This window comes from Arthrobacter sp. P4_H3, assembly GCF_056400885.1.
Window position 1 is genome coordinate 454366 of record NZ_JBFUKK010000001.1, and the last position, 115343, is coordinate 569708.

The window sequence follows — 115343 nt, forward strand, 5'->3', positions numbered from 1 at the left end:
GCGCACTGCCTCCTCGTGATCTTATCCGGGACCTGACCGCGGCTGATTTTCCCTCACCGCGTCACGCGACGGCAGTCTTCATCCATGGCCTGATAAGCGCACTTACCAGAGACCCGGTTCGAAGCCGCCCTTGTGTCTTGGCTGGTGCCCAAGACTGGAGGCATGAGCGTGGTAGCTGGAATCGGGCGGCGATCGCAGCTGGCGGCGGTCGTCGAGCCTCCACTGATCCTGACCCGGGGATCGATGAGGAGCTGGGCATACGAAAAGGGATGGCGGTCACTTCAGCCTCGATTCTGCGGGGACTTCAGCCCCGACGCGCTGCCGTCAGCACATCGTCGAGAGTGAGGGATGCACACGAAGTCGGCGTCACGGAAACCATTGCCCCGCAGCCTTGTTGGCCCGGCCGCGCAGCAGCTGCTGTCCGCCGGCGGAAGGTGTGAAGTTCGTGAGGGCCGGGATCACACTCAGGAACCTCTCCCCCGCGGCCGGCCAGCAGGCCTTCGAGCAGTTCCACCTCCCGCATGAAGGTCAAGAGATCAGCACCCTGATCGAGACCATCAACAAGAAGTACTGCCGTGGATTCGTCGGACTCGCTCACGCCGGCATGAGGCAGGGCCGTCCTGGCAGGTGAAACGAAACAACGTCTCCCCGAGGGTGACCACGCAATGGGACGAGCTGGCGACCGCAGAAGCCGCCTAGTGAGACGTGAGTCGCTTGGTCTTGCCCCTACGACGCCTGCCGACAGGGCTCGCTCGCGCACTTCATCTTGGAGTCCGCTGGAGAATCGAGGCGGACAGAGCTCGCAGCTAGGAATCCCACACCGGACGTGGGCGAAAGTTGCTGAGGGCTTGCTCGCCGGGATCCGATCAGAGTCACCGCGCTGGGAGCGGACGGCGGATCGCCTCCACCAAAACGGCGACACCCACCTCCCGAGCCTTCCCCCTGTACTGACCAAGTTTAAGATGGGTAAGTGGAAGCTAAGGAACCCGTTCTGAGAGAGTACCTCCGCGTGTCCCAGGACCGCTCAGGGACCGGCAAGAGCCCCGCACAGCAGCACGACGAGATGGCGACAGCAGCCCGCCAGAAGGGCTGGGCCCTCCATCCGCGGCCGTACCGTGACACTGACCGCAGCGCCAGCAGATACGCCAGGAAGGCGCGTGAGGGGTTCACCGAGTTGATGGCGGATCTCGAGGACGGGACCTTCGACGCCGATATGCTCGGCATCTGGGAGTCCAGCCGCGGCTCCCGCAGGACCGGTGAATGGATCGACTTGATCGAATTCTGCGCCGACCGCAGCGTGCTGATCTGGGTCATGACGCACAACCGCGTCTACGACCCCCGCAATGCCCGTGACCGGCGAAGCCTGCGCGAGGACGCCTCGGATGCCGAGTACGAGAGTGATAAGACCAGCGAGCGGCTGCTGCGCGACATGCGCGCCAACGCCATGAAGGGCCGGCCCCACGGGAAGAACATATACGGTTACGAGCGCGTGTACGACCAAGTGACCCGGCAGCTCATCGAGGTAGTCGAGCACCCGGAGCACGGACCGATCGTTCGGGAGGCAGCCAAACGGGTCCTCGCCGGCGAGACCTACTACGGGATCGCGAAGGACTTCAATGCCCGCGGGATCCAGCCGAGGCGACCCACGTTTACGCAGCGCCGCAGCGTCCTGGGCTGGACGCCTCCGGCCATCAAACAAATGCTTTCAATGCCCGCCTACGCCGGTTTGCGGCAACACCAAGGGAAGGTGCTCGAGGATGTCGAAGCAGTGTGGCCGCCGCTTCTCGAACCAGAAGAGTGGCACCGGCTTCAGGCCGTCATGGCCGGGCGCAGCAGGCAAAAAGTGAACAGCTGGCCGGCGAAGCACCTGCTGGGCGGCATCGCCGAGTGTGGTGTCTGCGGGGCTGGGATGCGCATCAGTAAGCAGAACGCGGGGCCACAGCAGTACGACAAGGAGACGGGCGAAAAGCTCCGGAGGAAGCACTACAGCATTTACCTCTGCCAAGGGACGCCCGGGAAGACCGGGTTCCACGTGGCGATGCGCGAGGGGCATTTGGACCAGGTTGTCACGGCGGTGGTGCTGGCGAGGATCCAGCGCCCCGACTTCCTTGCCCGGGTGGGCCAGGAAGGCGACGGCATCGACGAAGTGCGGCAAGCCCTGTTGGAAGAAATCAGGGGTCACCGTGAGTGGATCGAACAGGTGCGGGAGCGCGCCGAGGCGGAGCGGAACCTGAGCCTGCTGTTCGACCAGGAGAACAGGGTGGCTCCCAAGATCGAAGCGGCACAGAAACGGCTGGAATCCCTGGCGGCGACGGATCCTTTGATCGTCGATCTCGCGGGTGCTGACGACGTCGAGGCGCGCTGGGAAGAACTTTCGTTGGTCGAGAAGCGCCATGCCATCCGGCTGCTGGTCACGCCGCGGGTTCATACGGTGAGCGCGGACTGGCGGGGCAAGAGAGGCATCAACCGGGAGCGCGTCGAGTTCGTGTGGCGCTGAGCGGTTTTGTCAGTTCTCCACGGTAAATTTGTGCACAAGGCGGCGCTCCTATAGCGCGGTCCCCCGGGTGGCAAGCCAGCAGAGACGGCCCCACCGAAGCGTTTTAGGGCGTCATGGCCTGCGTGGTCGAGGTAAGGCGGACTCGAATCCCAAGAGCAACCCCCAGGGATTCCCATGCCGACGATCACCAAGAATAATCCTGATACCGTGACCGAGGAGCCACTGAAAGAATGGGCGAGGCGCATTGCCGCCGAAGCTCCCCCGCTCTCCGATGATCAGTTCCACCAGCTGCACGCCCTCTTCGTGGGAGTGCCGGCCCGACGAGGACGCGGGATCCAGGCGCCCGAGCGCAGAGCGGCCTGACCTCGCGGGATAAGTAGGAGCCCGTCGACCACATCTAGGCTCGTCCCTCGAGATATAGCTCTCACCAGAAGACGCAAGAGATTGCCAAAAGCACGCGGCCCGACGCGGAAGCGCCTCCCCCGCTGGCTCCAGATATTCCGCCGGACAGAACCGGTTACCTCGAACGCCCGGGTGCAGGTGGGGGCGCACCAATAGCCACGAAGGATCCCGTAGCGCTTGAACACTACCCGTTTCACGGTCGCCTCGGGATGCCTGGGTCTTCGTCGTGTCGGTGCGGCTCCACCATTCCGCACTCTGAGGTGGCCGTTGCAGAGGTTGCCGACGAGCGGTGAGCGGGTCTCGCCGGAATGCAGCTCCATGAGCCCGAGGACACCCAACAGTGCGCGGTCGAGGTCGCTGGAGGCAGCAGAGATGATCGGGATGAGCTGCAGTAACGAGCACGCCGGGCGCTCCTGCTGCTGCGCCGAGCGGATCCTGGACGCGCATGCGAGGGAAGCCCTGCCCTAGCTACGCGGTCAGCTGCCGGTGTTCCAGGTCCTCGGCGACATTGGTCGCGAACGGGCCAGAGCGCCACGGTGAGCGTCAAAATCAGGGATGTGTGAGAGCAGCTGTGCCGGCGTCACGTCCAGGGCAACGGCTCGATGGCGACGAGATCGTAGACGGTCGCGGCGCTGATGCCTCCGTCCGATCGGGCCCTGGTCGTCGGCGTTCAGGTCGTGCCCGAGCCCGGATAGCACGAACGCGAGCTCGTCGGGGCGTGAGCCTGCGGTTCTGGCGGAAGTGCGTACCCGCGCAGGCGACCACGCGGGATCGGAGAACTGGAGCTCATGGCTTCCTGCGTAGATCAGGAGGCGGGCTAGAAGATGGTGAGCGCGAGGGACGCCGCCAAGCGCGGAACCCGGAGCGGAAGCTTTTGCGGAACCCGCAGCGCGAGATGATGCGCACCGAATTCCGTAAGGCTTCCGCGATCCCGTTTGCCCAGGTAACACGCAGGAAAGAGCGGCATGTGTGCGGAAGTGCGGACGGAAACCCCCAACTTCTCTCCTTGCAGCTCAGGAAGAGAAAGGGTTGGGCTGCAGCAAGAGAAGTAGGTGGAAAGTCTCCGCAGTTCCGCCTCCTCCGCGCCCCGGACTGGGCCCGCGATGAAGCTGCGGGTCGATTCACCCCTGGCGCGACGAGTCCAGTTGGGCGATCTCCTGCACGATGGCGACCATCGCGGCCTGCGCTTGGTTGAACTCCCACTCTGCACCGCTCGCACGACCCCTCTGCCTCTCTAGCTCGCGCCCCAACTCGGCGATCCTGGTCTCGACCGTCCCTCCACTGCTCACGAGGGCGCTGAGCGGAACTCCGAGCACTTCGGCTGCCGCCGCGGCCTCGTCGAGCTTGATCACGCGACCTGAGTCCGGGTTCTCTATCCTCGACACCGCGCTGGTGTCGAACTTGACGCCCAGCATCGCGGCCAGACGCTCGGCCAGCTGCGCCTGACTCATCCCCGCCTTCTGTCGCTCATCCTTAAGTCGGCCCGCGAATACGGCACTGAGCCTCGGCATGGAATCTCCTCGTGTTCTTATCATGCTAATCCAACACTATCTGACGAGTAACTTGCTGGATCAACACAGTTGGATTAAGATAGAGGCAAGGCGGCACTCGAAAGTGCAGCCCTCCGCGTGCGGCCATTCGCTGAGCGTCTATCATGGACGCGGCCGCACAAGAGCGTTCGGTCGTAGCGGCCGTCGTGGCTGAGGCAGGCGCGGACTCGGATCGAGAACACGATCTCTCCGAGAGGACGAACGCGATGCCTGTGACCCCGGCACCCTGCACGACCACCCTTTGCGAGGACGACGAGCTGACCGTCTCTGAGGCTGCTCGAAGGCTGAAGCGCCACCCGCAGACCGTGCGGGAATACATTCATGCGGGAATGCTTCCGGCTCACCGCGTGGGCACCGGCAAGCGCTCCGAGTTCCGCGTCTATGCCTCGGATCTCGCGCTGGTCGTCCACCCGGTCGAGCCCACGGGAGCTGCGGTACCTGCGCCGGACGACCCTTCCGCTCTTGCCGACCTGCTCGTGTCTTCGTGGCCCACCTTGAGTGACGAGCGCCGGCGGGAGCTCGGACAGCTCATCAGCGCCTCCTGACACAAAGAAGAAAGCCCCCGCCGAGGCGAGGGCTCTTCAAGAAATCCACCCCATCCAGATCACGAGTGGGCGCTCGTGAACGATCCGAAGGGACATCTTCATTATGTCAGATCCCCATGCGTGCGACAACGCAACACAGGACAACCAGGACTTCGCGGCGGCGAGTCGGGCCGCCGAGAAGAAGTCAGCGGCGCAGCAGCTCGTCGAGCTGGCGATCGAGTGCTACGACCTCGGCGTTGACACCAACGACAAGCCGTTCGCCGTCCGCAAGGGTGGGCACGTGACCCGTCCGCTTAAGGGCGGCAAGCGCTCGCTCCGGAAGGAGCTGGGCGGCCTCTTTTACCGCATGACCGGCAAGACCGCGTCCCAGAACGCACTGGCCGAGGCGATGGACGTGCTTGAGTTTGAGGCCACGGAGACCGAGCCGGTCGAGCTCCACGATCGGCTGGCACGACCTACTGACGGCGAACTCTACGTCGACCTCGGCGACCAGAGCGAGCGGGTCGTCCGCATCACCGCCGACGGCTGGGAGGTCCTCGCCGGCGACGCCGACGTGCCCGTGCTGTTCCGGCGCTCCGCCCTCACGCTCGCTCTGCCGACTCCTGAGCCCGGTGGCGACCTCGAGCGGCTCTGGGCGTTCGTAAACGCCCCGCGCGACCACGACCGGCAGGTAATCCGCGGCTGGCTGGTCAGTGCCGTGGTTCTCGTTGGACTCCCGTGCCCTGTCCTGGCGCTGCTCGGAGAGCAGGGCACCGCCAAGTCGAGCGCCATGCGCAGGACGTTCCAACTGTTCGATCCGACCAAGGCCGAAGTGCGCATGCCTCCCAAGGACGCCAGCAAGCTCCTCCACTCCCTGCACGGGTCGCGGACCACTGGGTTCGACAACCTTTCTTCTATCCCAAAGTGGATGTCGGACATCCTCTGCCAGGCCGTCACCGGCGGCTCCGATGTCGACCGGGCCCTGTACACCGACGACGAACAGAGGATCATCGAGTTCCAGGGAGTGGTCGGTTTCACCGGCATCGATGTCGGTGCCCTCGCCGGCGACTTTGCCGAGCGGTGCGTCTGGGCCGACCTCTGCGTGATCCCCAAGACCGAGCGCCGCTCCGAGCGCGAACTCAACGCGATGTGGGACGAAGCGTACCCGTCGATGGTCGGCGGCCTGTTCGACCTCGTCGCAATGACCCTCGAGAAGCTCCCCGAGGTGCACCTTGCCGAGAAGCCGCGCATGGCGGACTTCGCCGAGGTGTTGGCCGCCGTCGACCTCGCCACCGGCGCGAACGGGCTGGAGCACTACGCCCGCTCGCAGGAAACGGTCTCCGAAGAGATCGTCGCCACCGACAAGTTCCTCTCCGCGATCTCCGTGCAGATCACCCAGCGCTGGGAGGGCACCGGCAAGGGCCTGTACGCCCTGCTGCCGCGGCCCGTCGACGACAAGTTCTGGCCCGAGCAGAGGGGCGTCAGCGGGAAGCTCAAGAAGGTCGCTCCCGACCTGCGCAAGGCCGGCTGGGTGGTCGAGCAGGTCGTGCCCGACCCGAAGAGCAAGCGCCCGAAGACCTGGGTCCTGGTGCCTCCTGGTGCGGAGCGCGTAACGGCCTCGGACATCGCCGTCGTGCATGCCGCGCGCGAGCTGCACGACCTCGACGTTGCGCGGTGGACCGATCGACTCGTCGCCGACGGCATGCTGCCCGAGGACGCTGTCGAACGGGCACCCGTCCTGCGTGAGAGTCCAAAGTTCCACGGAGACGCCGACCTGCAGGCGATGGCCCTGACCTCGCAGGCCATCGACCAGCGCCTCTTCGACGACTTGGACCGCCTGGGCCTGACTCTCGCCTCGTTCGACCGGATCGTCGCCGACCGCGGCGACGCTCGCGAGGGGACGCGGCGATGAGCCGCCTCGCCTCCCCGCAGGAGCTCTTCCCTGCGTTCTACGGCAACCCAGCGATTAGTGCCCTCGCCCGCGCGTCGCGATGGACGGTCTCGGGACGCCTGGGAGACGACGTGGGCGCAAAGGGCAAGGCCCCGATCGACATGCGGGCCCTGCTCGACATCGGCAGGGTGCGAGGGGCCTGGTCGGTCGGCGACCAGTGCCTGGTCATGCTCGGCGAGCTGACCGCTGCGCTGCCGAACGCGGCCAACGCGGCTTACTACTTGCAGGCGGCGGTCGATGGCCTGATGGTCATCGACGTCGAGCCGGACTGCCCGGCTCAGATCGCGGCCAATCTGCTCGCGCTCCCTGGGCTCCTGTACACGGAGACCTCCATGTCCGGCTATGGCTACCACCTCGTGGCCGCGCTGCCGGACAACTTCCACCACTACGACTGCGCGTCCTCCAAACGAGTGCTGCGAGAGGAGCACGGCTGGTACGAGCTCTTGCTCGAGCACTGGGTGACATTCACCCGCCTGCCCGTCCACGAGGACAGGTCGCAGGTCCGCACGCAGGTCCCCGCGACCGCCCCTTTCGCCTCGATCGAGGACCTGTACGCCTCGCTGGCGTCGAGGGCGAAGGCGTCGCCGAGCGCCTGCGCGATGATGGTGGGCACTGATGACGAGGCTCCGGAGATCAGGGGCGGCGAACAGATCGTCGAACGGACGCTGGAGGGCGCACGGCCGAGGATGAAGGGCCTCGACGACTTCGGCGGCGACCACTCCCGCTGGGAGTTCTCGATCCTCGGGACGCTATTTCGCGAGATGCGCCGCCACCTTGTCGTCGTCGGCTTCCGGAGCTTCACCACATACTCGTCAAGCGATCAGGCCTGGCTGCTCTACAAGGCAGCCTTGGAGGCGATCCCGAGCCGAGCCAAGCACGAAGAGCGGCGCAATGGCCGACCGTTCCTGCTCGATCGAGCCGCCGCGATGGTCGCTGCGAATGCTCGATGACGTCCTCGGCAGTCCCCACTAGGACGAAGGAGAAGAGATGTTCAAGAGCGAAGCCGTCCTCTACGGCGACCGCGCCCCGGGGCCACCCGCTCAGCGCGGTGCCCGCCGGCCGCTCGCTGCGGGTTCCGGGAGCTTACGTAACTACCGCGCTCCAGCGTTACCCAGCCGACAGAGCCTTTTCCAGATGCGCCTCAACCTCGTCTGCTGTTGCCCACTGCGCCTGGACACCGGACCACCAGCGGCTCTGCTTCGCAGCGTACGGCCCGTAGCGCCCCTCATTCGTCCGGGACCTCGTGACGACCAGTCCATGCCGCGCCCTCGAGAGCATGACCAGCAGCACCCGCTGCTCTTCCACGAGAGCTTCACCTTCGCTGCTCCTCCGATCAGGAAGGTGGCCCTCTTCGAGGCCGACGACGAAGACCCAGTCGAACTGTTGACCCTTGCCTGTGTGCGCGTTGAGCAGATGGACGCCGGGTCCCACTGCCTGATGGGGGTCGGCGGCGCTGATCGTCCGCACGGCTGCTCTCGCGGTGCCAGCTTCGCGCTTCCCAAGCGCATCGAACGCGTCGTCGACAAGCTCACGGGCGTCGACGTCCGCCGGATCCACGGCGTCCAGAACGGCGAGCCGTGCCTCGGCGATCGTGGTTCCGCGCGGCATCGCGGCAACGGTTGACTTGATGAGTGCGACGATCCCGGGATCGTCCACGGCAAGGTCCCATCGACGAACGGGATAGGGCTTCTCATCGTCGAACGCGCCATGGATATGCTCGTTGCGCCATCTGCTCCGGATGATGATGCCCACGGACGCCTGGGGAGTCCGCTCCAGGATGGAGCCGGCCAGACGCAGCAGCATGTCTGCCTCGGCGTCGCGGTCTGGGAGCACGAGGGCAGCGGAGCACCCGCCTCCGGGCCAGTCCTCCGGCCGCGCGGAGACCATTGCGGATCCAGGATCCACCTGTTCGCTGACGGAGCTGACCATCTCCAGGACCCTCGGAGACGAGCGGTAGGACTCACGGAGCCTGACCGGCTCGCCGCAGGTGCGGCTGACCTCAGCCTCGACCTCCGCGGGCGCAGCACCGGCCCAGGAGAAGATGCCCTGAAGTGGGTCGCCGGCAAACGTCCTTCTCGCCGTGCAGCCCAGCAGGGCCAGATCGAGCTGCTGCAGCGACAGGTCCTGGAACTCGTCGACAAGGACCGCTCCAAAGTGCGCCTGGTAGAGGCGTGCGACCGCTGGGATGCGCAGCAGCCGCTGCGCATGCCGGAGGAGGTCGTCGTAGTGCAGCTGGTTTGCTTCCTGACGCGACCGTTCGACCTTCCCGGCCAGCAGGGCCGCCTCGCTCCGTCCCCGCTGTCCGAGAGCCTCCAGCACCTCCGCATCCGAGAGGGGGCCCCTCTTGATCTCGGCGAGGATCTTCTCCGCGTCGTACATTGCCTGTCCACCGCCAGCGGCCTCCATTGCACGTCGCATGGTGCTCGTTTTCGGAAGTTCGAGGCTCTCCATGCCCAGGCCAATGGTCCTGCCGTGGGATAGGACGATCTGCGCCGCAAAGCCGTGGAGGTTGCGGACGACGACTTGCCGGCGAGCCCGCGCGCCCCCGAGCACCGAGCGGAGGCGCTCCTCGAGGTTCGAGCGGGCGCGCTTCGTGAATGTCAGCGCTAGGACGCGCTGGTTCAACTCGAGGAGCTGGATCTGGTGAGCGGCGCGATGTGCCAGGACCTCCGTCTTGCCACAGCCGGGCGGCGCAATGATCAGCAGATGGTCGTTCGTGGAGGTCGCAGCTTCCAGCTGCTCCGTGCTGAGCTCGAACCCGCTCATTGCCGGCTCAGCTCGTCCAGCTTGCGCACAAGCCGCGCCACGCTGCCGACCTTCTCGGCGGTCTCGGCGGTCAGCACGTCGGCGATGCAGGTCGCCGCTTCGACCTTGCCCTTGTCCCGGCAGAATTGCGCCACCGCTTCGGGGGTGACTTCGTCGACGGAGGCGAACCCGGTCGACTGAAGGATCCCGTCCTCCCGGCAGAACTTCCCATCGATGAGGGCCCTGGCTGCGGCAGGCCCACCCAATGCGCGGGTGCACTCAGCCTCGAGGTCCTCGGACGATATGAAGACCTTGTGGTCGACGACCGTATTCCGCTTGCCCTTGAATGAATTGACCCATGGGCCGCTTTCCTGGTCGTCCACGAGGCCGAGCAGGGTCGGCCCGAAGCCATCGGGGCCGAGGAGCGGGAAAACGTTCTTGAACTTGTCGGCTCCGTCGAGGACGAGGACCACGGCTCCGAGCCGGTCGAGGTCGATACCCAGCTTCTGTGCGACTGCCTCCACGATGACCCGGTCCGCTTCTCCCTCCACCACGACGACGAAGCGCGCGGTCAGCGCTTCCAGCAACCTGGGCGACCACCAATGTGCTCGCACCTTTTCGACGCGGGATAGCTTTTCGGCACTGATTTGACGGCACATGCCGTGCCGATCCACTGAGATGACCTCCGACGGCTCGAACCGGTGGAGGATGTACGGAGAGTGGGTGACGATGATCTTCTGGTTTCCCGCGCCGCTCAGGAGATCGGCGGCCGTCCTCTGGCTGGTCGGGTGGAGGTGGATCTCCGGCTCGTCGATCGCCAGGACATTTGCTTGGCCTTCAGCGAGGTCGAAGAGCGTCATGGACATGAGCTGGCGAACCCCGTCGGACTGCTCCGACAGGGAGACCTGCTCGCCGCCCCTGTTGAGGAATATCGACACGTCCTGGAGAACATCGTCCGAAGGGTCGGTCACGCTCCGGACGGAGAAGTCCTCCTTTGCCACGGCCCGGGGCATCGCACGACCGAGGTGCCCTGCGACGCGTTCCAGAAGGTCGCCGACAGACTTGTTGCCTGCGAGCTCGTGGTTGAACTGGTCGAGGATCGTCTTGAGGCGGTCTTCGTTCGTGCCGAGGTCTGCGGCCGCGAGCAGCGTCCGGACCGGGCTGTGCGGGCCGTCCATCATCGCCGCGCCCCGCGTCGCTCTCAGGTAGCGCCAGCCGAAGGCCTCCAGCTGCTCGCGGTTGGGAGCCCGTTCGTGGCCACTCTCCGGGAACCACCGGCGGATTGAGACCGTCTCGCCGTCCTCGGCGTCGGCCTCGACGACCAACTGGACCCAGAGGTACTCGGTGCTGTGGTCCTCGCCGATGCTGATTTCCGCGGGGAACAGACGGCGGTCCTCGTCGGCAAAGCCCGTCCACATGGCGTTGACGACCAGGGGGCGCTCAAGGTTCCGCAGGTCGCCGGGTCCAAGCGCCTGGTAGAGGCCAGCGGTGGTCGCCCCCAGAAGCAGGTTCAGCATCCGCAGGATGGAGGACTTGCCCACGTCGTTCGCGCCGACGATGACCGCGTGCCGGCGCAGCTCAAGATCAAGATCCTGGATCCGGCTGTAATTGGTGATCTCCACCCTGGACAGACGCATACCCGCATCGCCCCCCTCATGCTCTGGAGCGAAGGCGCTGCTCCGATATGTGTCTGACGGATCCCATTCAACCATCGACCACGTCGGATCGAGCTGAGGCTCGACGGTCGAGGTCTTCTGTGGGTCTTTTGGAGGTCTCGCCGAGGGCTATACCGCGTCTTGCATGAACCCTGCGGAGCCCTGATGGAGACCTCCAAGAGCCCGTAACCGACGCAGCATCTTTGCTGGATCCACTCGGGCACCTTAGAGGTTTTCCTCGGGTCTCGCTCGGGTCTGTGGACGGCACAAGTTTGACCAGCGGAGGACCAGCACGGGACCTCGACGAGCCCTGGCCTTCTGCGGGTCTCACTACGCCCGGGATGCGCCCCGGGGCGGTCCACGAAGAGCCACGGCGCAGCCCATTGGAAGACCAGCGGGGTACCTCTTTCGAACCAGCGGCGATCGTCGGTCCCCCGATGGTCTCCCTGTGGGCCAGTTGCGGTCCTCAGTCTGGCTTTGCCGGGACCTCGGCGGGACCCGGTCAGGACCTCGATGTGACCAGTCCTGCCGCGCTGTGGTCGACCCCTCATCTGTTCCAGGTGGTCACGGCTCCTGTTACTGCGGTTCCTCGAGGCCCGCAGCCTCGCTCACGGCCCTCTGGCGGAGCCGGCCCCACAGGGACCCATCGAAGCGCGAAGCGCGCAGATGGGTGGGGGCCGTGCGGAGCCGAGTTCCCTGCGGAGCCCGAAGGGCGATGGACCAGGAAATGTCTCCGGCCGAAGGTCGGGGCCGAGCGTCAGCGAGGGTTATCCGTCAGACATTTCAAACTGGTCCTCCTGTTTGCCACTGGGGTGTACGGGTGGGACGATAGAGGCAACCCGAATCGATCTCCGATCGATGTCCTCACCGCTTGACAGCAGTGGGTCGACGTCCATGTCCACGGATCGATCGAGGGGGTGCTGGCCCGATGGGTGCAGCCAAATCCAAGCGTCGGCCAAAGCCGGTGCGTTTCCCGTTGCGGAGCACGCTCCGCTACGACGCCGCCTTCGCGGAGACCGTCGCGGAGGTGCGTCGGGCCATCGCTCGTCGCCGCGGCGTCGACATCGGCAAGGTCGACTTCTCCACCGCCGTTCGCGCTCTCATGGGCGACCGCTACGAAGCAGCTTCTCTGCTTGCCGGCCAGCCGGAGGCGTGGCCTGCTGCCGGCGTTGTCGAGCTGCCGCGCGAACTCTGGGATGCGCTGACCGAATGTCGGAACCGGCTGTCGCACTCGCAGGGCTCGCTCTACAACATTTCCCGCAAGCTCAACTTCGGCGAGATCATCTCCGTCGACGAAGCCCGTGCCGCATTCGAGGCCGTGCAGGCGTCGAAGCAGGCGGTCACCCGGATGGAGCAGCACCTCGTCGCCTTCGTGACCGGAGCGCCGGACGCAGCGGGAGCGAAGTCCGGCCGGGAGAGGGGCTGAGCACGATGGCCACGATCTCATCCCAGTCGACGCGCACAGCCGGCGCGGTCTCCCGCTACGCACTGAAGGAGCCCGTCGCGGTCTCGGCTGTGAACGCCTCGGTACCGCTGTTCGAGCACGAGCTTGCCATGATCCGGACCCGCCACGGCAAGGACGGCGTGCGCCCCAAGGTCCTGACGGACGAGAGCGGGAAGACGGTCCGCGACCAGGACGGCGCTCCCGTGAACGTGAAGAACTCGAAGGGCAACACCGTCTACGAAGCCAAATTCGTGCAGGCGTACGCCCTTGTGCAGAGCTACGGCCACGACGAGCTCGACCCCGACGATCCTCAGTCGTGGGCCAGGGCACAGGAGCTCGGTCGGGCGTTGGTCGAGGACCGCTTCCCCGGCCACCCCGCGCTGATCGCAACAGAGGTGAATGGTCGCTCGGGATGCGTCCACAACCACATCATCGTGGGCGCTGTCCATCCTGGGACCGGCAAGAGTATCGACACCAACGTCCTCACGCACTCGCGCCTGGCGATTGCGCACGACCGTGTGCTGGCCGAGCAGGGTTTCTCCCAGCGGGAGGACATGCAGGCCATCGTCGCGGACGCCGAGCGCCGGGTCGCCAGGGCCCGGGCGCATGCCGAGGCAGTCATGCCGCAGGGCTTGAGCGAGAGCCAGCGCACCCGCAGGCTCGTCGTGGCGGAGAACTCCGTGAAGCTGGAGCGGAACGGTGCATGGTCCGTGGCGCAGGAGCGCGACGCCAAGCGTCAGCGCGAGCACGAACGCTACCTGCTGAACGAGCAGACCCGCGCCGCCGCCCGGGAGCTCGGCTTTGATCCCCCGAAGGAGCTTTTCTCTGAGATCGTGCTCGAATCGCGCATCACCGCCTCGCTCAACGATCCGCGGTCACGGAATTGGGCCGAGCTCGCCGAGGTTGGCAGGTTCCACGGCGTCGCGATCAGTCGGCGCGGCCAGGACGTGCGGTACGGCATGCTCCTCGAGCAGCCCGACGGCTCGCTCGCGGAGCCCGCCCGCGCCCATACCCGTCGGGGCGGTCTTGAAGGCTCCGGCAAGGGCCTCGGAGCGGGCTTCCGCCGCAGCGACGTCGAAGGCGCGGTCCAGCGCAATGCGGATCTTCATTGCGCCCTCGAGCGCCAGCAGGAGTATGTGGACGCTTCGCACTTGATGCAGCAGTGGCGAGACGGCGGCGAGTTCGAGGCCGAATTCGAGCGGCTGCGAGCAGAAGCGGACGCCGCGTCGACCGCAGCCCTCGCCACATCGGAGGCGAAGGTCGAGGAGGCGACCCAGCCCCACCGCAAGCGCTTCGCCACGGCGGCCCGGACGCCGCGCTCTGAGACGACGGTGCTGACCGGGCCGGCGTTCAGATCCCGGATCCGCGATGCGCGTTCAAAGTCACCGAAGATGCAGGCGCGCTTCGAGGCGCTCGTGCTGCTGGAGGAGCGCTGGCGCGGGAGCATCCCTTCGACGCCAAAGGAGCGCATCGCCTTCGAGCAGGAGGTGTCCGCGATCGGCATCGGCTCGCTGACCCTCAAGGGAGCCGAGCCCTACGTGGACCGGGAGTTGCACGCGTACCTGGTCAAGCGAACGGAGCAGGGAGCGGAGGCCAAGGCCGCGGTGGAACGGAAGAAAGCGCTGGATGACCGGTTGCTCGGCCTCCGACGGCAGGCCCAGGCCGATCCCTTCAACGCGCGCGGCACGGCCGATAGGCTCCGCGAGACCGAGGCCGATCTCAGGTTCGAGACCGGCTACATCAAGCGCCTGCGCGAGGATCGGGCGGCGGGTCTCTACGGCTCGCGCCGGCACGAACGCCTTGAGCACTTGAAGCAACAGACTGCCGCGAGGGCTGCGGCGATCGACGAATCGCAGCGGACGCGCGAATACGGCGGGTGATTCGCCGGACCAGTTCTTGCTGGTATCCGAGTCTGAACGGGCCTTCTTGGCCGCCACAGCCTGGAACCGCCGTCTACGAGTGGCTACAATCGGACGTACGGGCGACCTCCCATGAGGAAGTCCGCCGGGCGCGAGCAATCGGCCCCTCCCAAGGAGTGGACCGGCTCGCGCGGAGCGTTAAAGGGCGTAATGGCCTGCGCGGCCGAGTATTCCTCCGGGCTCGGATCTGAAGAAGATCCAAGCACGTAAGGAGTTGGCCTTGGCCACCCCCACGATCACCGCTGTCCGCGAACGTATTCGCGACGAAGCCCTCGCCGACGGCCACGACTTCACCACCTCCGCATCGGCGGCGCTGTACCTCGGCATCGCCGAGGGCACGCTGCGCAAGTGGCGCATGCGCCGGTACGGCCCCCGCTTCCAGAAGGTCGGCGGCGAGGTCCGCTACTACCTCTCCGACCTCGACGCGTGGCTGGACGCGCAGTTCGTCGACTCGTCCGACGGCGGTGAGGCACGATGAACGTCGCGAACAGGGCAGGAGGTCGCTTCTCACTCGTGCGACTGCTCGGCGTCGCCGTCCTCGCCGCTCTCGTCGTGCCGCTGCTGATGACGACGTTCCCGTCCGCGGCGCACGCGGACAACGAGGACGAGCGCGACAACTACTCGCTCTACCAGCTCGCTTCGAACGCCTCGTCCTACTTCGGGGAGAAGAACTCGCCCGACGGCGGCGACGGCCTGCACGAGGGCTGGGACGCGATTACGAGCAGCCCGGCCACTGGCGGCGACATGCTCGGCTACGCCGACCCCGAGTTCAGCGTCGGCAACGTAATCGGGTGGCTCTTCGCCGAGTCCACGGGGTCCACGCAGACGATTACGTACGACACTCTCAGTATGTCCAGCGGCGAGGACGGGAACGCGTACGCGGGCATGCTCGACTACTCTCACTTCGGAGCAGCAAACGCCGACCTTGGCCTGGACACGATGTCCTCGGGCATCGGTGGCCAGATCGTCTCCATGATCGGTGGCGGCGCGATCTGGCTGCTGTACCTCCTGGCGCTGGCCGTGGGCACGGTGTTCTTCCTGATCATCCAGGTGCTCAAGGCGATCAACCCGTTCATGTGGTTCTACCAGGCGGTCGCCGGCGTCGCGGACTCCGGCGGGAACACCAACGGCTCCCACCAGCAGGAGCTCGCTGACGGGATGACCCGGGGTGACGTCGGAGGCGGTGCGCTGGCGGGCCTGCAGCACTGGATCGCGAGCTGGTACGGGCTGCTGCAGTCCATCGCCTGGGAGGCGCTGGTCCCGCTCTTCATCGGATTCCTCATCATCGGGCTGGTCCTCTTCAAGAAGATGGACCGCGGCTCGGCGATCAAGAAGTTGATCATTCGCGTTGTCTTCATCGGCCTGGGCCTGCCGCTGCTGGGCTCGATGTACACCGGAGTCCTCGACAAGTTCGACGATTCGCTGCTCGGCCAGCACGCGGGGCCGACCCGGGTGGTGCTCTCCACCTACGTCGACTTCGAGGCCTGGATGATGAACGACCGGCTGGCCATACCCGACCAGGCGTCGATCTCGTGGGAGGACGGGCAGGCGGGTTCCGAGTCCATGATGTCGGTCCGGAACAGCGCACTGGCGGTCAACGCAGAGGCTAATCGCGAGTTCAGCGGCATCTCAATCGGCACGAAGACGAGCGACGCCGAGGCCGCATGGCGCGCAGGCACCGTCGACGTCGGCGGCTCCGCGGGAGACGACGTCCAGGCTGTGTTCTCGACCTTCGGCGTCCTGAACAGGTACATTTCCGGTCAGATCACGTCCGCTTCGGACTTCGAGTCGGGCATCAAGAGCGCGATCACGGACCTGGACGTGGCCGACGGTGATAAGAAGGAGTGGTTCGTCGACGACAAGTCCTACGGCGACGTCGAGGGGTTCGGCGAGCAGGGCGGGCCCGCGCCGAATGAGCACCCGGTGCTGGCGGTCAATGGCCAGGGCCTGACCTCTTCAAACCCTGGCGGGAGCTCGACGACGTTCACGACCCCAGGCAACAAGCAGGGCTGCGGGTTCAGCGTCCTGGACGCTGACGGGAACCTCGCCTCGTGCAACCTGTCGGCGCTGTCGGCATACAACTACCTGAACACCGGGTTCGGTTCCGACTCGCTGACCATGTACTCCTCGAACAACGTCACCAGCGGCCTGACCCGCGAAGACCACATGGCGGTCAGCCAGGTCGGCACAGGCCCGGCGAAGTTCATGTACTGGCAGAATGCCGCGACGGTCCTCGGCTGCATCGCCCTCTTGGGATTCTGGTACGCGACCGGGATGCTCGCGGGCGCGGTCAAGCGGACCTTCAGCCTCGTGGCGGCGATCCCGTTCGCAACGCTCGGAGCCCTCTCGGCGATCGCGAAGGTGGTGGTCTACTCGGTCGCGCTCATCCTCGAGGTCATCGTCACGCTGTTCATCTACCAGTTCGTGTCGGAGTTCCTGATCTCGATTCCTGACATCATCGCCGGTCCTTTGTCGTCCCTGATGGACCCGAACGGCCTCTTCGGCAGTCCGGCGCTCGGCGGCATCGTCGTGGTGCTCCTGACGATCGTCTCCTCGCTGGTGATCGTGGGTGTGACTGTTGCCCTCCTGCGGGTGCGCAAGGTCGTGCTGCAGGCGATGGACGAGGTCTTCACCAAGCTGGTGGACAAGTTCCTCGAGACCAGTACTCCGTCCAGGGCGAACAAGGCTGGGGCGATGCCGTCGCCGGCGCATGCGCTGGGAACCGGTGCTGGCGCTGCGGCCGGGCAGAAGCTCGCCTCGGGCCTCGGCGGGAAGCTTAGCGGCGGCTCGAAGTTACCGAAGACCGGCGGCAACGCGGGCGGCGGCAAGAACGCGTCGACGAACGCCGGAGGGCTCAACGGTCAGCAGAGCCTTCCTGCCGCCGGCCAGACGCTTGCGATCGGCCCCGGCGGCCGCGATGGCAGCCAAGTTGGTGAAGCACCCCGTGGAGGTAGGCAGGATGATCGAGCGATTAAGGGCAGCGATGCCCGTGCCCTGCCTGCTGACTCGAACGGCGGCACTGACGAGGCGAGGGGCGGCCCTCTGCAGCTCACCAGCGGCAAGGCGGGCAGTTCACGCTCCGACAAGGAAACCGCTCAGAGCCTGAGCAGCAAGGGCGGCTTGACGAATCTCGGCTACAGCACGGGCGAGCAGCCGGGCTCCCGTGGACGCACGAACGGGCAGTCCAACCACAGCGAAAGCGCGCAGTCTGGCACTAATGGCCGGGGCCATTCCTCGCCCTCGGGCAAGACCGGCGGCCAGACCAGCTTCGGCCTTGGCGGGGCGCAGGGCACTTCGGGCATGAAGCAGCTGGGCCAGCGCAGCAGCAGTCGGCCCAGCGCTGAGCCAGCTGAGCGCGCAAGCAACGGCCGCAAGGCGATCGCCAGCGGGTCGAACTCTACGCACTTCGGCATCGGCGGCCAGAGCGCTCCGGCATCCTCGGGCCAGGACGGCCAGCAGCCGAAGGGCGCGCGGTTCGTCGCTGGCATGCCTGGCACCGGCGGTGCCACCCAGCTCAACCAGGATCACGCCGGGACCCCGGGGCACAGCGCTGCCCCAGGGTCCCGCACGACGCATCCGATTCCCGAGCACGATCCCTGGACTGCTCAGGCTCCGGCCTCGAGCAGGCGTCGGGCCGTCACTGATCCGGCTCAGCAAGGGCAGCCCAAACCTGCGGGTCAGCGTCCGCAGCAGGGACAGCGGCGGGAGAAGGTCGACCGCTCGATCGCATCGGGGTCGGCTCAGCGGCCGCCCGGCTCGGTCGCACCGACGCAGCCGGATCCGAAGTCCGGACGGGGCGCGGCCCCGGCCAAGCCGCGGGCCGGGCGGCCGGTGCCGTCTGCCGTAATCAACCACAAGCGCGAACCGAAGGAGTAAGAGATGAAGATCAACGCCATCCGTGCCCAGGCCCGGGCAGACTTCCCGACCGGCTGGTGGCGCTCCCGGCGCTGGTGGGGCTCCGCGATCAAAAAGGATGCGACCGCAGCTCTCCTTCTCGTCGCCCCTGCGCTGCTCCCGCACCGCGCCGTTTTCGCCGTGCGTAATCGCCGTGATCCCGAGCAGCTCAGCCGCCTCGACGGCGAGGGCTTCGTCTACGGCTTCGTCGGCGCGCTGGCACTCATCGCGATGCTGGTGTGGACGACGTCGGGAAGCAACGGGCTGCTGCCGTTCCGGCTGGGCTTGGGCGGCTTCCTGGTCCTGAACGCCGCAGTCTCCGGGACGGTCGTGGCCGTCCTCATCGCCGCGAGGCTCCGTCGTCGGAAGGGGGCTTTGAACGCGACGCCGGCCATGTCGGACGAGTAGACGAGCAGTGAGGAAAAAGAAGCCCACCCCGCCGCGTGGCGGGGTGGGCTTCTCTCGCATGAAATCTATGAGGATGACTCGGAATCGCCGAACCGGCCGAGCACGAACCCCCGTGCGCGCCCGTCGTTCATCATGTCTCCAAGGTGCGCCAGGAACACGGCCCGCTGGGTGGTCCGGCGGTCCTCGACGAGGTCGTACTCCCGCAGGGCCTCCATGTCGACGACCCAGCCGTCCTCCCTGCAGACAGCCTCCGCGAGGTCGGAACCGTCGGGCACGGCCATCCCGGTGTAGTCGTGGTCGAACTCGGGCACGACGTCGAGGCGCTGGCTAGGGTCGTCGACGTAGAGCGTGTCGCCGCGCAGCTGCCGTCCGGCATGGTCGAAGGCCGACATCAGGGCGCGGTCGGCGCGCGTAATGATCTCGACGTGGACGGCGGCGACATCCTCGTCGCCGAGGAAATCGGTGCAGCCGAGCCGCTCGCGGATTCGAGCCCGTGACCGGTGGTGGCTCATGAGCCGCTCAGCCTCATGGAAGCCGTGGAACTCGTCGCTGGAAAGGTCGTCGTGCATTTTGAACTCCGTTCGTGCCGAGGGATGTCGAGGTTGGAGAGGACCCGTCTCGACGCCGGGCCCCTCCAAGCCCTCCCCCGGGCGGGCTCCGCCCGCCGATGTCCGGCGGAGACGCTCCCGCACGCGCGCTGGACGTCGAAGCGCCTCCAGCCAGTCGTCAGCACATCCCCTCGTAGACGCTCAGTGCTTCGTCCGCGTCCATGGCGGCGAAGTCGTAGTCGCCGAGCTTCAGCGCGTCGCCCGACCTGCTGATGTCGATGGAAGTGGATCCACTGATTCGGTCGCTTCCGAGGTGCTCGTCGTCAGAGTTCCAGAGGACGTGAGAGCCGTCCCCGGAGATCTGACCTTCAGCGCTCGGATCGGTCTCGATGACAACCACGCCCCGCTCCGAGTCGGAGCAGCCGAAGGGGTAGAAGGCGACCGAGTCGCCCTGGACGACGAGCCGTCCCTCGTCGTTGTAGTACTCGCCGCTGGGTCCCGGTCCTCCGGAACAGGCGACGAGGCCGGCGGCCAAACCGATGGCGGCGGCACAACAGGCAATAGTTTTCTTAGACTTGGTACTGGCGTTGCGCATGGTGTTCTCCTTCAGTTCGTGTGTGTGCGATCGCCTCCTTCGTGCGTTGTGTGCGGCGGCGCGCGTGCAGCCCTGAACATCTGGTCCAGCGCCTGGCGGGGCACCGTCGCAGTCCACAGACTGGACGTGCCCCTCATCTCACCCACCCGGCCCCGCCCAGCTGGACTGAAGCGCCCGAGCACGACCGTCACTGGTTGGCTCCAATGTTCAGGTACCTGCAGAGCGTCGCGGGACTGGTCTCGCAGAGTCGCGCGATCTCAGCCATCGTGAACCGGTGTTCGTCGTAAAGGGCTTGTGCCTTGGCGATTTGCTTGTCGGTAACCGTGCGCCTGCGACCGCCGACTCGCCCCTGGGCACGGGCAGCGGCGAGACCGGATCGGGTCCGTTCGATGAGGAGTTCGCGCTCCATCTGTGCCACTGCGGCGATGACGGTGAAGATCAGCTTGCCCGAAGGCGTCGTGGTGTCGAGATCGAGATTGAGGATCCGGAGACCGACACCGCGCTCTTGCAGCGCCTCGTCGAGGTTCGCGAGTTCGCCGGTGTGCCGACCGAGACGCGAGAGCTCGGTGACAACGAGCCGATCGCCTGGGCGAAGCATCCGGAGGCAGAGATCGAACTCGGGTCGCTTAAAGTCCTTGCTGCCTGAGGCCTTCTCGGTGAAAATCCGTTCGCAGCCAGCATCCTGAAGCTCATTGAGTTGGCGGTCCAGAATCTGGTCGCTGCGCGAGACGCCCGCATAGCCGATGTCCATGTCTCTCCACGATCTTTCGGTGGAGAGCTCCGATGTTCGGCGTCTGGGAGCTCAGGGCTCAAGACTGTCAGTGTTGAACAAGCCCGGGGTCGACGCCTCGTCGACCTTGTCTCTCATTTTATCCAGCGTTTGCGACAAACCACTTCTGAGAGACCGATGATGTCGGCGTGTCCTGCGTTGTGACTCGCGGGTTAACGAGGTGCGCCTCTTGGGCTTTCGAGAGATTTGGTTGCTTCCCTCGCAGCCGGCCCTTGGCTTTCGCCACGGCCATTCCTTCTCGCGTCCTGGCACGAATGAGGTCTGCTTCGAACTCAGCGACCATGCCCAAGACATTGAAGAGCAGTTTGCCTACCGGATCGTGAGGGTCGTATACGCTGCCCCCAAGGTTGAGGGCAACCCCTATGCGCGTGAGTTCGTCGGCGATGTCTCTGGCGTCGGGCAGCGATCGAGCGAGGCGGTCAAGCTTGGTCACCACAGGTGCGTCACCGGTGCGGCAGGCGGCTAGGGCTTTTCCAAGTCCGCGTCGCTCGCATTGCGTAGCAGGGAATCCGTGGTCGAGGAAGGCCACACCTCGGGAAATCACCGCCGGTCATGCAAAGGAGAACCGCACTACCTAAGGCCTGGAGGGGGCTCCGTCCCCACGCCTAAGGCCATTCTCACCGGGCAGGCCTGGGCGGTAGAGAGGTCACAAAGCTCGAAAGAGGTGACTTCTAGTGAAAATTTTTCTCAGAAACGGGAGCAGAATCCTGATCCCGGAATAGGGTAGCTCCCAAGCTCAGGCTCACCATATGGCCAGAGAAAGGATGTTTAGATTGAGCTCGAACACATCCCAGGACGACGCGGGCACCTCCTCGACTAAATCCGTCCCGAAAGCGAAAGCTAGCCTTGCGGAGAAGATCATCATCGCGTTAGTGGTAGCAGTTCTCATTGTCGCGGGATTAATCGCCCAGCACAACGAGACCCACCATTCAGTCCAGCTGCAGATCCATGGCGATCCTGCAATCGTCAAAGTCACGTACGCCTATTCCCTACCTAGCCCTGCAAAAAATCAGGTCGCTCATCAAACGAGTGAGCTGTCTGTCTCCGTGCCATGGGAGACCAAGTTTGATATCGAGGGTCTAGAACCGACTGTGACACTGAAGCTTGTAAGGGCATCGGATGACAACAGGCCGCTTAGCTGTGCAGTGATAATGGGTGATGAGAATGTTAATAAATCGATGGCACCGGGACAGACAGAGATAACATGTCAGGGCGCTATTAAGAAGCCTGCACCGGCTGGCGCAACGCCCTCGCCGAGCGGAACAAATGGATGAGTGAAACGCACGCACGTCGCAGCACAAGATATTTGTGGACGTTTAGAATAGCCGGCTGGGGCGTGGTTTTACTGTTTGCATTTTATATGGGTCGAATCGGGGGTAATGCAGCTGCTTATGGCCGCTACGAGGTTATGTGGCTGGTCCTAATAGCAGTGACGGCAGCGACAGTCCAGGGATCCTTCGTCGCTGCCAAGATTATGGGGAAACGAATTAGCAGACTCGCATTGCTCTTCATCTCAGCCGTCTTGCTGCTCGCCCTTGTAGTCCTCGCGCTCGATATGCATGATCCGATCATGGGTGTCGCGTGCTTGTTCCTGCCGGGGGCTACTGTCTCGATGGGGTGGGCTTCGGGGCTATCCAGTACGTATGCATATGAGGATGAGCTGAATGCATTTGAACGGCAAATGTCCTTGGAGCAAGCTCAGCAGAAGTTGCTGGAGGATGAGCATTCGGAACTGCTGAAGGCCGCGGAAGACATGAAGTACATGTCAAACGGTAGTCGAAAGAATTACGAGCATACGGTGGTGGATGCGGTACTAAACCTCACGGATGCTTCCAGCGATAATTCGGTCTCGCTTGCAATGGTCGCCAAGGTATCAGGGTGTCCTGTGGCAAGGGCAAGAATTATCCTTAAAAGGTTTGAGTCAGAAGGACACATTCAAATATCATACGGAAAAGACCGCAAGTTATGGGAAGACCAAATTATTATGGTCAGAGGCACGGGACTAAGGAAATATGTTATGAGCAAAGAAGAACGCAAAAGTAGCGACAGTGGCAGCCCCGACGTTAGCTTTGTTATTCACGGTAATGTGAGCAGTCAGAACTTCGGCTATAATACTGTAAATAGTCGGCAGACGCAGAATAATGGCCTTGATGCTAAGGATATCATTCGATTGAGGAAGGAACTGTTCGAGCATCTGGACCCGAGCATCGGGGCTGATATCCAGCGAAAAATTCAGGGTGAATTAGACGATCTGGATAATCCGCATCGTATAGTGGGTGCCATTGAAAACCTGGGCAAAATTTTTGAGGGCTTGGGGAAAATCGGGGAGCCGCTAACAAAAATTCTGGAACCCTTTCAACATCTAACTTGGAATAACTAACACGGGCGCTTGGTGCCGTGTCTGGGACTGTTGAAGGCTAGACTTGATCCTGAGGACCTGACCGGCCGTGTGAGGTCGGCATAGCGGTATACGACGTGTGGTTCCCGGACCTCGTTAAAATCAAGTCTATTCCTCTCTGTAGTTCGGCGTCCTGACGTCGCGAGCTTCTCTCCTGCTTTACTGAAGTCCTGTGTGGTCTGAGTTGGCCGGTGAAGACTTGCACTGGCGTGCCCCGTGCGCCAAATAGCGCCGCGAACCGCCATTTATCGCCGCCAGTCACAGCATTACGACAGGGGTATGGACCGGCCGCCAGAAGTGAGTCACAGACGCTCGTTTGTGGAGGCCCATTCGTCAAGGCTTCAAGCAGGAATACATGACTACGGAATACTGCTCATGCCATAAAGTGCTGACATGGCAACACTCGTAAGCGGCACGTACTCAGGTGGCGTTCATGCCTTCTCGCAGTCATAAGCAACACAACGTCAGCACTGGCGGTCCTGGTCCGGTAGCGCGACCCACCGAAGACGAGTGCTGGGCCGACTTCTGGACAGGCGTTGCAGCGATCTGGATGACCCTCCCTTTGGAAGTACAACAAGATTATGCCCGCCGATTTCCGCCGCCAGAGCATGTCGCAAGCCGAAGGTTCGCGGTTCAGCCTGCCCTGCCTCCTGGCCCGACATGCATCTAAATGTCCGAAGCCCGGAGTACGTTTCTTACCATGACAAGCAACAGCGACGGTGCGGACCTATGCAGGATTCAGGAAACGATCCTTCAAACGGAGGAAGGCACGAAAAGTTGGTGCCCGTCCAGCGGCCAGAACATCGGCTCGATGATCGAGTTCCCCGGCACGGATGAGTGGCACATCGTGTGCCCTACGTGCGGGACCCGATGGGCCGGAGGAAGCACCGTGCTCAACGGCCACAACATACCGGGTTCCCGATGAGCCCCCTTTAATGACGGGGAGATCTCGATCGCGTGAGATGGCGAAGTGATGGGCACAGCATCTGACTGGCCGCGTTCAGCGACTTTCGAAGGACACGAATGCGCCGGCAATAATACGCTCCGCTGTGCGGCGTTAGATGACCGCCTCTTCCTAAAGCGATGGGGTGGCGTCTGACCGATTCAGTCGGATCGGAGCCATTTGTCTCTTGTGATTATCAGCAGCAGGCGATTGCAGAAGCCCTGGTCGTACTCAGCGCGTGTTTCCATCAGTCGCATTCCTCGCCAACGACCCAGAGCGGCTGGCCTGCAAGAAATGCTTTCAGCCGATCAGCCGAGCTTTCATGGCCGCAAATTCGGCGTCCGTGAGATGGCCGGAGGAGTGTAAGCCTGCGAGCTGAGAAAGTTCGTCGACGACAGATCGAGGAGGTGTGCCGGGGGGCACTGCCTGCGTCGTGGCGGCTGCGGCTTCCTGTGATTCGGCGTAGCGGATGAGCGCAGTGAGCAACGAAGCCCAAGTGCGGGCCTGAGTTGAAAGTCCACCGTGAAGCGCGCTGCCCATTTTCAGCGGCGAGTTTGGTGATTTGAAGAGTTGGACGTCGTAAATCGGGAGCTTTGGGTCTGCTAGTTCAATTCGAAGCGTGAGCTCATGCACTTGGTCCTTCGACTTGGCGGCCTTAGCCGCCGTCAGTCCCACCAGCAGTGAACCGGCATCACCAACGAGAAAGCCCGCTGTAGCCAGGGCGCGGCCACCGCGACCGTCTTTCCGGTGGCGGGTCAATGTCTTGCTGTCTTCAAAGACCTCGACCGACTGTAGGTCAGCAGCTCGGTAAACACGATAGGTCTCGCCGTCCAGGTCTAAGACACAAAGTCTGTTGCGGATGGAATCCAAGGCTATAACATGGCCGTTGGTTCCGATGAGGCATTCGGCTTCCGAGAATCCCGCGATGAAGTTGAGAGCGGCCTGGACCTTCTTTTTCTTGTCCCGGCCTGCACTCGCCAAAACGGACTTGATCTGACCGAAATGGGGGCTCTCCCTGATGGTAATGCTGGGGTAAAGTTCTTCTATTTTTCTAAGGGACCGTTGCAGCTCCTCAGGGGAGCAACGTACAACGTCAGGGTCGTCGGGGTCATTGCGGTCCATTTCGGATCCGACCTCGTGGAATCGAAGGTAGCCGCGTCCCTCTTCGGATTTGCTCCATTGCAAAGCGATCAGGGTGTTCAGGGCCAGATGTATCTCTTCTCGCACTGCACCGGATTGGGCCGAAGTAACCAGCACAATTGCGTCAGGATAAAGGCGGAGGTGGGCGGCGTGAACGGAGCCGATGATTGCAGTCGGTTCCGGCGCTTGGGTTCCGTCCGGACGTCTTAGTGACCGCTTAAGGTCGGCTGCAGCGGTGGACTCACGGATGGCCTTTTGCAGATTGCGATTATTGACCCTTTTCGCTTCCGCCGCGGCGGCGTCCTGCTGCTGAGCCATGAGTTCAGCTTTTTTGTTCGCGGCAGCCACCATAGCTGCCCGGTTTCTATCCGCAGTGAGCTGTCGTGAAAGATCTTTGGCACGTGAGCGATCCATCGGTTGAATAATGACATGCGGAGCGGCGGCGGTCAGAGTGTGGAAAAAGACTTGGCGTTGCTTTTTTAGCGTGGGATCGGCGTGTAAGGGGAAGGTCAGAGCCTTTGCCCAGGTTCCAGTCGCACCTTCCGCTGAGATTATTTCTGCAAAACCACCCGCAGTCAGGCTTGGTTCCCTGTAATCGATGCTACGAAGGTCATTGAGCCAGATCTCAAGAGTTGGAACGTCCGGTTCGCCGAACTCCACAGCCAAGTGAGTCGTATAGACAACCCACCGGGTGTGAGAGCTGCAAGGGTAAACCGCATGTGCTGGTGCTGGTGCTGAGGCGGGGCCGCCCTGTTGCTGAATTTCCTCCATGTACCAGACTTTCAGTGTGGGAACGGGGTGGGCGTGCAAGCGGCTGCAGCCATTAGGTATGAGGATAAGCGAAGGTTGTAGCAAACCCCTAACAGATAGCATCCGAAGTGGATTATCGTGCCAACCGAGTTGGAGTACCTTTCTTCATGAGCTGAACGTGTGAAGGCCTCTTCCCATGTCCTCCGGGCCAATTTTCCCGCTGAGTTGCACTGCGCATAAATCACCACCACTTTGCCTGACGTAGTAAACCCGCGGAAGGCCGCGCGGGAATTGCGGGAACGCGTGGACTCAAATGCCCGGAGGCCTCGGGCTATTGCTTACTGGGAGAACAAGACCGCCGCTGGACCCGTGCGAGTCTCTGACTGCCAGGTCGAGAGGACTAGCTACTCTTGATCCTCGGATTCAGCCCCATCTTCGAGATCACCAGCCGCGACGCGATCAGCGGTGCGCTGGTAGGCCTGAGCGATGTAGTCTTCAACGTCCTGACGGCCAATGCGCCACATGCCCCTTCCACCGACCTGAAAAGCACGCAACTCCCCCGTCCTGATAAGACCTTGAACGAGGCTTTGCTTCACGTTCAACTCGTCGGCGACCTGGGCCAGGGTCAGAAAACGGGGCTGGTTTGCTTCATCAGACACCGGGCCATCATATATGTCGCCTCGCTGCGGGCATTCCCTGCCATAGGGAAATGGAAAAGGATATGGCTGAGGATGCCATACGCTAACTGTCTGCATCAGAAAATAGTGTCTGACGCGTCTCTTAGTATTTGACCATGACTTTCACCTACACATCGGCCGAATTGACCGCTATTGCCGCCAGTATTCCAACCCAGGCCGACGAGGCAGGTCTGTTGTTTCTTCCGGGGGCGAAGTTCGAAGGTGAAAATTACGTCGCGCTGGACGGACAACAACTTTCTGCCAGCGAAGTGGTGCCTGTTGCTGCCCGGGTAGGAGCGTCATTTGTCAGTGTCAGTGCAGTGCCTTTCGATCTGAAGGGGATTGTGGCCGAGCTGGTCGGTGATGACGAGGACCTGACTGACGCAGTGCAGCAGGTTGTTGCCCGCGCCCAACCGCACGATGGTTCCACGGAGGGTGTCTCGATAACATGGGTCGCCCAGGCCTTGGCTATGTTTGGCACGCGCAAACGGAATGGACTGACTCTTTCCTGAGCGAGCTGTATGCGGCGCAGTCGGAGTCCGAGGCCGGTGAAGACGCCGAGCATCAGGAAAACCTGGAGAGCGAGCGCCGGTTTATTGCCGATGCGGCCGCAGCCCTGGTTGATTCTCCGGAATACCGTGCCGAGTCCCGAAACAAGCGTGGCATTCTCGCTCCGCGCATTCTCGCCGATGCGGGCCTCGGCGACTCACATCCCGCCCTTTTGAGCGCATATGTTTTTCCCTTGGCAAACCGCAGGATCGCCGAAAAAGTGTATGAGTACGAATAGGACTTTGGCGGCCGGAAGAAGGAACTGGCGCTTGAACTGATCTCATACCACGAACGGTTGAAGGAGACCACGAAGGTCAGACGCAAGACTGCTGCGATCAAATTCCTGACCCGTAAAGCCGATGGTTACCGTCTAAGCACGGACTTGGCCGAGGAGATCAGTGATATTGTCGCCTTGATCCCACGCAATATGGTGCGGTTGCAGAGCGGAACAGCTGGAATTCGACATCAGCGTCTTATGTCCGTTCCCTACAAGGTGAGGTGCCCTGTGATTGCAGGGCCATTTTTGAGCCGGTAGCTTCAGCTTCTGGAGCACCCTGGCAGATAGTGCGTTCACTCCCTCGATAAACTGATAGCCTTAATTTATGGCCCAGAAAACAGTAGTAATTCTTTCCGATGACCTTGACGGTTCGGAAGCCAATGAAACCATCACGTTCGGCCTGGACGGGTCGGAATATGAAATTGACCTGAATGAGGCTCACGCCAGCGAGCTGCGGTCAGCCTTGGAACGCTTTGCCAATGCCGGCCGCAGGATATCCGGCGGCCGTGGACGTCCGGCGGGACGTAAAGCCGGCGGTTCCGGGGTGGATACCAAAGCAGTTCGGACGTGGGCTTTGGATAACGGGCTCAAGGTGAACACCCGTGGTCGTATCCAGCAGGAGATTCTCGAAAAGTACCAGGCAGCACACTGAGCAACAGACAGTACCAGCCGAATATGGGGGGCCATTGGCTGGTATTGACTATCTCCAACGTAAACTTCCCGGCCAGAGTGAGCCAAACCAGGAAAAACGGCAGGGAATACATGGTGTTCCTGTAGTTGAATCTATTCGTGCTCCCGGAATCTGATTTCACGCTATTAGTCCATGTTGTCTATGTGCTTGACGGTACTCGTGGGACTGCAGGAAGCTGTCGAAGCTCTTTTCCGCATTCGCCATGGCAAACAGGGACCGGAACTCGTCGTCGTACCGGACGGCCATCAGGCCGCCTTGTACGGGATGACTTAGTTCGGGACTCTCGGTTAGGCCCAGCGCGTCACGCGAGGGCTCCTCTTTTCCATACGTTGAGCGCACTTATCAGGGAGCCACTGCAAATGGCACTCCACCGTCTTGCTCAGAGGCAGACAGTGGGAGGCGACCACACTTAGAATTGATCTCATGGAGCGCAAAGGTCAAGAGGGTCAGAGTATTTCTCGGGCCGCTGCCAAAGCAATCGCAATGCGGCCGATCCCGCCGGAGGCGATTCGCTCGGGGGCCACTGTCGCGGCCGCCACTGCGATCCGTCGAGACCGAGAGCGTCTAGCCGCTCTCGAGGGCGATCTAGACCGGCGCTGATACGAGCTTGCGATTGGACCAGAATCATACATAGGCAGTGGGGAATTCGGCGTCAGCCGGCAGACCCTGTACTGCAGGCCATGGGCGCTACGCTCGGAATCCTCCGACCCGTACGCCGGCAGGATGCTGCGGTGACGTAGACTCGGACCATCATGATCAGTCCGTTGCCGTCAGGCGCGGGCTGATTTTCTTTGCCGCGGCAGGCTCCCCGTTCTCTGCAGGGCTGCTCTTAGTTCTTCGACTGGTTCGGGACGAGGTGGTGCGGCCCGACGAATCCGACGGGCACCTTTTTGGTCGCGCCGCCCGTGTCGTCGTAGAGCTCCGTATCAAGGCGGCCCGGCCTCGGTGGCCAGCTTCGGCCCGTCCTCGGGCTTCCAGCCCACCTCAGCCACGACCGGTCCCAGGACGGAGCCTCAGACAGTCAATGGCGATTTCAAAGGCCAATTCCCTGTCGGTTACCCGTGAACCGGGCTATGCACCGTCTTCCTTAGCCTCCCGGGCACAGTCGGCGAGTGACAGCGACATCTGCGCCTTTGCGAGCAGCAGGCATGGTAGATCGGTTGGGATCTCGCAGTGGTCGGCGTAACGGAATCGGGTCTCATCGACCGCACTCCGAAGGTTTCGAGGGCTAGAGGTAAGCACCCACCTCGTAACCTAACGGTCACGCCGCTGACTGCAGTCAGGTGGGTCATTCCGACGGTCTTCATGGCGGTTTGAAGCTGTTCATCCAAGAAGCTGGTGTCACCCGTCACCATGCCGGGTAACAGGCCCCTGGCATCTCCGCCGATCCACTCCGCGGCGGCGGCAAACCCGCCGCGGAGTGCGGCCGGTCCCTCCTGCCATCCCGAAGGGGCAACCATGGTGTCCGGGCCGGTACTGGCGGACAGGATTCCTGCCTGCGTCTGGCCGTTTTCGGGAGGCCGCAGCTTGCCGGTTGTCCGGATCCGCTGACCGGGGACCACACGCTGCCAATCGGCACCGCCCATGACCAGCAACTGGGCTTCCCCGCGGATCAGGTTACCCCTGGCGATGATCGTAGACGCGGTGGCCGGGACTGCCCAGCGGTCGGCCCCGGCACGGCCCGGCGACTTGAGCTGTCGCGGCGGTCCCGCGACCTCCAGTTCAATGACGACGGCGGACCGCGAGGCGACTGCCTCGGCCAGGGCCCCGCCGTGCTTGTGCGATGCGGCTACCGCGGAGTGGGAGGCGACGGCTGCCGCCAGCACCAGTGCAACGCTGAGTGTGGTCCGGAAGCTCCGAGGCACAGGTCCGGACTGTGTCCGGGACCGGCGTCGGATCACGGCAAGCAGTGCTGCCGCGCCCAGGAGCAGGCCGCCGATCACCAGGCCCAGCGCCGGAAGCGGCAGCCACACGCCGGCGACCGCGGCGGCCCAGGCGAGGAGGGCAGGCGGCGCCAGGCGCAGGTCGGTCCGGCGCGTCGGCTTGTCCGCGGTTCCGGTTCCGGTTCCGGTTCCGGCTCCGGCCGAACCCTGCTTGCCCGCTGACTGTGGCCCGACCGCAGGGGCAGTAAGGAGACCGGCCACCAGCAGCGCCCGTAAGCCTCCCGCTGTACGCGGCACAATACTCCGGACGCCAGGGGACTGGACGTCCGGGTTGGTGCGCACACCGGAAAGCGGTCCTGCAGGGGCCTGCGCCGGTACTCGAGGGCTATCCCGGACAGCCGAATCAACAAAACGCTGCCACGGACTGGGCCGGCCCATCTCAGGACACCCGTACGAGCGGCAGCAGCGTTTCCAGCATTTTGGGTCCCACACCGTCCACGGCGTCGAGCTCCTCGACTGTGCTGAACCGCCCGTGCTCCTTGCGCCAGTCGACAATCCGCTGGGCAAGGACGGGCCCCACCCGCGGCAAGGCCCCCAGCTCTTCCACCGACGCCGAGTTCAGGTCGATCCTGGCGCCGGCCGCCGGCCCGCCGGAGGCTGCTTCGCCGGCTGAAGAACCGGCGGCCGGGACCCCGGCCGGTCCATCCACAACCTCGCCATGCGCCGGAACGTAGATCTTCTGCCCGTCGATGAGGACAGCGGCCAGGTTCAGACGGTTCAGGTCCGCTTCCGCCGTGCCGCCTCCGGCCGCCGCGATAGCGTCGTGGACGCGGCTTCCCTGCGGCAACTCGACCACGCCGGCCCTCCGGACGGCGCCTGCGACATGCACCACGATTTTCGCGCCGGGTGTGCCGCCCGTGGCCTGGCCTCCGCTGGCCGGTCCACCGGGGACTACCTCCGGAGCACCAGTGGCGTCGTCCGGCTGCGCGCTCACTTCCGTACTGCGGACGTCACCCAGGGGAGTTACTTGGGGACTGCCGGCGGCAACGTCCCACCAGAACCAGCCCCCAAGGAGAAGACCCAGTACCCCCACCACCATGGCCACACGAACTCCGGTGCGCCACCTGAACCTTGAGGGTCCGGGCGCCGCGCCGCCGGAAGGCGAGCCGTCCTCGTCACGGGCAGGCCGCGCACCGCCGTCGTACCTAAAAGAGTTCCCGCCCGCCGCCCCGTTGCCGTGCCCCAAAAGGCCCGGACCGGATACCGCGCCACCGGTCCCGCGCCCGTCGGCGCCATCAGCGCTCCCGGCCGGTCCCAGCGAAGCAGTCAGGCGGCGCCTTGCACGGCTGGCCGCGGCAGGTTCTCCCGCTTCCGCGTTCCGGCGTGACATACCCCCACGCTAGGAGAACTCACGTGGAACAGACAGCGCGACCGAGCGTATGTGGATAGCCGGTTGGCGGCAGCGCCCGCGGCAGGCTACTTCTGGTAGGTGATGTACGCCTCGTACTGGACCCGCCAGGCCGCCGGCGCCTTGGGATCAGGAACCGTCGTGGTCAGGAACTGGACGCTCGTCACCTGGCCCTTGAGATACTTCAACCAGTTGGTCACTTCTTCCGACACGTCCTTGTCGAACTGCGCAACGTGGTGGACCTGCATTGACATGGGAGCCTCCTTGCCCGGTGGGGAGACTGTACTACCAGCGCCGGGATTGGACCAGTGGTGGCTGCCGGCCGGCCCCTCCGGTACGGGTCAGCCGGTGCCGCCCACCGGATCCCTCGCCGGCGTACTGCTCTCCCCCACGATGACGGCCAGCACTCCCAGTCCGGCGTGTGCGGCGAGCACCGCAGGGAGCGAACTGATCTGCGCCGGCGGTGCCTCCGGGAGCGAGACGGCCAGCCGGCGGGCGAGTTCGGCGGCTTCGGCCGGGTTGCCGAAGTGGTGGACCGCCAGCCGGGCCTGGCCCGAAGGCCGCGCTGCGGCGTCCGCAACCACGATTTCCTCAAGGCGGGCCACAGCCCGCGCGGCCGACCTGACTTTCTCCAGCGGGACGATCTTCCCGTCGTCCACGGCGAGGATCGGCTTGATGGCAAACACGGTTCCCCACAGGGACGCCGCTGCTCCGATCCGGCCGCCGCGGCGCAGCTGCTCGAGGCTGGGAACATAGAAATACACCTTGGTGCGGGCCAGCCGCTCCTCGGCAAAAGCGCGCACTTCCGCTGCCGGGCGGCCGTCCGCGGCGGCCACTACCGCGCTCTGCACCGCCATGCCCAGCGCCATGCCCACGGTTTTCGAATCGACCACTTCCACGGGGATGCCGACACGGGATGCCGCGAGCCTGGCGGAGTCGGCAGTGCCGGAAAGCGCTCCGGAGATATGCACGGAGACCACGGCTTCGTAGCCGCGGCGCAGCGCCGCCAGATAAGCCTGCTCGAACTGGCCGGGCGACGGCCGTGACGTCTTGACCGGCCGCCCCGTGGCCAGCGCCAGTGCGATCGTGTCGGTGATGTCGTCTTCGCCTTCGCCGTAGATTTCCTCCCCCACCATCACGGGCATGGGAACCACGGTCAGCCGCCCGTCGGCGGCGAAGTCCCTGACCCAGTCGGCGGGAAGTGCGGCTGCGGAGTCGGTAACCACCGCGGTGCGTACGACGGCGGCGGTCACCACTGCTTCCGGAGCAGCTCCCTGCCGGGTGGCATGCCGCAGGCGGACCAGCCGCTCCCTCAGCCACGGCCAGCCGGCCGGTTCCCGGTCGTTCACGGCGTCCCCCTGCTGTTCCGGATAGACATCATGGCCGGCCGCCGGCATGACCGGCGGCCGGTGCCCCGGCTAGGCCGGGACGATGTTGACCAGTTTAGGGGCACGCACGATGACCGTGCGGATACCGCGCCCATCGAGAGCCCGCTGCACATTCTCGGACGCGAGTGCCAGTTCCCGCAGCTCGTCCTCGCCGATCCCGGGAGAGACCTCGAGGCGGTCGCGGACCTTGCCCTGGACCTGGACCACTGCAGTCACCGTCTCCTGCACCAGGAGCGCTTCGTCATGCCCGGGCCAGCCGGCGTTGGCCACCGACGCGGGGTGCCCCAGCACGTTCCACATGTCCTCGGCCGTGTAGGGCGCGAAGAGGCTCAGGATGACGGCCACGGCTTCGGCTGCTTCACGGACGGCGGGATCCGACCCACCGGCCCCGGAATCTATGGTTTTGCGGGTTGCGTTGACCAGCTCCATCAGCTTGGCCACCACCACGTTGAACTTATTGCTGTCCAGCAGCGCGGCGGCGTCCACGATGGTCCGGTGCGTGACTGAGCGCAGCGCCCGGTCTCCCTGGGCGGCGTCCGTTCCGGGCGCGCTGGTGACGTCCTGCGCCAGCCGCCACGCACGGGCCAGGAACTTCGCGGAGCCCGACGGCGAAACATCCGCCCAGTCGACGTCGTCCTCCGGCGGGGAAGCGAAGATCATGGTCAGGCGCACGGCATCCACACCGAACTTGTCCAGCTGCTCGCCGAGGTCAACACCGTTGCCCAGCGACTTGCTCATGGCCTTGCCCCCGTTGAGGACCTGGCCCTGGTTGAGCAGGGCGCTGAACGGCTCGTCGGCGTCGATCATGCCCAGGTCGTGGATGACCTTGGTGAAGAACCGTGCGTACAGCAGATGCAAGATGGCGTGCTCCACGCCGCCCACATACTGACCCACGGGCATCCAGTCGTTGATCTTCTCGGGGTCGAACGGACCGCCGGTGTACTGCGGGGAGACGAAGCGCAGGAAGTACCAGGACGAGTCAACGAAGGTGTCCATGGTGTCGGTGTCCCGCTTGGCGGGGCCGTGGCAGTTGGGGCACTCAATGTTGACCCATGCCTCGGCCGCAGCCAGCGGCGAGGTGCCCTTCGGGGACAGGTCTTCGCCGCGCAGGTCAGCGGGCAGCGTGACGGGCAGCTGCTCGTCCGGGACGGGAACTTCACCGCAGGCCGGGCAGTGGATGATGGGGATCGGGGTTCCCCAGAACCGCTGGCGGCTGAGCAGCCAGTCGCGCAGCCGGAAGTTGACGAACTTTTCGCCCGTGCCCTGCTTCTCCAGGATCTCGATCGCGGCCGGGATGGCTTCCGCCTTGGGCAGTCCGTCCAGCACGCCCGAGTTGATCAGGGTGCCCTCGCCCGCCGTGGCCGTTCCGGTCACAGCGGGGTCGTCCTCTCCGGTGTCCAGCACAGCGCGGACGGGCAGGTCGAAAGTCTTGGCGAAGTCGAGGTCGCGCTGGTCGTGGGCAGGGACGGCCATGATGGCGCCTGTGCCGTAGTCGGCCAGGACATAGTCCGCGGCCCAGACGGGCAGTTTCTCGCCGTTCAGGGGGTTGATGGCGTACCGGCCTGTGAAGACACCGGTCTTTTCGCGCTCGGTGGACTGGCGTTCGATTTCGGAGAGCGCCTTAACCTGTTCGCGGTAGGCGTCCAGGGCTGCCGCGTGCTCGTCCGTGACCAGCTCCACTGCCAGCGGCGCATCGGCAGCCACTACAAAGAAGGTGGCGCCGTACAGGGTGTCCGGCCGCGTGGTGAAGACGGTGACGTCCTTGGCGGGCTGGCTGCCGACGGCCTCGATGACGAAGTTGACGTGGGCGCCTTCGGACCGGCCGATCCAGTTCTTCTGCATGGCCAGGACGCGCTCGGGCCAGTGGCCGCGCAGTTCGTCCATGTCATCCAGCAGGCGGTCTGCGTATTCGGTGATCTTGAAGTACCACTGGTTCAGGGACTTCTTGGTCACGGGCGTGCCGCAGCGTTCGCAGGCACCGTTGACGACCTGTTCGTTGGCCAGCACCGTCTGGTCCTTGGGGCACCAGTTGACCGGGGAATCCTTGCGGTAGGCCAGCCCGCGCTCGTAGAAGCGCTTGAACAGCCACTGGGTCCAGCGGTAGTACTCCGGGTCCGAGGTGTGCACGCGCCGTGACCAGTCAGCCGAGATGGCGTAGCGCTTGAAGGACGCCGCCTGGGTCTCGATGTTGGCGTACGTCCACTCGCTGGGGTGCGCGTTGCGCTTGATGGCGGCGTTCTCCGCGGGCAGGCCGAAGGAGTCCCAGCCGATCGGGTGCAGGACGTCGTAGCCCTTCTGGCGCAGGTAACGCGCGACGACGTCGCCCATGGCGAACGCCTCCGCGTGGCCCATGTGCAGGTCGCCTGAAGGGTAGGGGAACATGTCGAGGACGTAGCGGCGCTCGCGCGAGCCGTCGTCGACGGGGGTGAACACCTTGAGGTCTTCCCACACCTGCGGCCATTTGGCCTCCATCGCGGCGAAGCTGTAGGTGCCCTCCTCCGGGCCATCCGTCGCGACTGTTGCTGTTCCGGTCTCTGTCTCCGGCTGAACGCTCACTGCTGCCCTCTTCTGTTCTGTACCGCTTTTCGTACGGCCCTGGCGTCCTGTCCCGCCCCGGCCTCCTGATCCCCTGCTTGCGGCCGGGAGATAACCCCAGACACACAAAAGCCCCTCGACATGGAGGGGCGGCCGCTCGGCAATCCGTATTTGGTCGGGATACCGGGCGGCTAGCTAAGCAGAAGGATCGCACGCATAGAACTACTTTAGCGCACCTCCACCACCACCTAAACGTAAGTCGCCACGAGCGGGGTGAATTCGACCCGGCTCGGACATGCCGAGCTGTTAAGGGGGCCCGGGAGCGGCTTCGGGCGTCCGCGATGGGCCCACTGCTGCGAGGGCCCCGACGCGAGCTTGCGAGCGTCGGGAGCAGCAGGGGACGGGCGGGGGCCCCCTTAACAGCGAAGGCATAGGCTCGCCGGGTCTACTTCACGTCCTCGTCGACCCAGTCCATGGCCTTCGTGACAGCCTTCTTCCAGAGGCGCATCTGGCGGTCCCGCTCGCCCTGTTCCATCTGCGGTTCCCAGCGCTTGTCCTCGGACCAGTTGGCCGAGCACTCCCCCAGGTCCTTCCAGAACCCGACGGCCAGGCCGGCGGCGTAGGCCGCACCCAATGCGGTGGTCTCCACAACCTTGGGCCGGATCACGGGCACGCCCAGGATGTCCGCCTGGAACTGCATCAGCGCGTCATTGGCAACCATGCCGCCGTCGACCTTCAACTCCGTCAGCGGAACACCGGAGTCCGCATTGACGGCGTCGAGGACCTCACGGGTCTGGAAAGCGGTGGCTTCCAGGGCCGCGCGGGCGATGTGGTTCTTGTTCACGAAGCGGGTCAGGCCCACAATCGCGCCGCGGGCGTCGGACCGCCAGTACGGTGCGAACAGTCCGGAGAACGCCGGCACGATGTAGACGCCGCCGTTGTCCTTGACCGAGGCGGCGAGCGTCTCCACCTCCGGGGCGCTGCTGATCAGGCCGAGGTTGTCCCGCAGCCACTGGATGAGGGATCCCGTGACGGCGATCGAGCCCTCCAGCGCGTAGTGCGGCGCGGCGTCCCCCAGCTTGTAGCCCACCGTGGTGAGGAGCCCGTTCTTGGAGTGGACGATTTCCTCGCCGGTGTTGAAGATCAGGAAGCAGCCCGTTCCGTAGGTGTTCTTGGCTTCGCCGGCCTCAAACGCCGCCTGGCCGAACGTGGCTGCCTGCTGGTCGCCGAGGATGCCGGCAACCGGCACTTCCCGGAGCAACTGGGAGGTGTGGACGGTGCCATAGACCTCGGAGGAGGACTTGATGGCGGGCATCATCGAGGCGGGAACGCCGAAGGCATCCAGGATCTCCTGGTCCCAGGACAGCGTTTCGAGGTCCATGAACATGGTCCGGGAGGCGTTGGTGACGTCGGTGACATGCACGCCGCCGTCCACTCCGCCGGTGAGGTTCCACAGCACCCAGCAGTCCGTGTTGCCAAAGACCAGGTCGCCGGCCTCGGCCGTGGCCCGGGCGCCCTCCACGTTGTCCAGGATCCACTTGATCTTGGTGCCGGAGAAGTACGTGGCCAGCGGCAGGCCCACCTTCTGCTTGAAGCGCTCCGGGCCGCCGTCCTTCGCCAGCTCATCCACGATGTCCTGGGTCCGGGTGTCCTGCCAGACGATGGCGTTGTAGACAGCCTTGCCTGTGGTCTTGTCCCACACGACGGCGGTTTCGCGCTGGTTGGTGATGCCGACAGCGGCAATGTCGTGCCGCGTCAGGTTCGCTTTGGACAGTGCCGAGGCAATGACCTCGCGGGTGTTGTCCCAGATTTCGGCGGGGTCGTGCTCCACCCAGCCGGCCTGCGGGAAAATCTGCTCGTGTTCCATCTGGCCCGAGGAGACGATGCTGCCGCTGTGGTCGAAGACGATGGCGCGCGTGCTGGTGGTGCCCTGGTCGATGGCGATTACGTACTGGTTCATGTTGACGTCCTTGTCTGTTGTGTGAAGGGCTTGGTCAGTGTGGTGGTCTGCGGGGCGGGGATCAGGAAGCTGCCGTGACGATGATCGGCACTACCGCTGCGACGACGCCGGCCAGGGCACCGCCAACAAGCGGCCCGACAACCGGGATCCAGGAGTAGCTCCAGTCGCTGGAACCCTTGCCCTTGATGGGGAGCAGCGCGTGTGCGATGCGGGGGCCAAGGTCACGGGCGGGGTTGATGGCGTACCCGGTGGGACCGCCGAGGGATACGCCGATGCCGACGACCAGCAGGGCCACTGCGAGCGGGCCGAGGCCGGAAGGGGTGCCGCCGAAGGTCAGGATGACGAAGACGAGCACGAAGGTGCCGATGATCTCGGTGATCAGGTTCCAGGGGGTAGAACGGATGGCCGGGCCGGTGGAGAACACGGCGAGCTTGCTGGCGGGCTCCGGTTCGGCGTCAAAGTGCTGCTTGTGGGCAAGCCACATGACCACTGCGCCCAGGAACGCGCCCAGGAGTTCACCGCCGAAGTATGTGAGCGTGGAGGCGAAGTCGACACTGACGCCGGGAGCATACTCCGCTTTTCCGTTGATCAGCAGGCCCAGGGTGACGGCGGGGTTCAGGTGTGCGCCGGACCGGGCGGCGACATAGACGCCGGCGAAGACTGCGATGCCCCACCCCCATGTGACCATTAGGAATCCGCCGTTGTTGCCCTTGGTGCCCTTGAGCGCGACGTTTGCCACAACGCCGCAACCCAACAAGGTCAGCATCCCGGTTCCGAATACTTCGGAAAGAAAAACAATTCCAAGAGACATCTTTGACTCCTCTATTTTCTGTTGTCAGCCCTTCGCGAGTTTGAAGGGCTGTTGGGCCGGCATTGTTGTTGCAATGCCGGCTGGCTGCTGCGCCGGCTCCTGCTCCAGCGGAACCGCGCAGCCCTTGCGCCCAGGCATCGCTGCCCGGGCACGCAAGCCTGCTAAGCGACCAGGCTGTGGACCTGGACGCCGTGGAAGCGTTCAAGCACCTCCTGGGCATAGTGGATTTCGGCGGCCCGGGTAGCCGCGTCCCAGTCCAGCGGACCGGCAAGGACTTCGGCCACCTCGTTGAGGAGTTCGCCCGTCACCAGGCCGCGGAAGGCCAGGGAAGTGCGCCGGATCAGCACGTCGATGAGGTGTCCCACCTGTTCGTGCCGGGCCATGAATTCCACTTCGCGGACACTGAGCTCCCGGGTGGAGTGCAGGAGCCGGTCCGGGCCGGCGTCGAGGAAGCGCAGGACCTCTTCGGCGCGGGTCCCGTATCGGGTCAGCAATCCGGAAATGCGGTCGGCATCGCGGCCCGCGGACATATGGGCCTTGATCCACTGCTGGACACCGGCCGGCGTGTCCGGGAAACCGGCACCGCCGCCGATGGCGAGTTTGGCCGTCGAGATTTTGCGTTCCATCCCCAGTTCCCTGAGCACGTCATTCGTCAGGTGTTCGGCCAGCGCCCGGAACGTGGTCCACTTACCGCCGACAAGGCTGAGTACGACGGCGCCGCTGCCGCCCGCGGCCGCTTCCTGCCCGCCGGCCCGGCGTTCGATCCGGTAGTCCCTGCTGACGAAGCCAGGCTGGGTGGCATCGTGTTTGGGCAGCGGGCGGACACCGGAAAAGGTGTAGACAATCTGGTCCCGGTCCACGGTGACGTCCGGGAACACGTGGCCGATCAGGTCGAAGAAGTAGTCGATCTCAGCGTCGGTGCATACGGCGTCCTCGGCCATGTCAGCATCGACGTCGGTGGTTCCCACGAGGACGCGGTCGCCCATCGGGTAGATGAGGACGATCCGCCCGTCGGTGTGTTCGAAGAAGATCTCACGGCCGTTGCAGGCTTCGAGGAGTTCGGGGTGGTCCAGCACGATGTGCGAGCCCTTGGTGCCGCCCATAAAAGTTGACGCTGCACCCATGGCCCCGTTGGTCAGGTCCACCCAGGCGCCAGTGGTGTTGACGATGACGTCAGCCGTGAAGTCGAAGACCTCGCCGCTGAGTTCATCGCGCAGCTGGACTGTGCTGCCGCCGGTGGAGCCGCTACGGGTCCCGTCCGCTCCACCCATGGAGACGAGCGAAAGGTAGTTGCTGGCCCGCGCATCACTGGGGCCGGCCGTGCCCGCCTTCTCACCGTCCTGCAGCACATCCAGGGTGAGCCGCTCCGGGTTGTGGACCGAGGCATCGAAGTAGGTGGCTGCGTACTTGATGCCCGGGTGCAGCCGCGGCAGCTCGGCCAGGGCACGCTTCCGGCCGCGGAACTGGTGGCGCGGAACGCTGCCGCCGTCGCGGGAGAAGAAGTCGTACATGCTCAGGCCGAGCTTGATGAGGAAGGCTCCACGTTCCTTCGGCTTGCCCTGCTGCTTGTGGGTCAGGAACCGCAGCGGTGCCGAGAGCACTCCGGAGAAGGTGCTGAAGATGGGGATGGTGGTCTGGAGCGGCTTGACGTAGTGGGGAGCGATGCGCAGGAGCCTGTTGCGTTCGACGACGGACTCCTGGACCAGCCGGAACTCACCGTTTTCCAGGTACCGGATTCCGCCGTGGATCATGTGCGACGATGCACCGCTGGCACCCTGGCAGTAGTCGCCCCGTTCGACGAGTGCGACGTCCACTCCCTGCAGTGCCAGATCGCGGAACGTACCTACCCCGTTGATCCCGCCGCCGATGATGAGGACTTGGGCGCGAGGACGCCGGCGCAGGCTTTGAACTGATGTCCGCTGGCGGCTCGTGGCCGGATGGCCGGATGAATCCTTGGTTCCCAAAACTGCTCCTTTGGGGTTTGGTCCTGTGCGGCGCGCCTCACAGCGCGGCGCCGTTCACCACTATTCTTTGGAGTAATGGAAAATGGAGTCAAGCACTATGCACAAACGTGCAGGATGGGACCGGAATGCCTCGCTCACGCCACTCAGAAGCCCTCAGAGCTGCACAACTGTATTACCTCCAGGACCTCACGATGGACGCCATAGCCAGGGAACTCCGGACCTCCAGATCCACGGTTTCACGGCTACTTTCGGCCGCGCGGGAGACCGGGCTGGTACAGATCCAGATCCGCAATCCCCTCGACACCGGGCCGGAACTGGAGCACATGATCCGCGCCCAATATCGGGTGGATGTCCACGTTGTCCCGGTCGTCGACACCCTGAATGAAGCGGAGACCCTTGACAGAGTGGCCATGCAGGCTGCACGAACCATCGGACCGCTGGTTGATTCAAACGCCATCATCGGCGTCGCCTGGGGATCCACGCTCAGCGCCGTCAGCCGGCACCTCACCCGCAAGATCACGCACGACAGCGTGATCGTCCAGCTCAACGGCGCCGGCAACATGCAGACCACGGGCATCACCTACGCCAGTGACATCATGCGCAGGTTCGGCAGCGCCTACGGCGCACGCGTTGAACAGTTTCCGGTTCCGGCCTTCTTCGACCACGCCGCCACCAAAACAGCCATGTGGAATGAACGCAGCGTCCAGCGCATCCTCGAACTCCAGTCACGCATGAGCATCGCCATCTTCGGCGTGGGCTCGGTGGACGCCGACTACCCCAGCCACGTCTATGCCGGCGGCTACCTCGACGAGAGCGACCTGAACATTTTGGCCACCTCGGACGTGGTGGGTGACGTCGCGACCGTATTTTTCCGCGGCGACGGGTCATCAGACGGCATCACGCTGAACGAAAGGTCCACCGGTCCCGCGCTGGCGCAGCTGCGGCAGGTCCGGCGCCGCATCTGCGTCGTCTCGGGGGCTTCAAAGATCAAAGGACTGCGCGGCGCGCTCGCCGCCGGGCTGGCCACGGACCTGATCCTCGATGAAGCCATGGCGCGGCGCCTGGTCAGCTTTGACGGACTGTCCTGACGTCTCCGACGACCGCCCGACGGCCTGTCCCCGGGAGCGTGCGGCGCCGAGTCGGTAGAGTCAGTGCTATGAAAACCTCGCCCCGACTAAGCCTCAACAACGGTGTGCTGATCGACCAGCTGGGCTTCGGGCTCTACAAGGTCCCCCCGGCCGACACGGCCGGGCTGGTGACCATGGCCCTCGAAGCCGGCTACCGGCACTTCGACACCGCGTCCATGTATGGAAATGAAACCGGAGTAGGCAAGGCCATCGGCGCGCTGTCCGGGTTCGCGGGCAGCGGCGCCGGCGGAGGTTCCGGCGAGGCATCCCCGTCCCTCTCCCGCGAGGACCTGTTTGTCACCACGAAGGTGTGGAACGACGACCATGGGTACGACGCCACGATGCGCGCCTTCGACACGTCCATGTCCAACCTGGGCATGGAATACGTCGACATGTACCTCATCCACTGGCCTTGCGCCGGCCGCGGACTCTTCACCGAAAGCTACCGGGCCATGGAAACGCTTTACCGCGAGGGCAGGATCCGGGCGATCGGGGTGTCCAACTTCCAGCCCGCCCACCTGGAGCGCCTGCTCGAGGGCGCTGAAGTGGTCCCCGCCGTGAACCAGATCGAACTCCACCCCTGGCTCCAGCAGGACGAACTCCGCCGGCTGCACGACCGGCTCGGCATCCGCACCGAGGCGTGGAGCCCGCTGGGCCGGGGCCAGGTGCTTGAGGACCCGGTGGTCCTTGAGCTCGCGGCGGCGCACCGCCGGACCGCGGCGCAGATCATCCTGAGATGGCACCTGCAACTGGGGAACGTGGTGATCCCGAAAGCCAGCTCCTACGCCCGGATCCGGGAGAACCTGAACGTCTTCGGGTTTACCCTGGACGCCGCAGGCATGGCCGCCCTTGCCGGCCTGGAACGCGGCCACCGCACAGGCTCCCACCCGGACAACGTCAACTAGGATTCGAAACCATGGAACAAGTGGACACGGGACCGGCACTGGCCCCGCCCCTCTTCAGCGGGCAACTCGACGCCAGGACACGGGCCGGCAGCGTGGACCTGCAGGGCTGCAACGTCGATTACTGGGTGTACGAGCCTGTGCGTGCGACACCCGAAACCAGGACCATCCTGGTGATCCACGGCTTCCGCGGCGACCACCACGGCCTGCTCAGGATTGCGGACCAGCTGCCCGAAATGCGCCTCATCATGCCCGACCTCCCGGGCTTCGGCAGCTCGGATGCCTTTGCCGACGGTGAGCACAGCGTTATGCGGTACGGACAGTTCATCAGCGACTTCATGGCTGCCCTGGGCCTTGGGCCGGAAACAGTGCTGCTGGGACACTCCTTCGGATCGATCATTGCCAGCCATTTCGTGGCGGCCAACCCCCGCGCCGTGTCCCCCCTTGTCCTCATCAACCCGATCGCGGCACCGGCCCTCGAAGGCCCCAAGGGCATCATGACCAAACTGGCCGTCCTCTACTACGAGGCCTCCGCCAGGCTCCCCCGCGCCCTGGGGCTGTTCCTGCTGCGCAGCCGGCTCATCGTCAGGGTCATGAGCGTGGCAATGGCAAAGACCCGGGACAAGCAGCTCCTGCGTTTCATCCACGGGCAGCACAACGCCTATTTCTCCGCCTTTGCCAACCGGGACAGCCTGCTTGAATCCTTCAAGGCATCTGTCGGCAGCAACGTCTCGGAGGTTGCCCGTGATCTCACCCTGCCGGTGCTTCTGGTGGCCGGGGAAAAGGACGAAATCGCGATGCTCGCGGACCAGCACAAACTGGCGGCGCTCCTGCCTGACGGCACCCTCCATGTCATTCCCGGCGTCGGCCACCTCATCCACTACGAGACGCCCGAGCCGGCCGCCGGCTTCATCAGACGCTTCCTGAAGGACCATCCCGCGTGAAAATCATTATCGATGCCCGCTTCACCCGCCTGGACCACCACGACGGCATCAGCAGGTACGGCGCCAGCCTGATCCAGGCCACGGCCAGGATTGCGGACGTCTCGATGCTCATCAGCGACCCCCGGCAGCTTGCCTTGCTGCCGGACGTCCCCTACACGCTGATCAACAGTCCGCTCTCCCCCGCAGAACTGTTTGTGGCTGCCAAGGTCAACAAGCTCGGCGCCGACGTCGTGGTGTGCCCGATGCAGACGATGGGGACGCTTGGCCGGAAATACGGCCTGGTCCTGACCCTTCACGACCTGATCTACTACGAGCACCCTGCCCCGCCGGGATTCCTGCCGGCTCCCGTCCGTGTGCTGTGGCGCCTGTACCACAAGGCCTACTGGCCGCAGCGATTGCTCCTGAACCGGGCCGACGTGGTGGCCACGATCAGCCACACCACTGAGGCACTGATCGCGAAACACAGCCTCACCAAACGGCCCGTCCGGATTGTGGGCAACGCACCGCAGCACGGCCACACGCCCCGCGATCCCGGGGCGGGCGCGGACAAGACCCTCCTCTACATGGGTTCCTTCATGCCGTACAAGAACGTCGAAACCATGGTCCGGGGAATGGCCGAACTGCCGGACATGACTCTTCACCTCCTCAGTCGCATCACTCCGCAGCGCAGGGCGGAGCTCGAGGCCCTGGCGCCGGACGGCGCCAACATCGTCTTCCACAACGGCGTGACGGATGCGGAGTACGAGGAGCTGCTGGCCCGGACCACCGCGTTGATCAGCCTGTCCCGCGCGGAGGGCTACGGCCTGCCGCTCGTGGAGGCGATGTCCCACGGCACACCCGTCATCGCCAGCGACATTCCGATTTTCCGGGAAGTGGGCCATAACGCCGTGAGTTATGTCCATCCGGATTCCCCGTCGGAATTCGCCGAGGCCGTCCGGCGGCTGGAACAGCCGGACGTGTGGAAGGCGCAGTCACGGCGCTCCGTGGAACGGGCCGCGGAATTCAGCTGGGCGCACTCCGCGCGGCAACTGGTCCAGCTGGCCGAAGAAGCTGCCCGGATCAACGGGCGCTGACGCCAGCCCCGCCGAAGCCCATCACCTGGAGCACGTCAGCTAGAGCACATCCACGCCGTCGAGCCTCAGCTGCACGGGATCGTCGCTGCGCCTGGCCGCTGCGGCGGCCTTGACGGCCCTCATCACGCGGGTGGCTTCGGCCGCCCGGGCATACGGAATGAACAGCAGCGTCCGGACGTCCTCGCCGGCCTCCCGCTGGCCGGCCCGTGCGTCCGTCAGCAGCAACGGTGCCGGACCGGCTGTGCGCAGGGAAATGTCCTGCCTGGCCAACTGCTTTTCGATCGCCTCGGTAAAGTGCCCGACGGCGGTCCGGCCGCCGGTCACGGAGGCAATCCGGACTGCTGGTGGCAAGTGGAGCTCCTGGCGCAGGGAGAGTTCGCGGCGTGCATATCCCCCGGCATCCCAGCGAAGCAGCGCGCCCACCCCCGCGGTGTCATCGGCGGTGATGACAACAAGGCCGCCTTCGCGGGCAGGTCTTACCAGCGCCGCGGCGTTGAACCAGCGCCGGACGGCGTCCTCCCCCGCGCGGAGGTTTTCACGGCGCAGCAAGGAGTCCCCGTCCAACAGCAATGCGGCGGCATACCCGCCGGCTGCTACGGGCTCTGCTCCCACGGTTGCCACCACGAGGGCCTTGGTGTCCGGGACTGTGGCCTTCACGTGGTCCCCGGACGAGGTGATGACCGGCTTGCCGGGGAATGCCCGGCCCAGCTCTTCCGCGGTCCGCAGCACACCGGTGGCGGAGCGGCGCAGCCGCGGGCTGCTGCAGTGGCTGCAGCGCCAGGCCGGCGCGGGAGCGGAACACCAGCGGCATTGGGGCACGGCTGAACTGCCGGCGGCGCCGGCAACAGCGAGCGGTCCGCTGCAGGCGGTGCAACGGGCCGGCTCCCGACAGGAGTCGCAGACCAGCGACGGCGCATAGCCGGAACGGGCCACCTGGACCAGGACGGGGCCGCGTTCCAGGCCCTCCTTGGCGGCGCGCCAGGCCGCACCGGGCAGCCTGGCGATCCGGGCGAGGGGGTCGCGTTCCTGTTCAAAGCTGTCTGCCGTGTTCAGGACCCGGGGCACCGTCCGGCGCACCTCCTGCCGGTCGGCCTCAACCGCCCGGGCCCAGCCGGCATCCACCAGCCGCTGCAGTTCAGTGCTGCGGGTATGTGCCGCCATCAGGCAGGCGGCACCTTCCTGTTCCGCCCGCAGCAGGAGGACTTCCCGGGTGTGCGCATAGGGCGACCGCTGTTCGATGTGGAGGTCGTCGCCGTCGTCCCAGCACACCACCAGGCCAAGGTTGTGCACGGGGGCGTAAGCTGCCGAGCGGGTGCCGACGGCAACCCCGGCAGTGCCGGAGAGGATGCGTAGGTAGCTGCGGTAACGTGGCGTCGGGCCGTCGTCGGCGGTGAGCCGGGCAATGTCCTCCGGTGGCAGCAGGGCGGCCAGGGCCTCTTCCACGCGGTCCAGGTCGCGGTAATCCGGAACCACCACCACTGCGCCGCGGCCCGAGGCGCGGACAGCCGCCACGGCTTCGGCAATAAGCGCGGGCCAGCCGGCGGGGCCGAAGCCCTGAAGGGCGCTCAGGACCGCACGCGGCGACTCTCCGGCCCCAAGATGCTGGAGGAACGCCGCGCCGTTGACGTAGCGGGCCCAGGGTCCTACCGTGGCGGGAACGCTGCCCCCAGCCGGTTCCCGTTCCCCGGCTGCGGCCGCCGAGGCCACGGCGGGCGGGACTGCGGAGATTGTTCCTTCCGCGGCCAGTTCCTTCTCGAGTTTGGCCACCCGCGGCGGAATGGCCACACGCAGCACGTCACTCAGGGTGCCGGCGTAGCGGGCGGCGACTCTGCCGGCGAGTTCGGCAAGTTCCGGCGTGAGCACCTGAACGGCCGACACCACCTTGTGGAGCGGGACGAGCGTGTGCCCGGCGTCGGATTCAGCGAGCCGGTCCAGAATGAAGCCGCTAAGTTCCTGGCCGTTGAACTTGACCTTGACGCGGACGCCAGGCTGCGCGGCGTCGTCAAGCGAAGCGGGCACGCTGTAGTCGAACGGGCGGTCCAGGTGCGGCAGCGAAGACTCGATGAGCACCCGGGCAACCGGCAGCATGTGCGCGAGGGCGGGGCCGCCGGGAGACTGCGGGCGGCCCGCCGGGAACCCCTGGAGCAGTGACAGCTGGAGCGGTTCTTCGGTGGCGGAAGCATCGCCGGGAAAGGAAGCCACGGGACCAACCTCCATTCAGCATCCTGCCAGTAGTGGTGCCGGCGGTTCAGGGGCAGCAGATCGGGCGCCATCAGCCGGAAAGCACTGTAGCAGGGCCGCCCGGACGGCGGCCCTGCTACAGCAAAACACACGGCACCGACAATTATTCCGGCGACGTACGCCTTCGTGGATTACCGGCAGTAGGTTTCCGGACGGGCGGTGATTCTCAGGCGTTAAAGAAGGCCTTGAGCTCGTCCACCCGGTCCAGCCGCTCCCAGGTGAAGTCGGGATCGTCGCGGCCGAAGTGTCCGTGCGCCGCGGTCTTGGCGTAGATGGGCCGCTTGAGGTCCAGCGCGTCGATGATGGCCCGCGGACGCAGGTCGAAGATCTCGGCAATCGCCTGGCTGATGCGATCGGGATCCACGGTTTCCGTGCCGAAGGTTTCAACATACGTGCCCACGGGACGTGCCTGGCCGATGGCGTAGGCGATCTGGATCTCGGCCCGTTTGGCGAGTCCCGCGGCAACCACGTTCTTGGCCACCCAGCGCATCGCATACGCCGCGGAGCGGTCAACCTTGGACGGGTCCTTGCCGGAGAAGGCACCGCCGCCGTGGCGCGCCATGCCTCCGTAGGTGTCCACAATGATCTTGCGGCCGGTCAGTCCGGCGTCCCCAACGGGGCCGCCGATCACGAACGCACCGGCGGGGTTGAGGATGTTGCGCGTACGGGAGGTGTCCAGGTTGGCTGCTGCCAGTACGGGATCGATCACGTGCGTGGCAAGGTCGGCGCGCAGCTGCTCGAGGCTGGCGCCTTCCGCGTGCTGGCTGGAGATCACGATGGTTTCGACGGAAACCGGCCGGTCGCGGTCGTAGCCGATCGTGGCCTGGGTCTTGCCGTCCGGGCGGAGGTAGGCAAGCTCGCCGTTCTTGCGGACTTCGGTGAGGCGTTCGGAAAGACGGTGCGCAATCCAGATCGGGACGGGCATGTAGGACGGCGTCTCGTCGCTGGCGTAGCCGAACATGAGGCCCTGGTCGCCGGCTCCCTGGAGATCGTAGTCGTCTTCCTGGCGTCCTTCGCGGGCCTCCAGGGAATTGAACACGCCCCCGGCGATGTCGTTGGACTGCTGGCCGATGGATACGGAGACGCCGCAGCGGGCACCGTCGAACCCGTTAGCCGAGGAGTCGTAGCCGATCCCAAGGATGGTTTCGCGCACGATCTGCGGGATCTCAACGTAAGCGTCGGTGGTGACTTCGCCCGCTACGTGCACCAGTCCGGTGGTGGCCAGGGTCTCGACGGCCACGCGGGACTCGGGGTCTTTCGCCAGCAGGGCATCCAGGATCGCATCGCTGATCTGGTCGCAGATTTTGTCCGGATGGCCTTCAGTCACGGACTCCGACGTGAAAAGACGAAGGGACGGCGGCGTCGCGCCGTGGGATGCGGGAATGTGCAGCGGTAAAGTCACTCAACTACCTTACTGGTTGGGATCCGGTCAGGCCTCAGCATGTGTCCCCCTGCTAAGGAGGCCTTGCACACGCCGGCTGTTCAGGATCGTGGAAAAGCGTGGCTCAGCTCGGAGCTGATGCGGTCAATGACAGCGGCCGCAACATCATCCTTCGAACCGGACGCCGCCTGTGGTTCGGAGCCGGAGCGGGAAAGGATGACCACGGAGTTGTGGTCCTGCCCAAACACCAGGCCCTCACCGACATGGTTGACCACCAGCAGGTCGCAGCCCTTCCGACGAAGTTTGGCCTCGGCGTAGGCGAGCACGTCGCCGTGGGCGTCGCCGGTTTCGGCAGCAAACCCCACGATCAGCTGCCCCGGCTTGTTCGCTGCCCGGACCTCCACGAGCTCCTGCAGGATGTCCGGGTTCCGCAGCAGGCTGATGACCGGATCGGCTGTGTCTTCCCGTTTCTTGATCTTGGTGTCCGAAACCTCGGCGGGACGGAAGTCCGCCACGGCGGCGGCCATGACCACGACGTCGGAGTCGGCGGCCGCGCGCAGTGCAGCTTCGCGAAGCTGCACAGCTGTTTCCACCTGGACCACCTCGACGCCGGCGGGTACCGGCACTTCCATGTGGGCGGCGATCAGCCGGACGCTGGCGCCCGCGTTGCGGGCGGCCACGGCCAGGGCGACGCCCTGCTTCCCGGAGGAGCGGTTGCCGAGGAACCGGACCGGGTCAAGCGGCTCACGCGTGCCGCCAGCACTGATGGTGACTGTCTTGCCGGCCAGCGGCAGCTGCGAGGGAACACCGCCGTCCTGCATCAGGGCCAGTGCCGCGTCAAAAATGGCCTCCGGCTCGGGCAGCCGGCCGGGACCTGAATCGGAACCGGTGAGCCGCCCGCTGGCGGGTTCGAGGACCGTCACGCCACGGTTCCGCAGCGTCTCCACATTGGCCTGGGTCGCGGCGTGCAGCCACATTTCGGTGTGCATGGCAGGAGCCATCAGCACCGGACCGCTGGCCATCAGCAGCGTGTTGGTCAGGAGGTCGTCGGCGTGGCCGCCGGCGGCCCGTGCCATGAGATCAGCGGTGGCCGGAGCCACGACGATGAGGTCCGCCTCATGGCCCAGGCGTACGTGGTTGACCGAGGGGACGTCGTCAAAGACGCTGTTGCTGACCGGGTTTCCGGACAGTGCTTCCCAGGTCGCCACTCCGACGAAGCGGTTGGCCGCCTCTGTGGGAATCACCGTGACGTTATGGCCGGCTTCAGTAAAAAGCCGGAGGAGCGATGCCACCTTGTAGGCGGCAATCCCTCCCCCGACTCCGAGGACTATGCGCACGTGACCTCCGTCAACAGGCAGTCTGTAGTCTGATGAGATCTGGGCTGAAGAGTTCTACTCTGCAGGTTCGATCGGCGTGGAAACGAGCTTGCCTTCGTTGATCTCGCGCAGGGCGATGGACAGCGACTTCTCGTTCAGCTTGGTGTCGACCAGCGGGCCCACGTATTCGAACAGGCCCTCGTGCAGCTGGGCGTAGTATGCGTTGATCTGACGTGCACGCTTGGCACCGAAGATCACCAGGCCGTACTTGGAATCAGCTGCCTTCAGCAGTTCGTCGATCGGCGGGTTGATGATGCCTTCAAGGTTCGTGGACACGAATTCTCCAAATTCTAGCGGGCCGATCCGACCCAGCTGCTAATGCGGGTGCGGGGTCAGCCCCATGAGTGAAACAAGCTCGTCCGCTGCGCGTCGAACGTCATCATTGATGACGGTGTGATCGAACTCCGGCTCAGCGGCAAGTTCTAGTTTAGCGGTTTCCAGTCTTTGCTGCTGTTCCTCGGCCGTTTCCGTGCCGCGGCCCACCAGGCGGCGGACCATTTCCTCCCAGCTGGGAGGGGCAAGGAAGACGAACTGGGCCTCCGGAACGGCCTGCTTGACCTGGCGCGCGCCCTGCAGATCGATCTCCAGCAGCACTGACAAGCCATCGGCGATGGCGGCGTCCACGGTACTGCGGAGCGTGCCGTAGCGGTTGCGGCCATGGACCACGGCCCACTCCAGCAGCTCCCCGCCAGCCACGAGCGCGTCGAATTCGTCGGCCGACTTGAAGAAGTAGTGCACCCCGTCCTGCTCCCCCGGGCGCGGCTCACGCGTGGTGGCTGAGACGGAAAGCCAGACTTCGGGGTAGTTGTCCCGGATGTAGGTGGACACGGTGCCTTTGCCAACAGCCGTCGGGCCGGCGAGGACTGTCAGTCCCGGTTTCTTGCTCACATATTCCTTTGTGCGGTGTTCGGATGGACGTGATTCTCGTTCATAAAATCTACCAGCGCCCGGCGCTGGTGAATGCCGAGCCCCCGCAGCCTGCGGGACGCGGCAATGCCCAGCTCATCCATGATGGCGGCCGCCCTGACGCGGCCAATCCCGGGCAGGGCCTCGAGCATTTCGGAGACCTTCATTCGTGCCAGGGCGGAATCGCCGTCACCGGAAATGATGAGATCAGCCACGGAGAGCGATCCCGCCTTCAGCTGTTCCTTGGCCTCCGCCCGGGCGGCCCGTGCCGCTGCCGCCTTGCCCAGGGCTTCCGCGCGTTCCTGCTCGGTCAAGGGCCGTAAGCTCACTTCCGTCACCCCCGAATCGTCAGTGGGATCCAAGGCATCGGCCGTTGGATTCCTCCTGAACCTACCCTTTGCCCGTCGCAGAAATCAATGGCGCCGAAATCAACGGATCAGCTGGTCAGCAGCGGTTCCAAGGTACGCTGTGCCGCCTCGCGAAGCCCGCTGACGGCGGGACCGGCTGCGAGAATGTCCCTGCTTGAGGTACCAAGAACCTGCGAATAGGCGGCACCGAACGTTGCCCGCAGGTCCGCGGCCGTGGCGCCCTGGGCACCGAGCCCGGGCGCGAGGATGATTCCCCGCACGGCCTCCAGGTCCAGCTGCAGGTCCTGCAGCGCCCCGCCCACAGTGGCGCCCACCACGAGGCCCACCGAGCCGAAGGTTCCCGCATACCGGCGGTTTTCCGCAGCTGCCGCCTCGGTGATCCTGCGGGCCACCGAATCAGCGCCGCCCACGTGCTGGACGGAGGCGCCTTCCGGGTTGGACGTCAGGGCCAGGACGAAGACGCCGCGGCCGTAGTCCGCCGCAAGGTCCAGCGCAGGGCGCAGGGACTCGAAGCCAAGGTACGGGCTCAAGGTGACCGAATCCGCGGCCAGGGACGAGCCGTCCCGGAGCCAGGCGTCGGCGTAGGCGGCCATGGTGGAGCCGATGTCACCGCGCTTGGCATCGGCGATGGTCAGCACGCTGGCATCAGCGGCGGCTGCGAGGGTGCGTTCCAGCACTGCTATACCCGCAGAACCGTGCCGTTCGTACAAAGCCACCTGCGGCTTCACGGCGGCAGCGAGCGAACCCACCGCCTCGACGACGGTGAGCGAGAAGCGCTCGAGGCCGGCGGCGTCGTCGTTCAGTCCCCATGCCTTCAGGAGCGCGGGGTGCGGATCAATCCCGACGCACAACGGACCGCGGTCCGCCATGGCCTGGCCGAGCCGGGAGCCGAAGGACTCCCGGCCGGCCGTTGCTGCAGCTTCCGGCTCAGGCATGCTGCGCTGCTGCTTCCTGGGCGGCCCTGTTTTGCGAGGCCGTCAGCGCAGCGGCGTGCTCCTGCAGGCTGGTCACGGACCATTCGTAGGTACGCAGCGCTTCGATGGCCTGGACCGCGGCATTGAACTCAGCCACCGTGGTGATGCACGGGATGCCGATCGAGGTGGCCGCGGCGCGCAGCTCGTAGCCGTCGATGCGGGCTTCGCCGCCGGAAGGCGTGTTGAAGACCATGTCGATCTCGCCGGCGATGATGAGGTCCGCGATGGTGCCTTCGCCCTCGGCACTGCTGCCCTCGGCGACCTTCCGGACCGGGGTGGCCTGGATGCCGTTGCGGCGCAGCACGTCGGCAGTGCCGCCGGTGGAGACGATCTCGAAGCCGAGGTCGGAGAGGCGCTTCACACCCATGATCACAGAACGCTTGTCCCGGTTGGCCACGGAGACGAAGATCTTGCCTTCGGTGGGCAGCGCGTTGTTGGCGGCCGCCTGGCTCTTGGCGAAGGCCGTGTCGAAGTGCTTGTCGATGCCCATGACCTCGCCGGTGGAGCGCATTTCCGGGCCGAGGAGCGAGTCCACAACCTTGCCCTCCGGGGTGCGGAAGCGGCTGAACGGCAGCACGGCTTCCTTGACCGAGACGGGGGCGTCGAACGGCAGGGTGGAGCCGTCACCGGTTTCCGGCAGCATCTTGTAGGCGCTGCGGAGCTGGTTGATGGTCACGCCGGTGCCGATCAGTGCAGCCGCCTTGGCCATCTGGACGCCCGTGGCCTTGGAGACGAAAGGCACGGTGCGGGAGGCCCGCGGGTTGGCTTCGAGGACGTACAGGACGTCGGAGGCCAGGGCGAACTGGATGTTGATGAGGCCGCGGACTCCCACGCCTTCGGCGATGGCCAGGGTGGCGGTCCGGACGCGCTCGATCACGTTGTTGCCGAGGGTGATCGGAGGCAGCACGCACGCGGAGTCACCGGAGTGGATGCCGGCCTCTTCGATGTGCTCCATGATGCCGCCGAGGTACATCTCGGTTCCGTCGTAGAGGGCGTCGACGTCGATCTCGACGGCGTCCTCCAGGAACCGGTCGATCAGCACCGGGTGTTCGGTGGTGATCTCCGTCGCGTTGGCGATGTAGCGGGAGAGGTTCGGCTCGTCGTAGACGATCTCCATGCCGCGTCCGCCCAGCACGTAGGACGGCCGCACCAGTACCGGGTAGCCGATCTCGTCGGCGATCTTCTTGGCGTCCTCGAAGGACACGGCGGTGCCGTTCTTGGGCGAGATCAGCCCGGCCTCGTCCAGCACGCGGGAGAACGCCCCGCGGTGTTCGGCGAGGTCGATCGCTTCCGGTGACGTGCCAAGGATCGGCACGCCGGCGTCGGCGAGCTGCTGCGCGAGCTTGAGCGGGGTCTGGCCGCCGAGCTGGACGAACACGCCCATGACGCCGCCGGTGCGCTCCTCCGCTGCGATGACTTCGAGGACGTCCTCAAGGGTCAGCGGCTCGAAGTACAGGCGCGTGGAGACGTCGTAGTCGGTGGAGACGGTTTCCGGGTTGCAGTTGACCATGACGGTCTCGTAGCCGGCCTTGCGGAGTGCCATCGAGGCGTGCACGCAGGAGTAGTCGAACTCGATGCCCTGGCCGATGCGGTTCGGGCCGGAACCCAGGATGATGATGGACGGCTTGGCGTGCAGCGCCACCTCGTCCTCCTCGTCATAGGACGAGTAGTGGTACGGGGTGTAGGCGGCGAACTCCGCAGCGCAGGTGTCCACTGTCTTGTAGACCGGACGGATGCCCAGGGCCTGGCGGACGCCGCGGACCACGGCTTCCTGGTTGTTGGTGAGGGCGCCGATCTGCTCGTCGGAGAAGCCGTGGCGCTTGGCGCGCTGCAACATTTCCTGGGTCAGGGCGGTGGACTTGCGGATCTCCTGCGAGATCTCGTTGAGCAGCTGGAGCTGGTCCAGGTACCAGGGGTCGATCTTGGTGGCCTCGAAGAGCTGCTCCACCGTGGCGCCGCCGAGGAGGGCACGCTGCACCTGGTGCAGGCGTTCGGTGGTGGGCCGCTTGGACTTTTCGATCAGCTCGGCGACTTCCCATTCGGGAACGTGGCTGAAGTCCAGCTGCGAGCCCTTTTGCTCCAGGGAGCGCAGCGCCTTCTGGAGTGCCTCGGTGAAGTTGCGGCCCATGGCCATGGCCTCGCCCACGGACTTCATGGTGGTGGTCAGGGTGGGGTCCGCCGCCGGGAACTTCTCGAAGGCAAAGCGCGGAACCTTGACCACGACGTAGTCCAGGGTCGGTTCGAAGGACGCCGGGGTCTTCTGCGTGATGTCGTTCGGGATCTCATCCAGCGTGTAGCCGAGGGAGAGCTTGGTGGCGATCTTTGCGATGGCGAAGCCGGTGGCCTTGGAGGCCAGCGCCGAGGACCGGGAGACGCGGGGGTTCATCTCGATGACGACGACGCGTCCGGTGTCCGGTTCGACGGCGAACTGGATGTTGCAGCCGCCGGTGTCCACGCCCACTTCGCGGATGACCGCGATGGAGATGTCGCGCAGGCGCTGGTATTCGCGGTCCGTCAGGGTCAGGGCGGGGGCCACCGTGATGGAGTCGCCGGTGTGCACGCCCACGGGGTCGAAGTTCTCGATGGAACAGACAACAACCACGTTGTCGTTCTTGTCCCGCATCATTTCGAGCTCGTATTCTTTCCAGCCGAGGATGCTCTCTTCGAGCAGCACCTCGCTGGTGGGGCTGTACTGCAGGCCCTGGCCGACGATCCGGCGGAGGTCGGCTTCGTCGTAGGCGAGGCCGGAGCCGAGGCCGCCCATGGTGAAGGACGGCCGCACGACCATGGGGTAGCCGAGGTCTTCGGCTGCGGCGAGGGCCTCGTCGATGGTGTGGATGATGTGGCTGCGGGCGGACTCCGCGCCGCAGCGTTCCACGACGCCCTTGAACTTTTCGCGGTCTTCGCCGAGTTCGATCGCCGCGATGTTCGCGCCGATCAGTTCCACGTTGTACTTTTCCAGCACGCCGTTCTTGTCCAGGGCGATGGCGGTGTTGAGGGCCGTCTGGCCGCCCAGGGTGGGCAGGAGCGCGTCGGGGCGTTCCTTGGCGATGATCTTCTCCACCACCTCGGGGGTGATGGGCTCCACGTAGGTGGCATCGGCGAACTCGGGGTCCGTCATGATGGTGGCCGGGTTGGAGTTGACCAGGATAACGCGCAGGCCTTCCTCCTTGAGGACGCGGAGTGCCTGGGTGCCGGAGTAGTCGAACTCGGCGGCCTGGCCGATCACGATGGGGCCGGAACCGATGACCAGGACGCTCTTAAGGTCAGTTCTCTTGGGCATTACTTCTTGTCCTCAGTCTTGGAATCGGTGGAAGGCTTATTTTCGGCGCCAGCCGTTGAAGACACAGCCGTTGGGGACACAGCCGTGGGAGACTTGGCCGCCTTTTTCGTGTCCGCCATCAGCTCGATGAAGCGGTCAAAGAGGTAGGCGGCGTCGTGCGGTCCGGAGGCGGCTTCCGGGTGGTACTGCACCGAGAAGGCCGGGATGTCCAGGCAGGAGAGGCCTTCCACGACATCGTCGTTGAGGCTGACGTGGCTGACTTCGACGCGGCCGTAACGCTCTTCGGGAGCCTGGGTGGCGCCGTCGAGCGGGGCGTCCACGGCGAAGCCGTGGTTCTGCGAGGTGATTTCCACCTTGCCGGTGCGGCGGTCCATCACGGGCTGGTTGATGCCGCGGTGGCCGTAGCGGAGCTTGTAGGTGCCGAAGCCCAGGGCGCGGCCCAGGATCTGGTTGCCGAAGCAGATGCCGAAGTACGGCAGCTTCTCGTCCAGCACCGAGCGGAGCAGCTTGACCTGGTTGTCGGCCGTGGCGGGGTCGCCCGGTCCGTTGGACATAAAGAAGCCGTCCGGGTTGACTGCCTGGACGTCCGCCAGGGTAGCCGTCGCGGGCAGGACGTGGACGCGGACGCCGCGTTCGGCGAAGCGGATGGGAGTCATCCGCTTGATGCCGAGGTCGATCGCGGCGATGCTGAACAGCGGCTCGCCGTCCCAGCCCCAGTCCTTGGGCTCCACGATGTAGGACTCGTCCACGCTGACTTCCTCGGCGAGGCGGGCACCTTCCATCGGCGCGCTGGCCAGCACCGTGTCCACCAGTTCCTTGTCGGTGGCACGGGCGGCCTCGCCCGAGAAGATCCCGGCGCGCATGGTCTTGTGTTCGCGCAGGTGGCGGGTGATGGCACGGGTGTCCACGCCCTGGATGCCGACGATGCCCTGTTCCACGAGTTCGGAGTCAAGGGACCGTTCCGAACGCCAGTTGGAGGGCCGGCGCGCGGCATCGCGGACAATGTAGCCGGCCACCCAGATGCGGCGGGACTCGGCGTCGTCGGCGTTCACTCCGGTGTTGCCGATGTGCGGTGCCGTCTGGACCACCAGCTGGCGGGCGTACGAGGGGTCGGTGATGGTCTCCTGGTAGCCGGTCATGCCGGTGGCGAAGACTGCCTCGCCCAGGGCGGTTCCGGTGGCGCCGTAGCTGCGGCCCCGGAAGATGCGGCCATCCTCGAGCACCAGCACCGCGGCCGTGGAAATTTCCGTTTCAGGTGCGGTACCTGCTTTTGCTGTTACTTCTGTCTCTGTCACGTTGTTACTTTCCACTATCGGCATCTGCCTGAGGGGCTGCGGAGATCAATTCTTGGAAGGCTTCGAGGAGGGCCGGCTTGTCGTCCGCGCGCCGGGACCGGAAACCGGTGTCCAGTTCGCGGCTTCCCAGCGTCCAGCTCACCACCAGGAGTCCGTCTTTTTCGACGAATTTCCCGGCCATGCCGCTGTCCTGGCGTACTCCGGTGAGTTTCGCGGCCGGGATGAAGACGGGCGCCGCTCCGGAACGCTCGAACAGCGCGCCTTCCGGGTGGATGGTGAGTTCAGCGTTGGTGCGGATGCCGAGGCCCTGGACGGCAATACGGTCCAGCCAGTCGCCGGCCGTGGTGGTGGCGACGTACTGGCCCTCTGCTGCGGCCAGCGGCAGGCCCAGTTCCGCGGGAACGGCGGGCAGCTGTTCGACGTCGGACTGGCGCCGCAGGCGGTTGCGCCAGCCGGCGCCCAGCATCACAAACAGGACGCCGATGACCGCCACTGTGGCGAATCCGGCAACTACCTTGTCCATCAGTACCCGCCGGCCGGGGCGGCAGCAGGCGCATCGGCCGGGTACCGGTACGGGGTGTTGAGGTGTCCGTCGAGGACAGTGGGGTGGCCCTTGAAGAATGTCGCCACGACCTTGCCCGGGAGTTCCCTGCCGGCGAACGGAGAGTTACGGCCCATGGTTGCCATCTTAGAAGGGTCCACGGTCCAGCGCGCAGCCGGATCCACCAGTGTGACGTTGGCGGGTTCGCCTGCCTCCAGCGGCCGCCCCTGGTCCGCCACCCGGCCGATCGCGGCGGGAACAACGGACGTGACGCGGGCGAAGTCCTCCCAGCCCATCAGGCCGGTTTCGATCATGGTGTCCTGCACGACGGACAGGGCCGTTTCCAGGCCGGTCATGCCCATGGCCGCCTGCGCCCATTCGCATTCCTTGTGTTCGCTGGGGTGCGGGGCGTGGTCCGTGCCGACGACGTCGATGGTGCCGTCCGCCAGGGCGGCACGCAGCGCCTGGACGTCGGAGTCCGTGCGCAGCGGCGGGTTGACCTTGTAGACGGGGTCGTAGCTGCGGACCAGTTCGTCGGTGAGCAGCAGGTGGTGCGGCGTCACTTCGGCGGTGACGTTGATCCCCCGTGCTTTGGCCCAGCGGATGATTTCCACTGATCCTGCCGTGGAGACGTGGCAGACATGGAGCCTGGAGCCGACGTGCTGGGCCAGCAGGACGTCCCGGGCGATGATGCTTTCCTCGGCCACGGCCGGCCAGCCAGCCAGTCCCAGCACAGCCGAGACGTCGCCTTCGTTCATCTGGGCGCCGGCGGTGAGCCGGGGTTCCTGCGCATGCTGGGCCACGACGCCGTCGAACGCTTTGACGTATTCGAGGGCACGGCGCATGATCACGGGATCGTGGACGCAGATGCCGTCGTCGGAGAAGACGCGGACCTTGGCGCGGGAGTCGGCCATGGCGCCCAGCTCGGCCAGCTGCTCGCCGGCGAGGCCCACGGTCACTGCACCGACGGGCCGGACGTCCACCCAGCCTGCGGTGCGTCCCAGGGTGTGGACCTGTTCCACGACGCCGGCGGTGTCAGCCACGGGATTGCTGTTGGCCATGGCGTGCACTGCGGTGTAGCCGCCGAGGGCTGCGGCGCGGGTGCCGGTCTCCACCGTTTCGGCATCTTCCCGGCCGGGTTCGCGGAGGTGTGTGTGGATGTCCACCATGCCGGGCAGTGCCACCAGGCCGGACGCCTCGATGACGGTGGCGCCGTCCGCTGCCAGGTCCTTGCCCCGTTCGGCGATGATGCCGTCGCGGATCAGGAGGTCTTCGGCCGCTCCGCCGAGGATGGCTGCGCCGCGGATGAGGTAGGCACCGGTGTTGGCTGCGTCCTGTTGTTCGTGTGCCATCAGTGGCTCTCCTTGGTGGAATAGGCGGCGGTGGAATAGGCGGCGGTGGGAGTTGCGGCTGGTTCGCGGGTGTCCCCGGAAAGCAGCAGGTACAGTGCGGCCATCCTGACGGACACGCCGTTCCGCACCTGTGCCAGGACGGTGGACCGGGGTGAGTCCGCAGCCGCCGAGGAAATTTCGAGCCCGCGGTTCATGGGGCCCGGGTGCATGATGATGGTGTCCTTCAGGCCCAGCTCGTCCAGGGCGCGGAGGCGGTTGTCGTCGAAGCCCCAGCGGCGGGAGTATTCGCGGGTCGTGGGGAAGAAGGACGCGTTCATCCGTTCGCCCTGGACGCGCAGCATCATGACGGCGTCGACGCCCTTTGCCAGGGTCTCGTCCATGTCGTAGCTGACACTGCAGGGCCATTGTCCGACGCCGATGGGCAGCAGGGTGGGCGGCGCCACCAGCGTGACCTCCGCGCCGAGGGTGCGGAGCAGCCAGACGTTCGAGCGCGCCACGCGGGAGTGCAGGACATCGCCGGCGATGGCGACCCGCATGCCTTTCAGGTCCGCCCCGGCGGACGGTGTCCCGTTGAGCCGGGCCCAGTGCCGGCGCATGGTGAAGGCGTCCAGCAGCGCCTGGGTGGGGTGTTCGTGGGTGCCGTCGCCGGCGTTGATGACGGCGGCGTCGATCCAGTCCGTGGCTGCCAGCCGGTGCGGCGCGCCGGAGGCCCAGTGACGGATGACAACGGCGTCGGCGCCCATGGCGGCCAGCGTCTGCGCCGTGTCCTTGAGGGACTCGCCCTTGGAAACGGAGGATCCCTTGGCGGCGAAGTTGATGACGTCCGCTGACAGCCGTTTGGCGGCCGCTTCAAAGGAGATGCGGGTGCGGGTGGAATCTTCGAAGAACAGGTTCACAACCGTGCGTCCGCGCAGGGCAGGGAGCTTCTTGACTTCACGGTCCCCCACTGCCGCCATTTCCTCAGCGGTGTCGAGGATGCGGATGGCGTTGCCGAGGCTGAGGTCCTCGGTGGAAAGCAGGTGCTTCATGCGCCTGCCTCAATGACCACTTCGTTGACCGGAGCTCCGTCAACGGAGTCGGTCTCTTCGAGCCGGACCCGGACCTTTTCGGAGGACGAAGTAGGGAGGTTCTTGCCGACGTGGTCGGCGCGGATGGGAAGTTCGCGGTGGCCGCGGTCGATCATGACGGCGAGCCGGACGATGCGCGGGCGGCCGAGGTCCACGATGGCATCGAGCGCCGCACGGATGGTCCTGCCCGAGTAGAGGACGTCATCGATCAAAACGACGACCTTGTTGTCGATGCCGGTCCGCGGCAGCTGCGTAGGATACGGGGGCCGCGTGGGCTGGTGCGAGAGATCGTCCCGGAACATGGTGACGTCCAGCTGGCCGACGATGGCGGCGGCGTCCACGGTGGGATCGGCGGCGGCGATTTTCTTGGCCAGTCGGACTGCCAGCGGGTAGCCGCGGCGCGGAATGCCGAGCAGCACCAGATCCTGGGAACCCTTATTGGCCTCGAGGATCTCATGGGCGATACGAGTGAGTGCACGGTCAATGTCCGCAGAGTTGAGTACAACCCTGGCCGGAACCGGTGCTTCTGTGACTGAAGTCAACGCTCGTCTCCCCTTTCCCCGCCTCACGGGACGGAATTAAAAAAGGAACATTTGCTCATCAAAATTACCACACGCGGCATCCCGGCCCGGCTGCCCGGCCGGGGCCGGGAAGGCGTTTAACATCACACCCAGGGGCCGGTGAGGATCGCCGCAGCGACGGCGCTGCCGCCTTGGATGCCCCGGGGCGAGGGACATAGGCTCAGTCCCATGACATCGAACGAGCACTGGCCGCAGCACAATCATTCCGGCGGTCAACGCTACGGGCAGCAGCCCCCATGGCCCGGACAGCCCCTGCCCCGGCAGGCCAATCCCACGTGGATGGGCCAGGTGCAGCCCGATCACTACCGGGCTGCACCTGCCAACAGCTTTGCCCCGGCCGCCCACACAGTGATGCCGCCTGCACTTACCGGCAACCGCACCGGTATGGGAGTCATGGGGCTTGTAGGCGGCGGGGGCTTCCTTGCCTTCGCCAGCCTCTTCCTCGTCCTCCCCTACCTCGTGGGCAACACGGGCGTCACCGGATTCGTGATCGGTTTCATCGCCTCCCTGATTCCGCTCAGCGCCGTGCTGCTGGCCGTCTATTTCATCGACCGCTGGGAGCCCGAGCCCAAGCGGCTGCTGTTGTTTGCCTTCCTCTGGGGTGCCGCCGTGTCCATTTCCGTCACGCTGCTGATCCAGCCGTTCTTCGCGCTGGCGGCAGCACCGCCGGCCGGCATGGACTACCGGACCTTTGCAGTGACCGTGCAAGCCCCGGTCGTGGAGGAGTTCGCCAAGTCCCTGGGCCTACTGCTGCTCCTGGTCTTCGCGCGAAAGCACTTCGACGGCCCCGTGGACGGCGTTGTATTCGCCTTCACCATCGCCGGCGGCTTCGCTTTCACGGAAAACATCCTGTACTTCGGGCGGGCCATTGCCGAGTCCAGCACACCCGGCGCCGACCTCGCGGTCGTGTTCTTCCTCCGGGGCGTGATGTCCCCGTTCGCGCACGCCATTTTCACCGGAACCACGGGACTCATCCTCGGTTTCGCCGCACGCCGCTGGCACACCGGAATGTCGGTGCTGGCCTTCTTCGTCGGCCTGGTTCCGGCGATGTTCCTGCACAGCATGTGGAACAGCATGGGCCAGGACTTCCTGGTCCAGTACATCGTGGTGCAGGTGCCCATCTTCGTGCTGGCCGTCGTCGTTATTGTGGTGTTGCGCGTGGCGGAATCCCGGCTGACGCGGCAGCGGCTTCAGGAATATGCCGCCGCAGGGTGGTTCACGCCGCCGGAAGTGGAGATGCTGTCGACTGCCGGTGGCCGCCGGTCCGCGGTGCGCTGGGCAAAGCAGTTCGGCCGGGGGCCGCAGATGAAGTCCTTCGTTCGTTCGGCCACCCAGCTGGCCTTCACCCGGCAACGTATCCTCAGCGGGCGGGACCTCCCGGCCCATCAGCTCGACGAGCACCGCCAGCTGGCGGAAGTCGTGGCCCGGCGGGACGCCGTGCTGCGCTGAGGCACGGCAGATGCAGGAAAGGGCCGGSGSCCGCCSKGAGGCGGGGGCCGCAGCGACGGCTTCAGCTGCTGGAGCCGGCCCAGCAGGCCGTTGATGAACGACGGCGATTCGTCCGTGGACAGCGTCTTGGCCAGGGCGACGGCCTCGCTGACAGCCACGCCGTCGGGAACGTCGTCGTTGTAGAGCAGTTCCCACGTACCGATGCGCAGGATGATGCGGTCCACGGAGGGCATGCGTTCAAGTGTCCAGCCCTGCGAGTAAGTCTCCAGGAATTCATCGATGGCAACCTGGTGGGACACCACGCCTTCGACGATCTCGAGGGTGTAGGGGTTGATGATCTGGTCGGTCTTTTCGCGGCGGGACCGCAGCACATCAAAAGCCGAAAGGGAGCGCTGCTCCGCCTCGAAGAGAACATCCAGGGCCCGGTTACGGGCCTTACCGCGGGCGCTCACTAGTCGTTGACCCGACCGAGGTAGCTGCCGTCGCGGGTGTCAACCTTGACCTTGGTGTTGTTCTCAACGAACAGCGGCACCTGGATCTCATAGCCGGTTTCCAGTGTTGCCGGCTTGGTGCCGGCGGAGGAGCGGTCGCCCTGCAGGCCCGGCTCGGTGTAGGTGATTTCGAGGACAACGCTCGGCGGGAGTTCGATGTACAGCGGAGTGCCTTCGTGGATGGCGATGTTGACCATCTGGTTTTCCAGCATGAAGTTGGTGGCGTCGCCTACCGTGGCACCGGAAACGGTGATCTGGTCGAAGTCCTGGGTGTCCATGAACACGAAGTCTGCACCGTCCTGGTACAGGTACTGGTAGTCGCGGCGGTCAACCGTGGCGGTCTCGATCTTGAGCCCGGCGTTGAAGGTTTTGTCGACCACCTTGCCGGACATGACGTTGCGCATCTTGGTACGGACGAAAGCGCCGCCCTTGCCCGGCTTGACGTGCTGGAACTCGATGATGTTCCAGAGCTGGCCCTCAAGCTTCAGCACGGTTCCGTTCTTGATGTCGTTTGTGGTTGCCACTGATATCCTCTGGTTTCTATCTGACTGCTTCTAGCTGCCAGCCGGTTATGTCAGGCAGGCACGCCAAAAGGCCGCCAGCGAGTATTTGTCAAAAATCCAAGAACCATTCTACCGGTAATGCCGGCGGGCTGGCGCGACGTCCGCTAGGAGGCCATTTCCAGGACATTCCGTGCCCGCTGCAGCGCAACGGTGGAAGAGTAGATCAGCGCGGCGTCCGCAGCCCCCGCGACCCTCAGGTCCAGGGCTTTCGCGAACTCGTCGACGGCGGCCGCGGTGTTGCCGCTGGCGTAGTACGCCCGTCCCAGGTGCTGGTGCGCCAGTGCCTCCAGCTCGGTTCCCTGGACTTCGCCCAGGAGCTGGCGGAAAAGGTCGACTGCCCGGTCAAAGCGCTTGGAAACCCGCAGGACCTCGGCTTCGAAGGCGCGGAGCCGGAAGGATTCGGGATCGCTGTAGCGCGCCTCGGCCAGGAGCTCCGCGGCGTCGGCGGCGTGGCCTTCGACCAGGAGGACCATGATGCGGTCCGCCGGGTCGGAGGATGCCTGGAGCGCGGAGCTGCAGGCTTCTTCGTTGACGATTCCTGGCATCAGGGTGTCCGGGTTGATCTTGATTCCGGGGAAGCCGGCATCCGGCCACTCACTCGTGCCGCCCAGGGAATCCATCATCACGTCGCTCCTCATCAAGAGGCAATCTCCTGGTACGCGGCGAACAGCAGGGACGTGTCCGGGACGTCCAGGATCCCCGGCCGCGCAATGCCGTCGAGCACCACGAAACGCAGCAGGTCGCCGCGGGACTTCTTGTCCCGGCGCATGCCGTCGAGGAGTCCCTGCCAGCGGTCCCGGCGGTAGGTGATCGGCAGTCCAAGGGTTTCCAGGATGGTGCGGTGACGGTCGGCGTCGGCGTCGCTGAGGCGCCCCACGCTGCGGGCGAGTTCCGCGGCGAACATCATCCCGACGGAGACGGCAGCGCCGTGGCGCCAGGAGTAACGTTCCACCAGCTCGATCGCATGACCCAGGGTGTGCCCGTAGTTGAGGATTTCGCGCCGGCCGGTTTCCTTGAGGTCCTCGGACACCACTTCGGCCTTGACCGCGATGGCGCGTTCGATCAGTTCCCGCAGGGCCGCGGACTGCGGATCGGTGACCGCGGAAGGATCCTTTTCCACGAGGTCCAGGATGGCGGGATCGGCGATGAACCCGCATTTGATGACCTCCGCCATCCCAGAAATGAGCTCGTTCTTCGGCAGCGTGCCCAGCGTGTCCAGGTCGGCGAGCACGGCAGCCGGCGGGTGGAAGGCGCCCACGAGGTTTTTGCCTTCGGCCGTGTTGATGCCGGTCTTTCCGCCGACGGATGCGTCCACCATGCCGAGCAGGCTGGTGGGCATGTGGATGACCTTGACCCCGCGAAGCCACGTCGCGGCGACAAACCCGGCGAGGTCAGTGACGGCACCGCCGCCGACTGCCACGACGGCGTCCGACCGGGTGAAGTCGTTCTGTCCCAGGACCTGCCAGCAGAACGCGGCAACCTGGATGTGCTTGCCTTCCTCGGCGTCCGGGATTTCGGCGGTCAGCGACGTGAAGCCCGCCGAGGCCAGTTCATCGCGCACGGTATCGCCGGTGAGCCGCAGGGCACGCGGGTGGATGACCAGGACGCGTTTGACGCGCTCCCCCAGCAGCTCCGGAAGGCGTTCGAGCAGGCCGCGGCCCACAACGACGTCGTAGTTGTCAGCGGCAGACTTGCCGGTGACTTTGATGACGGTTGATTCGCTACTCACTTTTCAACTTCCTTTGTGGCGGCCACTGGCTCCGCCGCCGCGGTCTGTGCCGCCGCGTACTCACGCAGCGCTTCTTCCAGCCGATGTCCGAGGTCCGCAACGGATCCGTTGCGGACATCGAAAACAAGATCGGCAAGCCGTTCGTACACGGGTTGCCGGGTGGCAAACAATGCGCGCCAGCGGCCCATGGCGTCCCCCGCGAGGAGCGGGCGGCCCGAATTCCGGGCGATGCGTTCGGACACCGTCTCGGCGTCGCACTCCAGGTAGACCACCGTGCAGCGGCCCAGGAGCTGCTGGGTTCCGGAGTCCAGGACCGCCCCGCCGCCCAGCGAAATGACGGTGCTGGTGTGCTGGGCGTCTTCGATCACCCGGGCCACGGTCCGTGCCTCGATCTCCCGGAACGCGGTCTCGCCGCGGGCGGCGAAGATGTCCGCAATGGTGCCGTGGTTTTCCACAATGACGATGTCGGTATCGACAAACGCCGCCCCCAGCTGCTGCGCGAGCTGGTGCCCGATTGCCGACTTGCCCACGGCCATGGGCCCGATCAGCGCGATGGGCCGCCGTGGCGCTTCGCTGTTCCTGCTGCTGACCGGCACTACTGGCCGATCGAGTCCAGGGACGCCGGAATGTTGTCCAGGTAACCCTTGATGTTGCGCGCCGTCTCCGCGACGGAGTCACCGCCGAACTTCTCTGCCACAGCCTCGGCGAGCACCAGTGCCACCATGGCCTCGGCCACGACGCCCGCGGCCGGGACGGCACAGACGTCGGAACGCTGGTGGTGGGCCTTGGCGGCTTCCCCGGTGCTCACGTCGATGGTCTTCAGGGCGCGGGGAACGGTGGCAATGGGCTTCATCGCTGCACGGACGCGCAGGACATCGCCGATGCTCATGCCGCCTTCGATGCCGCCGGCCCGGTTGCTGGTGCGGATGATTCGGCCGTCGGAATCCTTGACGATTTCGTCGTGGGCGGCGGAGCCGCGGCGGGAGGCCGTGAGGAAGCCGTCGCCAACCTCCACACCCTTAATGGCCTGGATGCCCATCAGGGCAGCGGCAAGGCGGGAGTCCAGGCGGCGGTCCCAGTGAACGTAGCTGCCGAGCCCGGGCGGAAGGCCGTAAGCGAGGACCTCCACCACACCGCCGAGGGTTTCGCCTTCTTTGTGGGCGGCATCAACCTCGGCCACCATGGCATCCGAGGTTTCCCGGTCAAAGCAGCGGAGCGGATCTGCGTCAAGGGCTATCACGTTGGCCGGCACGGGCAGCGGGCGTCCCTCAGGCACGGAGACGCTCGCGATGGAAACGGTGTGGCTGACAAGTTCGATGCCCAGCTGCTTGAGGTACTGGGACGCCACGGTGCCCAGGGCGACACGGGTGGCGGTTTCGCGGGCGCTGGCACGCTCCAGCACCGGGCGGGCCTCGTCGAAGCCGTACTTCTGCATTCCCGTGAAGTCGGCGTGGCCGGGACGCGGCCGCGTCAGCGGTGCGTTGCGTGCCTGGTCGGCGAGGATGTCCGGGTCCACGGGATCTGCAGCCATGATCTGCTCCCACTTGGGCCATTCGGTGTTTCCCACCTGGATGGCCACGGGGCCTCCCTGGGTGAGGCCGTGGCGCACACCGCCGAGGACGGTCACCACGTCCTGTTCGAACTTCATCCGGGCCCCGCGGCCGTAGCCGAGGCGCCGACGGGCTAGGGCATCGGCGATCTGGCTGCTGGTGAGTTCAACACCGGCAGGCACGCCTTCAATTATTCCGACCAGTGCCGGACCATGGGATTCACCGGCAGTCAACCAACGCAACATACAATCCATCCTGCCACGTAGGGCGGTTAGAACACTCGTCGGGGTGCCCCGACTGCGTCACACATCACATCTATGACATCGGCCGTGACGTCGTCACCGAGGCCGCTGAAAAACCGGACCTGCTCCACAGCCTGGTACAGCAGCATCTCCAGCCCGGGCACCACAGCGCCTCCCCCGTCCTGCCAGACGGAGGCGATCCGGCTGGGCCAGGGATCGTACGCAACGTCCAGCAGCACTCCTGGCGTCGCGGCGTGGAGGCCGGCGAGCTCATCCGCCAGGGCATCCGCCCCACGCGGCGGCAGGGTGGAAATTACGACGTCGGCAGCCGCCATTGCGGCGGCGGCGCCGGACAGCGGGAGGACACGGATCGGGAGTCCGACGCCGTCGGACGCTGCGCGGGCTTCGGCAGCACGTCCGACGTCGCGCACGAAGACGTCGGCTGATGGCGCCCCCAGATCCTTAAGGGCCGCGATCGCCGCGGCGGACGTTCCGCCGCCGCCAAGGATCACCGCGGACGGCGCGGCGACCACGCCGGCATGCCGCACGGCGTTGACGATGCCCGCGACGTCGGTGTTGTAGCCGATCCGGCGGACGGATGTCCCGTCGGTTTCGAACACCACGGTGTTTACGACTCCGAGGATGCCAGCGACCCCGCGGACCTCGTCCACCTCCAAAACCATGGCGGTCTTGAGCGGCATGGTGACGGACAGTCCCCGCCACCCCGGCTCGCCGCGGACCGTCTCCATGAACGCCGGCAGGTCCGGAACGGTCACATCGATGGCGGTGTAGTCGATGTCCACGCCCAGCCGGGCGTAGGCGGCACGGTGAAGCGCCGGAGACTTCGAATGGCTGATCGGATGCCCAAGAACGGCAGCCCGGAAGGTCACGTGCAGCGTCCTTCGTTTGCGGCGCACCAGGCGTTGTACTGCTCCACGTATACGTTGTGCTCAGCCAGCGTCTTGGAGAACTTCGTTTCCTTGGTGTCCAGGTTGATGGTCACCCAGTACATGTACTCGTTGGCCTTCGGCTTGGCAGCCGCATCGATGGCGTTCTTGCCCGGTGATCCGATGGGTCCCACCGGAAGGCCCTGATTGGCGTACGTGTTGTACGGGTTCGACTTGTCGGCCTTCTGGTCCTCGTCGATGTGGAAGCTCTTGATGCCCAGCCCGTAGGTCACTGTGGCATCGGACTGGATCAGGCCGGCCGTCTCGGTGTTGTTCGGCTTGAGCCGGTTGTAGATGGCCCCGGCGACGTCGCCGTACTCGGCCTGCCCGCCTTCGGCCTGGACGATGCTGGCGACCGTCACAACGTCGTACTGTTTCTCCGGGTCGGTGACGCCCTGCGCCTTGAGCTCGTCAACGGTGGCGGTGACCAGGGTCTGGAGGATCTCCTTCGCCGGTGTTCCCAGCGGGAAGCGGTGCTCACCGGGCGCCAGGTAGCCTTCAAGGTTCTTGGCCTTCGCCGGGAGCCCGAACTGGGCGGGGGCGTCGCTGAGCGCTTTGAGCTGGGTAACGGGAATGCCTGATCCGTCAGATATGGACTGCAGCGACTCGCCGATCCGCAGCCCTGCGCTCAAGGCGAAGTACATCACTTTGCCTTCGCCCTTGCCCAGCAGGACGGCCACGGCATCGGAGTTCTTCATCTCCTGGCGGAACTGGAACTCGCCCGGCGCAATGGTGCCGCCGGATGCGGTGAGCTCGTGCAGGAAGGTGTCCGGGTTGGCAATGACCTTCTGGTCCGCGAGCTTGGTGGCAACAGACCTGGTGCCTTCGCCGGGCTCAACGGACACGTTCACTTGTCCGGTGCCGGGGCCGGGGTAATCGGCAATGGTGTTTCCGCCCAGCAGCGGCTTCAGGAACTGGGCTCCCACCACCAGCGCGGTGACGAACACCGCGAGAGTCAGCAGCAGCGCGAGCCAGCGGCGCCGGCGGCGGACCTTCTTGGACTTGGCCGGGATCACTGCCACCGAGGAGCCTGCGCCCATCAGCGGGTGCCCCGGCTCGTCAAAGTGATTGTCCGGATGGGGTCCCGCGGCATAGGCGTCGGCGTCATCGTAGACATGGTGCGCCTCGTCCTCGTGGTGGTCCGCATAGTGGTGCTGACCGGGCTCCGCCGCCAGGTCGCCGTGTGGATCGTAGGCGTGGGAGTCGTAGAGCCCGGGTGCTTCAGGGTGCAGCAGCTCGTGGTGCACCGGTTCCTCGTGGTGGAGGACTTCCTCCTGCACCGGTTCCGCGTGGCGCACCGGCTCCTCGTGGCGCACGGGTTCCTCATGGCGCACCGGCTCCTCGTGGCGCACGGGCACTTCGTGCTGCTGGACCGTGGGCGGAGCGTCGGGCATCTCAGGGGCTGCCTCATGCACTGACGGCGGTGCGGGCGGCACGCGCGGTGCTTCCGCGGGCACAGCGGCGGACTGCGGGACGGTGACGCCAGTCGGGCCGGCAGCTCCGGAGCGAAACTGCGGCGAGTGGCCGGTTTCAAATGCCTGCGGTGGGACGACGTCATGGCCTTCGGTCGCCAGGGACTTCTCCCTGGCCCGAATTTCCTTGCGCGTCAGCTGACGTCCGGAGTCACTGAATTCGTCACCTGAGGACTCGCCGCTGTTGACCGGGCTCACTGTAGCCTTCCATCGTCTGAAGATTGCACGTCGTTCCCGGAGACAGCCTGCTCAGCGCCTTCCGCTGCGGCGTCCCCGGAAAGCCCCGGCTGGGAAACCGCGAACACGCGGCTTCCGACATCCGTTCCCCTGGCTTTTTGCATATCGATTGCGTGCTGGAGAATTCCCGCAGCGGCAACCTGATCCACTACCTTACGGTGATTCCGGCTGCTCATGCCAGCTTCGTGCAGGTTGCGGTGGGCTGTCACGGTGCTCAAGCGTTCATCAATCAGCTGCACCGGAATGGCTGAGCCACGGCTCTCCAGCGCGGCCACCAGCAAATGTGCGTAGTCCGTCGCCATCCGGGCCGAAGCGTGCTCTTCGCCCTTGAGCGTGCGCGGCAGGCCAACGAAGATCTGGACCGCGCCAAGCTCGCCGGCCAGGGCCGCCAGCACACGCACGTCCGTGTTCTTCTTGGCGTTCCGCTCCAGTGTTTTCAAGGGCGTGGCCAGGATGCCGTCGCGGTCGCAGACAGCGACGCCCACGCGGACGGTGCCCACGTCCACCCCCAGTTTGATGCCCTGGGGGTAGACGCCGGGTGCAGCAGATTGATTCACAGTTCGGTTATCGCCTCGTGATGGCGTCCACGACGGCGGTAAGCGCCGCCGGCACCTTCGTGGCATCCGTGCCGCCGCCCTGGGCGACGTCGTCCTTCCCGCCGCCGCCGCCGCCGAGGATTCCGGCCGCCAGACGGACCAGGGCACCGGCCTTGACGCCGGCTGTGCGGGCTGCCTCGTTGGTGGCGACGAGGATCACGGGGCGGTCGTTGCTCACACCGGCAACCGCCACTGCGGCAGCCTCGGAGCCGAGACGGGTGCGCAGGTCGAGTGCGAGTCCGCGGAGGTCGTCAGCGCCGCTGACCTGTCCGGCGTCGTGCGCAATGACCTTGACTCCGGCGGCATCCTTGGCGGTGCCGACCAGCTGTGCTGCGGCTGCGGTCAGTTGCTCCTTGCGCAGTCGCTCCAGTTCCTTTTCAACGGTCTTGAGCTTGGTGAGGGTTGTGGCGATGCGGTCTGCAAGCAGGCCGGACGGCACCTTGAGCATTTCGGTGAGCTCCGTGACGAGCGCACGCTCGGCAGCGAGGTGCCGGAATGCCTCCATGCCCACAAAGGCCTCCACGCGGCGGTTTCCGGAACCCACGGACTGGTCGCCCAGCAGGGACAGGCTGCCGATCAGCGAGGTGTTGGCCACATGGGTGCCGCCGCAAAGCTCGCGGGACCAGGCGCCGTCGATCTCCACGACCCGGACTTCGTTGCCGTAGTTCTCGCCGAAGAGCGCCATGGCGCCGAGCGCCTTGGCCTCGGCCAGTGCCATGACCCTGGTATCCACCTGGAAGTTGTTCCGGATGGCGATGTTGGAGACTTCCTCGATCTCCGAGCGTGTTGCGGCGCTGAGGCCCTCGCCCCACGCGAAGTCGAAGCGCAGGTAGCCCGCTTTGTTGTACGAGCCGCGCTGCAGGGCCTCCGGGCCGAGGATCTGGTGCAGGGCAGCATGCACGATGTGCGTCCCGGTGTGGGCCTGCTCCGCCGCGTGGCGCCGCTCGCGGTCCACGGCGGCCTGCACGAGGGAGTCAGCACCGATTTCGCCCTCGCGGACAATCGCCTTGTGCACGCTCAGGCCCTTGACGGGCCGCTGGACGTCCAGGACCTCGACGACGAATCCGTCACCCGTGATGAGTCCGGTATCGGCCGCCTGGCCGCCTGCTTCGGCATAGAACGGGGTCTCCGCGAGCACGAGCTCGATCTCCTCGCCCGTAGACGCCTGGGAAACCTTGCGGCCGCCGGCAAGGATGCCGCGGACCTTGGATTCGCCGGCAAGCTCCGTGTAGCCGGTGAAAACGGTCTCGCCCTCGGCGAGCAACTCCTGGAAGGCACTGAGGTCCGCGTGCGAGCCCTTCTTGCCCTTGGCGTCGGCCTGGGCGCGCTGGCGCTGCTCCAGCATGAGCTTCCGGAATTCGGGCTCGTCAACCTTGAGGCCGGCTTCTTCCGCCATTTCCAGCGTCAGGTCGATCGGGAAACCGTAGGTGTCGTGCAAGGCAAAAGCGTCGGCGCCGGACAGCGGCTGGCCGGCTGCCTTGGAATCCTTGACCGCGTCTTCGAGGCGAGCCGTGCCGGACGCGATGGTCCGCAGGAAGGCCTTCTCCTCGGCGTAGGCGATGCGGCTGATGCGGTCGAAGTCGGTCTCGACCACCGGGTAGACGCCCTTCATCGCGTCGCGGGATGCCGGGAGGAGGTCGGGCAGGCAGGCCTTTTCGACGCCGAGGAGCCGCATGGAGCGCACGGCACGGCGGATCAGGCGGCGCAGCACGTAGCCGCGGCCTTCGTTGGAGGGGGTCACGCCGTCGGCGATCAGCATCAGCGCGGACCGGATGTGGTCGGCCACAACGCGCATCCGGACGTCGTCCGTGTGGTGCGGATCGTCGGCGGACTCGGCGGAGGTGTACTCCCGGCCGGACAGTGCCGCGGCCTTGTCGATCACGGGGCGGACCTGGTCGGTCTCGTACATGTTCTCGACATCCTGCAGGATCATGGCGAGGCGTTCCATGCCGAGGCCGGTGTCGATGTTCTTCTTGGGCAGTTCGCCGGTGATGTCGAAGTCCACCTTGGAGCGGACGTTGTCGATCTGGTACTGCATGAACACGAGGTTCCAGATTTCGACGTAGCGGTTCTCGTCGGCGATCGGGCCGCCCTCGACGCCGTACGACGGGCCTCGGTCGTAGTAGATCTCGGAGCAGGGGCCGGCCGGACCTGGCTGGCCGGTGGACCAGTAGTTGTCGGCCTTGCCCATCCGCTGGATTCGTTCGGCGGGCATGCCCGTGTTCGTAAGCCAGAGCTGCTCGGCCTCGTCGTCCTCTTCATAGACGGTGACCCAGAGCTTCTCGGGCGGCAGGCCGTAGCCGCCGTCGTCAACGGCCGTGGTGAGCAGTTCCCAGGCGAACTTGATGGCGTCTTCCTTGAAGTAGTCGCCGAAGGAGAAGTTGCCGCACATCTGGAAGAAGGTGCCGTGGCGTGCCGTCTTGCCGACTTCCTCGATATCGCCGGTCCGGATGCACTTCTGCACGCTGGTGGCGCGGTTGTAGGGCGCCTCTTCGCGGGCCGTCAGGTACGGAATGAACGGCACCATGCCGGCCACCGTGAACAGCAGGGAGGGGTCGCTGGAGACCAGGGATGCGGAGGGCACCGCCGTGTGTCCCTTGCTGACAAAAAAGTCGATCCAGCGCTTGGTGATCTCCTGCGACTTCATAACCTGGTTACTTACCCTTCTTGGTGTACTGCGTGTAGTTCTGGTGCGTATGGGTCAGATGCGTGAGGTCACGCAAACGCGTGGCTGCCTGGACATCTGCGGTGGCATCTGCCGGGGCTGCCGGTTTAATTCTCCCCCACTGGGGGCGGTGCAATGTCCGCGTCCGGACACCGGACTGGCTGCGGGCTGGTCCTGGTGGAGGACGCTAGCGCCGCGCCACGTCCTGGCTGTCGATGCCCAGGGCTGTCCGCAGCTCGGTTTCGCGTTCCTGCATTCCATCCCGCACGGCGTCCGCGAAGTCGTAGATACCGTCAGCCAGGCGGCCCACCGCCCGGTTCAGGCCTTCGGGCCCAAGGGTAGACTGCGCCTCGGTGATTTTGCGGAACGCGATGACACCGATGGCGACGCCGATTCCCATCCAGAGAATTCTTTTCATTGAGTGTTCTCCGTCTGGATTAGCGGCTGCGGCGGCCGGTGGCGGGTTTCTTGCGGGCTGACAGGGCGGAGCGGACACCGTAGCTGAAGGCTGCCACCTTGATCAGCGGGGATCCCACCGTCGCGGCCACGAGGGACGAGAGCGCGGAGATGTTGGCTGAGGCGTCCGAGACGTTGGACGAGATGCCGTCAACCTTTTTCAGCTGCTGGTTGGTGGTGGACACCGTGGCTGTGACTTCGTCCATGAGTGGCGTGGCGCCGTCGCTGATTGCGCGGATGGACGTCCGGACTTCGTCAAAAACCCGTCCGAGCTTCAGGATCGGCACGGCGAGGATCAGCACGAGGAGCGCAAACACCCCTGCCGCGATCAGGCCGGCAATATCGCCACCAGACATAGACGTTCATCTCCTTGTGATTCCGTGGACTGCTGCGGGTTCCGCGGCGGCATCGTGGCCGCTGTTGCGGAACTCCCCCCAGTACCTTACATACAAAGAAGCCCGCGGCGCTTGCCACGGGCTTCTTTGGATACGCTGCTGGTATTTAGCGTGCGTAGAATTCGACGACGAGCTGCTCTTCGCAGGTTACGGGAACCTCGGAGCGCTTCGGGCGACGAACCAGGCGTGCCTGCAGGGCGTCAAGCTTGACGTCCAGGTAGGCCGGAACCTGGGGCAGGACGTCGCGGTGTGCGCCGGCCGCTGCAACCTGGAACGGAGGCATGGTTTCGCTGCGGCTGTGAACGTGGACCAGCTGGCCCTCGCCGACGCGGAAGGACGGGCGGTCAACGCGGATACCGTCAACCAGGATGTGGCGGTGCACAACCAGCTGGCGGGCCTGGGCGATGGTGCGGGCGAAGCCGGCACGCAGCACGAGGGCGTCGAGACGCATTTCGAGCAGTTCGATCAGGTTTTCACCGGTCAGGCCCTTGGTGCGGCGTGCTTCTTCGAAGGCACGGGTCATCTGGGCTTCGCGGATGCCGTACTGGGCGCGCAGACGCTGCTTTTCGCGCAGACGTACGGCGTAGTCGGAGTCCTGCTTCTTGCGGGCACGGCCATGCTCACCGGGGCCGTACGGGCGGCGCTCCATGTACTTGGCGGCCTTGGGGGTCAGAGCAATGCCGAGTGCACGCGAAAGGCGTGCGGTACGGCGAGCACGAGTGTTGTTAGCCACTTGTGTCCTTCCAATATCTGCGGTGTGTCAGTGTTACTGGCCTCCACGATGGAGAGCATCGGCCAACCGCTGCCTTTTGCTACTGGGCGCGGGGCGACAGTCCACCAAAAAAATCAGAACAGCATGAAATGCTGAAAATCAGTGGATTGTGCGTCCGTGCCTTGCCAGACAACGAACAATCCTACCACGATGAGGCCTGCGGCCCTGATCGGCCGGAGCCAGGCCAGGGCGCTACGGTCAGGGCGCTACGGTCAGGGCGCTACGGTCAGGGCGCTGTCAGATGCCGGCGCGGTTACATCCGGGCGTGGACACCGCGGCTGGACGGCCGGCCGAAGGACGCGGCACCCAGGAACTCCACGGCAACGAACGGCTCGGACCCCACCACCCACTCATCGTGGCCGGGCGGGAGCGTGTAGGTGTCGTTGGCGTGGATCGTGGAACGGACGCCGTCGGCAGTTTCCACTTCCAGGACCCCGGAGACACAGAATCCGAGATGGTTGTGCTGGCAGAAGTCCGTCTTCTCGAAGGGCTTGCTGCTCTCCGACCACCGCCATCCCGGATTGAGGATCAGACGGGCCACCGTGTAGTCGTTGACGGTGACAAGATCAAACTCCGCCTTGTCGGGGCAACGCTTCTTGTCCGGGATGTCAAAGGATTTTACGGACAGTGCTGTGACGAAATTTACGGACATAGGACACTACCTGGGAACTGGGAAGAGGGCGCATGGGGGTGGTGCCGGGCTTGTGTTGTGCCAGCCCCGACCTGGGGCCCGAGTGTATGAACAACCGGCATTTTGCTGATGTCCCCCCTCAAGGCACGCACGTTCAACAGATCCGTGCTGACGTAATTCAACGTTAGCCCTCCGCCGCCGGAAGTCAACGGGTAACGCCCGGGACCGTTGGGACGGGGCCGGTCAGCCGCCGCGGATGATCTTCCGCAGCCGCTCCAGCCGGGTGGAAATGTCGCGTTCGGCGCCATTGGCGGTTGGCTGGTAGTAGTCCCGGCCGACCAGGTCATCCGGCGGATATTGCTGCGTGGCAACGGCGTGCGGGGCGTCGTGCGCGTACTTGTAGCCCTGACCGTGCCCGAGCTGTTTGGATCCCGGGTAGTGCGCGTCCCGCAGGTGGGCGGGGATGCCGTTGCCCAGGCCGGCCCGGACGTCTGCGGTGGCTTTGTTGATGCCCATGTACGCGGCGTTGGACTTCGGGGCCGTCGCCAGGTGGACCACGGCTTCAGCCAGCACGATCCGGCCTTCGGGCATGCCGATCAGCTGCACGGCCTGGGCAGCGGCAACGGCGGTCTGCAAGGCCGTGGGGTCAGCCATGCCAACATCCTCCGCGGCCGAAATCACAATGCGGCGGGCGATGAACCGGGGGTCCTCCCCCGCTTCCAGCATGCGCGCCAGGTAATGCAGTGCGGCATCGACGTCGGAGCCCCGAATGGACTTGATGAAGGCGCTGGCTACGTCGTAGTGCTGGTCCCCTGCCCGGTCGTACCTGACGGCTGCAACATCGAGGGCGCGTTCGGTGTGCCGCAGTTCCACGGTGACGGGGCCGTCGTCGGCGTCGTCGGCATCACCGAAAGCCACGCCCGCCGCCGCTTCCAGCGCCGTGAGGGCGCGCCGCGCGTCGCCGCCGGACAGCCGGACCAGGTGGGCCAGCGCTTCGTCGCTGAGCTCCACTTTCCCGTTCAGTCCGCGGGCATCGGTCACGGCCCGCTGGACCAGGCCCTCTACGTCCGCATCCGTCAGCGGGCGGAGCGTCAGCAGCAGCGACCGGGACAGCAGCGGCGAGACGACGGAAAAGGACGGATTCTCCGTGGTGGCGGCAACCAGCACCACCCAGCGGTTTTCGACGCCGGGCAGCAGGGCGTCCTGCTGGGCCTTGTTGAACCGGTGGATCTCGTCGAGGAAGAGGACAGTGGTGGTTTTGTAGAGGTCCCTCGCGGTGAGCGCTTCGTCCATGACCCGCCGAACGTCCTTCACGCCCGCGGTGATGGCGGAGAGCTCCACGAACTTCCGGCCGGGGCCTTTGGCGATCACATGGGCCAGCGTGGTCTTGCCGGTTCCCGGCGGACCCCACAGGATGAGCGACGTCGGACCGGCCGGTCCGGCGGAGTCGGCCCCGGCGCCGGCCGCCAGTTGCCGCAACGGAGACCCCTGTCCCAGCAGGTGCTGCTGGCCCACCACATCGTCAAGGGTCCGGGGCCGCATCCGGACCGCAAGGGGGCTCCGGGGCTGCGTCCGTCCGGCGGCCCGCCCGGAAACCGCCGAACCGGACGGCGCCACTGTCCCGCCGTCGTCGTCGTTTTCCGGCCCTTGGCCAAAGAGATCATCCACATAGATAGGCTACTTCTAGTTCAATGACCGCACAGACAACGGAGATCACGCGATGCCCACCCCAGAGTCCCGCGTGGCGTTTGTCTCCGGTACCCGCCTGCCGGGGTGGGTGGAACGCTTCGCCGCAAGCCACGGCACCCTCACTGAGGAAGAGCCCGACGGCGGCCTGCAACTGTCCGCTGCCGACGGCGCCGTGGCGCTGCTGCAGGCCCCCTGGCCGGCGGACGGCCGGCCCGGGACAGGAACCGACGCGGTGTCGCGGCTCGCGTCGCTGGCAGCGCAGTCCCGCACATTGGGGCTGGTACTGGTCCGCCGCGGCGGCTATTCCGTGGCGGTGGTCCGCGACGGCGCCGCCCTGGCATCCAAGACGGGCACACGCCATGTCCAGTCCAGGACCGCGGCCGGCGGCTGGTCCCAGCAGCGTTTCGCCCGGCGGCGAGCCAACCAGGCCGATGCCCTCGTCGAGGCCGTGGCAGAGCACGCCGGCCGGATCTTCGGCGGCCACCGGATCGAGTACCTGGCGCCTGGCGGCGACCGCACCCTGGCGGAGCAGGTTCTCGCCGAGCCCGTCCTGAAACGCTACACGGCGCTGACGCGGCTGCCGTTCCTGGACGTTCCGGATCCGCGTGCCACGGTGCTCAAGCGGGCGGCCGCAGACCTGTGTTCGGTGCGCATCCTGGTGACCGACCCGCCGGCCTAGCAGCCCGTGAGGTGCCGCTTCGGCCGCTCCTGCCGGTAAAGGTAGCGGCCGGCTTCCCGGAAGCCGGCCCGGGCATACAGTTCCCTCGCGCCGGGATTGGCCGCTGTCACCAGGAGCCAGTAGCCGTCCAGCCCTTGGGTCGCCCCTGCCCCAAGCAGCGACCGGAGCACCCGCGTGGCATAGCCGCGGCGCCGGGCATCCGGACGGGTCGCCATGCAGTACAGGCCGCCGCTGCTGTCCGCCCGGCACGGAGGAAGAGCAAGGCGTCCGACGGCGGCGGGCACGCCGTCGTCGTCCCTCACCAGGGCGTACAGCGACCGGCAGCCTTCGAGGATTCCGCGGGCAGTGGCGAGGGATTCCCCGTCACCGCGGCCGTCGACGCTCCACCAAAGCCGCAGCCACTCCTCCGTCGGCTGTGCCGAGAGTTCGACGCCGGCGTCAGGTGCCGCCGCATCCCCGCCGGCACTTCGCACGAGGATCAGGGTCTCAGACTGGCGGGTGAAGCCTTCTTCATCGAGGACCGCATTCAGCGCGGCGCTGCGGGCATCGTCGAAGACCTGGAAGATCACGGGCAGCCGGCGGTTGCGGTACCAGGCGCGCGCATCCCGGAGCAGGGCCAGCCGTTGGTGCGGGGTTCCCTCCGGCTCCGAGCGTGGCCAGATGGAATTTGCACGCTGGGTCACGCCGCCGGCGGCGCGAAGAACCCACCCGCCGGATTCCTCCCGGTCGGGAGCGGGCCAGGCGGCGTCCATCAATGCCTCCAGGGCGGGGGTCGTCTGCCGTGCCATCGGCCTCCTTTTTGACGGCTAGGGGGACAGCAAAGGCTCCCCGGTTTCCCGGGGAGCCTTTGCTGACGGTCAGCTCACTCTACTTGGCTGCGTCGTCATCCTTCTTGGGGGCCTGTTCCGCCTTCTTGGCCTCAGGCTTGAAGTCGACGCCGGCCTCCTTGCGCTGCTGCGCCGTGATCGGCGCCGGAGCTGCCGTCAGCGGGTCGTAGCCGCCGCCGGACTTCGGGAACGCGATGACGTCGCGGATTGACTCCACGCCGGCCAGCAGGGCTACAACGCGGTCCCAGCCGAAGGCGATGCCGCCGTGCGGCGGAGCACCGAACTTGAAGCCCTCCAGGAGGAAGCCGAACTTCGTCTCGGCGTCTGCCTTGTCCAGGCCCATGAGTTCGAAGACGCGTTCCTGCACGTCACGCTCGTGGATACGGATGGAGCCGCCGCCGATTTCGTTGCCGTTGCAGACAATGTCGTAGGCGTACGACAAGGCCGATTCCGGGTCCTGGTCGAAGGAGTCCATGAACTCGGGCTTGGGCGAGGTGAAGGCGTGGTGGACGGCAGTCCACTGGCCGGCACCAACGGCCACGTCGCCCGAGGCCACTGCCGCGGCGGCAGGCTCGAACATCGGGGCATCCACAACCCAGCAGAATGCCCAGTCGGAGGGGTTGATCAGGCCGGTGCGGTGTCCGATTTCGACACGGGCGGCACCGAGGAGTGCACGGGAGGGGGTCTTCTCGCCGGCGGCGAAGAAGATGCAGTCCCCGGGCTTGGCGCCGACGGCGTCAGCCAGGCCGGCGCGCTCGGTGTCGGTGAGGTTTTTGGCCACGGGTCCGGCCAGTTCGCCGTCCTCCTTGTAGAGCACGTACGCGAGACCCTTGGCGCCGCGCTGCTTGGCCCATTCCTGCCAGGCGTCCAGCGCACGGCGTGCCTGCGATGCACCGCCCGGCATGACGACGGCACCGACGTAGGGTGCCTTGAACACGCCGAAGTTGGTGTCCTTGAAGAATTCCGTGAGTTCGGTCAGTTCCTGGCCGAAGCGGAGGTCCGGCTTGTCCGAGCCGTAGCGCGCCATGGCGTCGGCGTAGGTGATGCGCTGGATGGGCGTCGGGATTTCGACGTCGATCAGCTGCCACAGGGCTTTGACGATGCTTTCGCCGAGCGAAATGATGTCATCCTGCTCCACGAAGCTCGCTTCGATGTCCAGCTGGGTGAATTCCGGCTGGCGGTCGGCGCGGAAATCCTCATCGCGATAGCAGCGGGCGATCTGGTAGTACTTCTCGAAGCCGCCTACCTGAAGGAGCTGCTTGAAGAGCTGCGGGGACTGCGGCAGGGCGTACCAGGAACCCGGCGCGAGGCGTGCGGGGACCACGAAGTCACGGGCGCCTTCCGGTGTCGAACGCGTCAGCGTGGGGGTCTCGATCTCAACGAAGCCGTCCTGGTGGAGCAGCTCGCGTGCCACACGGTTCGCCTCCGAACGCAGGCGCAGGTTGCGGGCGGGGCCGGGGCGGCGCAGGTCCAGGTAGCGGTGCTTCAGGCGTGCTTCCTCGCCCACCTCGACGTGCTCGTCGATCTGGAACGGCAGCGGATCGGAGGTGTTGAGGATGGTCACCTTCTCGGCAATGACCTCGATCTCACCGGTGGCCAGTGCCGGGTTTTCGTTGCCCTCGGGGCGCTGGGAAACCGTACCGATGATCTGGAGCACGTACTCGTTGCGGAGCCCGTGGAAGACCTCTTCTTCGCGGACTACCACCTGGGCGACGCCTGAGGCATCGCGCAGGTCAACGAATGCCACACCACCGTGATCACGACGCCGGCCCACCCAGCCGGCCAGGGTAACGGTTTGTCCAATGTGCTCGGAGCGAAGGGATCCGAGGTCATGTGTGCGCAGCACAGCTTACCTTTCAGAAGGAAGACAGAGATGATGTTGAATGGGACCGTTGCGGGAACAGCCCCGTTCGAGTTTACCCGTTGGAAAGGCTTCACTTCCGCCATGCAGACCCATCAACGGCTTCAGCGTCGGCTCGGCGTGTTTGACGCCACCGCCATCGGACTCGGCTCCATGCTTGGCGCCGGCGTGTTCGTCGTCTTCTCCCCCGCCACCGCACTGGCCGGCCCGCTGATGATTGTCTCGGTCCTGGTCGCAGGCGCCATCGCCTACTGCAACGCTGTGGCCTCGGCCCAGCTGGCCGCCAAGTACCCGGCCAGCGGCGGGACCTATGTCTACGGCCGCAAACAGCTCGGCGAATGGCCGGGCTTCATCGCCGGCTGGGGATTTGTCACGGGAAAGACGGCGTCGTGCGCGGCCATGGCCCTGACCTTCGGCCATTATGTGGCACCGGGCCTCGCCACGCCGCTGGCCGTCGCCGCCGTCGTGGTCCTCACGGCGGTCAATCTGATGGGCATCACCCGCACCGCCCTGTTGACAAGGATCCTGCTCGCCATCGTCCTTGGCACCCTGGTGTTTGTGACGGTTGCGGGCATTGCGGGGCCGCATCCGGAACCGGCCGGTCCCGTCGCAGGCGCGGGCAGCGCCTGGGGGATTCTCCCGGCCGCCGGCCTGATGTTCTTCGCCTTCGCCGGCTACGCCCGGATCGCCACGCTGGGCGAGGAGGTCAAGGATCCCGCCCGCACCATTCCGCGGGCCATCCTGGCCGCGCTGGCCGCAGCGTTCACGATCTATCTGGCACTCGCCGTGCTGCTGCTCTGGCACCTGTCCCCGGGGCGGCTGGCGGAATCGCTGTCGCCCCTGCTCGACGCCGTCACGTCCTCCGCACTGGCCGCAGGCGCCCCGGTGGTGCAGGCAGGGGCAGCCGCGGCCTGCCTGGGCGCGCTGCTGGCACTGATCACCGGGGTGGGCCGTACTGCGTTGGCAATGGCGAGGGAGCGGGACCTGCCCTCTGCCCTGGCCCGGGTGGGCGGGCAGCATACGGTCCCGTTCGTCGCGGAGCTTTCGGTAGCAGCAGCCGTGATCGTGCTGCTCCTGACGGCGGATGTGCTGACCGTTGTGGGTTTCTCGAGCTTCGGCGTGCTGATCTACTACACGGTCACGAATGCCGCCGCCTTCACCCTGGCCGAACGGCCCCGCACCGCGCCCCGGTGGCTGAACGCGGCGGGTTTCGTTGGTTGCCTGATTCTTGCCGTCACGTTGCCGTTGGCCTCCGTGGCGGGCATGGCGGCCGTGCTGGCCGCCGGAGTTGCCGGCCGGTTCCTGGTGCTGCGGCTACGGAAGCAGCCGCCTAGGACTTAAGGATGCGGACGTGCAGGTCCTCGTCCGTGGGCGTCCAGGTCGCCGGATCGGCGTCCGTCTGCTCGCCTGAACGGATGTCCTTGACCTGGTGTTTGCCGTCGTCGTCCGTGAACCAGACGAACGGGATACCCCGGCGGTCGGCGAACTTGATCTGCTTGCCGAATTTTTCTGCCTTGGCAGCAACTTCGGTGGATATCCCCCTGCCACGCAGCTGTGCCGCGACGTCCTGGGCAGCGCCCCAACTGCCGTCGTTGTTCAAGGCGACCAGCACAGCCGTTGGCACCGAGCGGGTTGCCTGGGCCAGGTCCTGGCTCAGGATCCTGGAGACGAGACGGGTGACGCCGATGGATAGGCCGACGCCCGGGAATTTGCGGTTGCCCTTGCTCGCCAGCGCGTCGTAGCGACCGCCGGAACAAATGGAGCCGAGCTGTTCGTGGCCCACCAGGACGGTTTCCACCACGGTTCCGGTGTAGTAGTCCAGGCCACGGGCGATGCTGAGGTCCGCCACAACCTTGCCCGGAGCACGCTGCACGGCGGCCGCAATGACCTGCTCGAGCTCGTTCAGGCCTTCCTCCAGCAGCTCGTCCTTGACGCCCAGGGCGCGGACCTTTTCCACGAACGACGTATCCTCCGTGCGGATGCCGGCAAGGCTCAGTGCGGCCTGCGCCTGTTCCTCGGTGGCCCCCAGTTCCGTCTTGAGCAGCTCGGCCACCTTTGCAGGGCCGATCTTCTCGAGCTTGTCGATGCTCCGCAGCACCCCGGCGGTGTCGGTCAGGCCGATTCCGCGGTAGAACCCTTCCGCAAGTTTGCGGTTGTTGATGCGCAGGCGGAAGTCGGGAATGGGCAGGGCGCTCAATGCTTCGGCGATCACCAGCGCGATTTCGACGTCGTAACGGAACGGCAGATCGCCGTCGCCGACGATGTCGATGTCCGCCTGGGTGAACTCGCGGGCGCGGCCCTCCTGCGGACGTTCACCGCGCCACACCTTCTGTATCTGGTAACGGCGGAACGGAAACGCGAGGTAGCCGGCGTTCTCCACCACGTAGCGGGCGAACGGCACGGTCAGGTCAAAGTGCAGGGCCAGGGAGTGGTGGTCGCCCTTGGCAGCCTTGGATTCTTCGCCTTCGTCCTCCTGCAGGCGGCTGAGTCCGTACACTTCCTTGTCGATCTCACCCTTGCGGAGCAGCTGACCCACGGTTTCCACTGCGCGGGTTTCGATCGAGGAGAAACCGTGCAGCTCAAAGACGCGCCGCAGCGTGTCCAGCACATGCAGCTCCACCAGCCGCTCCTCGGGAAGCCACTCGGGGAATCCGGACAGGGAGGCGGTGCGTGCCATGGTGGATTTTCTCCTCAGGTAACAGAAGGCTGGAGTCCGCTGCGCGGTCATCCGATTCCGCCATGTGATCAAAAAGCGGCGGTAAAGGCGGGAGTCCAGCCAGTCATGCATAAACTATGTGCGGCAGTCAGTTTATGCTTTCGGCGCCAGCAACTCTAATGGAGCTGGCCGAAGCATCGTCTGCCGCTTGCTGCCGGACACCGGACGTCGCCCTTGGCCCGTTCGGCGGGCCGGCCCGACAACCAGGAGGACTTTTGGCGGCCAGTTCACGGAGCGCCCGCGAAGCAAAGCGGCGCATCCTGCAAATGGAAGCGAAACGCGAGCTGCGGCGGCAGCAGGAGAGGCGCCGCAAACGCGACAATCTCCTCGCTGCAGGCGCAGGTGCCGCGGCACTGGTGCTCGCAGTCGTCCTCCAACTCACCGTCTTTGCCAGCAACCCGACCGAAGACGAGTACGCTGCTGCACAGGCCGGGCTGACCAGTCCGTCGGCAACGCCGACAACGCCGGCCACCAACGCCGCGAACATACCGAAACCGGAGACAGCGGCAGGCAAGGTGTTCACCGGTGAGCTTAAGTTGAACAGCGGCGCGCTGGGCGTTGAGCTGGACGGAACCAAGGCTCCCCAAGCGGCCGCGGTCTTCAAATCGCTGGCAGACGAGAATTACTACAACGGAATCAACTGCCACCGGCTGACCACGGGCGAAACCTTTGGAGTGCTGCAATGCGGCTCCAAGACGGGTGATGCCCAGGGCGACCCGTCCTACACCTGGGGACCGCTGGAAAATACTCCGGCAGACAACAAATATCCGGCCGGATCCATTGCTGTGGCGCGCACCAGCGGCAACGCCTACGGTAACGGCACCCAGTTCTTCATCGTGTACAAAGACACGGTCATTCCGGCTGACGCGGCCGGCGGGTACACGATCGTGGGCAAGGTGACGTCCGGACTTGACGTGGTAACGAACATCGCGGCCGCCGGTATTAAGACGGGCGGAAGCGCAACAGACGGCGCTCCTGCGGAACCAGTCACGATAGACTCGTTCTCTCTGAAGTAACCCAGCCCCCGGCCTCCACGCGGCGGGTGCAGGTATTTCCCTCCAAGCGAAAGACTTTTAGCGGTGACAGACAGTCAGAAATCCGACGAAACAGTAACAGCAGCTGCCGACGAGGCCGGGACCGAGGCACAGGTGGTTGACGGCGCGCAGGCGGCCGGCAACGACGCAGCGGCCGAGGCCACGGCAGACGCACAGTCAACAGCCCAGGAAAGCCCCGAAACGGAGGCTCCGGCGGCTGGCGATGCTCCCACCGAGGCACCCGAAGCGGAGGAGGCGCCGGCCGCTGAGGCTACGGCTGAGGAAGTACCGCCCGCCGACGAGGCTGCGTCTGAGGAAGCACCGGCCGCCGAAGAGGCTGCGGCTGAAGCGCCCGCCGCGGAAGAGGCTTCGGCCGAGGAAGTTCCCGCCGCTGCACCGCGTCCTGCACCGCGCCCGGCCCCGTCGCCGGCCGCATTTGCGGCGAGGCCCAAGGCTGCTTCTTCTCCCGTGGCTCCGGTCCCCGCTCCCGTGTCTTCGGCGGTATCGCTGGCGGAGGCTGCACGCTGGGGCCGGGTCGAAGGGGACGGACATGTCTTCCTGACCATCGACGGCGCCGAACACCCCGTGGGCCAGTACCCGGGCGTCAGCGACGACGAAGCGCTGGGTTACTTTGCCCGGAAGTACGACGACGTGGTGGCCCAGATTGTTCTCCTGGAACAGCGCGTGAGCTCCAAGGCGCCCACGACCGACATGCAGAAGACCGTGACGCACCTGCGCGAGCAGCTGGCCGAACGGAACATGGTCGGTGACCTCCGCGCGGCCGAAGCCCGTCTCGACACGCTGTCCACCCAGATCACGGATCTCGAGAAGGCCGAAAAGGCCGAACACGACGCCGTGCGTGCCGCCGAGCTGGCCACCCGCGAAGCAATCGTGGCGGAAGCGGAAGAAATTTCCGGACACGATCCTGCGCAGATCCAGTGGAAGACCTCCAGCGCCCGCATGAACGAGCTCTTCGAAAGCTGGAAGACAGCGCAGAAGAACGGCGTCCGCCTGGGCCGCAGCAACGAGGACGCCCTCTGGAAGCGGTTCAGGGCAGCACGGACGGTCTTCGACCGCCACCGCCGGGCGTACTTCTCGCAGCTGGACAGCAACAATTCCGCAGCCAAGGCTGCCAAGGAAAAGCTGATCACCGAAGCCGAGGCACTCTCCTCCTCCACCGACTGGGGCTTCGCCGCCGGCGAATACCGCCGGCTGATGGACGAATGGAAGGCCTCACCGCGCGCCAGCCGCAAGGACGACGACGCACTGTGGGCCCGGTTCCGTGCCGCCCAGGATGTCTTCTTCACCTCGCGCCAGGCAGCCAACGACGAGATCGACCAGGAGTACGGCGCAAACCTGACCGTGAAGGAAGCCCTACTGGTCGAGGCCAACGCCCTGCTGCCCATCAAGGACCTGGCCGCCGCCAAGAAGGCCCTCCAGTCCATCCGTGACCGCTGGGAGGAAGCCGGCAAGGTTCCCCGTGCGGACATGGGCCGGATCGAAGCCGGCCTTCGGAAGGTGGAGGACGCCGTCCGCCACGCCGAGGATGAGAACTGGAAGCGGTCCAACCCGGAGACCAAGGCGCGGACCAACAGCGCCCTGTCGCAGCTGGAAGCAGCCATCGCCGGGCTTAAGGATGACCTCGTCAAGGCAGAGAAGGCCGGCGACCAGCGCAAGATCAAGGCCGCCCAGGAGGCCCTCGAGGCACGCCAGGCATGGCTGGACCAGATCTCCCGCTCAGCCAGCGAACTGTCCTAGCCACCCAGGCAGGCAAGCACAGGCCCCGTTCCGGTTATCCACATATCCGGAACGGGGCCTGTACGCGTTTGGGGCTGCAGGAAAAGATGGCTGAATGGCTACCTCGTCCCCAGTCCCCGCAAGTATCGGAAGCGCAGACGCCGGGTCTGTTGAGCTGTATTCGCCCGGTGCCGTGTTCTCGTGGCCCGAGCTGCAGGCCATGGCCGCCGACGGTGTCCTGAGCCAGCTCTATCAACGCGGGTACATGCTGCCCGGCACAGCCACCACCCCGCAGCTACGGGCACGCGCGGCCTCATTCGCTGTCCCGCCGGGAATCCGGCAGCGCGTCGTGGCAGGCCGGATGACGGCGGCGTGGATCTACGGGTGCGCTGCGGAACCGGACCGTTTGGCACTGCTGGTGGATGCCACCCGGCGCGTCTCCAGCTTGAGATCCACCAGGGGCTGCACCCTGCACGAGGTCAGGCTCGGCCCGTTCGACGTTGTCAGCCTCGGCGGGCTGATGGTTTCCAGTCCGCTGCGGACGGCGCTGGACATCGCACTGCACGTGGACGCTGAGCGGGCGTTGCCGGCCCTGCGCAAGATGCTGGCAAGTCCGGAGCTGGACGTCAGGCTGCGGCTGCTCACCCTGGCCGTCGAAGCCACTCCCCGGGTTCCGTACAAAAAGGCCGCGCTGGAAATACTGTCGGCCCTGCATCCCGAACCCGGTTAGCAGCCCGGCGGTTAGCCGCGCCGCCGGTTTCCGGTGGTCCGGTACACGTCGAACACGCCATCGATGCGACGCACAGCGCTGAGCACGTGGCTCAGATACTTGGGATCGCCCATCTCGAACGCGAACTTCGAGATAGCCACCCGGTCAGTCGAGGTGTGCACACTGGCGGCCAGGATGTTGACGTGGTTTTCGGACAGGATCCGGGTGACGTCGGACAGCAACGACTTGCGGTCCAGTGCCTCCACTTGGATCTCCACGAGGAAGACGCTGGACTGGGTGGGCGCCCAGTCCACATCCACGATGCGGTCCGGCTGGTCCTTAAGGTCCGAGACGTTCGTACAGTCCGTGCGGTGCACCGACACTCCGGAACCCCTGGTGACAAAACCCAGGATGGGATCCGGGGGAACGGGCGTGCAGCAGCGGGCCAGCTTGACCCACACGTCCCCCACGCCGCGGACAATCACGCCGGAGTCGGAGTACTTCGTCTTGCTGACCTGCGTGGGGATGCTGATCTCTGTCAGGTCATCCTCGGGGCCCTCATTGCCGCCGAGGGTATCCACCAGCCGTTCCATAACGGACTGCGCGGACGTGTGCCCGTCACCGACTCCGGCGTAAAGGCCCGAGATGTCAACGTATTTGAAATGCTCAGCTACTTCAGCGAGGGCGTCATGGGTCATGAGGCGCTGCAGGGGAAGGTTCTGCTTGCGCATCGCCTTCGTCAGGAGTTCCTTGCCGCGGTCAATGGCCTCTTCGCGGCGCTCCTTGCTGAACCACTGCCTGATCTTGTTGCGGGCGCGGGCGCTCTTGACGAAGTGCTGCCAGTCCTGGCTGGGCCCGGCGCCCTCCGCCTTGGAGGTGAAGATCTCCACCCAGTCGCCATGGTTCAGTTCGCTGTTGAGCGGAACCAGCTTGCCGTTGACCCTGGCGCCGATGGTCCGGTGGCCCACTTCCGTGTGGACCGCGTAGGCGAAGTCCACCGGAGTGGACCCGGCCGGCAGTGCCATAACCTCGCCCTTTGGAGTGAAGACGAACACTTCCCGGGCGTTGATTTCGAACCGCAGGGAGTCCAGGAATTCCCCCGGGTCGGATGTTTCCTGCTGCCAGTCAACGAGGGACCGCAGCCAGCCCATGTCGCCGTCGCGGGGGCTCCCGGGACCTGCGGCCGTCCTGTTTGGCTGGTCCTTGTACTTCCAGTGCGCCGCGACGCCGTACTCCGCGCGGCGGTGCATTTCATGTGTGCGGATCTGAATCTCAACCGGCTTGCCGCCCGGCCCGATGACGGTGGTGTGCAGGGACTGGTACATGTTGAATTTGGGCATCGCGATGTAGTCCTTGAACCGGCCCGGAAGCGGGTTCCAGCGCGAATGCAGCGTGCCCAGGGCTGCGTAGCAGTCACGGACGGAGTCCACCAGGACACGGACACCCATGAGGTCGTTGATGTCGTCGAAGTCCTTGTCGCGGACGATCATCTTCTGGTAGATCGAGTAGTAATGCTTGGGGCGTCCCGTGATGGTGGCCTTGATCTTGGCCGTCCGGAGATCGTCGGTGATCTGGTTCCGGATGACGCTGAGGCTCTTTTCACGCTCCGGGGTCCGGTCCCCCACCATGCGGACGATTTCCTCGTACACCTTCGGGTACAGCGCCGCAAAGGAAAGGTCTTCGAGTTCCCACTTGATGGTGTTCATACCGAGCCGGTGCGCGAGCGGCGCGAAGATTTCCAGGGTTTCGCGTGCTTTGCGGGCCGAGGACTCCGCCGAGACGAAACGCCAGGTGCGGGCATTGTGCAGCCTGTCCGCCAGCTTGATCATCAGCACCCGGATGTCCTTGGCCATCGCGACGACCATCTTGCGGACGGTTTCCGACTGTGCGGCTTCGCCGAAACTCACCTTGTCCAGCTTGGTGACGCCGTCCACCAGCATGGCGACCTCGGGGCCGAAATCCCGCTTGAGGTCAGCCAGCGTGTAGGGCGTATCCTCGACGGTGTCATGCAGCAGCGCGGCCGCCAGCGTGGTGCCGCTCAGTCCCAGTTCGGCCAGAATGGTGGCGACAGCGACCGGGTGCGTGATGTAGGGATCGCCGCTCTTGCGTTTCTGTCCCCGGTGGCTCTGCTCGGCGACGACAAAGGCACGCTGGATGAGGTCGAAATCCTCTTTGGGATTGTTCGCCCGGACAGTGCGCAGCAACGGTTCGAGAATGGGAGAATACGTGGCCGTTCCGCGGCCCGTCAGCCGGGCGAGCCTGGATCTGGTGCGTTCGCGGCGTCCGGGGAAGGTGGGGCGGAACCCGGAACTGTCAACGGGCACGCCCGCGTCAGGGCGCCCGGACGCAACCAAACCGGCCTGCGGACCCTGGCCCGGACCCTCACCACCGTCGGCCGTTGGCGCCGACGTCGAACGTTCTTCCAATGAAGCACCCCTCACGACCCGTTAATTATCCCAGTCTATTCCCGTGGCAGGGGACTTCTGTAACCGGACCGCATATGCGAAGGGCCGGACGCCGTCACGGATGACGGCGCCCGGCCCTTCAGGGACGCACAGCTCAGGCCGGGGCAGTCTCCGGCGCAGCCGCTGCCTTCGCAGCAGCCTCGCCACGGCGGCGTTCAACCCGCTCGGCCTGCTTGACCAGCGGGGGTTCACCCTGCCGCAGCCAGGCGTACAGCGGGGCCGCGATGAAGATGGTCGCCGCGGTGCCGATCAGGATGCCGACGAAGAGGGCCAGCGAAAGGTCCCGCAGCGTACCGGCGCCGAGGAGCCCGGCTCCGATGAACAGGATGGCACCCACGGGGAGGATGGCCACCATCATGGTGTTGATGGAACGGACCAGCGTCTGGTTGACGGCAAGGTTGACCTCCTCCGCAAAGGTGCGGCGCGTCGAGGCATCGATGTCCGCCGTGTTTTCGCGGATCTTGTCGAAGACCACCACGGTGTCGTACAGCGAGTAGCTGAGCACCGTCAGGAAGCCGATAATGGCCGACGGCGTGACTTCGAAGTCGCTGAGGGCGTAAACGCCGGCAGTGACGAACATGGTCACCAGCATGCCGACTAGGGCCGACAGCGACATCTTCCACGTCCGGAAGTACAGGGCCATCAGGAATGCCGCGATAACCACAAAGATCACCAGGCCCAGCAGCGCCTGCTTGGTGACGTCCGCACCCCAGGTGGGCCCGACGAACGTGGACGTCACCTCGTTGTCCGTGACACCGTAGGCGGTGGTGAGGCCTTCCTTGATCCGGAGCGTCTCGTCGTCCGTCAGCTTGTCCGTCTGGATCCGCATGGTGGTACCGGCAACATTGGCCACACGCGGAATGCTGCCCTCCACGACGTCCTTGACGGCCTTCTCGCCGACCGCCGCATCCGTGGTCTTCACGTTGGAAACCGTGAACTCGGACCCGCCCCGGAACTCGATGCCAAGGTTGAATCCGCCCTTGGCCACCGGCAGGAGAATGGACAGCGCCACGGCGACGGCGGCGATCAGGAACCAGATCTTCTTGGATGAGACGAAGTTGTACGAGCGCTTGCCCGTGTAAAGCTCATTACCGAAAGTGGCAAAATTCGTGGTCATTTACTTGCCCTCCTTGGACGTGCTCTTGGAGGAACCGGCAAGCTGCTCCTGCTTTTCCGCCAGGCGGCGTTCCGCAATGGTCATCCGGCGCTCAGCTTCAGCAGCTGCACCGGTGTTCTTGGCACGCACCACGGCCGGCTTCTCATCCGGTGTGCGGAGCCTGCCCGCGCCGCGGTACAGGGGCACGGCGCCGAGGCGCTTCGGGTCAAGGCCGGAGAACCTGTGGCCCTCGCCGAAGAACTTGGTGCGGGCAAGGAGCTGCAGCGTCGGGTGGGTGAACATGAACACGACGATGAGGTCGGCGATGGCGGTCAGGCCAAGCGTGAACGCGAAGCCCCGGACGTTGCCCACGGCGACGAAGTAGAGCACCAGTGCTGCCAGCAGGTTGACTGCCTTGGACGCCAGGACAGTGCGCTTGGCGCGCTTCCAGCCGTTTTCCACGGCGGAGACGAGCCCGCGGCCTTCCCGGAGTTCATCACGGATTCGTTCGAAGTAGACGATGAACGAGTCTGCAGTCTGGCCGATGGCCACGATGAGGCCGGCCACACCGGCCAGTGACAGGCGGTAGTTTTCGGTCCAGCCCAGGATCGCAATGGCGAGGTAGGTCAGGGCACCGGCAACCACGAGGGAGAAGATGGTGACAAAGCCCAGCGCCCGGTATTGGAAGAGGGAGTAGACCACCACCAGGAGCAGGCCGATCACGCCTGCGAGCAGACCCATCTTGAGCTGCTCGCCGCCCAGTGTTGCTGAAATCTGCTGTTCGCTCTGGATGTCGAAGCTGATGGGAAGGGCGCCGAAACGCAGCTGGTCGGACAGGGCCTTGGCGGACGCCTCGGTGAACCCACCCGTGATCTGCGGACGGCCGTCAGTGATGACCGCGAGCGACCGCGGGGCCGAGATGACCTGGTCATCGAGGACAATGGCGAACTGGGCCTTTGGATCGGAGCCTGATTCGCCGCCTGCGGCAACGAAGAACTGGTACAGCCGTTCGGTGACTTCCTTGAACTTGGCGGTGCCCTGCTCGTCGAACTGGATGTTGACGGCCCACTCGTTGGTGACAGCGCCCTGTGCACCCTGCTGCAGCTGGAAGGAGGAGGACTTGATGTTGGAGCCCTTGACTTCAACCGGACCCAGAATGTACTTGATGGCCGGGGACTTCTCCGTTGCCGGCTCGCATGTCACCAGCGGCTTGGCCGGGTCCGAGCGCTCCTGCTTGTCCTGCGAGGGGTTGTCGCAGTCCAGGGTCTCAAACTTCTTGTACACCTCTGCCGTGACCCAGTTGATGTCGCTGCTGTTGGTCGGCTCTGCTGTCGGCTTGGGCAGCTTGTCGTCCGGCGTCAGGGATTCGGTGGGAACCGCTGCACCGGCACCGGCCTGAAGCACGGGCCGGAAGTTCATGTCGGCCGAGGCCTGAATAAGGGCGCGGGTCTCCTTGGAGGGAGTACCGGGAAGGCTCACCACCACGTTGCGGCCGGACTGCGTGCTGATCTCGGCTTCCGCGACGCCCGAGCCGTCCACGCGCTGGCGGATGATCGCAACGGCCTGGTTGAGCTGGTCCTCGTTGATGTCCGAGCCGCCCTCAACCTTGGGCGCCAGGATCATCTGGGTTCCGCCTTCCAGGTCAAGCGCAAGCTTGGGTGCCCAGCTGGCGTGGCCGGCGATGGTGCCGCCGGCGAGCACGGCAGTCATGACGGCGAGGATAACGCCGAGCCAGACCAACACCCTGAGTGCTGAGTTTTTGGGGCCAGTACGTGCCATTGTGATCTTTCTATTGTTTACGGAGGAGCCGCCGGGGTGAGCTGGGCTCACACACCGGCGGCAGCCCGCGGCCGTAATTAATTCTACTTAGCGGGACTTGGCGGGTACGCCGGACTAGCTGTCTTTCTTGCCTTCGTCATTGAGGCGCTTCAGGGATTCTTCCGGCGTCTCATTAACGGCCTCGGAACGGTTGACAGCGTCAGCCGGGGTCTCGTCCTGCGCGGTCAGGGAAGAGGCGTCGTCCGGAACGACAGTGGGCTCTTCGGGAGCAACGGCCGGCTCGACGATCTTGGTGACGGCCTGGCGGTGCACGGTGGCGAGGTTGCCGGGGGAAAGTTCAAGGAGGACCTTGTTCTCGTCCTCATCGATGGAGACGATGCGGCCAAAAAGACCGAAGCTGGTCATGACCTCAACCCCGGGGGCGAACTGGGACTGCAGCGTTGCTTGCTGGTCCTTGGTCTTCTTGTTGCGGCGGAACATCATGAAGATGAAGAGTCCGAGCATCACGAAGAGCAGGATGGTCATGATGTCGATGCCGCCGCCGGCCTGCGGCTGGGCCTGGGCAGTAATGTGTCCGAACACAGGAAGTTTCCGTTCTGTACTTACATAGCTGATTTACAGCAACGTCGGCTTCGTTTCGGCCCACCTGGCAGAAAACCCCCAGCCAACGGCGGCCGGAGCCGCCCACAGAAACAAAGACCCGAACGTGCCGAGCGTTCATCCCAGTCTAAAGGGAAAGTAGGCCCGACGCTGCTATTGGCTGTTCGGGAGCCACTCCGCCACCGGCTCCCCGCTGAGGTCTTCCGGTTCGAACAGGGCCAGCGTCTCCTGGCCGAACACCCCGTCCGGAACCGCATAGCCAAGGTGGGTCCAGGCCGAAGCCATGGCGATCCGGCCGCGGGGTGTCCGCCCCAGGAGCCCCTCACGGACAAGGTAGGGCTCGGCAACGGTTTCCACGGTTTCGGGTTCCTCGCCCACGGCAATGGCCAGGGTGGAAAGCCCCACCGGCCCGCCGCCGAACTTGGTGATCAGGGCCTCGAGGACGGCGCGGTCCAGCCGGTCCAGCCCCCTCTTGTCCACCTCATACATGTCCAGTGCGGCCGAAGCCGCCCGCGCATCTATTTGTTCGATGCCGTGGACCAGCGCCCAGTCGCGGACACGGCGGAGCAGGCGGTTGGCAATGCGGGGCGTGCCCCTGGAACGGCCGGCGATTTCGCTGAACCCGGCCGAGTTGACCTTGAGGTCCAGCAGACCGGCCGAACGCCTCAGGACCAGTTCCAGTTCCTCAACGGAGTAGAACTCCAGGTGGCCCGTGAAGCCGAACCTGTCCCGGAGCGGGCCGGGGAGGAGGCCGGCGCGGGTGGTGGCGCCCACAAGCGTGAACGGGGGCAGTTCGAGCGGAATCGCGGTGGCACCGGCGCCTTTCCCCACCACGATGTCCACGCGGAAGTCCTCCATGGCCATGTACAGCATTTCCTCGGCGGGCCGGGACATGCGGTGGATCTCGTCAAGGAAGAGGACTTCCCCTTCCGACAGCGAGGAAAGGATGGCGGCAAGGTCGCCGGCGTGCTGGATGGCCGGGCCGCTGCTGATCCGCAGCGGTGCATTCATCTCGGCCGCGATGATCATGGACAGGGTGGTCTTGCCGAGGCCGGGCGGCCCCGAGAGCAGGACGTGGTCCGCACTGCGCCCGCGCATCCGCGACGCTTCCAGCACCAGCGACAATTGTTTGCGGACACGGTGCTGGCCCACGAAGTCGTGCAGGTTCTTGGGACGGAGGGCCGCCTCGATGACGCGTTCCTCCGGCTCCTCTCCCCCGCCAACCAGGGTGGGTTCAGCCACGGCTGCCTACCCTGTTGCCCGCACGAGCGCCGTCCTGGCCGAGCCAGCGCAGCGTGGCCCGGAGAATTTCGGCCACCTGGCCGTCCGCTTCCAGTTCGGGGGAATCCGAGAGTGCTTTGTCGATGCTGGATGAGGCGTCCTTTTCGGACCAGCCGAGGCTGGTCATGGCCGCCACCACCTGCGGCTTCCACGGGGCCGGAGCCGATGCTGCGGGCGCCGCCGCCGAACCGGTCCCGTGCGGCACCAGTTTCCCGGCGAGCTCCAGGACAATCCTGCCTGCGACTTTGGGGCCGATGCCGGGGACTTTGGTGAAGGCCTTGCCATCCCCGGTGTGCGCCGCAACCCGGATCGCCTCGGGATCATGGACGGCCAGCACGGCGAGTGCAAGGCGGGGGCCCACGCCGCTGACGCTGAGCAGGATATCGAAAACCTCGCGTTCGTCATCGCTGGAAAATCCGAACAGGGTCAGCGAATCCTCCCGCACTATCAGGGAGGTGAAGAGCTTGCCCTCAAAGCCGACGCGCAGGCCGCTGAGGGTCTGGGGTGTGGCGTTCACGCTCATGCCGGCGCCGTTGAGGTCGATCACGGCGGAGGACAACCCGACGTGCGCTACGGTTCCGCGGAGAAAACTGATCAAAGCCGGGCTCCTGAAATACAGCCGGGATAAACCGGCTATCCGAACATATCTACGAATACCCTAGCAAGGAGCCCGGTCATTCACCGCGCACGGCGCGCCTTCGCCTCCGCTTCGGCCCACGCCCGCTGGGCCGGGGTGAGCGACAGGCTGCCGGGGCCGGTGGTGGTTGCGCCCTTGTTGGAAGTACCGCCGCCTGCCCGCCAGGCATGGGTGATGGCCAGCGCGAGGGCATCGGCAGCGTCCGCCGGACGCGGAGGGGCATCCAGGCGGAGGATCTTCGTGACGAGCTTCGTCACGGCTTCTTTGTTGGAAGTTCCGCTGCCCGTGACGGCGGCCTTGACTTCCGACGGCGTGTGCAGGGCCACCGGTATCCCGCGCCGGGCAGCGGCGGCAATCACCACGCCGGACGCCTGCGCAACGCCCATCACAGTGCTGACGTTCAGCTGCGAGAACACCCGCTCCACGGCGAGGACGTCGGGTTCATACCGGTCCAGCCAGTCATCGATGGACGTGGCGATGAGGAGCAGGCGCTGGTCCAGGCCCTCATCCGGTGACGTGCCCACCACACCGACGGCCACCATGGTGGCGCGCCGGTTCTTTTCGACGTCCACGACGCCGATGCCGCAACGGGTGAGGCCCGGGTCGACTCCCAATACTCGGAGGGTCAAGGCCGGGCCTCAAAGTCACTGCAGGGTTGCCGGATCACTCGGCTTCCAGTGCGGCCTGCACTTCGTCGCTGAGGTCCGCGTTGCTGTAAACGTTCTGGACGTCGTCGAGGTCTTCCAGGGCGTCCACCAGCTTCATGAACTTCTTGGCAGCGTCCAGGTCGAGCGGAACCTCCATGGAGGGGACGAATTCGGCTTCGTCGGTGTCGTATTCGATCCCGGCTTCCTTGAGCGCATCGCGGACGGCCTGAAGGTCGGTCGGCTCCGAGTGGATTTCGAAGGTGTCGCCGTTGTCCTTGACCTCTTCAGCGCCGGCGTCGAGCACGGCCATCAGGACGTCGTCCTCGCTCAACCCGTTCTTGGGGAGGGTTACAACTCCCTTGCGGGAAAAGAGGTAGCTGACGGAACCGGGATCGGCAATGGTGCCGCCGTTGCGGGAAATGGCGAGCCGGACCTCGGAAGCTGCACGGTTCTTGTTGTCCGTGAGGCATTCGATCAGCAGCGCGGAGCCCTGCGGCCCGCGGCATTCGTACATGATCTCGGTGTAGTCCACGACTTCGCCGGTGAGGCCTGCGCCGCGCTTGATGGCACGGTCGATGTTGTCGGCGGGGACCGAGGTCTTTTTGGCCTTGGTAACAGCGAGTTCCAGGCTGGGGTTGCCGGCCAGGTCCGGGCCGCCCATCCGGGCCGCGACTTCGATGTTCTTGATCAGTTTGGCGAACGACTTTGCCCGGCGGCTATCAAGGATGGCCTTCTTGTGCTTGGTCGTCGCCCATTTGGAGTGGCCTGACATGCTTTTACGCTTCTCCTCTGATCATTCGAATAAACAGTTCGTGCACGCGCTTCTCCCCCGTCACTTCCGGGTGGAAGGAGGTGGCCAGCAGCTGGCCTGAACGCACTGCAACAATTCTAGCCGTCCCCTGCAGCGCGGCGGCATGGGAGGCGTGTTCCGGGTCCGCAGGCTCCACCTGCGCCAGGACCTCCACACCATCGCCCACACGCTCCACCCAGGGGCCGCGGATGAAGACCGCGTGGACCGGGGCCACACCGGAACCGGTGTCGCTGAAGCCGAGTCCCTTGAAATCAAGATCGGTCTCGAAGGATTCCCGCTGCCGGCCGAAGGCGTTCCGGCGGACGGTGATGTCCAGTCCGCCGAACGTCTGCTGCGGGTTGCCTGCCAGGTCCGTGGCCGGGTCAGCGATCTCGTCGGCGAGCAGGATCATGCCAGCGCAGGAGCCGTACACGGGCAGCCCGCCGGCGATGAGCTTGCGCAGCGGGTCCGCGAGCTCGAAGGCCCGTGCGAGCTTGTCGATGGTGGTGGATTCACCGCCGGGAATGATCAGGCCGTCGATGCCGTCAAGTTCGGACGGGCGCCGGATGCCGATGGCCGTGGCGCCGGTCGCTTCAGCGGCGCGCAGATGCTCCCGGAAGTCACCCTGGAGCGCCAGGACACCGATTCGCAGGCCCGTACCCGCGCGGGAATAGTCCGTGGAAGGGGGGTTGGTCATCCAAACAGCATAGTGCTCCCCGTACCGGAGGAGTGCCGGAACGGCCCTGCCGGCCGGGTTCCATGCCTCGGCTGGGATATATTACAGAGCATGCTTTACTTCAGCGTTCCGCTCGGCAAGCTCGTCCGCCGGGTCTCCCGGCTCAGGGGCGGAGGCTCTGCCCTCCCCGGTCTTGTGGTCGAGAAAATCGACCCGGAATTCATGCAGCGGACACTGTCCACGCTTCCCCTGGGGGTTGCCGTCGTCAGCGGGACGAACGGCAAGACCACCACCACCAAGATGGTTGTTGAACTGCTGGAGAGCCAGGGGCTTAAGGTGTTCACGAACCGCACCGGCAGCAATTTCACCCGCGGCGTCGCCGCGGCGCTGCTGGGCGACGTCGACTGGCGCGGCCGCCTGGACGCGGACATTGCCGTGCTGGAGCTTGATGAGGCGCACGCCGTGCACTTCGTCAACCGGGTCCCGCCGCGGTACAGCCTGCTGCTCAACGTCCTCCGCGACCAACTGGACCGCTTCGGCGAAATCGACAAGACCGCACAGCTTCTGCAGCACATCGCTTCCAAGACCACCGGCACTGTTGTCCTGAACCGGGAGGATCCGCGTGTCGCCCGCATTGCCGACACCCTGGACGGACCGGAGGTCCGCTACTTTGGCCTCGACGACTCCCTGCTGAGCACCTTCCCGAACGACGACGACCTCCGGGCCGGTCCCGGCAGCCCGGTGCCGGACTTGCCCGAAAAGCCGCACGCCGACGTCGTGCTTCGCCGGGTGGGGACGGCCGACGCCGACTTTGAGTACGACGGCGCCACGGTCACCACCGGGATGAAGCTCCGTGGCGTCTACAACATCTTCAATGCCGCAGCCGCCCTGGTCCTGGCGCGCTGCATCGCCGGAAACGGCGCAACGCCCACCGACCATGACGGCCTCCTCAAAGCCTTGTCGGAGGTTGCACCCGCCTTCGGCCGCGGCGAAAGCCTGGTGGTTGACGGGCTTCCGCTGGACCTCGTGCTGGTCAAGAACCCCAGCGGTTTCCGGCTGGGCCTGAAGTCGTTCCCCGCCGGCGGCTACGCCACAATGGTCGCGATCAATGACAACTACGCCGACGGCCGGGACATGTCCTGGCTCTGGGACGTCGAGTTCGATTCGCTGCGAGAAGGCGGGGTGGACCAGCTCACCGGTTCCCGGGCGTACGACATGGCGCTGCGGCTCCAGTACGACGACGTGGCCATTGGCGCGGTGAACCCGGACATCGCTCCGGCCCTGGCTGCGTTCATCCAAGGTGCCAAGGGCAAACCCAAACGCGTCTTCTGTACGTACACGGCCATGCTCGCCATCCGCCGCGAGCTATCTAAAATCACCACTGTGGAGGTGGTCTCATGACCCCCCTATCCCAAAACGGCGAGTCCCAGGACGGCGGGTCCGTGACCGACGGCCCGGACACGGTCAGCAAGGGCACCATCAGGGTCCTGCAGCTGTACCCCCGCGACATGAACATCTACGGGGACTGGGGCAACGCCCTGGTCATCCAGCAGCGCCTCCGCTGGCACGGCTACACGCCCGAACTCCTCGAATACAACGTTGGCGACGATTTCCCGTCCGGCGTTGACCTCATCGTGGGCGGCGGCGGCCAGGACAGCGGGCAGCTTGTCATCCAGGACGATCTGCTGTCCCGCGAATCGACGTTGAAGGACATGGCGGAAGACGGGACGCCCATGCTCCTGATCTGCGGGATGTACCAGCTCTTCGGCCGGTTCTTCAAGACCCGCACGGGATCGGTCATTCCGGGCATCGGCGTGCTGGATGTCGAAACGCACGGAACAGACGAACGCCTGATCGGCAATGTCACGGTGTCCTCGGCCGAGTTCGGGGACATCCTGGGCTACGAAAACCACAGCGGGCAGACGACGCTCGGGCCCGGCGTCAAGCCGCTCGGCACAACCCCCAAGGGCATGGGGAACAACAGCAGCGACGGCAAGGAAGGCGCCCGCTACCGGAACATCGTGGCGAGCTACCTCCACGGTTCCCTGCTACCCAAGAACCCGGCCATTGCAGACTTCCTGATCCGTACAGCCGCCGAACGCAAGTACGGCAGCTTCACCGCCGGTGCTCCGGACGACCGTTACGCGGTGCTGGCGCGCGAACACGCCGCACGGCGCCCCCGGTAGGCCCGTTTCAGGTTCCGGCGCGCTGGTTCGGGCGCATGTGCCGGACCCGGCCATTTCCTGTGACGCATTGCGACAGCCACAGAATAGGCCGTGGCAGACTATTTCCATGGACACCGCAGCCTCCAGCCTCCCGGAATATCTCCGCCGTCCGTCAGGGCCACGCAATCCCGGCGACGCCTGGGTGGAAGGCGAGCGGGGCAGGTTCTGGGGCCGGTTCGGGTCTGCGGGACTCCTGGTCCAGGACCCGGCCAAGGGCATCCTGCTGCAGCACCGGGCCACCTGGAGTGATCACGGCGGCACCTGGGGCCTTCCCGGCGGCGCCCTCCACCAAGGGGAAGATGCCATCACGGGCGCCCTGCGCGAAGCCCATGAGGAGGCCGCTGTCCCCCCGGAGAACGTCCGTGTCCTCTTCACGTCCGTCTTCGACGTCGGGTACTGGTCGTACACCACCGTGGCGGTTCACGTGGTTGAATCCTTCGATCCCGTCATCAACGATCCCGAGAGCATCGAGCTGAAGTGGGTACCGGCCGACGCCGTGGAAGGCAGGAATCTGCACCCGGCCTTCGCCACCGCGTGGCCTGGCCTTCGGTGCAGGCTCCTGCAGCACCACTGATTTCACTGACGGCGTAGCCCCGGCAGGACTAGCGCCGGCAGCGCAGTCGTTGACATTGGTAAGCACCAATCCAGGGAGGCTCACCATGGAAGAACTCAGCGGCGGAGTCAGCGGAACCAGCGCGGCCGAAGACCCGCTGGATTCCTACTCGGCAACGGTCATCCGTGTGGCGGAAACCGTCACCCCGCACGTGGCCGCCATCGAAATGACCGGCAACGGGCGCAACGGCAGGTTCCGTGTGGGCGCCGGCTCAGCTGTCCTGTTCACGTCGGACGGGTACCTGGTAACCAACGCCCATGTGGTGGGCGCAGCCGGAAAGGGCCACGCTGTGTTTGCCGACGGCACCCGGTCCGCCGTGGAGGTGGTGGGCGCCGACCGTCTTTCCGACCTGGCCATTGTCCACGGCAAGGCACCCACCGCCCCGCCGGCCGAGTTCGGCGATGCCGAACTCCTCAAGGTAGGGCAGCTGGTCATCGCTGTCGGCAATCCGCTGGGGCTCTCCGGCTCCGTGACAGCGGGCGTGGTCAGCGGCCTGGGCCGGTCCATCCCGGTATGGTCCGGACGTAACCGCCGCGTGATCGAGGATGTGATCCAGACCGACGCCGCGCTGAACGCCGGCAGCTCCGGAGGGGCGCTGGCGGACGCCCACGGCCGGATCGTGGGCATCAACACCGCGGTCGCCGGTGCCGGGCTGGGGCTGGCGGTTCCGATCAACGCCACCTCGCGGCGGATCATCGCTTCCCTCCTCTCCGACGGGCGCGTCAGGCGCGCCTACCTTGGTCTCGTGAACACTCCCGTTCAGCTTCCCGTCAGCTCGGTTGTCCGTACCGGCCACCGTGACGGATTGCTCGTCGTCGAGGTCCTTCCGCGGTCGCCGGCTGAGCGGGCGGGCCTCCGCGCCGGAGACGTGCTGCTGAGCGTAGGGCGGAAGTCTGTTTCGAATGCGGAGAGCCTCCAGAAGCTGCTCTTCTCCGAGGCAATCGGAGCGCCGCTGGACATCTCCGCGCTCCGCGACGGCACGGAACTGCATGTGGTGGCCGTTCCCGAGGAAATGACGGAAAACCAATAACGGTCCACCGAAAAGCGCAATTCAGTGCCGGTAAGGGACGGGACTGCCCAGTACCGCGCACAATGGGTCTGTGGGACCTGTTCCGCGGCGTGGAGTGCACGGCAGAAGGCACGCCCTTCGCGCCGTCATACCGGCATGCACGCTGTTCCTCCTTGCGGGGCTCCCGGCGTGTTCGCGGCCAGGACCCTTCGACGCTCCACCGTGTTTCCCGCCCGCCTACAAGGTAACGCCCGAGCGCGCCCACGTGGGCCAGAACGTAAATGTCACCGCCCCGGACGCGGACTGCGACCCGCGCTACGGCGGGCATGCGCGTATTCACGTGACCGTGACGGATGCGGCAGGCGCGAAGCTTTTGGACGCCACGTCCCCGATGAACGACGCCGGCGGGTTCACGTACTCGTTCACCGTTCCGGTGAACTCGGCGGCCGGTGCGGCAACGGTGACAGCAATGCCCTACAACATTGACTGGTGCGACGATACCGGCAGGAACAACAGGGCGGACGGGTCCGTTCGCGTCGGCGCTCTGACGCGGACATCCTGCGCCCAGCCGGTCCGGATCCTCACCATCACGCCGTAACATAACCGGCCGATGCCAGGCCCGTTTAGACCGGAACGCGCTCCTGGGCGAAATACACACAACACCCAACGAGGCATGTCAGTGACACGTCCCGGGATGGGGGTACCGCATTTCCGCTCGCATCCACTCTGCTTGCCGCAGGACTTAGCCTCGGCGGGACTGCAGTCGTTGCCGGACCGACCGGTCTGAGCCGGCAAGCGAGGGGTGTCGCTAACGCGACGCCCCTCCCTTGTACAGGGCGGGCACTTCCTCTAGCCGCGATCCGGTGGCAGGGTCGAATCATGAACACGTGGGAACCAGGGACCGCCGGGGTCGTCAGCTTCCCTTCCGGGCGGCTCATCCGCGGGCGTGGACTGCGTCATCCGCCCCCGTCAGGTCCCGACCCCGACTTCGGCGTCTACCTTCTCGGCGCGGCTCCGCCCCTGGTTGCGTGGGAGCAGCGATGGGTCCGCTGGCCGGACTTCTGGCTGCCCACCAACGAGGATGAGGCCATGGATGCCCTGAAGGAAGCATGGCTGCGGGCTGAATACCAGCGCGTCGAAATCGCCTGCTCGGGCGGCCGCGGAAGGACCGGCACAGCGCTTGCGTGCATCGCCGTTCTGGACGGAGTGCCTGCACGACAGGCGGTGTCCTTCATCCGGGAGCACTACCACCCGCGGGCGGTGGAGACGCCGTGGCAGCGGCGGTACGTCACACGCCCGCACTGGGACGGCGCTGGGGAAGGCCGTGGAGGCTAGCGGCGTGCCTCGGTGATTTCCTGCCCGATCATCCTGCCGGGTACAGCGTCCGCGACAGGCACGCCAACCTGGCGCCAGGCAGGGGCATTTCGACAGCCCTCCGGGGTAGGGTACCTCCATGGACATCATCCTGGTTCCCGGATTCTGGTTGGACGCCTCGTCATGGTCCGACGTCACGCCGCCGCTGACCGCCGCGGGGCATCGCGCCATTCCGCTCACGCTGCCCGGTCTTGAAGCCCCGGATGCGCCGCGGGCGGGCATCGGCCTCGGTGACCATATCAATGCCGTCGTCGCGGCCGTCGACAGCGCCGACCAGCCGGTAGTCCTTGTCGGGCATTCCGGCGGCGGTGCCATCATCCATGGTGCTGTTGATGCCAGGCCGGACCGCGTTGCACGCGCCATCTACGTGGATAGTGGCCCTCTGGGCGAGGGCGGCGTGATCAACGACGAACTTCCCGCGGAGGGCAACGACGTGCCGCTTCCGCCGTGGGAAGCTTTCGAAGACGCCGATCTCACCGATCTGGATGACGGGCTGCGTGCCATGTTCAGGGACCGGGCGGTCCCCCAACCGAAGGGCGTGGCTTACGACCCCCAGCACCTTCACGATGAGCGCCGCTATGGCGTTCCCGTCACCGTGATCGCCTGCGAGTTTCCCTCCGCAGTGCTGAAGGAATGGATCGAAGCAGGGCATCCATATGTTGCGGAGCTCGCGCGGATCCGCGATGTCGAATTCGTCGACCTGCCCACAGGTCACTGGCCCCAGTTCACCAGGCCGGCCGACCTCGGCGCGGCGATCCTCGCCGCCGTCGACCGCCAGTAGGCGTCGACCGCAGAAAAGTGGTGCTACGCGAGAGGCGTGAGGACGGCGATCTGGTAGCCGCCCGCCCTTTCGGCGAGCTGATAGCAAAAACGCTCCCGGGGTTCGCCGCCATAGGTCCAGGTGACGTCTGCCCATACAAATCCCGGGGCTTCCGCCATGATGTCGATTCTCTTCTCCACTGAGTCAACACCCTCATATTGGCCCCACGACGAGGCGAAGAACGCCTCCGTCTGCCCGGAGTCCGTGACCGCGATCGACTGGCCGGGAAACAGAATGAGCGAGGGAACGGCGTACATTCCCGCGATCGCCTTAGCGTCACGCGCCAGCAACGCGACAGCGTAGCGGTCGAAAAAACGGTCGACGTTGTCCGTAGCTTCTGTCATGCCAGAAGTATATGGGGCCCGGAAGCGGGACCTCCTGGGGAAGGACCCGTGGACTTAGAACCGGATGGCGTCGATCACCCGCGATTTGGCCTTCAACCTCGTCCCTGCTCGCCGGAAATGATCAGTTCCCGGGCGCCCGCCTCGGCCGCGCCCATGGATTCCACCACCGTCCTGGTCCGCAACCTCGTGGCTGCATCGGCTTCCGGTCCGGCGCACTGGCCCTGCGGCGCGTCGGCCGCCACCGAACACCAGCGGTATGGATCGCGGACGATCACTGACGGCACCCACGCCAGGTCCGAGGCCGCCCATTTTCCGGCCGCGTCCTGGCTGAACTGCGCCCGCACCAGCAGTCCTTCGTTGTTCACCACATACCACGGGGACAGCTCCGTGACCCCGTTGCCGAGCCCGTACACAATCCAGGTCCCTTTGTAGTTCTCGATGGGAAGCACGGAATGGGTGTGGTGGCCGTAGATCATGCTGAACTCGCCGCTGTCGACCAGGGCGTGGGCCGTATCCTGCTGCTGGGCGTTCGGAGTGCTGGCATATTCGTCCCCTGCGTGCATCACGCCGAGCACAATGTCCGCGCCGAGCGCTCTTGCCTTCTTTGCCTTGGCAATCATTGCCGGCGCGTCCAGCATGTCCACCTGCCAGGAGTATTCGGGGTATTGTCCGTTCAGGCCGTAGGCGGCCTCGATCACGGCAATTTTCGCGGCGTCGGTCTGCAGGATCAGGATGCCTTGGGAGTCCGCCTCGGTCCGGTAGGATCCGGTGTGCTTCAAACCCGCGGCGTCAAGCGCGTCGAGCGTCCGGACCAGGCCGTCAGTCCCGCGGTCGATGGTGTGGTTGCTGGCCGTGGTGCAGGCCTGATAGCCAACATTCTTGGAGGCCGCGATGATCTGCGGCGGCACATTGAACGACGGGTAGGCCGAGAAGGGGCCGTCCGGGCCGGCGACCGGCGTCTCCTGGTGGCAGATGGCCAGGTCGCTGTGGTCGATGTACGCCCGCTGGCCCTCAAGCAGCGGGGTGAAGTCCAGCCCCGGCTTTCCGACGGCGGCCGCGTCGACGCGGGCCTGATCCCACAACTGGGCATGCACCAGCATGTCCCCGGTCACCAGTACAGAGGTGCACCGGACAGCGGCGCAGGCTGGGCCCTTGCCCGGCGTCGGTTCCGGCGAGGGGGCCGGCATCTGGGTGGCGGCGGACGACGGCGGCGCGGATGCCGCCGTCGTCGTTGCGCCGGTTGCGCGCGCACCGCCGCCCTGTTCAGCCAGTACGCCGCACGACGATAGCGTGACCATCATGCAGGCCGCGGCAAGTGCCGCGAAACGCTGTGTGGCGGGCGGTTTTTGTTGTCTTAGCTGCTGGTCCCCCATGTCCGCCATCCTACGACTGCCGACCTCCGAATCCGGCGAAATCACCATTGAGAACGGCTCGGTTACATGAAAGGGTTGCTTCATGACCAACCCCCTCCTGACCCCCAGCCCCTTGCCGTACGGGCTCCCCCCGTTTGCCGACATTGACGAGACCCACTATGCCGAGGCAGTCCGGTCCGGGCTGGCGGAGCACCTTGCTGAAATCCAGGCCATCGTGGACAACGCCGAACCCGCCGGCTTCGAAAACACAGTCCTGGCCATGGAACGCGCCGGGCAGCTCCTCCAGCGCGCGGCCGCGTCGTTTTTCACCCTGGTGTCCGCCGATGCCTCGGACGGCATCCGCACCCTCGAGACGGAGCTGTCCCCGCAGTTCTCCGCCCACCAGGATGCCATCTACATGAACCGCCGGCTGTTCGACCGGTTCGCCGCCGTGGACACCGCCGGCCTCGACGATGAATCGGCCAGGCTCGTGGAGGAGTACCTCAAGGAGTTCCGCCAGTCCGGCATCCAGCTGGACGACGCCGGACAGGAACGGCTCAGGGCAGTCAACGCGGAGTTGTCCCGGCTGGGCACGGAATTCGGCCAGCGCACCAAGGAGGCCATGAAGACCAATGCCCTGCTTCTCGACGACGCCGCAGAGCTGTCCGGGCTGCCCGCTGACGACGTCGCCAGCGCCGCCGAGGCAGCGCGGGCCGCGGGCCACGACGGGAAATACCTGCTCACGCTGATCCAGCCCAGCAACCAGCCGGCCATGGCCTCGCTGGACAACCGCGACGTCCGGCGCCGCCTCTACCAGGCATCCGTCAGCCGCGGGAGCAGCGGCGGGAGCCTCGATGTCCTGGACCTGGTGAAGTCGATGGTCGCGCTGCGGGCGGAAAAGGCCCGGCTCCTGGGCTTCGGCAACTATGCCGAACTGACGGTGGACCGCCAGACGGCACCCGATTTCGGCGCTGTGCAGACCATGATGAACCGGCTGGCGCCTGCGGCCGTCCGGAACGCCGACGCCGAGGCCGCCGCCCTGGCGGAAGTGGCCGGCCACCCCCTCGAGGCCTGGGACTGGGCGTACTATTCCGCGAAAGTGCGGCGGGAGCGGTACAGCGTGGACGAGCAGGCGCTGCGGCCCTACTTCGAACTGGACCGGGTGTTGCGCGACGGCGTCTTCTTCGCCGCAACGGCCCTTTACGGTGTGACCTTCCACGAACGGCCCGAGCTCGTGGGCTACCACCCCGATGTCCGGGTCTGGGAGGTCCGCAACGAAGACGGTTCCGGGCTGGGCCTGTTCCTGGGCGATTACTACGCCCGGGAGTCCAAACGCGGCGGGGCCTGGATGAACTCGCTGGTGGACCAGTCCGCACTGCTGGGGACCCGGCCGGTGGTCATCAACAACCTCAACATCTCCAAGCCGCCGGCCGGCGAGCCCACGCTCCTGACGCTGGACGAGCTCCGGACGGCGTTCCACGAATTCGGGCATGCCCTCCACGGCCTGTTTTCGAACGTGACCTTCCCGCGGTTTTCCGGCACGGCCGTCCCGCGGGACTTCGTGGAGTACCCCTCCCAGGTCAACGAAATGTGGATCATGTGGCCGGAGGTGCTGGCCAACTACGCCCGCCACCATGCCACCGGCGAGCCCCTGTCCCAGGACATCGTGGACAGGCTCAACGAATCCCAGCTGTGGGGCGAAGGCTTCGGCACCACGGAGTACCTGGGGGCCGCGCTTCTTGACCTTGCCTGGCACGTCCTGGACGGATCCGGTGTCCCGGAGGACGTCCTGGCGTTCGAAGCCAAGGCCCTTGCGGCGGCCGGCGTGGCCCACAATCTGATTCCACCGCGATACCGTACGGGCTACTTCCAGCACATCTTCGCGGGTGACGGCTACGCCGCGGGGTACTACTCCTACATCTGGAGCGAAGTGCTGGATGCGGACACCGTCGAGTGGTTCAAGGAGAACGGCGGACTCAGCCGGGCCAACGGCGACTTCTTCCGGAGCGAACTGCTCTCGCGCGGCAACAGCCGTGAACCTTTGGAATCATTCCGCGCCTTCCGGGGCCGCGACGCGCAACTGGAGCCGCTGCTGAAGCGCCGCGGTTTGGAGTAAGCGGAAGACAACAATGCAGCGCCGCATGGAGTTTTTGTCCAGATAATGCGACTTAAGAGCCCTCGAAACCCCATTATCTGGACAAAAACTCGGGTTCTTTGGGTAAAGTACGACGCCGGTTGGTCACCTCGCAAGGTGACCAACCGGCGTCGTACTGTTTGAGAGCTGTTACCAGCCGCGCTCGGCGAGGCGGTGCGGCTGCGGGATCTCGTCGACGTTGATGCCCACCATGGCTTCGCCCAGGCCGCGGGAGGCCTTGGCGATCACGTCGGGGTCATCGAAGAAGGTGGTGGCCTTCACGACGGCGGCGGCACGCTGGGCCGGGTTGCCGGACTTGAAGATGCCCGAGCCGACGAACACGCCGTCAGCACCAAGCTGCATCATCATCGCAGCGTCAGCCGGTGTGGCGATGCCGCCTGCGGTGAAGAGCACCACGGGGAGCTTGCCGGCGGCAGCAACTTCCTTGACCAGTTCGTACGGGGCCTGCAGTTCCTTGGCCGCGACGTAGAGCTCGTCCTCGGGCAGGGCGGCAAGCTTGGCAATCTCGGAACGGATCTGGCGCATGTGGCCGGTCGCGTTGGAGACATCGCCGGTGCCGGCCTCGCCCTTGGACCGGATCATGGCCGCGCCCTCGTTGATGCGGCGCAGCGCCTCACCGAGGTTGGTGGCGCCACAGACGAAGGGAACCTTGAAGTTCCACTTGTCGATGTGGTTGACGTAGTCGGCCGGGGTCAGGACCTCGGACTCGTCAATGTAGTCCACGCCGAGGGACTGCAGGACCTGGGCCTCGACGAAGTGGCCGATCCGGGCCTTGGCCATGACCGGCACGGACACGGCTTCGATGATCTTGTCGATCATGTCCGGATCGGACATGCGCGACACGCCGCCCTGGGCCCGGATATCGGCCGGAACGCGTTCCAGCGCCATCACGGCCACGGCACCGGCGTCTTCGGCGATGCGGGCCTGTTCGACGTTGACGACGTCCATGATGACGCCGCCCTTGAGCATCTCTGCCATGCCGCGCTTGACGCGGTTGCTGCCCGTGACGCTGTTGGCGGACGAGCCGGCTTCGCTGCTTACATCAGGTGTAGACACAAAAACCCCTATGGGTAGCTAGATGTTACGTAGATCCGGTCTCTCGGTCCCGGCGCAGGCGTCGGCACAGACGGGAAATGCCACGCCGCGCGCACACCGGATTACCGGATCCAATGACCAGGTACTCCTAATACTAGTCCCACGCCGCGACGCTGCTGAATTCGGGTTACCCCGGCAGTCCGGCCTCTATCCATGGGCGCTGCCGGACGGCCGCCGGAGCATGCCGGACCCCTCAGGCAGGCTGCTGCGAGGCCGTGCCGTTCGGCTCTTCCAGCGATTGCCGGTACACCGTGGCGATCCGCTGGACAACGGTGACCAGGCTGGCGGCGGCGAGCAGGATCAGCGTCGTCAGCAGAACCACGCTGGGGAGCCCGATCCCGGTGAAACCCGTCACCACCAGCACCGATACCAGCCGTTCGGCGCGCTCGGCGATGCCCACGTTGGCCTGGAACCCGAGGGCCTCGGCCTTGGCCCGCGCGTAGGAAACCACCATGCCAAGCACCAGGCACACGACGGCGGCGATGGCTATGGCGCGGTTCGCGCCTCCGGTGAAGTACCAGATGGCAAGGCCCGCAAACAAGGCGCCGTCGGCAACCCTGTCCAGGGTGGAGTCCAGGAAGTTGCCCCACCGGCCGCCGCGTTCCTGCAGGCGCGCCATGATGCCGTCCAGGACATCCGAGAAGATAAAGGCCGTGATGAAAAGGGTCCCCCACCACAGCTGGCCCAAAGGGTAGAACACCAGGGCGCCCACCACCACGCCGGCCGTTCCCACGATGGTGATGGCATCCGGGGAGACTCCGATTTTCAGGAGCCAGCGGGCAAGCGGGGAGAACAGCGCGGTGAAGAACCCCCGGGCATGCCGGTTAAGCACGTTCGTCCTCGGGCCAGGCCTCGGCGACCTGCTGGCGGACCTCGCCAAGCGTCTGGGTGATGGCTTTCGTCTGGGCGATGATGGGGAAGAAGTTTCCGTCCCCGCCCCAGCGCGGAACCACGTGCTGGTGCAGGTGGCCGGCAATTCCGGCGCCGCCGACAACGCCCTGGTTCATCCCGAGGTTGAAGCCGCCGGGATTGGCCACTTTCCGCAGGACGCGCATGGACGTCTGCGTCAGGGCCGCGAACTCCGCTGTTTCCTCCACTGTCAGGTCCGTGTAGTCCGGCACGTGGCGGTACGGGCAGATCAGCAGGTGCCCCGGGTTGTAGGGAAACAGGTTCAGCACCACATACGCCGTTCGGCCGCGGTACACGATCAGGGAGTCGTCGTCGCTGCGTGCAGGGGCCACGCAGAAAGGGCAGTCTTCCTCATTCTTGAACTGGTGCTGCCCGCCCTTGATGTAGGCCATGCGGTGCGGAGTCCACAGGCGCTGGAAAGCGTCCGGAACTCCGGCCAGGCCGAAATCATCGGTCGCCTCGCCGTCGCCCGGATATCCTCCGCCAGCGCCTGTGGTTTCCTGCACGTCGTTTGCCTTTCCGCTTCCGCTAGCTGGTCCGGTTGCGGACGGCTTCGACAATCCTCTGGACGGCCTCCGCCACCGGCACGCCGTTGTCCTGGCTGCCGTCGCGGAACCGGAACGACACGGCTCCGGCCTCGGCGTCCTCGCCGCCGGCGATCAGCACGAACGGGATCTTGTCCTTGCTGGCGGTGCGGATCTTCTTCGGGAAACGGTCCGAGGAGATGTCCACCTCGGCCCGGATACCGGCCGCCTTGAGCTGGCCGACGACGTCGAACATGTAGTCGTTGAAAGCTTCGGCAACCGGAATGCCCACCACCTGCACAGGTGCCAGCCACGCCGGGAAGGCGCCGGCGTAGTGCTCGGTCAGCACTCCCATGAACCGCTCCACGGAACCGAACAGGGCGCGGTGGATCATCACCGGGCGCTGACGGGTGCCGTCGGCGGCCTGGAATTCGAGTTCGAAGCGCTCAGGCAGGTTGAAGTCCAGCTGGATGGTGGACATCTGCCAGGTGCGGCCGAGGGCGTCCTTTGCCTGGACCGAGATCTTGGGACCGTAGAACGCGGCTCCGCCCGGATCCGGAATGAGCTCCAGGCCGGAGGCTTCGCCCACTTCGGCCAGGGTCCGGGTGGCTTCCTCCCAAGTGGCGTCGTCGCCCACGAACTTGTCTTCGTTCTTGGTCGAGAGCTCCAGGTAGAAGTCATCCAGCCCGTAGTCCTTGAGGAGGCCAAGCACGAAGTTCAGCGTAGTGGTGAGCTCGTCCTTCATCTGCTCGCGGGTGCAGTAGATGTGGGCGTCGTCCTGTGTCATGCCACGCACGCGGGTCAGGCCGTGCACCACGCCGGACTTTTCGTACCGGTACACCGAACCGAATTCGAACAGCCGCAGGGGCAGTTCGCGGTAGGAGCGTCCGCGCGAGCGGAAGATCAGGTTGTGCATGGGGCAGTTCATCGGCTTCAGGTAGTAGTCCTGGCCGGGCTTGCGCACGGTGCCGTCCTCGTTCAGTTCCGCGTCGATGTGCATCGCCGGGAACATGCCCTCCTTGTACCAGTCCAGGTGGCCCGAGACTTCGTAGAGGTGCCCCTTGGTGATGTGCGGGGTGTAGACGAACTCGTAGCCGGCGTCCACGTGGCGCTGGCGGGAGTAGTCCTCCATGGCCTTGCGGATGATGCCGCCCTTGGGGTGGAACACCGGCAGGCCGGAACCCAGCTCGTCCGGGAAGGAGAACAGGTCCAGCTCGGCGCCCAGCTTGCGGTGGTCGCGGCGCTCGGCCTCGGCGATGCGCTCCTGGTAGGCCTTTAGGGCGTCCTTGGTGGGCCAGGCAGTGCCGTAGATGCGCTGCAGCTGCTGGTTGTTCTGGTTGCCCAGCCAGTAGGCGGCCGAGGACCGGGTCAGGGCGAAGGCATTGGAGATGAGCTTGGTGTTGGGCAGGTGCGGGCCGCGGCACAGGTCGCACCAGACGGTGTCGCCGCTCTTGCGGTCCACATTGTCGTAGATGGTGATGTCTCCGGCGCCGACCTCGACGTTGACCCCTTCGCCGGCGTCGGCGGCGTCGTTCTTCCTGCCCAGCAGTTCGAGCTTGTAGGGCTCGTCCTTCATCGCCTCGCGTGCCTCGTCCTCGGACACCACGCGGCGGACGAACTTCTGGTTCTGGTTGATGATCTTGAGCATCATCTTTTCCAGGGCCTTCAGGTCTTCCGGGGTGAACGGCTCAGCGACGTCGAAGTCGAAGTAGAAGCCGTCGGTGATGTAGGGGCCGATGCCCAGCTTGGCGTCGGGGCGCAGCTGCTGCACGGCCTGGGCCATAACGTGCGCAGTTGAGTGCCGGAGGACATTGAGGCCGTCCGGGGAATCGATGGTGACACCTTCGATGTCCGCTCCGTCGGGGAGCGGCTGGTCCAGGTCTTTCAGTTCGCCATTCACACGGGCAACAACGACGTCGCGGCGCTCAAAGAAGAGTTCCGCGCCGGTGGTCCCGGTAGTCACCTTGGTCTCTTCGCCGTCGACGATGAGGGTGATCTTCTGGGCATCTGACACGGGTGTCTCCTATTCAAAGTTAAGGCTTCGTAGCTTGTGGCGTACGGGGACCACAGCCAGCCTCGTCCATGCTATCGGTTGGGAGTTAGGCCGACCAAAGCGGCCCATGAGGCTCGCTGTCCTGAGGTGCAGGTCAGCTGCCCAGTCCGGTGATGGCCAGGTTGCGGCTGATTCCATCCAGCGGCCCCTGTAACTGCAGGTCCTGTTCCCGCTGGTCAGTGGATTGTTTTTGCGGGTACGGCAGCGTCTCGGCGTGGCTGAGGTCCCAGGCCATGGTGGCACTGATGCTGATTCCGCGGGGTCCGGTCCGGCGGGTGTTGCCCCGGATAAGGAGCAGCCGGGTGCCGAACAGCAACGGGCCGGCCAGCTCCTGGGCTTCGTGGAAGAACACTGAGTCCACGCAGCCGGTGCCGTCATCGATGCTGATGAATACCACGCGGCGGCCTCCCCGCATAGGCGGAGTCTGGGTGGCGATCCGGACACCGGCGACCAGCACCTCAGTGCCGTTCCGGAGCCCCAGGAGCTTATCCGCCGTGGTGACGCCCAACCGGTCCAGCAGGGGCCGGTGGCTGGACATCAGGTGTTCACTGACATCCACCGCCATCAGGTCGAGTTCAGCCCTGACGTTCTCCACCATGGTGGGTGCGGGTAGTTCAGCTTTCAGGTTCCTGAGTTCAACATCACCCAGGGGCAGGGAAAGCTGGCCGTCCATGACCTCAACGCCTTTCTTGGAAGGACGGTTCTGGAGTGCCTGCAGGTGCTGGACGAGGTCAGCCCTGTTGGCTGCTCCACCGGACTCCCGATGCAGTGAGTCGAATGCTCCCAGCTGGGCAAGCCGTTTGATGCTTGGCTTACTCAGCCGGGAGCGGGCACGAAGGTCTGCCAGCGAGTCATAGGGCTGGCCTGCCACGATCCTTTTGAGTTCAGCACCGGAAAGTCCGTAGATGCCGTTCAGGCTCAGCCGGATGCCCAGCTTCCCGCGGTCCGGCCCGGATTCCACCCGTTCCACGCGATATTCCGCCTGGCTCCTGTTGATGTCGAGGGGCAGGATGGGAATCCCCAGGCGCCGGGCTTCGGCCACAAGGAGCCTCTTGGGGTACATGCCCGGGTCGTGTTCCCACAACCCGGCCAGGAAAGCCTCCGGGTGGTGCGCCTTCAGCCAGGCCGACTGATAGGTAGGCACGGCGAAGGCTGCCCCGTGTGCCTTGCAGAAGCCAAAGCTGCCAAAGGCCTTCAGGGTTCCCCAGACCTTGTCCACCACCTCGGGGGTGTAGCCCCCTGCCCGGGCTTCCTTGCGGAAGAATTCCTCCACCGTGGGTTCAAGGAGCTCGTTCCCCAGGGCTCGGCGGAATTCATCAGCCCGGGCCAGCCCGCACTTTGTCATGACATCGAAGGTCTTCAGGATCTGTTCGTGGAAGACCGTCACGCCGTGGGTTTCCTGGAGCACGGGCTTGAGGTCCGGATGCGGATAGACCTCAGGCGCAAAACCGTGGCGGTGTTCCAGGAAGGGGCGCACCATGTCCGATTTCATGGGCCCGGGCCGGAACAGGGAAATGTCGATGATGAGGTCGTTGAACTCCCTCGGTGCCATCTTGCCGATCAGTTCCCGCTGCCCGGGTGATTCGATCTGGAAACAGCCCAGCGTGTGGGTGCTGCGGATCAGTTCATACGTTGGTTCGTCGTCCAGCGGCACGGCGTTGAGGTCGATGTGCCCGTCAGCGGCGATGTAGTCCGGCCCCGCACCCTCAGGCCCCACCGGATGGGCGCCTGCAGCCACCACCTCGGCCTTGGAGGGGTGCAGCCGGATGACCTCCCTGACGGCGAAGGCCATGGCGCTCTGCATCCGGACGCCCAGGACGTCCAGCTTGAGCATACCCATCGGATCCATGTCGTGTTTGTCGAACTGGCTCATGGGCAGGCCCAGTCCGCTGGGCTGGACGGGCGTCCGGTCCAGCAGGGTGGCGTCGCCAAGGATCACGCCACAGGGATGCATGGAGATGTGCCTTGGCAGCCGGTCGAGCCTCTCGGTCAGGTCCACGAGCAGGTCCAGCTGCTGGTTTTCTGCGGAATCGCGTTGCTCCACCCGGCCCGCGAATTCCTTCAGCTCCGGCTTCTCCACCAGGGCTTCACGAAAATTCCTGGCCGAGAAGCGCCACAGCTGCTTGGCGATTTCGCCGATGTCGCCATCGTCCATGCCCAGTGCCAGCCCGGCGTCGCGGACAGCACCGCGAGCGCGGTACCCGTTCTGCATGCTCATCAGGGTGACCCGTTCCGCCCCGAAGCGGTCAAAGATCCTCCGGTAGACGTTGTGCCGCGCGGCACTTTCGACGTCGATGTCGATGTCCGGAAGGGTGGCTCTGTCCCGGGAGAGGAACCGTTCGAAGATGAGATCGTGCTGCAGGGGGTTCACCTGGCTGATGTCGATCAGGTAGTTGACCAGGCTGGAGGCACCGGATCCCCTGGCGGCAGCCCTGACCCCCATATCCAGGATCATGCGGGATACCTCTGCGACCGTCAGGAAGTAGGAGGCAAAGCCAAGGTTGGCGATGATCCGCAGTTCGTGGTCCAGCCGTGCCCGCATTTGCGCTTCAGCCCGGCCCGATATCCCGGGGAACCGCCGGCCGATTCCCGCCTCGCAGCGTTGGCTCAGCTCAACCAGCGGGTCGCCGTCGATGCCGATCACAGCTGCCTCCGGAACAACGGGCTGTTTCCATCCCATGTCCGTTACCGGATCCATCCGGCAGCGGTCCGCGAGCGCCTCGGTTTGGCCGAGCAGCCTGGTGAGGTCGGTGGCCCCGTAGCCCGCCGAATGGATGATCTCCTTGCCGAGCTGGAGCATTTGGGCCGCCGATTTCAGCCAGCCTTGGCCGTTCGGCTGCAGCAGCGGCTCCGCAGTCAGCTCGGGCAGGGACTTCAGGGTGCGGGCTGAATCCAGGACATCCGCCGTCGCTGCCCCGTCCTCCGCGCCGTACCGCACGGCGTTGGTCAGCACAGCGGGTACGCCGTGCTCGGCAGCGAGCTTGAGCATGCGCACGGCATGGGCGGTGCTCAGCGGCTCACCGGGGGCGCTGAGGTGGGACACCACTTCCGCGGCCACTGTGCCCCTGGGCATACTGTCCAGCCACTGCTTGAAAAGGGTACGGGGACGGAGGTACCGGCGGCCGCCCATTGCCCTCCCGACGTCGGAATCCGGCCCGATCAGGACGGTCAGTACCGGCTCCAGTGTTTCCGGATGCAGGGTCCTGGAAGCGAGTTCGGCGCGGGTCACCGCAACGGGTACTGCTCCCCCGGCCTTGCCGGAGGTGCGGGCATGGGCATCCGAAATCAACCGGCAGAGGGCGCGGTAGCCTGCGCCCTTGTTGTTTCCGTGGGCGAGCACGACGACGCGGCCCGCGAGCTGGGTGCGGAGGTCGCCGTCGTCGTCGAAGACCGCAAGGTCAACCCCGACGACGGGATCCAGTCCCGCCGCCATGCAGGCTTTGAGGTGTTTGACGGTGCCGTACAGTCCGTCCCTGTCGGTGCAGGCCAGCGCCGTGGCGCCGTCTGCGGCGGCCGCCTGCGCCAGCTCGTCCGGCCAGGAGACGCCGTAGTGCGCGCTGAAGGCGGTGGACACATGGAGATGGGTGAAGCTCATGCTGATTGCGGCCGGAGGGCATCGTGGATCCGCAGCAGCCTCCAGCGTCCGCTGCCGATATTCCGGGTCAGGTCAAGGGTGAGGCTGCTTTCAGGGCCAGGGGCGGCCCTGGCATCGGCAACCCGGACCTGGACGCGCCAGATCTCGTGATCCACCAGGCCCGGGCCGGTACCAAGAGGCGCCCGGGTTTCCTCTACCCACCACTGGCGCCGTTCATACCAGCGCACGGGTTCGGCGCAGACCGTGTATTGCTTTCCGGCCCAGGTGAGTTCCAGGGGCTGGCCGGCGGGCGTGCAGACGACATCGACACCCTCGCTGAACATGCCCATGGGCGCCTCCCGGAACACCTTCCCGCCCCGAAACAGGTGACCGTATCGGGTGGCAGGAAGAGACTTGAAATAATTCGTTCGAATATATCTTCGAATAAATCAAGTCTACGCCGGGGCGGTGACAAAACCTAGATCAGGGGTGGACGGACGGCAGCGCAAGGGGAAGGATGGAGCCATGAGCTCCCATAACGCACTTCTGAAGCATGTATCCATCGCCGCCAAGGACTCCACCTTGGTGGCGACTTTTGCTATAGACGGGAATATCCCCGGGGCGGGCGCCTACGTGGTGGGCCTTGTGGCGGCCACGCCGGATCATTCCCATCAGCGACGAATGGGAATTGAGTTCATGAACGGCGAAGCCGTGTCCTTCTACTGCTTCAGCCATGACGGCACCGAGGAGAACTTTGACCTCAGCGGCGTGGAACATTCGGGCAGCACCATTACCGGGAACTTTCCCATGAGTACCGTCCTGGGGCTCGAGAAGGGTCACCTCATGACCGCTTTCAGCGAAGCCGACGGCAGGGACTTCCAGGCCAACGTGCCCGTGGAGGAATCCCTCTAGATACGCCCGGACGTCAGTCCGGGATAACGTCTGTGCACAACGCCGCTAGCTGTTGGCGTTGTGCACTTTCATCTCAAGTTCAGTGAAGGCCGTGATCATGGCACGGTATGTCTTCTCCACGATGTCCGGGTCGATGTCCTTCTTCTGCGCGGCGGCACGGACATGCTCAATGACCTTCTCCACCCGGCCGGGGGCGCGGACCTCTGCGTCGTCGCCCTTGAGGGTGCCGGAAATCCGGATCAGGCGTTCACGGCGCGCAATCAGGGTGACGATCTGCTCATCAACTTCATCGACGGCCACGCGGACAGCTGCGAGCTGCTCCCTGTCGGCCTGGGCGTCTTTGTCGTGTCCGTGATTTGTGGGCATGTGCATGACAGTATCTAAGAATGCAGCCTCGAGTCGACTTCATTTCACTTGGCGTCCGTAGTGTTGACGCCGCACGCAGGTTCTACGTCAACGGCCTGGGTTGGCCGGTGCACCGGGAGGTCCCCGGCGACGTGGTGTTCATCCAGGCAAACCACGGCCTCATTCTTTCCCTCTGGGATGCCGGCCAGATGCAGGCCGAGGCCTCCGTGGACCGCCCCACGGGGATCCCCTGCATCACCCTGAGCCACAACGTTGGCAGCGCGGCGGACGTTGACCGGGTCATGGCAGAAGCCGAGGCCGCGGGGGCAACGGTCGTTGGCCGGCCGAAAACCCAGCCGTGGGGCGGTTACACCGGGTACTTCGCGGATCCGGACGGCTTCCGCTGGGAAATCGCTTTCAATCCCACTTGGTCGGTTGACGCCGGCGGCACCGTCACGGTCTGAGGCGCGCCCAAAAAGTCACCCGCCTAGAACAGGCCTTCCACCGGCTTGATGAGCTCCGCTGAATCATTCCTGACGTTCCCGACGGCGGTGCCAACGGCATCGATCGTCCAGCCTTCGGCGACGTCGTGCGCCCCTGCCCTCACCAGGTCCACCAGGCCGGCGGCGTCATCCGCCTGGGGGTCCAGCCAGGCCTGCATGGTGGTGCGGTCCATGGGCAGCGGAACCCTGTCGTGCAGGGCAGTAAGCTCGGCGAGCATCCCGCCGGCATAGCCCTCGGGCGGCGAGTCGGTGGTCATGATGGAGGTGGACAACATCCAGCGGTGCGGGTCCCCCTCGGGCTTGGACGGATCCTTCCACCACTCATACAGCCCGGCGAACACCAGCGGCAGGCCGTCCTTCGGGTGCACGTAATAGGGCTGCTTGCTGCGCCCCTCACCCTTCCATTCGTAA

Annotated in this window: 103 protein-coding genes and 1 pseudogene (1 of these 104 running past the window's edge); 37 read left to right on the forward strand and 67 right to left on the reverse strand. The window is 65.5% G+C overall.

Annotation, left to right across the window (positions count from 1 at the left end; translation table 11 throughout):
- The first annotated feature begins 445 nt into the window (after positions 1 to 445).
- The 4 genes from AC1DRE_RS02065 (at position 446) to AC1DRE_RS02080 (ending at position 2860) form a co-directional block, all read left to right on the forward strand.
- On the forward strand, positions 446 to 631 hold the full coding sequence (locus AC1DRE_RS02065; protein WP_476983113.1) for a hypothetical protein: 186 nt from the start codon (positions 446 to 448) through the stop codon (positions 629 to 631).
- Positions 628 to 699, forward strand: coding sequence for a DUF4113 domain-containing protein (locus tag AC1DRE_RS02070; protein ID WP_476983333.1), 72 nt, complete (start codon positions 628 to 630; stop codon positions 697 to 699). The genes AC1DRE_RS02065 and AC1DRE_RS02070 overlap by 4 nt, the downstream gene beginning before the upstream one ends.
- 271 nt (positions 700 to 970) lie before the next feature.
- Positions 971 to 2497 carry a recombinase family protein gene (locus AC1DRE_RS02075; protein WP_476983114.1) on the forward strand — a complete coding sequence of 509 codons (1527 nt, stop codon included), beginning with the start codon at positions 971 to 973 and terminating at the stop codon, positions 2495 to 2497.
- Between the two features lie 207 nt (positions 2498 to 2704).
- Positions 2705 to 2860 carry a hypothetical protein gene (locus AC1DRE_RS02080; protein ID WP_476983115.1) on the forward strand — a complete coding sequence of 52 codons (156 nt, stop codon included), beginning with the start codon at positions 2705 to 2707 and terminating at the stop codon, positions 2858 to 2860.
- Positions 2861 to 4020: 1160 nt separating this feature from the next.
- On the opposite strand, the gene AC1DRE_RS02085 is transcribed toward AC1DRE_RS02080, so the two are convergent.
- Entirely contained in the window at positions 4021 to 4434 is a 414-nt protein-coding gene (locus AC1DRE_RS02085; protein ID WP_476983116.1) for a helix-turn-helix domain-containing protein, read from the reverse strand.
- Positions 4435 to 4655: 221 nt separating this feature from the next.
- Between AC1DRE_RS02085 and AC1DRE_RS02090 the strand changes: the two genes are divergently transcribed.
- The 3 genes from AC1DRE_RS02090 (at position 4656) to AC1DRE_RS02100 (ending at position 7874) form a co-directional block, all read left to right on the forward strand.
- On the forward strand, positions 4656 to 4994 hold the full coding sequence (locus AC1DRE_RS02090; RefSeq protein WP_476983117.1) for a helix-turn-helix domain-containing protein: 339 nt from the start codon (positions 4656 to 4658) through the stop codon (positions 4992 to 4994).
- A 103-nt stretch (positions 4995 to 5097) separates the two neighbouring features.
- Entirely contained in the window at positions 5098 to 6885 is a 1788-nt protein-coding gene (locus AC1DRE_RS02095) for a hypothetical protein (RefSeq protein WP_476983118.1), read from the forward strand.
- Positions 6882 to 7874, forward strand: a complete 993-nt coding sequence (locus AC1DRE_RS02100; RefSeq protein ID WP_476983119.1) for a hypothetical protein — start codon at positions 6882 to 6884, stop codon at positions 7872 to 7874. The genes AC1DRE_RS02095 and AC1DRE_RS02100 overlap by 4 nt, the downstream gene beginning before the upstream one ends.
- Before the next feature lie 157 nt (positions 7875 to 8031).
- On the opposite strand, the gene AC1DRE_RS02105 is transcribed toward AC1DRE_RS02100, so the two are convergent.
- Both AC1DRE_RS02105 and AC1DRE_RS02110 read right to left on the reverse strand, forming a co-directional pair.
- On the reverse strand, positions 8032 to 9690 hold the full coding sequence (locus AC1DRE_RS02105; RefSeq protein WP_476983120.1) for a UvrD-helicase domain-containing protein: 1659 nt from the start codon (positions 9688 to 9690) through the stop codon (positions 8032 to 8034).
- Positions 9687 to 11306 (reverse strand): ATP-dependent nuclease, encoded by a 1620-nt coding sequence (locus AC1DRE_RS02110; protein ID WP_476983121.1) that lies wholly within the window; start codon positions 11304 to 11306, stop codon positions 9687 to 9689. The genes AC1DRE_RS02105 and AC1DRE_RS02110 overlap by 4 nt, the downstream gene beginning before the upstream one ends.
- 946 nt (positions 11307 to 12252) lie before the next feature.
- On the opposite strand from AC1DRE_RS02110, the gene AC1DRE_RS02115 reads away from it, so the two are divergent.
- The 5 genes from AC1DRE_RS02115 (at position 12253) to AC1DRE_RS02135 (ending at position 18989) form a co-directional block, all read left to right on the forward strand.
- The gene (locus AC1DRE_RS02115; protein ID WP_476983122.1) at positions 12253 to 12750 is read left to right on the forward strand and encodes a hypothetical protein; all 498 of its coding nucleotides are present in this window, start codon (positions 12253 to 12255) and stop codon (positions 12748 to 12750) included.
- 5 nt (positions 12751 to 12755) lie between these two features.
- Positions 12756 to 14648, forward strand: a complete 1893-nt coding sequence (locus AC1DRE_RS02120; RefSeq protein ID WP_476983123.1) for a relaxase/mobilization nuclease domain-containing protein — start codon at positions 12756 to 12758, stop codon at positions 14646 to 14648.
- A gap of 259 nt (positions 14649 to 14907) precedes the next feature.
- The gene (locus AC1DRE_RS02125) at positions 14908 to 15165 is read left to right on the forward strand and encodes a helix-turn-helix transcriptional regulator (RefSeq protein ID WP_476983124.1); all 258 of its coding nucleotides are present in this window, start codon (positions 14908 to 14910) and stop codon (positions 15163 to 15165) included.
- A gap of 35 nt (positions 15166 to 15200) precedes the next feature.
- Positions 15201 to 18563 (forward strand): hypothetical protein, encoded by a 3363-nt coding sequence (locus AC1DRE_RS02130; RefSeq protein ID WP_476983125.1) that lies wholly within the window; start codon positions 15201 to 15203, stop codon positions 18561 to 18563.
- Positions 18564 to 18566: 3 nt separating this feature from the next.
- On the forward strand, positions 18567 to 18989 hold the full coding sequence (locus AC1DRE_RS02135; RefSeq protein ID WP_476983126.1) for a hypothetical protein: 423 nt from the start codon (positions 18567 to 18569) through the stop codon (positions 18987 to 18989).
- 65 nt (positions 18990 to 19054) lie between these two features.
- Here AC1DRE_RS02135 and AC1DRE_RS02140 read toward each other — a convergent pair whose 3' ends face one another.
- From AC1DRE_RS02140 to AC1DRE_RS02155, 4 genes are all read right to left on the reverse strand, one after another.
- Positions 19055 to 19558 (reverse strand): hypothetical protein, encoded by a 504-nt coding sequence (locus AC1DRE_RS02140; protein ID WP_476983127.1) that lies wholly within the window; start codon positions 19556 to 19558, stop codon positions 19055 to 19057.
- Positions 19559 to 19715: 157 nt separating this feature from the next.
- Entirely contained in the window at positions 19716 to 20132 is a 417-nt protein-coding gene (locus tag AC1DRE_RS02145; RefSeq protein WP_476983128.1) for a hypothetical protein, read from the reverse strand.
- A 187-nt stretch (positions 20133 to 20319) separates the two neighbouring features.
- Positions 20320 to 20883 carry a recombinase family protein gene (locus AC1DRE_RS02150; RefSeq protein WP_476983129.1) on the reverse strand — a complete coding sequence of 188 codons (564 nt, stop codon included), beginning with the start codon at positions 20881 to 20883 and terminating at the stop codon, positions 20320 to 20322.
- Positions 20884 to 21001: 118 nt separating this feature from the next.
- Positions 21002 to 21466 carry a recombinase family protein gene (locus AC1DRE_RS02155; protein ID WP_476983130.1) on the reverse strand — a complete coding sequence of 155 codons (465 nt, stop codon included), beginning with the start codon at positions 21464 to 21466 and terminating at the stop codon, positions 21002 to 21004.
- 229 nt (positions 21467 to 21695) lie between these two features.
- Between AC1DRE_RS02155 and AC1DRE_RS02160 the strand changes: the two genes are divergently transcribed.
- Both AC1DRE_RS02160 and AC1DRE_RS02165 read left to right on the forward strand, forming a co-directional pair.
- Complete coding sequence (locus tag AC1DRE_RS02160; protein ID WP_476983131.1) at positions 21696 to 22196, forward strand: hypothetical protein; 501 nt, start codon at positions 21696 to 21698, stop codon at positions 22194 to 22196.
- On the forward strand, positions 22193 to 23302 hold the full coding sequence (locus AC1DRE_RS02165; protein WP_476983132.1) for a hypothetical protein: 1110 nt from the start codon (positions 22193 to 22195) through the stop codon (positions 23300 to 23302). Before AC1DRE_RS02160 ends, AC1DRE_RS02165 begins: the two co-directional genes overlap by 4 nt.
- Before the next feature lie 1261 nt (positions 23303 to 24563).
- Here the strand turns inward: AC1DRE_RS02165 and AC1DRE_RS02170 are convergent.
- Entirely contained in the window at positions 24564 to 26174 is a 1611-nt protein-coding gene (locus tag AC1DRE_RS02170) for an SHOCT domain-containing protein (RefSeq protein ID WP_476983133.1), read from the reverse strand.
- Positions 26175 to 26557: 383 nt separating this feature from the next.
- Complete coding sequence (locus tag AC1DRE_RS02175) at positions 26558 to 26812, reverse strand: helix-turn-helix domain-containing protein (protein WP_476983134.1); 255 nt, start codon at positions 26810 to 26812, stop codon at positions 26558 to 26560.
- A 134-nt stretch (positions 26813 to 26946) separates the two neighbouring features.
- On the opposite strand from AC1DRE_RS02175, the gene AC1DRE_RS02180 reads away from it, so the two are divergent.
- From AC1DRE_RS02180 to AC1DRE_RS02190, 3 genes are all read left to right on the forward strand, one after another.
- The gene (locus tag AC1DRE_RS02180; protein ID WP_476983135.1) at positions 26947 to 27342 is read left to right on the forward strand and encodes a hypothetical protein; all 396 of its coding nucleotides are present in this window, start codon (positions 26947 to 26949) and stop codon (positions 27340 to 27342) included.
- Entirely contained in the window at positions 27279 to 27617 is a 339-nt protein-coding gene (locus AC1DRE_RS02185) for a hypothetical protein (protein ID WP_476983136.1), read from the forward strand. The genes AC1DRE_RS02180 and AC1DRE_RS02185 overlap by 64 nt, the downstream gene beginning before the upstream one ends.
- A gap of 364 nt (positions 27618 to 27981) precedes the next feature.
- On the forward strand, positions 27982 to 28308 hold the full coding sequence (locus AC1DRE_RS02190) for a histone-like nucleoid-structuring protein Lsr2 (RefSeq protein ID WP_476983137.1): 327 nt from the start codon (positions 27982 to 27984) through the stop codon (positions 28306 to 28308).
- A gap of 1094 nt (positions 28309 to 29402) precedes the next feature.
- On the opposite strand, the gene AC1DRE_RS02195 is transcribed toward AC1DRE_RS02190, so the two are convergent.
- The 8 genes from AC1DRE_RS02195 to AC1DRE_RS02230 all read right to left on the reverse strand — a co-directional run bounded on the left by AC1DRE_RS02195 (position 29403) and on the right by AC1DRE_RS02230 (position 40296).
- Positions 29403 to 30572, reverse strand: a complete 1170-nt coding sequence (locus AC1DRE_RS02195) for a ComEC/Rec2 family competence protein (protein WP_476983138.1) — start codon at positions 30570 to 30572, stop codon at positions 29403 to 29405.
- Between the two features lie 97 nt (positions 30573 to 30669).
- Positions 30670 to 31620, reverse strand: a complete 951-nt coding sequence (locus AC1DRE_RS02200) for a ComEA family DNA-binding protein (protein ID WP_476983139.1) — start codon at positions 31618 to 31620, stop codon at positions 30670 to 30672.
- An 86-nt stretch (positions 31621 to 31706) separates the two neighbouring features.
- Positions 31707 to 31892: a hypothetical protein gene (locus AC1DRE_RS02205; RefSeq protein WP_137322892.1), complete on the reverse strand. Its 186-nt coding sequence runs from the start codon at positions 31890 to 31892 to the stop codon at positions 31707 to 31709.
- A gap of 87 nt (positions 31893 to 31979) precedes the next feature.
- Entirely contained in the window at positions 31980 to 32987 is a 1008-nt protein-coding gene (locus tag AC1DRE_RS02210; protein ID WP_476983140.1) for a DegV family protein, read from the reverse strand.
- A gap of 69 nt (positions 32988 to 33056) precedes the next feature.
- Entirely contained in the window at positions 33057 to 35582 is a 2526-nt protein-coding gene (gene leuS / locus AC1DRE_RS02215) for a leucine--tRNA ligase (protein WP_476983141.1), read from the reverse strand.
- A 424-nt stretch (positions 35583 to 36006) separates the two neighbouring features.
- Positions 36007 to 37521 (reverse strand): glycerol kinase GlpK, encoded by a 1515-nt coding sequence (gene glpK / locus AC1DRE_RS02220; RefSeq protein ID WP_476983142.1) that lies wholly within the window; start codon positions 37519 to 37521, stop codon positions 36007 to 36009.
- Between the two features lie 61 nt (positions 37522 to 37582).
- Positions 37583 to 38332 carry an MIP/aquaporin family protein gene (locus tag AC1DRE_RS02225; RefSeq protein ID WP_476983143.1) on the reverse strand — a complete coding sequence of 250 codons (750 nt, stop codon included), beginning with the start codon at positions 38330 to 38332 and terminating at the stop codon, positions 37583 to 37585.
- Positions 38333 to 38493: 161 nt separating this feature from the next.
- Positions 38494 to 40296, reverse strand: a complete 1803-nt coding sequence (locus AC1DRE_RS02230; protein WP_476983144.1) for a glycerol-3-phosphate dehydrogenase/oxidase — start codon at positions 40294 to 40296, stop codon at positions 38494 to 38496.
- A gap of 125 nt (positions 40297 to 40421) precedes the next feature.
- Here AC1DRE_RS02230 and AC1DRE_RS02235 point away from each other — a divergent pair, with 125 nt between their 5' ends.
- The 4 genes from AC1DRE_RS02235 (at position 40422) to AC1DRE_RS02250 (ending at position 44342) form a co-directional block, all read left to right on the forward strand.
- Positions 40422 to 41384, forward strand: a complete 963-nt coding sequence (locus tag AC1DRE_RS02235; protein ID WP_104172982.1) for a sugar-binding transcriptional regulator — start codon at positions 40422 to 40424, stop codon at positions 41382 to 41384.
- A gap of 68 nt (positions 41385 to 41452) precedes the next feature.
- Positions 41453 to 42328 (forward strand): aldo/keto reductase, encoded by an 876-nt coding sequence (locus AC1DRE_RS02240; protein ID WP_476983145.1) that lies wholly within the window; start codon positions 41453 to 41455, stop codon positions 42326 to 42328.
- 11 nt (positions 42329 to 42339) lie between these two features.
- Positions 42340 to 43269 carry an alpha/beta fold hydrolase gene (locus AC1DRE_RS02245; RefSeq protein WP_476983146.1) on the forward strand — a complete coding sequence of 310 codons (930 nt, stop codon included), beginning with the start codon at positions 42340 to 42342 and terminating at the stop codon, positions 43267 to 43269.
- Positions 43266 to 44342, forward strand: a complete 1077-nt coding sequence (locus AC1DRE_RS02250; RefSeq protein WP_476983147.1) for a glycosyltransferase family 4 protein — start codon at positions 43266 to 43268, stop codon at positions 44340 to 44342. Before AC1DRE_RS02245 ends, AC1DRE_RS02250 begins: the two co-directional genes overlap by 4 nt.
- 39 nt (positions 44343 to 44381) lie before the next feature.
- Here the strand turns inward: AC1DRE_RS02250 and AC1DRE_RS02255 are convergent, their stop codons facing one another.
- From AC1DRE_RS02255 to pyrR, 13 genes are all read right to left on the reverse strand, one after another.
- Positions 44382 to 46544 (reverse strand): primosomal protein N', encoded by a 2163-nt coding sequence (locus AC1DRE_RS02255; protein WP_476983148.1) that lies wholly within the window; start codon positions 46542 to 46544, stop codon positions 44382 to 44384.
- Between the two features lie 205 nt (positions 46545 to 46749).
- Positions 46750 to 47985, reverse strand: coding sequence for a methionine adenosyltransferase (gene metK, locus AC1DRE_RS02260; protein ID WP_476983149.1), 1236 nt, complete (start codon positions 47983 to 47985; stop codon positions 46750 to 46752).
- An 80-nt stretch (positions 47986 to 48065) separates the two neighbouring features.
- Positions 48066 to 49301: a bifunctional phosphopantothenoylcysteine decarboxylase/phosphopantothenate--cysteine ligase CoaBC gene (gene coaBC / locus AC1DRE_RS02265; protein ID WP_476983150.1), complete on the reverse strand. Its 1236-nt coding sequence runs from the start codon at positions 49299 to 49301 to the stop codon at positions 48066 to 48068.
- A gap of 54 nt (positions 49302 to 49355) precedes the next feature.
- The gene (gene rpoZ / locus AC1DRE_RS02270; RefSeq protein ID WP_011692102.1) at positions 49356 to 49616 is read right to left on the reverse strand and encodes a DNA-directed RNA polymerase subunit omega; all 261 of its coding nucleotides are present in this window, start codon (positions 49614 to 49616) and stop codon (positions 49356 to 49358) included.
- A 39-nt stretch (positions 49617 to 49655) separates the two neighbouring features.
- Positions 49656 to 50228: a guanylate kinase gene (gene gmk / locus AC1DRE_RS02275; RefSeq protein WP_476983151.1), complete on the reverse strand. Its 573-nt coding sequence runs from the start codon at positions 50226 to 50228 to the stop codon at positions 49656 to 49658.
- A complete protein-coding gene (gene mihF / locus AC1DRE_RS02280) occupies positions 50225 to 50575 on the reverse strand; it encodes an integration host factor, actinobacterial type (protein ID WP_476983152.1) in 351 nt (116 codons plus the stop codon). The genes gmk and mihF overlap by 4 nt, the downstream gene beginning before the upstream one ends.
- Before the next feature lie 107 nt (positions 50576 to 50682).
- Positions 50683 to 51549 (reverse strand): orotidine-5'-phosphate decarboxylase, encoded by an 867-nt coding sequence (pyrF, locus tag AC1DRE_RS02285; RefSeq protein WP_476983153.1) that lies wholly within the window; start codon positions 51547 to 51549, stop codon positions 50683 to 50685.
- Positions 51542 to 54871: a carbamoyl-phosphate synthase large subunit gene (gene carB / locus AC1DRE_RS02290; protein ID WP_476983154.1), complete on the reverse strand. Its 3330-nt coding sequence runs from the start codon at positions 54869 to 54871 to the stop codon at positions 51542 to 51544. Before carB ends, pyrF begins: the two co-directional genes overlap by 8 nt.
- On the reverse strand, positions 54871 to 56190 hold the full coding sequence (gene carA, locus AC1DRE_RS02295; protein ID WP_476983155.1) for a glutamine-hydrolyzing carbamoyl-phosphate synthase small subunit: 1320 nt from the start codon (positions 56188 to 56190) through the stop codon (positions 54871 to 54873). The genes carB and carA overlap by 1 nt, the downstream gene beginning before the upstream one ends.
- Positions 56171 to 56689 carry a PH-like domain-containing protein gene (locus AC1DRE_RS02300; protein ID WP_476983156.1) on the reverse strand — a complete coding sequence of 173 codons (519 nt, stop codon included), beginning with the start codon at positions 56687 to 56689 and terminating at the stop codon, positions 56171 to 56173. The genes carA and AC1DRE_RS02300 overlap by 20 nt, the downstream gene beginning before the upstream one ends.
- Positions 56689 to 58059: a dihydroorotase gene (locus AC1DRE_RS02305; protein ID WP_476983157.1), complete on the reverse strand. Its 1371-nt coding sequence runs from the start codon at positions 58057 to 58059 to the stop codon at positions 56689 to 56691. The genes AC1DRE_RS02300 and AC1DRE_RS02305 overlap by 1 nt, the downstream gene beginning before the upstream one ends.
- Positions 58059 to 59087: an aspartate carbamoyltransferase catalytic subunit gene (locus AC1DRE_RS02310; protein WP_476983158.1), complete on the reverse strand. Its 1029-nt coding sequence runs from the start codon at positions 59085 to 59087 to the stop codon at positions 58059 to 58061. Before AC1DRE_RS02310 ends, AC1DRE_RS02305 begins: the two co-directional genes overlap by 1 nt.
- The gene (pyrR, locus tag AC1DRE_RS02315) at positions 59084 to 59668 is read right to left on the reverse strand and encodes a bifunctional pyr operon transcriptional regulator/uracil phosphoribosyltransferase PyrR (protein ID WP_104172997.1); all 585 of its coding nucleotides are present in this window, start codon (positions 59666 to 59668) and stop codon (positions 59084 to 59086) included. Before pyrR ends, AC1DRE_RS02310 begins: the two co-directional genes overlap by 4 nt.
- A gap of 207 nt (positions 59669 to 59875) precedes the next feature.
- Here pyrR and AC1DRE_RS02320 point away from each other — a divergent pair, with 207 nt between their 5' ends.
- Complete coding sequence (locus AC1DRE_RS02320; RefSeq protein ID WP_476983159.1) at positions 59876 to 61156, forward strand: PrsW family intramembrane metalloprotease; 1281 nt, start codon at positions 59876 to 59878, stop codon at positions 61154 to 61156.
- Between the two features lie 50 nt (positions 61157 to 61206).
- Here AC1DRE_RS02320 and nusB read toward each other — a convergent pair.
- The 15 genes and pseudogenes from nusB to AC1DRE_RS02395 form a co-directional block, all read right to left on the reverse strand.
- Positions 61207 to 61608, reverse strand: a pseudogene (nusB, locus tag AC1DRE_RS02325) (transcription antitermination factor NusB); the annotation flags it as partial.
- On the reverse strand, positions 61608 to 62171 hold the full coding sequence (efp, locus tag AC1DRE_RS02330; protein WP_028267136.1) for an elongation factor P: 564 nt from the start codon (positions 62169 to 62171) through the stop codon (positions 61608 to 61610). The gene efp and the pseudogene nusB, both read right to left, overlap by 1 nt.
- 143 nt (positions 62172 to 62314) lie before the next feature.
- Entirely contained in the window at positions 62315 to 62833 is a 519-nt protein-coding gene (locus AC1DRE_RS02335) for a tetratricopeptide repeat protein (protein ID WP_476983160.1), read from the reverse strand.
- Positions 62834 to 62847: 14 nt separating this feature from the next.
- The gene (gene aroB / locus AC1DRE_RS02340; RefSeq protein ID WP_364120783.1) at positions 62848 to 63939 is read right to left on the reverse strand and encodes a 3-dehydroquinate synthase; all 1092 of its coding nucleotides are present in this window, start codon (positions 63937 to 63939) and stop codon (positions 62848 to 62850) included.
- On the reverse strand, positions 63936 to 64475 hold the full coding sequence (locus AC1DRE_RS02345; protein WP_364121620.1) for a shikimate kinase: 540 nt from the start codon (positions 64473 to 64475) through the stop codon (positions 63936 to 63938). Before AC1DRE_RS02345 ends, aroB begins: the two co-directional genes overlap by 4 nt.
- Before the next feature lie 59 nt (positions 64476 to 64534).
- The gene (gene aroC / locus AC1DRE_RS02350) at positions 64535 to 65734 is read right to left on the reverse strand and encodes a chorismate synthase (RefSeq protein ID WP_104173000.1); all 1200 of its coding nucleotides are present in this window, start codon (positions 65732 to 65734) and stop codon (positions 64535 to 64537) included.
- A gap of 26 nt (positions 65735 to 65760) precedes the next feature.
- A complete protein-coding gene (locus tag AC1DRE_RS02355; RefSeq protein ID WP_476983161.1) occupies positions 65761 to 66621 on the reverse strand; it encodes a shikimate dehydrogenase in 861 nt (286 codons plus the stop codon).
- Positions 66618 to 68348, reverse strand: coding sequence for an endolytic transglycosylase MltG (gene mltG / locus AC1DRE_RS02360; RefSeq protein WP_476983162.1), 1731 nt, complete (start codon positions 68346 to 68348; stop codon positions 66618 to 66620). The genes AC1DRE_RS02355 and mltG overlap by 4 nt, the downstream gene beginning before the upstream one ends.
- The gene (gene ruvX / locus AC1DRE_RS02365; RefSeq protein ID WP_104173002.1) at positions 68345 to 68944 is read right to left on the reverse strand and encodes a Holliday junction resolvase RuvX; all 600 of its coding nucleotides are present in this window, start codon (positions 68942 to 68944) and stop codon (positions 68345 to 68347) included. The genes mltG and ruvX overlap by 4 nt, the downstream gene beginning before the upstream one ends.
- 7 nt (positions 68945 to 68951) lie before the next feature.
- Positions 68952 to 71630, reverse strand: a complete 2679-nt coding sequence (alaS, locus tag AC1DRE_RS02370; RefSeq protein ID WP_476983163.1) for an alanine--tRNA ligase — start codon at positions 71628 to 71630, stop codon at positions 68952 to 68954.
- Between the two features lie 205 nt (positions 71631 to 71835).
- Positions 71836 to 72066, reverse strand: coding sequence for a DUF6167 family protein (locus tag AC1DRE_RS02375; protein ID WP_181038795.1), 231 nt, complete (start codon positions 72064 to 72066; stop codon positions 71836 to 71838).
- A 19-nt stretch (positions 72067 to 72085) separates the two neighbouring features.
- On the reverse strand, positions 72086 to 72460 hold the full coding sequence (locus tag AC1DRE_RS02380) for a DUF948 domain-containing protein (protein ID WP_028269108.1): 375 nt from the start codon (positions 72458 to 72460) through the stop codon (positions 72086 to 72088).
- Between the two features lie 145 nt (positions 72461 to 72605).
- On the reverse strand, positions 72606 to 73232 hold the full coding sequence (rpsD, locus tag AC1DRE_RS02385; RefSeq protein WP_011692125.1) for a 30S ribosomal protein S4: 627 nt from the start codon (positions 73230 to 73232) through the stop codon (positions 72606 to 72608).
- Positions 73233 to 73524: 292 nt separating this feature from the next.
- A complete protein-coding gene (locus AC1DRE_RS02390; RefSeq protein ID WP_476983164.1) occupies positions 73525 to 73923 on the reverse strand; it encodes a cupin domain-containing protein in 399 nt (132 codons plus the stop codon).
- Positions 73924 to 74145: 222 nt separating this feature from the next.
- A complete protein-coding gene (locus tag AC1DRE_RS02395; protein ID WP_476983165.1) occupies positions 74146 to 75570 on the reverse strand; it encodes a replication-associated recombination protein A in 1425 nt (474 codons plus the stop codon).
- Between the two features lie 52 nt (positions 75571 to 75622).
- On the opposite strand from AC1DRE_RS02395, the gene AC1DRE_RS02400 reads away from it, so the two are divergent.
- A complete protein-coding gene (locus tag AC1DRE_RS02400) occupies positions 75623 to 76270 on the forward strand; it encodes an acVLRF1 family peptidyl-tRNA hydrolase (RefSeq protein WP_476983166.1) in 648 nt (215 codons plus the stop codon).
- Here AC1DRE_RS02400 and AC1DRE_RS02405 read toward each other — a convergent pair.
- Positions 76267 to 77058, reverse strand: coding sequence for a GNAT family N-acetyltransferase (locus tag AC1DRE_RS02405; protein WP_476983167.1), 792 nt, complete (start codon positions 77056 to 77058; stop codon positions 76267 to 76269). The two genes, AC1DRE_RS02400 and AC1DRE_RS02405, sit on opposite strands and share 4 nt — an antisense overlap.
- Positions 77059 to 77137: 79 nt before the next feature.
- Positions 77138 to 78943: an aspartate--tRNA ligase gene (aspS, locus tag AC1DRE_RS02410; protein WP_476983168.1), complete on the reverse strand. Its 1806-nt coding sequence runs from the start codon at positions 78941 to 78943 to the stop codon at positions 77138 to 77140.
- A 99-nt stretch (positions 78944 to 79042) separates the two neighbouring features.
- Between aspS and AC1DRE_RS02415 the strand changes: the two genes are divergently transcribed.
- Positions 79043 to 80299, forward strand: coding sequence for an APC family permease (locus tag AC1DRE_RS02415; RefSeq protein ID WP_476983169.1), 1257 nt, complete (start codon positions 79043 to 79045; stop codon positions 80297 to 80299).
- Here AC1DRE_RS02415 and hisS read toward each other — a convergent pair.
- On the reverse strand, positions 80289 to 81635 hold the full coding sequence (gene hisS / locus AC1DRE_RS02420) for a histidine--tRNA ligase (protein ID WP_476983170.1): 1347 nt from the start codon (positions 81633 to 81635) through the stop codon (positions 80289 to 80291). The two genes, AC1DRE_RS02415 and hisS, sit on opposite strands and share 11 nt — an antisense overlap.
- A 254-nt stretch (positions 81636 to 81889) precedes the next feature.
- Between hisS and AC1DRE_RS02425 the strand changes: the two genes are divergently transcribed.
- The 3 genes from AC1DRE_RS02425 (at position 81890) to AC1DRE_RS02435 (ending at position 85175) form a co-directional block, all read left to right on the forward strand.
- A complete protein-coding gene (locus AC1DRE_RS02425; RefSeq protein ID WP_476983171.1) occupies positions 81890 to 82690 on the forward strand; it encodes a peptidylprolyl isomerase in 801 nt (266 codons plus the stop codon).
- A gap of 63 nt (positions 82691 to 82753) precedes the next feature.
- Complete coding sequence (locus AC1DRE_RS02430; RefSeq protein ID WP_476983172.1) at positions 82754 to 84466, forward strand: DUF349 domain-containing protein; 1713 nt, start codon at positions 82754 to 82756, stop codon at positions 84464 to 84466.
- 94 nt (positions 84467 to 84560) lie between these two features.
- Positions 84561 to 85175 (forward strand): hypothetical protein, encoded by a 615-nt coding sequence (locus tag AC1DRE_RS02435; RefSeq protein ID WP_476983173.1) that lies wholly within the window; start codon positions 84561 to 84563, stop codon positions 85173 to 85175.
- Between the two features lie 11 nt (positions 85176 to 85186).
- Here AC1DRE_RS02435 and AC1DRE_RS02440 read toward each other — a convergent pair whose 3' ends face one another.
- The 9 genes from AC1DRE_RS02440 to pdxT form a co-directional block, all read right to left on the reverse strand.
- A complete protein-coding gene (locus tag AC1DRE_RS02440; RefSeq protein ID WP_476983174.1) occupies positions 85187 to 87580 on the reverse strand; it encodes a RelA/SpoT family protein in 2394 nt (797 codons plus the stop codon).
- Positions 87581 to 87713: 133 nt separating this feature from the next.
- Entirely contained in the window at positions 87714 to 88736 is a 1023-nt protein-coding gene (secF, locus tag AC1DRE_RS02445) for a protein translocase subunit SecF (RefSeq protein WP_104173022.1), read from the reverse strand.
- Complete coding sequence (gene secD / locus AC1DRE_RS02450) at positions 88737 to 90494, reverse strand: protein translocase subunit SecD (protein ID WP_476983175.1); 1758 nt, start codon at positions 90492 to 90494, stop codon at positions 88737 to 88739.
- Positions 90495 to 90608: 114 nt separating this feature from the next.
- Positions 90609 to 91019 carry a preprotein translocase subunit YajC gene (gene yajC / locus AC1DRE_RS02455; protein ID WP_476983334.1) on the reverse strand — a complete coding sequence of 137 codons (411 nt, stop codon included), beginning with the start codon at positions 91017 to 91019 and terminating at the stop codon, positions 90609 to 90611.
- 228 nt (positions 91020 to 91247) lie between these two features.
- A complete protein-coding gene (ruvB, locus tag AC1DRE_RS02460) occupies positions 91248 to 92336 on the reverse strand; it encodes a Holliday junction branch migration DNA helicase RuvB (protein ID WP_476983176.1) in 1089 nt (362 codons plus the stop codon).
- Positions 92329 to 92973: a Holliday junction branch migration protein RuvA gene (gene ruvA, locus AC1DRE_RS02465; protein WP_104173025.1), complete on the reverse strand. Its 645-nt coding sequence runs from the start codon at positions 92971 to 92973 to the stop codon at positions 92329 to 92331. The genes ruvB and ruvA overlap by 8 nt, the downstream gene beginning before the upstream one ends.
- An 80-nt stretch (positions 92974 to 93053) precedes the next feature.
- Positions 93054 to 93641, reverse strand: coding sequence for a crossover junction endodeoxyribonuclease RuvC (ruvC, locus tag AC1DRE_RS02470; RefSeq protein ID WP_476983177.1), 588 nt, complete (start codon positions 93639 to 93641; stop codon positions 93054 to 93056).
- 34 nt (positions 93642 to 93675) lie between these two features.
- Positions 93676 to 94431: a YebC/PmpR family DNA-binding transcriptional regulator gene (locus AC1DRE_RS02475; RefSeq protein ID WP_476983178.1), complete on the reverse strand. Its 756-nt coding sequence runs from the start codon at positions 94429 to 94431 to the stop codon at positions 93676 to 93678.
- A gap of 4 nt (positions 94432 to 94435) precedes the next feature.
- Positions 94436 to 95146: a pyridoxal 5'-phosphate synthase glutaminase subunit PdxT gene (gene pdxT, locus AC1DRE_RS02480; protein WP_476983179.1), complete on the reverse strand. Its 711-nt coding sequence runs from the start codon at positions 95144 to 95146 to the stop codon at positions 94436 to 94438.
- A gap of 90 nt (positions 95147 to 95236) precedes the next feature.
- Here pdxT and AC1DRE_RS02485 point away from each other — a divergent pair, with 90 nt between their 5' ends.
- The 7 genes from AC1DRE_RS02485 (at position 95237) to AC1DRE_RS02515 (ending at position 101127) form a co-directional block, all read left to right on the forward strand.
- Positions 95237 to 96526 (forward strand): MurT ligase domain-containing protein, encoded by a 1290-nt coding sequence (locus AC1DRE_RS02485; RefSeq protein WP_476983180.1) that lies wholly within the window; start codon positions 95237 to 95239, stop codon positions 96524 to 96526.
- On the forward strand, positions 96523 to 97311 hold the full coding sequence (locus tag AC1DRE_RS02490; RefSeq protein WP_476983181.1) for a type 1 glutamine amidotransferase: 789 nt from the start codon (positions 96523 to 96525) through the stop codon (positions 97309 to 97311). The genes AC1DRE_RS02485 and AC1DRE_RS02490 overlap by 4 nt, the downstream gene beginning before the upstream one ends.
- Positions 97312 to 97417: 106 nt before the next feature.
- Positions 97418 to 97924, forward strand: coding sequence for an NUDIX domain-containing protein (locus AC1DRE_RS02495; RefSeq protein WP_476983182.1), 507 nt, complete (start codon positions 97418 to 97420; stop codon positions 97922 to 97924).
- Positions 97925 to 98009: 85 nt separating this feature from the next.
- Entirely contained in the window at positions 98010 to 98993 is a 984-nt protein-coding gene (locus AC1DRE_RS02500; RefSeq protein WP_476983183.1) for a S1C family serine protease, read from the forward strand.
- A gap of 244 nt (positions 98994 to 99237) precedes the next feature.
- A complete protein-coding gene (locus AC1DRE_RS02505) occupies positions 99238 to 99570 on the forward strand; it encodes a hypothetical protein (protein ID WP_476983184.1) in 333 nt (110 codons plus the stop codon).
- Between the two features lie 281 nt (positions 99571 to 99851).
- Positions 99852 to 100307 carry a protein-tyrosine phosphatase family protein gene (locus AC1DRE_RS02510; RefSeq protein ID WP_476983185.1) on the forward strand — a complete coding sequence of 152 codons (456 nt, stop codon included), beginning with the start codon at positions 99852 to 99854 and terminating at the stop codon, positions 100305 to 100307.
- 118 nt (positions 100308 to 100425) lie between these two features.
- Positions 100426 to 101127 carry an alpha/beta fold hydrolase gene (locus AC1DRE_RS02515; RefSeq protein ID WP_476983186.1) on the forward strand — a complete coding sequence of 234 codons (702 nt, stop codon included), beginning with the start codon at positions 100426 to 100428 and terminating at the stop codon, positions 101125 to 101127.
- Between the two features lie 23 nt (positions 101128 to 101150).
- On the opposite strand, the gene AC1DRE_RS02520 is transcribed toward AC1DRE_RS02515, so the two are convergent.
- Positions 101151 to 101510 carry a hypothetical protein gene (locus AC1DRE_RS02520; protein ID WP_476983187.1) on the reverse strand — a complete coding sequence of 120 codons (360 nt, stop codon included), beginning with the start codon at positions 101508 to 101510 and terminating at the stop codon, positions 101151 to 101153.
- 92 nt (positions 101511 to 101602) lie between these two features.
- Positions 101603 to 102883 (reverse strand): CapA family protein, encoded by a 1281-nt coding sequence (locus tag AC1DRE_RS02525; RefSeq protein ID WP_476983188.1) that lies wholly within the window; start codon positions 102881 to 102883, stop codon positions 101603 to 101605.
- Positions 102884 to 102965: 82 nt separating this feature from the next.
- Between AC1DRE_RS02525 and AC1DRE_RS02530 the strand changes: the two genes are divergently transcribed.
- A complete protein-coding gene (locus AC1DRE_RS02530; protein ID WP_476983189.1) occupies positions 102966 to 104978 on the forward strand; it encodes a M3 family metallopeptidase in 2013 nt (670 codons plus the stop codon).
- A gap of 168 nt (positions 104979 to 105146) precedes the next feature.
- Here the strand turns inward: AC1DRE_RS02530 and pdxS are convergent, their stop codons facing one another.
- The 6 genes from pdxS to AC1DRE_RS02560 form a co-directional block, all read right to left on the reverse strand.
- A complete protein-coding gene (pdxS, locus tag AC1DRE_RS02535; protein WP_011692158.1) occupies positions 105147 to 106073 on the reverse strand; it encodes a pyridoxal 5'-phosphate synthase lyase subunit PdxS in 927 nt (308 codons plus the stop codon).
- A 232-nt stretch (positions 106074 to 106305) separates the two neighbouring features.
- Entirely contained in the window at positions 106306 to 106944 is a 639-nt protein-coding gene (pgsA, locus tag AC1DRE_RS02540) for a phosphatidylinositol phosphate synthase (protein ID WP_476983190.1), read from the reverse strand.
- Positions 106937 to 107527, reverse strand: a complete 591-nt coding sequence (locus tag AC1DRE_RS02545; RefSeq protein WP_104173040.1) for an HIT family protein — start codon at positions 107525 to 107527, stop codon at positions 106937 to 106939. The genes pgsA and AC1DRE_RS02545 overlap by 8 nt, the downstream gene beginning before the upstream one ends.
- A 22-nt stretch (positions 107528 to 107549) precedes the next feature.
- Complete coding sequence (gene thrS, locus AC1DRE_RS02550) at positions 107550 to 109559, reverse strand: threonine--tRNA ligase (protein ID WP_476983191.1); 2010 nt, start codon at positions 109557 to 109559, stop codon at positions 107550 to 107552.
- A 133-nt stretch (positions 109560 to 109692) separates the two neighbouring features.
- The gene (locus tag AC1DRE_RS02555; protein ID WP_476983192.1) at positions 109693 to 113193 is read right to left on the reverse strand and encodes a DNA polymerase III subunit alpha; all 3501 of its coding nucleotides are present in this window, start codon (positions 113191 to 113193) and stop codon (positions 109693 to 109695) included.
- Positions 113190 to 113522 carry a DUF6504 family protein gene (locus AC1DRE_RS02560; RefSeq protein WP_476983193.1) on the reverse strand — a complete coding sequence of 111 codons (333 nt, stop codon included), beginning with the start codon at positions 113520 to 113522 and terminating at the stop codon, positions 113190 to 113192. Before AC1DRE_RS02560 ends, AC1DRE_RS02555 begins: the two co-directional genes overlap by 4 nt.
- 175 nt (positions 113523 to 113697) lie before the next feature.
- Here AC1DRE_RS02560 and AC1DRE_RS02565 point away from each other — a divergent pair, with 175 nt between their 5' ends.
- Positions 113698 to 114084, forward strand: coding sequence for a hypothetical protein (locus AC1DRE_RS02565; protein ID WP_364127262.1), 387 nt, complete (start codon positions 113698 to 113700; stop codon positions 114082 to 114084).
- Between the two features lie 45 nt (positions 114085 to 114129).
- On the opposite strand, the gene AC1DRE_RS02570 is transcribed toward AC1DRE_RS02565, so the two are convergent.
- Positions 114130 to 114456 (reverse strand): chorismate mutase, encoded by a 327-nt coding sequence (locus AC1DRE_RS02570; protein WP_476983194.1) that lies wholly within the window; start codon positions 114454 to 114456, stop codon positions 114130 to 114132.
- 14 nt (positions 114457 to 114470) lie between these two features.
- Here AC1DRE_RS02570 and AC1DRE_RS02575 point away from each other — a divergent pair, with 14 nt between their 5' ends.
- The gene (locus AC1DRE_RS02575) at positions 114471 to 114893 is read left to right on the forward strand and encodes a VOC family protein (protein ID WP_476983195.1); all 423 of its coding nucleotides are present in this window, start codon (positions 114471 to 114473) and stop codon (positions 114891 to 114893) included.
- 23 nt (positions 114894 to 114916) lie between these two features.
- On the opposite strand, the gene AC1DRE_RS02580 is transcribed toward AC1DRE_RS02575, so the two are convergent.
- On the reverse strand, positions 114917 to 115343 hold the 3' portion of the coding sequence (locus AC1DRE_RS02580; protein ID WP_476983196.1) for an SOS response-associated peptidase. The gene runs 320 nt beyond the window's last position; only the last 427 of its 747 coding nucleotides appear in the window; its start codon lies off the right edge, out of view; the stop codon is at positions 114917 to 114919.

Bases quoted from the DNA above. Each gene is read 5' to 3' on its own strand.
- AC1DRE_RS02555 (WP_476983192.1), bottom strand. From the start codon at position 113,193: ATGAGCTTCACCCATCTCCATGTGTCCACCGCCTTCAGCGCGCACTAC.
- pyrF (WP_476983153.1), bottom strand. From the start codon at position 51,549: ATGCCTGAGCCGGAAGCTGCAGCAACGGCCGGCCGGGAGTCCTTCGGC.
- AC1DRE_RS02500 (WP_476983183.1), top strand. From the start codon at position 98,010: ATGGAAGAACTCAGCGGCGGAGTCAGCGGAACCAGCGCGGCCGAAGAC.
- AC1DRE_RS02110 (WP_476983121.1), bottom strand. From the start codon at position 11,306: ATGCGTCTGTCCAGGGTGGAGATCACCAATTACAGCCGGATCCAGGAT.
- pdxT (WP_476983179.1), bottom strand. From the start codon at position 95,146: ATGACCAACCCCCCTTCCACGGACTATTCCCGCGCGGGTACGGGCCTG.
- AC1DRE_RS02170 (WP_476983133.1), bottom strand. From the start codon at position 26,174: ATGGAGGAAATTCAGCAACAGGGCGGCCCCGCCTCAGCACCAGCACCA.
- AC1DRE_RS02525 (WP_476983188.1), bottom strand. From the start codon at position 102,883: ATGGGGGACCAGCAGCTAAGACAACAAAAACCGCCCGCCACACAGCGT.
- AC1DRE_RS02235 (WP_104172982.1), top strand. From the start codon at position 40,422: ATGCCTCGCTCACGCCACTCAGAAGCCCTCAGAGCTGCACAACTGTAT.
- AC1DRE_RS02100 (WP_476983119.1), top strand. From the start codon at position 6,882: ATGAGCCGCCTCGCCTCCCCGCAGGAGCTCTTCCCTGCGTTCTACGGC.
- yajC (WP_476983334.1), bottom strand. From the start codon at position 91,019: ATGACCATCCTGCTCTTCGTGATGCTCGGACTCTTCATCTTCATGATG.
- AC1DRE_RS02095 (WP_476983118.1), top strand. From the start codon at position 5,098: ATGTCAGATCCCCATGCGTGCGACAACGCAACACAGGACAACCAGGAC.
- aroC (WP_104173000.1), bottom strand. From the start codon at position 65,734: ATGTTGCGTTGGTTGACTGCCGGTGAATCCCATGGTCCGGCACTGGTC.
- carB (WP_476983154.1), bottom strand. From the start codon at position 54,871: ATGCCCAAGAGAACTGACCTTAAGAGCGTCCTGGTCATCGGTTCCGGC.
- AC1DRE_RS02375 (WP_181038795.1), bottom strand. From the start codon at position 72,066: ATGAAAAGAATTCTCTGGATGGGAATCGGCGTCGCCATCGGTGTCATC.
- AC1DRE_RS02140 (WP_476983127.1), bottom strand. From the start codon at position 19,558: ATGCACGACGACCTTTCCAGCGACGAGTTCCACGGCTTCCATGAGGCT.
- AC1DRE_RS02090 (WP_476983117.1), top strand. From the start codon at position 4,656: ATGCCTGTGACCCCGGCACCCTGCACGACCACCCTTTGCGAGGACGAC.
- hisS (WP_476983170.1), bottom strand. From the start codon at position 81,635: ATGGCACGCACCGCCTCCCTGTCCGGATTCCCCGAGTGGCTTCCCGAG.
- AC1DRE_RS02380 (WP_028269108.1), bottom strand. From the start codon at position 72,460: ATGTCTGGTGGCGATATTGCCGGCCTGATCGCGGCAGGGGTGTTTGCG.
- glpK (WP_476983142.1), bottom strand. From the start codon at position 37,521: ATGAACCAGTACGTAATCGCCATCGACCAGGGCACCACCAGCACGCGC.
- carA (WP_476983155.1), bottom strand. From the start codon at position 56,190: ATGCCGATAGTGGAAAGTAACAACGTGACAGAGACAGAAGTAACAGCA.
- AC1DRE_RS02575 (WP_476983195.1), top strand. From the start codon at position 114,471: ATGCAGCCTCGAGTCGACTTCATTTCACTTGGCGTCCGTAGTGTTGAC.
- AC1DRE_RS02180 (WP_476983135.1), top strand. From the start codon at position 26,947: ATGACTTTCACCTACACATCGGCCGAATTGACCGCTATTGCCGCCAGT.
- AC1DRE_RS02530 (WP_476983189.1), top strand. From the start codon at position 102,966: ATGACCAACCCCCTCCTGACCCCCAGCCCCTTGCCGTACGGGCTCCCC.
- AC1DRE_RS02165 (WP_476983132.1), top strand. From the start codon at position 22,193: ATGAGTGAAACGCACGCACGTCGCAGCACAAGATATTTGTGGACGTTT.
- AC1DRE_RS02565 (WP_364127262.1), top strand. From the start codon at position 113,698: ATGAGCTCCCATAACGCACTTCTGAAGCATGTATCCATCGCCGCCAAG.
- AC1DRE_RS02115 (WP_476983122.1), top strand. From the start codon at position 12,253: ATGGGTGCAGCCAAATCCAAGCGTCGGCCAAAGCCGGTGCGTTTCCCG.
- AC1DRE_RS02200 (WP_476983139.1), bottom strand. From the start codon at position 31,620: ATGTCACGCCGGAACGCGGAAGCGGGAGAACCTGCCGCGGCCAGCCGT.
- AC1DRE_RS02085 (WP_476983116.1), bottom strand. From the start codon at position 4,434: ATGATAAGAACACGAGGAGATTCCATGCCGAGGCTCAGTGCCGTATTC.
- AC1DRE_RS02390 (WP_476983164.1), bottom strand. From the start codon at position 73,923: ATGTCCGTAAATTTCGTCACAGCACTGTCCGTAAAATCCTTTGACATC.
- AC1DRE_RS02485 (WP_476983180.1), top strand. From the start codon at position 95,237: ATGCTTTACTTCAGCGTTCCGCTCGGCAAGCTCGTCCGCCGGGTCTCC.
- AC1DRE_RS02205 (WP_137322892.1), bottom strand. From the start codon at position 31,892: ATGTCAATGCAGGTCCACCACGTTGCGCAGTTCGACAAGGACGTGTCG.
- AC1DRE_RS02240 (WP_476983145.1), top strand. From the start codon at position 41,453: ATGAAAACCTCGCCCCGACTAAGCCTCAACAACGGTGTGCTGATCGAC.
- AC1DRE_RS02515 (WP_476983186.1), top strand. From the start codon at position 100,426: ATGGACATCATCCTGGTTCCCGGATTCTGGTTGGACGCCTCGTCATGG.
- alaS (WP_476983163.1), bottom strand. From the start codon at position 71,630: ATGAAGTCGCAGGAGATCACCAAGCGCTGGATCGACTTTTTTGTCAGC.
- AC1DRE_RS02400 (WP_476983166.1), top strand. From the start codon at position 75,623: ATGCCCACCCCAGAGTCCCGCGTGGCGTTTGTCTCCGGTACCCGCCTG.
- AC1DRE_RS02150 (WP_476983129.1), bottom strand. From the start codon at position 20,883: ATGGACATCGGCTATGCGGGCGTCTCGCGCAGCGACCAGATTCTGGAC.
- AC1DRE_RS02495 (WP_476983182.1), top strand. From the start codon at position 97,418: ATGGACACCGCAGCCTCCAGCCTCCCGGAATATCTCCGCCGTCCGTCA.
- AC1DRE_RS02120 (WP_476983123.1), top strand. From the start codon at position 12,756: ATGGCCACGATCTCATCCCAGTCGACGCGCACAGCCGGCGCGGTCTCC.
- AC1DRE_RS02305 (WP_476983157.1), bottom strand. From the start codon at position 58,059: ATGGCACACGAACAACAGGACGCAGCCAACACCGGTGCCTACCTCATC.
- AC1DRE_RS02490 (WP_476983181.1), top strand. From the start codon at position 96,523: ATGACCCCCCTATCCCAAAACGGCGAGTCCCAGGACGGCGGGTCCGTG.
- AC1DRE_RS02135 (WP_476983126.1), top strand. From the start codon at position 18,567: ATGAAGATCAACGCCATCCGTGCCCAGGCCCGGGCAGACTTCCCGACC.
- AC1DRE_RS02145 (WP_476983128.1), bottom strand. From the start codon at position 20,132: ATGCGCAACGCCAGTACCAAGTCTAAGAAAACTATTGCCTGTTGTGCC.
- AC1DRE_RS02345 (WP_364121620.1), bottom strand. From the start codon at position 64,475: ATGGCCGTGGGCAAGTCGGCAATCGGGCACCAGCTCGCGCAGCAGCTG.
- AC1DRE_RS02300 (WP_476983156.1), bottom strand. From the start codon at position 56,689: ATGGACAAGGTAGTTGCCGGATTCGCCACAGTGGCGGTCATCGGCGTC.
- AC1DRE_RS02405 (WP_476983167.1), bottom strand. From the start codon at position 77,058: ATGGCACGGCAGACGACCCCCGCCCTGGAGGCATTGATGGACGCCGCC.
- AC1DRE_RS02435 (WP_476983173.1), top strand. From the start codon at position 84,561: ATGGCTACCTCGTCCCCAGTCCCCGCAAGTATCGGAAGCGCAGACGCC.
- AC1DRE_RS02185 (WP_476983136.1), top strand. From the start codon at position 27,279: ATGGGTCGCCCAGGCCTTGGCTATGTTTGGCACGCGCAAACGGAATGG.
- AC1DRE_RS02335 (WP_476983160.1), bottom strand. From the start codon at position 62,833: ATGATGGATTCCCTGGGCGGCACGAGTGAGTGGCCGGATGCCGGCTTC.
- AC1DRE_RS02560 (WP_476983193.1), bottom strand. From the start codon at position 113,522: ATGGGCATGTTCAGCGAGGGTGTCGATGTCGTCTGCACGCCCGCCGGC.
- AC1DRE_RS02570 (WP_476983194.1), bottom strand. From the start codon at position 114,456: ATGCACATGCCCACAAATCACGGACACGACAAAGACGCCCAGGCCGAC.
- AC1DRE_RS02245 (WP_476983146.1), top strand. From the start codon at position 42,340: ATGGAACAAGTGGACACGGGACCGGCACTGGCCCCGCCCCTCTTCAGC.
- AC1DRE_RS02105 (WP_476983120.1), bottom strand. From the start codon at position 9,690: ATGAGCGGGTTCGAGCTCAGCACGGAGCAGCTGGAAGCTGCGACCTCC.
- AC1DRE_RS02520 (WP_476983187.1), bottom strand. From the start codon at position 101,510: ATGACAGAAGCTACGGACAACGTCGACCGTTTTTTCGACCGCTACGCT.
- secD (WP_476983175.1), bottom strand. From the start codon at position 90,494: ATGGCACGTACTGGCCCCAAAAACTCAGCACTCAGGGTGTTGGTCTGG.
- AC1DRE_RS02320 (WP_476983159.1), top strand. From the start codon at position 59,876: ATGACATCGAACGAGCACTGGCCGCAGCACAATCATTCCGGCGGTCAA.
- secF (WP_104173022.1), bottom strand. From the start codon at position 88,736: ATGACCACGAATTTTGCCACTTTCGGTAATGAGCTTTACACGGGCAAG.
- AC1DRE_RS02225 (WP_476983143.1), bottom strand. From the start codon at position 38,332: ATGTCTCTTGGAATTGTTTTTCTTTCCGAAGTATTCGGAACCGGGATG.
- AC1DRE_RS02475 (WP_476983178.1), bottom strand. From the start codon at position 94,431: ATGTCAGGCCACTCCAAATGGGCGACGACCAAGCACAAGAAGGCCATC.
- AC1DRE_RS02510 (WP_476983185.1), top strand. From the start codon at position 99,852: ATGAACACGTGGGAACCAGGGACCGCCGGGGTCGTCAGCTTCCCTTCC.
- AC1DRE_RS02310 (WP_476983158.1), bottom strand. From the start codon at position 59,087: ATGAAGCACCTGCTTTCCACCGAGGACCTCAGCCTCGGCAACGCCATC.
- AC1DRE_RS02190 (WP_476983137.1), top strand. From the start codon at position 27,982: ATGGCCCAGAAAACAGTAGTAATTCTTTCCGATGACCTTGACGGTTCG.
- AC1DRE_RS02415 (WP_476983169.1), top strand. From the start codon at position 79,043: ATGCAGACCCATCAACGGCTTCAGCGTCGGCTCGGCGTGTTTGACGCC.